Origin of the sequence: Streptomyces roseifaciens (genome assembly GCF_001445655.1) — a bacterium.
Lineage (GTDB): Bacteria > Actinomycetota > Actinomycetes > Streptomycetales > Streptomycetaceae > Streptomyces > Streptomyces aureoversilis.
On record NZ_LNBE01000003.1, the window covers coordinates 1 to 115343 of the forward strand.

The following is a 115343-nucleotide window of genomic DNA, read 5'->3' on the forward strand; positions in this document are numbered from 1 at the left end:
AACCCGTCAGCTAACCCGGTAGGCGAGAGGGAAGGAAAGGACCAGCCTCACCAATGGCGTTCACTCGTGCCACCGGGAAGCACCGCAAGCCGAGCCGCGCCGTTCGCGTCAGCGCGAACGCGGCGGGCATAGCCACCCTCGCCGCCACCGGTGTCGTCGCGGGCCTCGCCGCCCCGGCGATGGCCGCCTCTCCCGACGAGCCCCACCGCCCCACCGAGGACACCGGCCTGACCCAGGCCGTCGTCATCGGCGAGGACACCGCCGGCCGCATCGGCGAGCAGGCCCAGGTCCAGACCAGCGCCGCGGCCGAGAACACCGCCGTCCACGAGGCCGAGACCGCCGCCAAGCAGCAGGCGGCCGACGTCAAGAAGGCCGCGGACGAGGCCAAGCGCAAGGCCGAGGCCGAGCGCAAGGAGCAGGAGCGCGTCGCCCGCGAGCAGGAGCGCAAGCGCCTCAACACCTTCGTCTCGCCGATCGCCGGCTCGTACGTCTCCACGTCCTACAAGGCCTCCAGCGGTCTGTGGTCCTCCGGCAGCCACACCGGCATCGACATGCACGCCGCGACCGGCACCTCGATCCAGGCCGTGGGCGCGGGCACCATCGTCGAGGCCGGCTGGGGCGGCGCCTACGGCAACAACGTCGTCATCAAGCACAACGACGGCACCTACACGCAGTACGGCCACCTGTCGTCCATCGACGTCAGCGTCGGCCAGTCGGTCACCGCCGGCCAGCAGATCGGCCTCTCCGGCGCCACGGGCAACGTCACCGGCCCGCACCTGCACTTCGAGGCCCGCACCGGCGCCACGTACGGCACCGACATGGACCCGGTCGCCTACCTCAGCGAGCACGGCGTCAACCTCTGACGCACCCGCCCGCGCCCCTGCGCGGCACATTCGCCTGACGAAGGCCCCGGCCCACCGGCCGGGGCCTTCGTCGTATCCTCGTGTTGGCCAAAACATATCGATGACTTCACGTGCGCCGTCGGAAATCGCGGACGGCTGCAATAGAGTCGCTGAACAGGCGTCAATCGGCCGCGTTTCGCGGGGGTTATGCGGAGGTTCACCCATGCGGGGCCGTACGTGAACGGTGATGGCACAGCGAATCAGAGCGGCCGTCGCATTTCCGCGCACGCCGTGTGCACGGCGATCCGTGACGACATTGTTTCCGGCACGTTTCCGCCCGGCAGCAGGCTCACCGAAGAAGTCCTCGCGCGCCGCTACGGCGTTTCGCGCGTGCCCGTGCGCGAGGCGCTGCGCACCCTCGCCTCGGAGGGTTTCGTGACCACCCGGCGGCACGCGGGCGCCTGCGTCGCGGAGCCGACCGAGCAGGAGGCCGCCGATCTGCTGGAGGTCCGCGCCCTGCTGGAGCCGCTGGGCGCCGCGCGCGCCGCACAGCGCCGTTCGGAGGCGCATCTGAAGGTGCTGCGCGGTCTGGTCCGGCTCGGCCAGGAGCGCGCCCGTGGCGGGCGTACGGGCGAGCTGGGGCCGCTCGGGGACTGGTTCGACGAGACCCTCGCGCAGGCGTCCGGCAGCCCGAGCCTCGCGGGCCTGCTCACCCAGCTCCGGCTCAAGATCGCGTGGGTGTACGCGGCGGAGCCGCCCGCGCGGCCCGTCGACACCTGGGAGGTGCTCGGCGCCCTCGTGGACGCGGTCGCCCGCGGGGACGCGGAGCGGGCCCGGGCCATCGCCGCGGCCCGTGCGGACCGGTCGCCGGGGGAATTCCGGCTGCGCCGCACCGTGCCGGCGGCCCGCGTGCGGAATGCGGGTCCGGCCGTGCGAACGGTGATCTCCGGCTCTTGACCCGTTCCCGGGAGATCGGGCCTATTTACGTCCCGTGTTACCGCAGGAACCATCTCCGGCCGAACTTCCGCCAAAGGAATGCCCGGCTGTTACCGCTGGAATGCCATGGATTTCACGCGGGCGCACGCGGGGTGTGAATGGGGTGCGCGGGGTGCGGCCGGGAAAACGACAACGGGGCCACGGCGGCCCTCAATCGGCCGCCGCGGCCCCGCCGCGCGCGATTTCCGTCGAATCAGACGGTCTCCGGGAGCTCCTCGAGACCCTCGGCGACCAGCTTCGCCAGGCGGTCCAGGGCGGCCTCGGCGCCCTCGGCGTCGCTGGACAGGACGATCTCCTCGCCACCTTGGGCGCCCAGACCCAGCACGGCCAGCATGGAGCCGGCGTTGACCGGGTTGCCGTCGGCCTTGGCGATCGTCACGGGGACGCCGGCGGCGGTCGCCGCACGGACGAAGATCGACGCGGGACGGGCGTGCAGGCCCTCGGTCCAGCCGACGTTGACGCGGCGCTCAGCCATGGTGTTGCCCTTCAAGTCGTAGGAGTTGTCTAGACCAGTGTCTCACGGTGCCCGGAGTGCTCCGGCGCAGCGCTCCCGATGTCCGTGCCCGGCCTTACGCTGGCCCCATGCAGACGACGCCGGCGCAGTCCGGGCCCGAGTACGCGTACCCCACCCACTGGGAAGCCGACGTCGTGCTGCGCGACGGCGGCACCGCACACCTGCGTCCCATCACCCCCGACGACGCCCAGCGCCTGGTGAGCTTCTACGAGCAGGTCTCGGACGAGTCGAAGTACTACCGCTTCTTCGCCCCCTACCCCCGCCTCTCCGACCGGGACGTGCACCGCTTCACCCATCACGACTACGTCGACCGGGTCGGCCTCGCCGCCACCGTCGGCGGCGAGTTCATCGCCACCGTCCGCTACGACCGCATCGACGGCCGCGGCATGCCGGCCTCCGAGCCCGCCGACGAGGCCGAGGTCGCCTTCCTCGTGCAGGACGCCCACCAGGGCCGCGGCGTCGCCTCCGCCCTCCTGGAGCACATCGCCGCCGTGGCCCGCGAGCGCGCGATCCGGCGCTTCAGCGCCGAGGTGCTGCCCGCCAACAGCAAGATGATCAAGGTGTTCACGGACGCGGGCTACACGCAGAAGCGCAGCTTCGAGGACGGCGTCGTCCGCCTCGAACTGGACCTGGAGCCCACCGACCGCTCCCTCGCCGTCCAGCGGGCCCGCGAGCAGCGCGCCGAGGCCCGCTCGGTCCAGCGGCTGCTCGCCCCCGGCTCCGTGGCCGTCATCGGCACCGGCCGCACGCCGGGCGGCATGGGGCGGGCCGTGCTGAGCAACCTGCTGGCGGGCGGCTTCACGGGGCAGGTCCACGCCGTCAACCACGCCTTCCCCGAGGGCACCACGCGGCTCGACCCCGAGGGCGTGCCGGCCCACCGCTCCGTCCTCGGCATCGACGGGCCCGTCGACCTCGCCGTCGTGGCCGTGCCCGCCGATCAGGTGCCCTCCGTCGTCGCCGAATGCGGCGAGCACGGCGTCCAGGGCCTCGTCGTCCTCTCCGCCGGGTACGGCGAGAGCGGCGCCGACGGGCGCGAGCGCCAGCGCGAGCTCGTGCGCCAGGCCCGCTCCTATGGGATGCGCATCATCGGGCCCAACGCCTTCGGCCTCATCAACACCGCGGGCGGCGTCCGCCTCAACGCCTCCCTGTCGCCCGAGCTGCCCGCCGCCGGCCGCATAGGCCTCTTCAGCCAGTCCGGGGCCATCGGCATCGCCCTGCTTTCCGGGCTCCACCGGCGCGCCGCCGGGCTCGTCGGCATCTCCACCTTCGTCTCCGCCGGCAACCGCGCGGACGTCTCCGGCAACGACTTCCTGCAGTACTGGCACGACGACCCGGACACCGACCTCGTGCTCATGTACCTGGAGTCCATCGGCAACCCCCGCAAGTTCACCCGCCTCGCGCGGCGCACCGCCGCCCGCAAGCCGGTCGTCGTCGTCAAGGGCGCCCGCCACGGCGGGGCCGCGCCCACCGGGCACGCCGTGCCCACCACCCGGATCCCCGACGCCACCGTCTCCGACCTGCTGCGGCAGGCCGGCGTCATCCGCGTCGACACGGTCACCGAGCTCGCCGACACCGGGCTGCTCCTCGCCTCCCAGCCGCTGCCCGCCGGGCCGCGCGTCGCCATCCTCGGCAACTCCGAGTCCCTCGCCCTGCTCACCTACGACGCCTGCCTCACGGACGGCCTGCGCCCCCAGCCCCCGTACGACCTCACCACCGCCGCCCAGCCCGCCGACTTCCGCAGGGCGCTGGCCGGCGTCCTGGCCGACGAGGAGTGCGACGCCGTCGTCGTCACCGCCATCCCCTGGGTGGGGGACGCCTCCGCGGCGGACCTCGCCCGGGCGCTGCGCGAGGCGGTCGCGGCCTCGCCGGCCGCCAAGCCGGTGACCGTGGTGCACCTGGAGATCCCGGGGCTCGCCGAGGCGCTCGCGGAGCCGGCGGGCGAGGGCGCCGGGGGAGCGGAGGGCTCCGCACCGGCCGTGCGGATACCCGCCTACCCCGCCGCCGAGCGGGCCGTCCGGGCGCTCGCCGAGGCCGCGCGGTACGCACGCTGGCGGCGGCACGCGGCCGAGCCGGGCCGCGTGCCCGAGTACGACGACATCGACGAGGCCGGGGCCGCCGCCGACATCGGCGTGCTGCTGGAGGCCCACGGGGCCGGCCTGGCGCCGCCGCCCGAGGGCCCGCGGGCGGTCACCCTCTCCGCCCCCGACACCCAGCGGCTCCTCGCCCGGTACGGGATCGCCGTGCTGCCCGCGCTGCCGGCGCCCGACCCCGACGGCGCGGTGCGCGCCGCGCAGCGGCTCGGCTTCCCCGTCGCCCTCAAGCCCACCGCCCCGCACCTGCGCCACCGCGCCGACCTCGGCGGCGTCCGGCTCGACCTGGGCGGCGAAACGGAACTGCGCCGCGCGTACGCCGAGTTGACCGAGCTCCTCGGCAAGCCCGAGGAGACCCGGCTCGTCGTCCAGTCCATGGCGCCGCGCGGGGTCGACACCGTCGTACGGGCGGCGATCGACCCGGCGGCCGGCGCGGTCCTGTCCTTCGGGCTGGCCGGGGCGCCCTCCCTGCTCCTCGGCGACACGGCCCACCGGCTCGTCCCTGTCACCGACCGCGATGCCGCCGAGCAGATCCGCTCCATCCGCACCGCCCCGCTGCTCTTCGGCTGGCGCGGCACGACGCCCGTCGACACCAGGGCCCTGGAGGAGCTGCTGCTGCGCGTCTCCCGGCTGGTCGACGACCACCCCGAGGTCGTCGGCGCCGACCTGGAGCCGGTGATCGTCGCTCCCCGGGGGGTGCACGTCCTGGGTGCCACCATCCGCCTGGCCCCGGCCCCGGCCCGCACGGACCTGGGCCCGCGCAGCCTGCCGGTGGTCTGACCGGGACGGACCACCGGCCCGCACCCGGCCGGGCCCGGCGTGTGACGCCCGTCCCATCCCGGCGGCCCCGGCCGGGGCCGGCGTGGGCGCATCGGGCGGCTGGGGCCCGTGGGCCCCTTAGGATGGGCTTATGGCGAAGACCGGTACGACGACCCAAGGGCTGCGCGCGGCGATCGAGCGCAGTGGCTACTACCCGGCCCTCGTGGCCGAGGCGGTGGAGGCCGCAGTGGGCGGGGAGCCGGTCGCGTCGTACCTGGTGCACCAGGAGACGACGTTCGACTCCAACGAGGTGCGCCGCCACGTCACCGTCCTCGTCCTCACCGGCACCCGGTTCATCGTCAGCCACACCGACGAGCAGGCCGCCGACGGCACCTCGCCGTCCCCGTACGCCACCACCTCCACGGAATCCGTGAAGCTGGAGCGGATCTCCTCGGTCGTGCTGAGCCGCGTCGTCGCCAACCCGGAGTCGTACACCCCCGGCACCCTGCCCCGCGAGGTCGTGCTGAACATCGGCTGGGGCGCGGTGTCCCGGATCGACCTGGAGCCCGCCGCCTGCGGCGACCCCAACTGCGACGCGGACCACGGCTACACCGGCTCCTCCACGGCCGACGACCTGAGCCTGCGCGTCAGCGAGGCCGGAGACGGCCCGGACACCGTCCGCCAGGCGCTGGCGTTCGCCCAGGCCCTCTCCGAGGCCACCGCAGCCCCTACGGCCGGCGCGGCGACCGCCCGCTGATGTCCTCTTCCATGACGGCGGGCTCCGCCTGGCACGAGCCCGTCCCGCTCGACCCCCGCACGGCCCCGCTGCCCCGCTACGGCACGGGCTCGCTGGCCGACCTGCTGCCCGCGGTCGCCGCCGGCATGGAGGTCCCCGGATTCTCCACGGGCCTGGAGCTCGCCCCCGCCGACCGCGTGTGCGTCTTCCTGATCGACGGCCTCGGCTGGGAGCTGCTGCGCGCCCACCCCGCCGAGGCGCCGTTCCTGCACTCGCTGATGGCCGGCTCGAACAACGGCACCGGCTCTCCCCTGACGGCCGGCTTCCCGTCCACCACGGCGACCTCCCTCGCCTCGGTGGGCACCGGTCTGCCGCCGGGCGCCCACGGCCTGCCCGGCTACACCGTCGCCGACCCGGCCACGGGGCAGCTGATGAACCAGCTGCGCTGGCGGCCCTGGACCGACCCGCACGTCTGGCAGCCGTACCCGACCGTCTTCCAGCTCGCGGACGCGGCCGGGGTGCACACCTGCCAGGTCTCCGCCCCGGACTTCCAGCACACCCCGCTGACGAAGATCGCGCTGAGCGGCGGCACCTTCCACGGCCGGCTCTCCGGCGAGGACCGGATGGACCTCGCCGCCGACCGCCTCGGTGCCGCGGACCGCTCGCTCGTCTACACGTACTACAGCGACGTCGACGGCAAGGGGCACCGCTTCGGCGTCGACTCCGACGAGTGGCGCGGCCAGTTGATGTACGTCGACCGCCTCGCCCAGCGCCTCGCGGAGCAGCTGCCGCCCCGCTCGGCGCTGTACGTCACCGCCGACCACGGCATGATCGACATCCCCTTCGACCCCGAGTCGCGCATCGACTTCGACGAGGACTGGGAGCTGCGCGCGGGCGTCGCCCTGCTCGGCGGCGAGGCCCGCGCCCGCCACGTCTACGCCGTGCCCGGCGCCGCCGCCGACGTCCTCGCGGTGTGGCGGGAGGTGCTCGGCGAGCAGATGTGGATCGCGAGCCGCGACGAGGCGATCGAGTCGGGCTGGTTCGGCCGCCCCGGCGACGGCGTGGACGGCCGCGTCCACGGCCGGATCGGCGACGTGGTCGCGGCCGCCCGCGACGACATCGCGATCGTCGCCACCGAGACCGAGCCGAACGAATCCGCGATGGTGGGGCTGCACGGCTCCATGACGCCCGTGGAGCAGCTGGTGCCGCTCCTCGAAGTGCGTGCCTGAACCCGTAGGCCCGCAGCCCCCGTACGACCGCGCGCCCCCCCTCGACGCCCCGACCTATGAAAGGCATTGGCTTCCCCATGCCCGAGCTGGTGTTCTTCTCCGGAACCATGGACTGTGGAAAGAGCACCCTCGCTCTGCAGATCGAGCACAACCGCTCGACCCGCGGCCTGCAAGGGATGATCTACACCCGGAACGACCGCGCCGGCGAGGGCAAGCTCTCCTCCCGGCTCGGCCTGGTCACCGACTCCGTCGAGGCGGGCGAGGGGTTCGACTTCTACGCGCACATCGTCGCCCACCTCTCCGCCGGGGGCCGCGCCGACTACGTCATCGCCGACGAGGCGCAGTTCCTCGAGCCGGATCAGATCGACCAGCTCGCCCGGATCGTGGACGACCTCGAACTCGACGTCTTCGCCTTCGGCATCACCACCGACTTCCGCACCAAGCTCTTCCCCGGCTCCCAGCGCCTGGTCGAACTCGCCGACCGCATAGAGGTGCTGCAGGTCGAGGCGCTGTGCTGGTGCGGTGCGCGGGCCACGCACAACGCCCGTACGGTGGGCGGGCAGATGGTCGTCGAGGGTGCCCAGGTGGTCGTCGGCGACGTCAACCAGCCCGAGACCGTGGTGGGTTACGAGGTGCTGTGCCGGCGCCACCACCGCCGCCGGCTGACGGCCGCCGCGGCGCGCGCCGCCGCGCTCTCTCCCGACGTGCTGCCCGTCGACCCGGCCCCCGTCAACGGGACGTCCGCAGAAGGGTGAAGACCGCCCCCTCCGGGTCGGTGACCGTGGCCACCCGGCCGGCCGGCGCCTCGTGCGGCGGCCGCAGCACCTGCCCGCCCAGCTCCACCACCCGCAGGGCGGCGGCATCGGTGTCCGCGACCTCGAAGTACGTCATCCAGTGCGGGCCCTGCTCGCGCGGCAGCGCCGCGCCGACGCCCCGGATCGCGGCGACCGGACGGCCGTCGAGCTGCAGCGTGAGGTAGTCCGCGGGGTCGGGGTCCGCCGGGAGATCCGCGGGGGAGTGGGCCGAGCGCGCGGCGTCGGCCGGCTTGACGTCGTAGCCGAACAGGGCCCGGTAGAAGCCGGCGACCGCCGACGCCCGTCGTGTCACCAGCTCGTGCCAGGCGGGCGTGCCGGGCACGCCCGTCAGCTGGGCACCGGTCAGCTTCTGGCCCTGCCACACGCCGAAGGGCGCCCCGGCCGGGTCGCAGGCGAGCACCAGCCGCCCCGCGTCCTCCGCGGACAGCGGGCCCACCCCCACCGTGCCGCCGGAGCAGCGGATCCACTCCGCGGCCTCGTCGGCGTCGTCGCTGGCGAGGTAGGTGGTCCAGGCGGTCGGCAGCCGGCGGCCGGGCGCGAGCTCCCCGAGGCCGGCCACGTCGCGGCCGTCGACCGTGGCGCGCACGTAGGGGCCCAGCTGGCGCGGCCCGGGGCTGTAGAAGGCCCAGCCGAACAGACCGCCGTAGAAGTCCTGGATCGCCTCCAGGTCGTGCGCCAGGAGACTCGTCCAGCACGGGCTGCCCGGCGTCTGCCGGGCCTCCCCCGCTCCTGGCCGTGGGGAGCCCCAAACCTCGGTCATGTCACTCTCTCCTCGGACCATCGTTGTGGCCGCGCGACCCGCGCCGGGCCGCGGCGCGCGGGGGTGGTACGGGACGGGGCACGACCAGATGGTTGCACCACCTGCCGTCACGCGCCCCCCGGCCGCGCCGGGATTCCCGGGTTCCCGCAGGAGAATGCCCGGAATCGCGGGGCAGTACCGTTCCGGCGCCCGAGCGCGCTCCGGCGGACGGCGGCGCCCAGTATCGATCAGTTGTGCGCCACCTCGCCAGAGGCCCGTTCAACGCACGCCGGACTACGTCAGGATGGGGGCCATGAATGCCATCATCTCCGCAGTCGAACTCATGGACGCGTCGGCCGGCGGGCAGCCGCCCGTCCTGCTGGACGTCCGCTATCAGCTCGGCGGCCCGCCCGGCCGGCCGGAGTACGAGGCGGGGCACATCCCCGGCGCGGTCTACGTGGACCTCGAGAGCGAGCTCGCCGGGCCCGCGGGGAAGCAGGGCAGGCATCCGCTGCCCGGGCCCGACGAGTTCGGCGCGGCGATGCGCAGGGCGGGCGTCGGCTCCGGCGGGGACGTCGTCGTCTACGACGGGGGCCAGGGCTGGGCGGCCGCGCGGGCCTGGTGGATGCTGCGGTGGGCCGGGCATCCCTCCGTGCGGGTCCTGGACGGGGGTCTGGCGGCCTGGCGGGCGCAGGGCGGGGAGGTCACGGCCGGGCGGACGCCCGCGCGCGAGGGCGACTTCGTGCCGGCGCCGGGGGCGCTGCCGCTGCTCGACGCGGACGGTGCGGCGGCGCTGGCCCGCCGCGGGCTCCTGCTGGACGCCCGGACGGGGGAGCGCTACCGGGGCGAGACCGAGCCGATCGACGCGGTGGCCGGGCACATCCCGGGCGCGGTCTCGGCGCCGACGACGGAGAACGTGGCTGCGGACGGGCGGCTGCGGCCCGCGGCCGAACTGGCCGCCCGCTTCGGCGCCCTGGGCGCGGTGGACGGCACCGAGGTCGGCGTCTACTGCGGCTCCGGCGTCTCCGCCGCGCACCAGCTCCTCGCGATGGCCGTGGCGGGCATCCCGGCGGCCCTGTACGTGGGTTCGTGGAGCGAGTGGTCCTCGGACCCCTCGCGCCCCGTGGCCACGGGGCCGCAGCCGGGCTGAGATCGCAGACCGGTCTGCGGGGCGGCCCTGCGGGCGGCTCACCGGCCGGCCGGTGGAGCGGGCCGCGGACCGGCCTGCCGGGCGGGTCGCCCCCTGGGGCAGGCAGGCCCGATGGTCTGCAGTCCCGCCCGTCGAGCGGTTCGCTTCCCGCCGCAACGGCGGGAAGCCCTCACGGTGCGGTCCGGTGGTGCCGGGCCGGCCGCATACGGGGCGGAGGGACCGTGCCCGGGGTGGGACGGCACGGCCGTAGAGCACCGTCGTGGACGAGCGCCACGGCGGCGGGCGCAGATGACCGCGTGCTCCCATCGGGCCCGCCCTCCACGGGCAGCCCGGTGGATCGTCCGCCGCCCGGTCGCCGGACCGGGGGCGGCCCGGTGCGCGCTGCCGTCGCCGCCCCCGGCCGGAGCCGGGGGACTGACGGGTGGTCACTGGCGTAGCGGTTACTCCTGTTTCTTGCGGCGGGTGCCGAAGACGATCTCGTCCCAGCTGGGGACCGCCGCCCGGCGGCCGGGCCGGACCCCGTCGGCCTCGGCCTGACGGTCCGTCGTGCCGACCAGCCGGTCGCGGTGGCCGGCCACGGACCGCGGCATGAGGACGTCCGCATACGCGGCGCCCGCGCTCGCGGCCGGCGCCGGGGGCTCGACCGCCTCCGGCTCGTCGGACGGATCGTCACTTGCCGGTGCGGCCGAGGGCGTTTCCGGGACGACCATGTCGCCGCGGAAGCTGGGGACGGCTTCGAGCAGGCTCGTCAGCGAATCCCGCTCCTTGGCGGGCGGTTCCTCGGGCGGCTCGGCGCCCGCCTCGGGCGAGGACGGCGGGCCGGAGGACGCGGCCTGCTGCCGGTCCAGCGACCGGTCGAGGGGCCTGTCCCGCGGCAGACGGGCGATGCGGGGCACGAAGGGGAAGCTCGGCTCGGGCGTGTCGTCGGTCTCGCCGATGAGTGCGCGGGCCTCGTCGTCCATCGCTTGAACGATCCGCCTCGGCGGGTCGTACGACCAGCTCGCCGCGCGGGGCTCACCTGCCGCCCGGTAGACGAGCAGGACCTCCCACGTGCCGTCGTCCCGGCGCCAGGAGTCCCACTGCGCGGTGTCCTTCTCGGCCCCGCGCAGCATGAGCCGCTCGGCCACGGTCTCGCCGAGGAGCGGGCCGGTGTTCTCGCCGGGGCGGCGCACCGCCGTCTTGCGGGCGCGCTCGGCCATGAACGCGCGCTCGGCCAGGACCGGACCCTCGAACCGGCGCACCCGCTCCACGGGGATGCCCGCGAGCTGTGCCACCTCCTCCGCGGAGGCTCCCGCACGTATGCGCGCCTGGATGTCGCGGGGGCGGAGATGGCTCTCCACCTCGATCTCGATCTGCCCCAGACGAGCACGGTCGTTGCGCACGGCGGCGCGCAGCCGTTCGTCGATGGGAAGGGTGTACTCCGTGCTGTCCGCAGCCTTGAGCACCAGCCGTGTGCCGTCGTTGGAGACGGCCACGACACGCAGTTCGGGCATGGGGACCTCCCGGGTGGTGCCTGCCGACGTCACGTGCGTCGCTGCTTCCGCTAGTCGAGTGTGGCCTGCCCGGGTGCAGCCTGCCACAACATTGCCGAGTTGACGGGGGTGAGAGCCGCTGGGGCCCCGCCCGTTGGGTCCAGGCAGCCGGACGGGACACCGGGGCCAGGGCTCGTCACAGTACTCCATTCGGGCCACTGGGGGTGGAATGGCGCGCCATCGAAGTTCACGCGGGAGAAGGGAGTTGATCGTACCTATCGCGCGCGAAGGCGGTTGCGCGGGTGTCGAGGTTCACAGAATCGCCGGAATCGGAACTGTTCGTTACGCTCGAATGTCTCTTCTACCTGCAAGACGGACCCAAGGCTACACAGAGGCAGGAGATGGACGACAAAGGCGAAAGTGAGGCAAAACAGAAGAGCAAGCGTCTGGAGCTGAGCCTCGCGCAGGTCGCCGGCAGCGCCCTCGCGGCGGTCATCGCCGCACTGCTCGCGGGCAAGCTCGGGGTGTACGGCACGGTCATCGGCGCCGGCGTCGTCAGCGTCGTGGCCACGTCGGGCGGCACGATCTTCCAGCACTTGTTCAAGCGGACCGGCGAACAGCTCCGCGAGGCGACCACGCAGGCGGCGAGGCCGCAACTGCGCCAGGTTCCCGTGCAGGACGCGGGCCGGGCCGTCGGCCGCGCCGCGGCCGCGGCACAGGACCCCGCGCGGCGCGCCGCGCAGGACGACGCGACCCGGATGCTGCCGCAGGCCGACGCCACGCAGATGCTCCCGGCGGCCGACGACGAGGCGACGCGGCTGTTGCGCACGACGTCACGGTCGCCGGAGCCCGGAGGCGCATACGCGGGCGCGCATCCTGGTGCGCGCGCCGATGAACACTCCTTTGCGTACACCGACACGTACACCCCGGCCACGACGCACGGCACCCGGACGCGCGGCTGGAAGCGCCCGCTCATCGCCGCCGGCGCGGTCTTCGTCCTCGCGATGGGCACCGTCACCGCGGTCGAGCTGGTGAAGGGGTCGAGTGCGGACGGTGGTAAGGGGACCACGGTCAGCCAGATCTTCGACGGCACGAAGTCGCAGAAGAAGCAGGACCCGGCGCCCGAGCGGTCCCCGGACCAGGAGCGCTCGCACGACGGCGGCGAGGAGCGCGGCACCGGGGGCGACTCCGGCCCCTCGCCCGACCCGGACGCCTCCCGCCAGGGCGGCGACACGGGCAAGCAGTCGCCGGACCCGTCGACGTCGCCGTCCTCCGGGGGCTCGACGCCCAGCACCAAGCCGGACCCCACGCCCAACCCCTCGACCTCCCCGGGCGGCGGCACGGGCGGGGACGACAAGGGCGGCAGCAGCACGAGCGGGCAGGGCGCCTCGGGGGGCGGGACGTCCCCCAAGCCGCCGGCGCAGGGGCAGAACGCGGCGGCCGGGGCGGGTGCGGCGACGCCGGGCGCCGTTTCGTAGACACGCGCCCTGTCCGGCCGGGCCCGGCGCTCCGCCGGGATGTTGTCGGTCGGCTGCGGGCCGTGCGTGGGCGGTCGCGCAGTTCCCCGCGCCCCTTACGGGGCGCGGGTGTGACGACGGGGCGCCGGGCCGCCGGCCTACGCGCCCAGCACGCGCCGCAGGTAGTCGTTGCCGAACACGCGCTGCGGGTCCAGCCGGTCCCGCAGCGCGGTGAAGCCGGCGAACCGCGGATAGACGGCCGCGAGGTGCCCGGCGTCGCGGCTGTGGAGCTTTCCCCAGTGGGGCCGTCCGCCGTGCGCCGTCATGATCTGTTCGGCGGCCCGGAAGTAGGCGCGGTAGGGGGCGCCCCGGTACATGTGCACGGCGAGGTAGGCGGTGTCCCGGGCGTGGGCCGTGGACAGCGGTATGTCGTCGGCCGGAGCCGTGCGGACCTCGACGGGGAAGGCCACGCGCAGCCGCGAGCGCTCGATCGCGGCCCGCAGCTCGCGCAGCGCCGGTATCGCGGCCTCCCGCGGCAGCGCGTACTCCATCTCCAGGAAGCGGACCCGGCGGGGGCTGGTGAAGACGCGGTACGGCACGTCCGTGTAGGTGCGGGCCGAGAGCGCGCGGCCGGCGAGCTGCGCCATGCCGGGGACGGCGGCGGGCACGGCGCGGCCCACGGCGCACAGGGCGCCGAAGAGGCCGTTCGACAGCAGCTCGTCCTCGACCCAGGCGGCGACCCGGCCGGGCGGGTCCGCGGGACCCGCGCTGCGGTTGTTGCGCTTGGTGACGCAGTTGTCGGTGTGCGGGAACCAGTAGAACTCGAAGTGTTCGTTCTCGGCGACCAGCTGCTCGAACTCGCCCGTGACCCGGTCGAGGGGCATCGGCTCCTCGCGCGCCCGGAGCAGGAACTCCGGCTCCACCGCGAAGGTGACCGCGGTGATCACGCCCAGCGCGCCCAGCCCCAGCCGGGCGCCGGCGAAGACCTCCGGGTTCTCGTCCGCGGAGCAGGTCAGCACCGAGCCGTCCGCGGTGACCAGCTCCAGGGCGCGGACCTGGGCCGAGAGCGAGGCCGAGTCGCGGCCCGTGCCGTGGGTGCCGGTGCTGACCGCGCCCGAGACGGTCTGCTCCATGATGTCGCCCATGTTGGCCAGCGACAGGCCGTGCGCGGACAGCGTCGCGTTCAGGTGCCGGAGCGTGGTGCCGGCCCCCACCGTCACCGTGCCCGCCGTGCGGTCGATCGCGCGCAGGCCCCCGAGCCGCTCCGGGCGTATGAGCAGGCCGTCGGTGGCGGCAGCGGCGGTGAAGGAGTGGCCGGTGCCGGCCGCCTTCACCCGCAGGCCGTCCGCCGCGGCCCGTACGACCTCCTCCGCGACCTCGTCCGCGGAGGCGGGGGCCACCGTCCGCACGGGGTGCGCGGTGACGTTGCCCGCCCAGTTGCGCCAGCGGGACGGCCCGGCCGCCCTAGGCGACGATGCCCTTGCTGAGGTCGTCGTTCCGGTCGTCTCCGTCATGTGCGTCAGACCCTCCCCTTGCCTGCGGCACAGGTCCCCCCGGCCGCTGCGGCGCCGGCGTGCGGAGCCGGCGGTACCCCAGGAACGCGACCGCCGCCGCGAGCACCCCCGCCACCCCGGACACCGCGTACCCCGCGGCGGCGCCGTGGACGTCCACCACCCAGCCGGCGGCCGACGACCCCAGTGCCACGCCGACCGCGAGTCCCGTGCTCGTCCAGGTCATGCCCTCGGTCAGCTGCGCGCGCGGTACGTGCTGTTCGACGAGGGCCATCGTCGTCACCATGGTCGGCGCGATCGAGAGCCCCGAGACGAAGAGCGCCACGGCCAGGAACGGCAGGCTCCCGACCAGTTGGAGGGGGATCATACTCACGGCCATCGCGCACACGCCCACGAGCCAGCGGCGGGCCATGTCCCCGCTCAGCCGCAGGAGTCCGAAAACGATCCCCGCGATGCAGGAACCCAGCGCGTACGCCGCGAGCACCACGCTCGCCATGCTCTTGTGGCCCTCGGCCTCGGCGAAGGCGATGGTCACCACGTCGCACGTACCGAAGATCATGCCCGTGGCGACGAAGGTCGCCACCAGCACCTGCAGGCCGGGGGAGCGCAGCGCGTGGCCGCCCCCGCCCTGCCCGCGCGGGTGCGGCTCCGGCTCGGTGGCGCGCTGGGCGGTCAGCCACAGGACGCCGATCGCGAGGAAGCCGGCGGCCAGCAGCGGGCCCGCCGCGGGGAACCAGCTGGTGGACAGCCCGATCGACAGGATCGGGCCGACGATGAAGCACACCTCGTCCAGGACGGACTCGAAGGCGTAGGCCGTGTGCAGCTGCCCGCTGCCCCGGTAGATCGCAGCCCAGCGGGCCCGCACCATCGATCCCACGCTCGGCACGCAGCCGCCGAACGCCGCGAAGACGAACAGCGTCCAGTCCGGCCAGCGCTGCTGCGCGCTCAGCAGCAGCCCCGCGACGGCGGCCAGGGCCACCAGCGTCGCCGGGCGCAGCACCCGCCTCTGCCCGTACTGGTCGACCAGCCGGGATATCTGCGGGCCGAGGACGGCGGCGGAGACGGCCCCGGCCGCGGAGACGGCGCCCGCGAGCCCGTAGCGGCCGGTGATCTGGGAGATCATCGTGACGATGCCGATGCTCAGCATCGACAGCGGCATCCGGCCGAGGAGACCGGCCGCCGAGAAGCCCTTGGTGCCGGGAGCGGCGAAGATCTCGCGGTAGGGACTGGGCAAGACGGCTCCCGAGGGGGTCGTTACGGGGACGGTACGAGGGTGCCGTAAGGGATGTAGCTGGCCGATACAGCTTACGGGTACGTTTGTTCGGCGCACCGTCATTTCCCGGCAGTCCGTGCAGAGTGGCAGGATCGGACGCATGTCGGATCAGCCAGCGCACGCCCCCTACGACGCCCTGCTGTTGCTCTCCTTCGGCGGCCCCGAGGGCCCGGACGACGTCGTTCCCTTCCTGGAGAACGTCACGCGCGGGCGCGGCATCCCCCGCGAGCGCCTCAAGGAGGTCGGGCAGCACTACTTCCTCTTCGGCGGAGTCAGCCCGATCAATGACCAGAATCGTGCGCTGCTCGGCGCCCTGCGCAAGGAGTTCGCCGAGCACGGCCCCGACCTGCCGGTCTACTGGGGCAACCGCAACTGGGCGCCGTACCTGACCGACACCCTGCGCGAGATCGCGGCCGACGGCCGGCGCCGCGTGCTCACCCTCGCCACCAGCGCCTACGCCTCGTACTCCGGCTGCCGGCAGTACCGCGAGAACCTCGCCGACGCGCTCGCGGCCCTGGAGGCCGAGGGCGTCACGCCGCCCCGCGTCGACAAGCTGCGGCACTACTTCAACCACCCCGGCTTCGTCCGCCCCATGGCCGACGCCGTCCTCGCGGCCCTCGCCGAGCTGCCCGAGGACGTCCGCGAGGGCGCGCACCTGGCCTTCACCACCCACTCCATCCCCACCGCCGCCGCGGACGCCTCCGGTCCCGCGGACGGCCACGGCGACGGCGGCGCCTACGTCGCCCAGCACCTCGACGTCGCCCGCACCATCGCGGAGGCGGTGCGCGAGGAGACCGGCACCGAGCACCCCTGGCGGCTCGTCTACCAGTCGCGCAGCGGCGCCCCGCACATCCCCTGGCTCGAGCCCGACATCTGCGACCACCTGGAGGCCGCGCACGGCGACGGCGTGCCCGCCGTCGTCATGGTCCCCATCGGCTTCGTCTCGGACCACATGGAGGTCAAGTACGACCTCGACACCGAGGCCGCCGCCAAGGCCGCAGAGCTCGGCCTGCCGGTCGCCCGCGCCGCGACCGTCGGCGCCGACCCCCGCTTCGCCGCGGCCGTCCGCGAGCTCGTCCTGGAGCGGGCCGCGAGCGAGCGCGGCGAGCGCCCCGAGCGGTGCGCCCTGGGCGCCCTCGGCCCCTCGCACGACCTCTGTCCCGTCGGCTGCTGCCCGGCCCGGGCCCCGCGCCCGGCCGCCGCCGGAGCCGACAGCCCGTACGCGTAAGGAGCACCAGCACCGTGAGCGACACCCTGAAGGCAGAACTCCTGGCCGTGGCCCTCGAGGCCGCCGACCGCGCCGGGGCCCTGCTCCGCGACGGGCGCCCGGCGGACCTCGGCGTCGCCGCGACCAAGACCAGCTCGATCGACGTCGTCACCGAGATGGACATCGCCGCCGAGAAGCTGATCACCGGCTTCCTCGCCGAGCGCCGCCCCGAGGACGGCCTCCTGGGCGAGGAGGGCGCCAGCAGCGAGGGCACCAGCGGCGTGCGGTGGGTCATCGACCCGATCGACGGCACCGTGAACTACCTCTACGGCCTCCCGTCCTGGGCCGTGTCCATAGCGGCCGAGCTCGACGGCGAGGCGGTCGTCGGCGTCGTGGCCGCGCCCATGCGCGGCGAGACCTACCGGGCCGTGCTCGGCGAGGGCGCGTACGAAGGCGAGCGGCGGCTGGCCGTGCGGCCCGCGCCCGGCCTCGACCAGGCCCTGATCGGCACCGGCTTCGGCTACCTCACCACGCGCCGCGCCGCCCAGGCGGAGGTGCTGCGCTCCCTGCTGCCGCAGGTGCGCGACATCCGGCGCGGCGGGTCCGCGGCGATCGACCTGTGCGACGTGGCCTGCGGCCGGCTGGACGGCTACTACGAGCGCGGGCTCAACCCCTGGGACTATGCGGCGGGCGCGCTGATCGCCCGCGAGGCCGGGGCCCTGACCGGCGGACGCCCGGGCGAGCCCGTCTCCCCGGAGCTGACCGTGGCGGCCCCGCCGGTGCTCTTCGAGACGCTGCAGGGGCGTCTGGAGGAGCTGGGGGCCTGGCAGGGCTGAGCCCCGCCGCCCGCCCCCTCCCGGACACGACAGTGCCCCGGCGCCGAGAGGCACCGGGGCACTGCCGTCGGATCCTGCTCAGGCCGAGACCTCGACGCCGTGTTCGGCGGCGAGACGGTGGAGGTCGTCCAAGGCGGACTGCTCCACCTCGGCCGTGTACTCGTCGCCCAGCCTGCGGGCCTGGTCCCGTTCGCTGCGGGTGCTCTCTATGCGCTGCAGAATGCCAGCGGTGAACGCGTCCATGGTGCTGCGCCCCCTCGTCGTGGGTCGATGGCACGGGGGTGTGCCGACGGCGAATCGATCGCGCCCCTGCCCCGGCGCGGGCGGACGGGCCGTGGTGGCGTGCCGCCACTGGGCGTGATCGCGGGTGTGCAGACGTCTTCCCCAACGCCGTCCGCGGGGAAACCTCCCGACCGGAACCAATCCCCCCGCCCGACCGGAAACCGCTCCGGGCCCCGCTCCGGCCGCGATCCGGAACGGCCTGCCGGCAGGTCGGCCCGGGCACCCCTTACAGCCGGTTTACCGACGTTCGAGGCAGGATGGAGACACCCACAGGGGTATCTCCAGCCTGCCCGCCCGGGCCCAAAGGGAAGGATCAACGCCGTGCGCGTACTCGTCGTCGAGGACGAGCAGCTGCTCGCCGATGCCGTCGCCACCGGACTGCGCCGGGAGGCCATGGCGGTCGACGTCGTGTACGACGGTGCCGCCGCCCTGGAGCGCATCGCCGTCAACGACTACGACGTGATCGTCCTCGACCGCGACCTGCCGCTCGTCCACGGCGACGACGTCTGCCGCAAGGTCGTCGAGCTCGGCATCCCCACCCGCGTCCTGATGCTCACCGCCTCCGGCGACGTCAGCGACCGCGTGGAGGGCCTGGAGATCGGCGCCGACGACTACCTCCCCAAGCCCTTCGCCTTCAGCGAGCTCACCGCCCGCGTGCGGGCCCTCGGCCGCCGCACGACCGTGGCCCTGCCGCCCGTCCTGGAGCGCGCCGGCATCAAGCTCGACCCCAACCGCCGCGAGGTCTTCCGCGACGGCCGGGAGGTGCAGCTGGCGCCCAAGGAGTTCGCCGTCCTGGAGGTCCTCATGCGCAGCGAGGGCGCGGTCGTCTCGGCCGAGCAGCTGCTGGAGAAGGCCTGGGACGAGAACACCGACCCCTTCACCAACGTCGTCCGGGTCACCGTCATGACCCTGCGCCGCAAGCTCGGCGAGCCCCCGGTGATCGTCACCGTGCCCGGCTCCGGATACCGGATCTGATCCCCCGATGACCTCCGCCCCCACCCCCACGCCCCCCGCGACCCCTCCCAAGCCCACCTGGGACCCGCGGCAGCCCGTAGTGAGCCCGTTCCCCTGGCTGCGCCCGACGATCCGGATACGGCTGACCCTGCTGTACGGCGGGATGTTCCTGATGGCCGGCGTGCTGCTGCTGACGATCATCTACCTGCTGGCGGCCGACGCCCTCACCCAGGGCAACCAGCTGCCGTTCCGGATCCTCAACGCCAACGTCGAGACCAGCGCCAGCTGCCGGAGCCTGCCCCAGGGCTCCGCGACCAACAGCGACACCTTCATGAACGGCCTGCGGCTGTGCATGGAGCACCAGCGCGCCATGGCCCTCGACGGCCTCCTCAAGCGCTCCCTGCTGGCCCTCCTGGGCCTGGCCGTGATCGCCTTCGCCTTCGGCTACGCCATGGCGGGCCGGGTCCTCTCGCCGCTGGGCAGGATGACGCGTACCGCCCGCCGGGTGGCCGCCACCGACCTCTCCCGCCGGATCGAACTGGACGGGCCGGAGGACGAGTTGAAGGAGCTCTCGGACACCTTCGACGAGATGCTCGACCGGCTGGAGCGGGCCTTCACCGCGCAGCAGCGGTTCGTGGCCAACGCGTCGCACGAGCTGCGCACGCCGCTGGCGATCAACCGCACGCTGCTGGAGGTCACCCTCTCCGACCCCGGTGCGCCCCCGGAGCTCCAGCAGCTCGGCAAGACGCTGCTGGCCACGAACGAGCGCAGCGAGCAGCTGGTGGAGGGCCTGCTGCTGCTCGCGCGCAGCGACAACGAGATCGTCGACCGCAAGCCCGTGGACCTCGCCGAGGTGGCCTCCCGGGCGCTGGACCAGACGCGCTCGGAGGCCCAGGGCAAGGGCGTGGAGCTGCGCGGCACGCGGCAGCCCGCGGTCGTCCAGGGCAACGGCGTGCTGCTGGAGCGGATCGCGCTGAACCTGGTGCAGAACGCCGTGCGGTACAACACCCCGGACGGCTGGGTCGAGGTCACCACCGAGGCGCAGCCGGGCCAGGCGGTGCTGGTGGTGGAGAACACCGGGCCCGTGGTCCCGGCCTACGAGCTGGACAACATCTTCGAGCCGTTCCGCCGGCTCCGCACGGAGCGCACGGGCAGCGACAAGGGCGTCGGCCTGGGGCTGTCGATCGTGCGCTCGGTGGCCCGCGCCCACGGCGGGCGGATCACCGCGGAGCCGCGCGAGGGAGGCGGGTTGATCATGAGAGTGGTCCTGCCCACCTGAAAATTTCTGCGAGAATAGGGCGGCCGTAGGTTCGCTTTGGGCGGAATTTTCACGTTCCGACCCTTGCTGTGAGTGTGTGTAATCGCTCACACAGGCAAACTTCCGGCCATCCACTCTCCGTGATCAGCGGGCGCGCCGGAACGCCGGAAAAATGGGGGTTTCCGCTGGTCCTGATCACGGGAAGTACACGTGATGGCGCATCCGCATGCGGCATTCGGACCGTGTACGGTCCGGTTCGCCATCCAACCCCATCACCTCTTCAGGTGTGCGGTTGGGTGTCGATTGAGTAACAGACCTTGATGTGAGGCAAAATCTCCGCCTCGGGTCGGGCACAAGTCCGGCCTCTCACGCGTTACGTGCGCTGGAGACACCGCAGACACCCAGAGGGGGAGAGCGACATGGCAACGGACTACGACACCCCACGCAAGACCGACGACGACGTCGACTCGGACAGCCTTGAAGAGCTCAAGGCACGCCGGAACGACAAGTCGGCGTCGACCGTCGACGTGGACGACTTCGAGGCCGCGGAGGGCATGGAGCTGCCCGGCGCGGACCTCTCCAACGAGGAGCTGGCCGTCCGGGTCCTGCCCAAGCAGGCCGACGAGTTCACCTGCATGAGCTGCTTCCTCGTGCACCACCGCAGCCAGCTGGCGCGCGAGAAGAACGGCCAGCCGATCTGCCGCGACTGCGACTGAGGAACGGGTCTGCGATGGCAGGCTCGACCCCGTTCCGGAAGCGGCGCTCCCGGCAGCCCGAGCTGACCACCGGGCCGGACCAGGAGGCCGCACGGCAGGGCGACGGCGTCCCTGCCCCTGGCGACACGGTCGGCACCCACGTCGAGCGAGGCCGCACGGCCTCGCTCGCCGCTGCTGTCGGCCGTGGCGCCACCAAGGGCGGCCGGGGAGCGCGGGCGGGCCTCTCCGCCCTCGTCGACCGGCTCATCGCGAACGCCCCGCGCATCCCGGTGCGCGACCTCGCGACGCTGCGGGCCCAGTTCCCGGGCCTCGGCCCGGAGGAGCTCGCCGACAAGCTGGTGACGGGCGCGGTCAACGCCACGTCCACCGTGGGCGCCGGGGTCGGGGCCGCGGCGATGCTGCCGGTGCCGCCCGCGATGCCCGCCGAACTGGCCGCCGAGATCGCCGGCGTGGCCGCGGTGGAGCTCAAGCTGATCGCCGAGCTCCACGAGGTGTACGGCCTGCGGGCCCCCGGCACGCTGCGTCAGCGCTCCCTGGCCTATCTGGCCGCCTGGGCCGACGAGCGCGGGATCGACGTCACGTCCCCCACCACCGTCAACGCGGCCCTGGGGGGTCAGCTCCGGCGCGAGCTGCGCCAGCAGATCCTCAAGCGCACGTTCCGCAATCTGCCCAACATCGCCCCGTTCATGATCGGTGCGACCGTGGGCGCGGTGATGAACCGCCGCGACACCAGAAGGCTCGCGGCCAAGGTCCGCATCGACCTGCGCGCCCGGCAGGTGCCGTGGGACGCGCTCCCGGAGGCCCCTGAAGGCCCCCCGCGGCTGCCCTGAGCCCCGTCGGCCCGCCCGGGCCCCGAGAGGGCCCGTCAGGGCGTCAGTACCGCCCGCCGGGGCGTCCGCGGCGTCAGGACGCCCGTACGGCCGCGAGCGCTTCGGCCAGCCGCTCGGGAGAGCGCGTGGAGAGATAGACGTACGGAGTGGGGTCGGCCGGGTCCGTGATCTCGATCCGGACCGCGGTCGGCACGTAGCCGCGCAGCAGCATGAAGGCGCGGGTGTCCGCCTTGTGCGTGCGCCAGGCGCGGGCCTCCTCGGCGTCCAGCACCTGCGGCGTCCCCAGCGCCTCGACGGGGATGCGGGCGTCGCCCGCCACCAGCGCGCCGCTCACCACGCGGATGCGCACGGACCCGTAGGAGCTGACGGCGACCGCCGCGAGGGCCCCGCCGCCCACCAGCCCGCCGAGCATGGGAACCGTCCCCAGGGGCAGCAGGATCAGCGCCATCGCGACCCCGGCCAGAACCGCGATGAACCACCAGGAACGGGGCGCGGTGAGACGTTCTTCGTAAGCCTGCATGGGCCCAAGCTTGACACGAGCAGGACCGGGCCCGGCCGTCGCGGGTAAGGTCAGCCCCTGTGAGTGGACGAACGACAGCGCTGACGCCGCCGCAGGGGGCCGTGCCCCCGGTGCGGCACCCCGACGCGCCCGCGCCCGGAGAGACCATCGGGTCGCACTACGAGTACTGCTTCGGCTGCGGCCCCGGCGTCCCGCACGGGCTGCACGTCGAGGTGCGGGCCGGCGAGGGCGTGGGCGTCTCCGCGGAGTTCCGGGTCAAGGAGGCGCACCAGGGCGCCCCGGGCCTCGCCCACGGCGGGGTGCTGGCGACGGCGCTGGACGAGACGCTGGGCTCGCTGGGCTGGATGCTGCGGGTGATCGCGGTGACCGGCCGGCTGGAGACCGACTTCCTGCTGCCCGTGCCCGTGGACACCGTGCTCCACCTGCGGGCCGAGGTGAAGGCCGTGCACGGCCGTAAGATCTACGCCGCGGCCACCGGCCGGATCGGCGGGCCCGAGGGCCCGCTCGCACTCCGCGCCGAGGCGGTGTTCGTCGAGGTCAAGGTCGACCACTTCATCGAGAACGGCCGTCCCGCAGAGATCCAGGCCACGCTGGCCAACCCCGACCAGGTGAAGGTCGCGCGAGCTTTCGAGGTGAACCCGTGACGCGTCAACCCTTGGACGTCCTCATCCGCCGTGTGGACCCCGAGGTGCCCCTCCCCTCCTACGGCCACCCCGGCGACGCCGGGTGCGACCTCGTGACCACCGAGGCCGCCGAGCTGGCCCCCGGGGAGCGCATGGTGCTGCCGACGGGAGTGTCCATCGCGCTGCCGGACGGTTACGCCGCCTTCGTGCACCCGCGTTCGGGCCTCGCTGCCCGGTGCGGAGTCTCCATGGTGAATGCCCCGGGGACCATCGATGCCGGGTACCGTGGAGAGATCAAGGTGATTGTGGTCAATCTGGACCCGCGGGAGACCGTTCGGTTCGAGAGGTTCGACCGCATCGCCCAGTTGGTCGTCCAGCAGGTAGAGAAGGTCCGCTTCCACGAGGTGGCGGAGCTTCCGGGCTCGGCACGGGCCGAAGGGGGCTTCGGGTCCACCGGTGGCCACGCTGCCGTGGGGTATGGATTCGCTTCGGTCGCCAGCGACCGGGAAGGACAGTGACGTGTTCGGTCGTCGCCGCAAGCGCAGTGAGGGCGTAGTCGAGGACGAGGGTCATCTCGACGACGTGACCTCCGAGGAGTTGGCTGAGGACTCAGCGTCGGACGCGCAGGACTCCGCGGCCGAGAGCCGCGTCCGGCTGGAGCCGGAGCCCCGCCCCGACGGGCCGTGGGACCTCTCCGAGGTCCGTGACGCCACCGAGGGCCGGGTCGACCTGGGCGGTCTGTTCGTGCCCGGCGTCGAGGGCATGGAGCTGCGCGTGGAGGTCGCGGGTGACGCGATCGTCGCCGCCACCGTGGTGCTGCGCGACAGCGCCGTGCAGCTGCAGGCCTTCGCCGCCCCCAAGCGCGAGGGCATCTGGGTCGAGGTCCGCGAGGAGATCGCCTCCGGCATCACCCAGCAGGGCGGCGTCGTGGACGAGGTCGAGGGACCGCTCGGCTGGGAGCTGCGGGCCCAGGTGCCGGTGGCGCTGCCGGACGGCACGCAGGGCGTGCAGATGGTCCGCTTCATCGGGTGCGACGGGCCGCGCTGGTTCCTGCGCGGTGTGATCTCGGGCCAGGGCGCGGTGCAGCCGCAGACCGCCGGCCTGCTGGAGCAGATCTTCCGGGACACCGTCGTCGTCCGCGGCGAGTCCCCGATGGCCCCGCGCGACCCGATCGTGCTGAAGCTGCCGGAGGACGCCCAGATGGTCGCCGAGGGCCTGCAGCAGCAGGACGACGACCGCTCGCGCTTCGCGGGCGGCGTGGACCGCCTGGAGCGCGGTCCGGAGATCACCGAAGTGCGCTGACGGCAGCCTGCCGAAGACCGGTCCGCCGTCGTCCGACGGCGGCTGGATTACTGCGTTCCGCTGGGCCGCAACCCCGATCGGGGGTTGCGGCCCAGCGGCGTTTTTGCAGGTCAAAAAGGTGCCCGTATGGATTGCGTCAAGGGGGCGCTAATGGCCGTATAGAGCGCGTCAACGGAGCGTGCGAGGGCTCCCGGGGGCGGTTTCCTGTGATGGTCCGTTCATATCCGAACCCTCTCTAGGAGCACACGATGGCCGACGTGGCCTTCGTCGTCACCACGATCGCGGTCTTCGCGCTGGTGGCTCTCGTCGCCAAGGGGGTGACGAAGCTGTGACCGCCGAGAACATCGTCGGCCTGGTCGTGGCCGTCGCCCTGCTGGGCTACCTGATCCTCGCCCTCGTCTTCCCGGAGAGGTTCTGAGTACAGATATGAGCCCCGTTCTCTCCGGAGTCCTCCAGCTCACCGCGCTCATCGCGGCGCTGGCGCTGGTCCACCGCCCGCTCGGTGACTACATGGCCCGCGTCTACAGCTCCGAGAAGCACCTGCGCGTGGAGAAGCTGCTCTACCGCACCATCGGCGCCGACCCGGACGCCCAGATGCGCTGGCCCGCGTACCTGCGCGGCGTGCTGGCCTTCTCGGTCGCCGGCGTCCTCTTCCTGTACCTGCTGCAGCGGATCCAGGGCATACTTCCCGACTCCCTGTCGCTGGGCTTCACCGCGATCAGCCCGGACCAGGCGTTCAACACCGCCGCCTCGTTCGTCGCCAACACCAACTGGCAGTCGTACTCGGGCGAGCAGGCCATGGGCCACGCCGTCCAGACGCTCGGCCTCGCCGTGCAGAACTTCGTCTCCGCGGCCGTCGGCATCGCCGTGGCCGTCGCGCTCGTCCGCGGTTTCGCGCGGTCGCGCACCGGCGAGCTCGGCAACTTCTGGGCCGACCTGGTGCGCGGCACCGTGCGCATCCTGCTCCCGATCTCCGTCGTCGGCGCGCTCGTCCTGGTCGCCTGCGGCGCCATCCAGAACTTCGCCGGCATCCACGAGATCGGGCAGCTCACGGGCGGCACCCAGCAGGTCAACGGCGGCGCCGTGGCCTCGCAGGAGGTCATCAAGGAGCTCGGCACCAACGGCGGCGGCTACTTCAACGCCAACTCCGCCCACCCGTTCGAGAACCCCGACGCCTTCTCCAACCTCTTCGAGATCTTCCTGATCCTGCTCATCCCGTTCTCGCTGACCCGCACCTTCGGCAAGCTCGTCGGCAACGTCAAGCAGGGCTACGCGATCCTCGCGGCCATGGGCGTGATCTGGCTCGGCTTCACCGCGCTGATGATGTGGACCGAGTACGCGGGCCACGGCACCGCGCTGCAGGCCGCGGGCGGGGCGATGGAGGGCAAGGAGCAGCGCTTCGGCGTCGGCGCCTCCGCGATCTTCGCGACCACGACGACGCTCACCTCCACCGGTGCGGTGGACTCCTTCCACTCCTCCTTCACGGGCCTGGGCGGCGGCATCACGCTGCTGAGCATGATGCTCGGCGAGATCGCGCCGGGCGGCGTCGGCTCCGGCCTGTACGGCATGCTCGTCATGGCGATCATCGCGGTCTTCATCGCGGGCCTGATGGTCGGCCGCACGCCCGAGTACCTCGGGAAGAAGATCGGCACCCGCGAGATCAAGCTCGCCGCGTGCTACATCCTCATCACCCCGACCCTGGTGCTCGGCTTCACCGCCCTGTCCATGGCGCTGTCCTCGCCGCCCGAGTCGATCCTGAACGTCAAGGGCAACTCGGTGGACGGCAGCGGTGCGCACGGCTTCTCCGAGGTCCTCTACGCGTTCACGTCGGGTGCCAACAACAACGGTTCGGCCTTCGCGGGCCTGAACGCCAACACGCCCTGGTACAACACCACGATCGGCCTCGCCATGCTGCTCGGCCGCTTCCTGCCGATGATCTTCGTGCTGGCGCTGGCCGGCTCGCTCGCCGAGCAGACGCCCGTCCCCGAGACCGCCGGCACCCTGCGCACCGAGAAGCCGCTCTTCGCGGGCCTGCTCGTCGGCGCGATCCTGATCATCACCGGCTTGACCTACTTCCCGGCCCTGGCCCTTGGCCCGATGGCGGAGGGACTTTCATGAGCACGACCACCCCTGTCCGGCCCACGTCCGAGGAACCCCAGGACACCCCGTCCCACGGCTCCCAGGGGCCCGGCCGCGTCTCCGGCGGCCTCTTCGACCCCGCGCAGCTGATGAAGTCGCTGCCGGACGCGTTCCGCAAGCTCGACCCCCGGGTGATGGTCAAGTCCCCGGTGATGTTCGTGGTCCTGATCGGCTCGGTGGTCACCACCGGGCTGGCGGTCAAGGACCCGGGCGACTGGTTCGGCTGGGCGATCACCGTCTGGCTGTGGCTGACGGTCCTGTTCGCCAACCTGGCGGAGGCCGTGGCCGAAGGCCGGGGCAAGGCCCAGGCCGACACCCTGCGCAAGGCCAAGACCGACACGGTGGCCCGGCGGCTGAACGGCGGCACCGAGGAGTCGGTGCCCGGCACCGAGCTGCGCGTGGGCGACCTGGTCGTCTGCGAGGCCGGCGACGTCATCCCGGGCGACGGCGACGTCGTCGAGGGCGTCGCGTCCGTCGACGAGTCGGCCATCACCGGCGAGTCGGCCCCGGTCATCCGCGAGTCCGGCGGCGACCGCTCGGCGGTCACCGGCGGCACCAAGGTCCTCTCCGACCGCATCGTCATCAAGATCACGACGAAGCCCGGCGAGACCTTCATCGACCGGATGATCAATCTGGTCGAGGGCGCGGCCCGGCAGAAGACGCCGAACGAGATCGCGCTGAACATCCTGCTCGCCTCGCTGACGATCGTCTTCCTGCTGGCCGTCATCACGCTCCAGCCGTTCGCGATCTACGCGGGCGCCGAGCAGTCCATGATCATTCTGGCGGCCCTGCTGGTCTGCCTCATCCCGACGACCATCGGCGCGCTGCTGTCCGCAATCGGCATCGCGGGCATGGACCGGCTGGTGCAGCGCAACGTCCTGGCGATGTCCGGGCGCGCGGTGGAGGCCGCGGGCGACGTCTCGACGCTGCTGCTCGACAAGACCGGCACCATCACCTACGGCAACCGCCGGGCGGCCGAGTTCGTGCCCGTCAAGGGCACCACGGCCGCCGAGGTCGCCGACGCCGCCCAGCTCTCCTCGCTCGCCGACGAGACGCCCGAGGGCCGCTCGATCGTCGTCCTCGCCAAGGAGAAGTACGGCCTGCGCGAGCGCCACGAGGGCGAGCTCACCGGCGCCGAGTGGGTGCCCTTCACGGCGCAGACCCGTATGTCGGGCGTCGACGTGGACGGCCGCAAGGTCCGCAAGGGCGCGACCGGTTCGGTCATCGCCTGGGTCGAGGAGCGCGGCGGCCGCGTCGCCGAGGACGCCCGCGAGCTCACCGACCGGATCTCCCAGGCGGGCGGCACGCCGCTGCTGGTGGCCCTCGAAGACGAGAAGGGCGCGCGCGTCCTGGGCGTCATCCACCTCAAGGACGTCGTCAAGGAGGGCATGCGGGAGCGGTTCGAGGAGCTGCGCCGCATGGGCATCAAGACCGTCATGATCACGGGTGACAACCCGCTGACGGCCAAGGCCATCGCGGAGGAGGCCGGCGTCGACGACTTCCTCGCCGAGGCCACGCCCGAGGACAAGATGGCGCTCATCAAGCGCGAGCAGGCCGGCGGCAAGCTCGTGGCGATGACGGGCGACGGCACCAACGACGCCCCCGCGCTCGCGCAGGCGGACGTGGGCGTGGCCATGAACACCGGCACCTCGGCCGCCAAGGAGGCCGGGAACATGGTGGACCTGGACTCCGACCCCACCAAGCTCATCGAGATCGTGGAGATCGGCAAGCAGCTGCTCATCACGCGCGGCGCCCTGACGACCTTCTCGATCGCCAACGACGTCGCCAAGTACTTCGCCATCATCCCGGCGATGTTCGCGGTGGCCTACCCCGGCCTGGACAAGCTCAACATCATGAGCCTGACCTCCCCGGAGTCGGCCATCCTCTCCGCCGTCGTCTTCAACGCGCTGATCATCGTCGCGCTGGTGCCGCTGGCCCTCAAGGGCGTGCGCTACCGGCCGATGAGCGCCGACAGCATGCTGCGGCGCAACCTCGGAATCTACGGACTGGGCGGCCTGGTCGCCCCGTTCATCGGCATCAAGATCATCGACATGCTCATCTCCCTCATCCCTGGCATCGGGTGACGTCACCATGAACACTTCCGTACACAGCACGGCCCGCCTGCTGGGCGCGGGACTCCGGGCCCTGCTCGTCCTCACGGTGGTCTGCGGGGTGATCTACCCGCTGGTCGTCACCGGCATCGCCCAGGCGGCCTTCCACGACAAGGCCAACGGCTCCGAGGTGAAGGCGGGCGGCAGGTCCGTCGGCTCCGAGCAGCTCGGCCAGCGCTACGACCTCGACAAGAAGGACAAGGACGGCAACCCGCTGCCGGACCCGAAGTTCTTCCAGCCGCGCCCGTCGGCGGCCGGCCCGAACGCCGAGAACACGCAGTACAAGCTGATCGTCTCCGGCGCCTCGAACCTCGCCGCCGACAGCAGGATCCTGCTGGACGCCGTCGAGCAGCGCCGCACGGACGTCGCCGCGTTCAACCGCGTCTCCCCGTCGGCGGTGCCGGTGGACGCCCTGACGGCCTCCGCCTCGGGCCTCGACCCGGACATCTCCCCGGCGTACGCGCGGCTGCAGGCCAAGCGGGTCGCCGAGGCCAACGGCCTGCCGGCGGGCAAGGTCGAGAAACTGGTCGAGGACCACGTGGACGGCCGGATCCTCGGCTTCATGGGCGAGGAGCGCGTCAACGTCCTGAAGCTCAACATCGCGCTGCAGGAGCTCGCGAAGAAGTAGGAACGGCAGGAAGGGCTCCAGCGCGGCCCGTCTCCCGGTAGCCCGCCTGGACTTGTGCACCTCACGTGAGCCGTCGGACCCCCACCGGTCCGGCGGCTCACCCGTTCCCCACCACGGCACCGGCCCTTCTCCGGCGCGCGGCGCGCACCACCCGCAGCTGCTCGACCACGGGGCGGCGGGCCGCGACGAGTGGCCGCGCGAGGGGATCGCGCGGTCGGAAGCCGGGGCGTGGGTGGCTCCCGGGTGGCGGGAGCGGTGCGGGGGCGCTCGCTCAATCGTGTGGGCATGGCGCTTCCCGGATCGGCTGACGAGATGGCTGGGCAATCCTGTGGTGCGTGGTCCCTGGTGCAGGGGCCTGTGCCGGAGAAGAACTCCCCTCCGTCGATCCGCCGGGGCCGCCGGCGTTGTCGTGGTGACAGCGGCCGGGCACGCCGTCCGGCCGATACGTGCCAGTGCTACGTGCCTCGCAGGGGGTTCGAGAAGCGTGAGGAAACACCATGAACTCCACCTTCCGCGCCCGCCTTTCCGCCGTCGTGGGTGCCGCGGCGCTGATCGCGGGCGGCGCGCTCATCGCCGCACCCGCCGCCCAGGCCGACGGCCCCTCCTGCGCGGCGTACCTGGCTGCCAGCCCCACCCCCAACCGCGCCAATGACCTCAACAGCCTCGGCTGCCTGGCGGGCGCCTCGGGTGTGCCGCTGGCGGAGCAGCTGTGCAACCTCGTGCAGAACGATGTCGCTCAGGTCCGGGCGGACCGCGCCGCCAACGCCTGCAAGCTCGCCTAGGCATCCGCCCGCAGCCGGCGTGGGTTCCGCGCCCCCCACGCGGGGGCGCGGGCGCTGTCGTGCACGAATGCGCACGGACGGGGCCGGCCCCGTCCGTCTTTCGTGTACGACCCCCCACATCCGTGGGAAATCCGGTGAATGTTCGACCGGTGCAGGGCACTCTGTTGAACGTGGTCACACTGAACCCGCAGCCCCATGTCGCCCCGGCCGCACCGCACATGGTGGTGTGCGGGGACGACGGGCTCGTGCACCGGCTCGCCGCCGAGCTCTCCGGCGTCTACGGCGAGCGCGTCACCGTCGTCCTGCCGCCGGCGCGCGAGGCCCGGCAGCGCCCCGCGCCCGCGCTCGGCCGTGCCGCGGCGCTCTTCGGGCGCGTCACCGGAGTCGTCGGGCGCGCGGGCGCGCCCGACCGGAACGGCACCGCGGCGGGCGGCGGCCTCGTCCGGGTGCTGGAGGCGGCGGAGCCCGGCGAGGAGGCGTTCGCCGAGGCGGGGGTGGCCCACGCCACCGCTCTCGCCCTCGTCTACGACGACGACGAGACCAACGTCCAGGCGGCCCTCCTCGCCCGCCGCCTCAACCCGCGCGTCCGGCTCGTCATCCGCCTCTACAACCGCAGGCTCGGCGAGCACCTGGCGAAGCTCCTCGACCAGGCCGCCCAGGTGGCCGCGGCCGTGGACGGCGCGCTCGTCGCCGACACGGAAGCCGCCACCACCACCGTCCTGTCGGACGCCGACACCGCCGCCCCCGTCCTCGTCACCGCCGCCGTCTCCGGGCACAACAAGGTCATCGAGGCGGGCGGTCTGATGCTGCGGGCCGCCGAGCGGTCCCATGCGGTCGCCGGGCGCGGGCGGGGGCGGGAGCTGTGCACGCTCGCCCTGCTCTCGGCGGCGCCGCCCGGGAGCGCGGAAGTCCTCGACGGCGACGGCCCGTTGCTGCTGCCGGACGACCTGCGGCCGCCGGGCGCCGAGGGGCGCGCCGAGGTCGTCCTGGAGGCGGTGCCCTTCGCCCTGCAGCCCACGCCGGTCCGCCCGACCGTCCGCGGCCTGCCCCTCGGCTCCTTCTTCTCCCGGCGCCTGCGCTGGGCCCTCGGCCTGCTGACCGCCGCCGTCTGCGCGCTGGCCGTGGCGTCCTGGAGCGTCACCAGCGACGACCCGACGCACGCGGTCTACCTCTCGCTGCTCGACCTCTTCGCCATCAACGACCCGGCGATCAGCGAGGGCCACGGCCGGAAGGTCCTCCAGCTGCTCTCCGGCCTCACGGGCCTGTTGCTCCTGCCGCTGCTGGTGGCCGCCGCCCTCGAAGGGCTCGGGACCTTCCGCTCCGCCTCGGCGCTGCGCCGCCCGCGGCGCGGCCTGTCGGGCCACGTGGTGCTGCTGGGCCTCGGCAAGATCGGCACCCGTGTGCTGGCCCGGCTGCGCGAGCTCGGCATCCCCGTCGTGTGCGTGGAGCGCGACCCGCAGGCCCGCGGCGTCGCGCTCGCCCGCTCGCTGCGCGTGCCCACGATCATCGGCGACGTCACCGAGGAGGGCGTGCTGGACGCCGCCAAGGTCGGCCAGAGCGGCACGCTCCTGGCGCTGACCAGCAGCGACATCACCAACCTGGAGGCCGTGCTGTACGCGCGTGCGGTCAACCCCGAGGTGCGGGTGGTCATGCGGCTGTACGACGACCGCTTCGCCAAGGCCGTCTACCGCACCCTGCGCGCCTCCCACCCCCGGGCGTGGACGCGCAGCCGCAGCGTCTCCTTCCTCGTCGCCCCGGCCTTCGCGGGCGCGATGATAGGGCGTCAGATCCTGGGGGCGGTCCCCGTCGAGCGGCAGGTCGTCCTCATCGCGGCGCTGGAGGTCGAGGGCCGCCCCGAGCTGAACGGCCAGCCCGCCGGCGAGGCGTTCGTGCCCGGCGCGTGGCGGGCGCTCGCGGTGACCACCCGGCGCCTGGAGGCCTCCGGCCGGGAGGAGACCCGCCTGATGGAGGACCTCCCCGCCCGTTACGTCCTGGGCGGCCAGGACCGCGTCATCGTCGCGGCCACCCGGCAGGGGCTCGCCGACCTCCTGGGCCGCAGCCCCGTGCCCCGTCCGCGCTGACGCGCGGGGGAGGGGCCGAGGTTCACCCGGGCCGCCGGGCTCCCGGCCTTGCCCGCCGGGCTCCCGGCCCTGCCCACCGGGCCTCCGGCTTTCACCGCCGGAGGCGGCCGCCCGTCACCAGACGTCGCCCGGCCGCCAGTCGCACGCCAGCTCTCCGTCCAGGTCCAGCTTCGCCGTCAGCGGCATGACGTAGATGCAGCCGTCCTCCTCCTCGGTGCGCTGCACGCCCGCCGGGGAGAGCACTGCCGAGGGGCCGCGCCACTGCTGCCAGCCGCGGCCCGCGTAGAGCGGCACGGCCTCGTCCGCCGCGCCCAGCGCTCCCAGCTCGTAGCCGCCGCGGCGCAGCACCTCCTCCAGCGCGTCCATCACGGCCGAGGCCACGCCCTGCCGGCGCCGGTCCCCGCGGACGGCCACGGCCTCCACGTATCCGGCGCGCAGGGCCTGCCCGCGGTGCAGCATGCGGCGCTGCACGAGCGAGCCGTGGCCGATCAGCTCGCCGCCCTCCCACACGAGGGCGTGCATGCCGCCGACCGTGTGGTCCCAGTCCTCGTCGGAGAAGTCCCCCTCGAACGCGTCGTCCACGAGGGCGCGGACCGCGGCGAGTTCCGCGTCGGTCAGCCCGGACGTGTGCGCCGTGCGTACGTCAGTCATGCCGCCATGCTGTCAGCCCGGCTCCCGGCCGGGACCGGGCGGGTCGCGCAAAAGTCACGGGGCAAGGCGTCAGAGCTGCATCAATACCGCGCCCGGTACCCCCGGGTGCCCCATATGTCCAGAACTTTGGCCGTAAGGTCGACCGTACGCGGCAGTGCGAGCACATCAGCACATCCGGCCGGCGCGGACCGCCCGGACACCGCCGCGTGACCTGAAAGACAATGGGGCCATGGGACGCGGCAAGCTTCGGATCTACCTCGGCGCGGCACCGGGCGTCGGCAAGACGTACGCGATGCTCTCGGAGGCCCACCGCCGCGTGGAGCGCGGCACGGACGCCGTGGTCGGCTTCGTCGAGCACCACAACCGGCCGCGCACCGAGGTCATGCTCCACGGGCTGGAGGAGGTGCCCCGCCGGGAGATCACCTACCGCGGGGCCGTCTTCACCGAGATGGACCTCGACGCCGTCCTCGCCCGCCGCCCCGCCGTCGTCCTCGTCGACGAGCTCGCCCACACCAACGTGCCCGGCTCGCGCAACACCAAGCGCTGGCAGGACGTCGAGGAGCTGCTCCAGGCGGGTGTCGACGTCGTCTCCACGGTCAACATCCAGCACCTGGAGTCGCTCGGCGACGTCGTCGAGTCGATCACCGGCGTCCGGCAGCAGGAGACCGTGCCCGACGAGGTCGTGCGCCGCGCCGACCAGATCGAGCTGGTCGACATGTCGCCCCAGGCGCTGCGCCGCCGCATGGCCCACGGGAACATATACAAGCCCGACAAGGTCGACGCGGCCCTCTCCAACTACTTCCGGCCCGGCAACCTGACCGCGCTGCGCGAGCTCGCCCTGCTGTGGACCGCCGACCGCGTCGACGAGTACCTGCGGCAGTACCGCACGGAGCACAGCGTCTCCACCATCTGGCAGGCCCGCGAGCGCATCGTCGTCGGCCTCACCGGCGGCCCCGAGGGCCGCACCCTGATCCGCCGCGCGGCGCGCATGGCCGCCAAGGGCTCCGGCAGCGAGATCCTCGCCGTCTACATCGCCCGCAGCGACGGGCTCACCTCGGCCTCGCCCAAGGAGCTCGCCGTCCAGCGCACCCTGGTCGAGGACCTCGGCGGCACCTTCCACCACGTGATCGGGGACGACGTGCCCGCTTCGCTGCTGGAGTTCGCCCGCGGGGTCAACGCCACCCAGATCGTGCTCGGCTCCAGCCGGCGCAAGAACTGGCAGTACATCTTCGGCCCCGGCGTGGGCCAGACCGTGGCCCGCGACTCGGGGCCCGACCTGGACGTCCACATCGTCACCCACGAGGAGGTCGCCAAGGGCCGCGGCCTGCCCGTGGCGCGCGGCGCCCGCCTCGGCAGGGGCCGCATCGTGGCCGGCTGGCTCGTCGGCCTGGGCGGCCCGGCCCTGCTCAGCCTGCTGCTGACCAACATCGGGCCGCACCTCGGCCTCGCCAACGACATGCTGCTGTTCCTGTGCATGACGGTGGCGGCGGCCCTGCTGGGCGGTCTGCTGCCGTCCCTCGCCTCCGCGGCCTTCGGTTCGCTGCTGCTGAACTACTTCTTCGTCGAGCCCGTCCACCAGTGGACGATCACCGACCCCAAGAACATCGTCGCCATCGCGACCTTCGTCTTCGTCGCGGTCTCCGTGGCGTCCGTGGTGGACGTGGCCGCGCGCCGCACCCACCAGGCGGCCCGGCTGCGCGCCGAGTCCGAGATCCTCTCCTTCCTCGCCGGCAGCGTGCTGCGCGGCGACAACAGCCTGGAGGCCCTGCTGGAGCGGGTCCGGGAGACCTTCGCCATGGAGTCCGTGGCGCTGCTGGAGCGCACCAGCGACGTCGACCCGTGGACCTGCGCGGCCGCCGTCGTGACCAACTCGGGCAAGCCCCTGCTGCGGCCCGAGGACGCCGACGTCGACATGCCCGTGGGCGACAACATGGCGCTGGCCCTCTCCGGGCGGGTCCTGCCCGCCGAGGACCGCCGCGTGCTCGCCGCCTTCGCCGCGCAGGCCGCGGTCGTCCTGGACCGGCAGCGGCTGGTCGGCGAGGCCGAGCGGGCCCGCCGCCTCGACGAGGGCAACCGCATACGCGTCGCGCTGCTCGCCGCCGTCAGCCACGACCTGCGCACCCCGCTCGCCGCGATCAAGGCCGCGGTGACCTCCCTGCGCTCGGACGACGTCGCCTGGTCCGAGGAGGACGAGGCCGAGCTGCTGGCCGGCATCGAGCACGGCGCCGACCGCCTCGACCACCTCGTCGGCAACCTCCTCGACATGTCGCGGCTGCAGACCGGCACCGTCACCCCGCTGATCCGCGAGATCGACCTGGACGAGGTGGTGCCGATGGCCCTGGGCGGCGTCCCCGAGGGCAGCGTCACCCTCGACATCCCCGAGACGCTGCCGATGGTCGCCGTCGACCCCGGCCTGCTGGAGCGCAGCGTCGCCAACGTCGTCGAGAACGCCGTCAAGCACAGCCCCGACGGGACGCCCGTCCTGGTGGCCGCCAGCGCCCTGGGCGACCGCGTGGAGGTGCGGGTGGCCGACCGCGGCCCCGGCGTCCCCGACAGCGCCAAGGACCGCATCTTCGAGCCCTTCCAGCGCTACGGGGACGCGCCGCGCGGCGCCGGCGTGGGCCTCGGCCTGGCCGTCGCCCGGGGCTTCGCCGAGGCCATGGGCGGCACCCTCGCCGCCGAGGACACCCCCGGCGGGGGCATGACCATGGTGCTCACCCTGCGGGCCGCCGACGGCGTCGCCCCCGTCCGCCCGGACCTCCCGGCGCAGGCCACCTCGTGAGCCGTCCCCCGCGCACCGACAGTCCAGCAGTCCCCGATCCCGGGCCCCGCCGGCGGGCCCGCACGAACAGCAGAGGTGGTTACCGATGAACCGGGTGCTCGTGGTGGATGACGAGCCGCAGATCGTCCGCGCTCTCGTGATCAACCTCAAGGCGCGGAAGTACGAGGTCGACGCCGCGCCCGACGGCGCGACGGCCCTCCAGCTCGCCGCCGCCCGCCACCCCGACGTGGTCATCCTCGACCTCGGCCTGCCCGACATGGACGGCGTCGAGGTGATCAAGGGGCTGCGGGGCTGGACCCGGGTGCCGATCCTGGTCCTCTCCGCCCGCCAGACCTCCGACGAGAAGGTCGAGGCCCTGGACGCCGGCGCGGACGACTACGTCACCAAGCCGTTCGGCATGGACGAGCTGCTGGCGCGGCTGCGGGCCGCCGTGCGGCGCGCCGAGCCGACGGGGGCGGCGGCCGCGGGGGACGACGCGATCGTCGAGACCGAGGTCTTCACCGTCGACCTCGCGGCGAAGAAGGTCAACCGCGAGGGCCGCGACGTGCGGCTGACGCCGACCGAGTGGCACCTGCTGGAGGTGCTCGTCCGCAATACGGGCCGTCTCGTCAGCCAGAAGCAGCTGCTCCAGGAGGTCTGGGGCCCGTCCTACGGCACGGAGACGAACTACCTGCGGGTGTACATGGCCCAGCTGCGGCGCAAGCTGGAACGTGACCCTTCGCATCCGAAGCACTTCATCACGGAGCCGGGGATGGGGTACCGCTTCGAGCTGTGACGGCGGTGTCGGCTTGTCGGCCGGGGGTCCGGGGGTTGCCCCCGGGAGATGCAGCATCACGGAGCCGGGGATGGGGTACCGCTTCGAGCTGTGACGGGGGGCTCAAGAAATCTTCTGAGCCCGTCCGGCGATCGAGGACGAAACGGCAGCCCGCTCGCGGGGCAGGAACCCGCCCGGAGGGCTCCCGGTACGCTGGGTTCATGAGTGCCGTACCCCGTTCCGAGAAGCCGACCGGCCGTTTCCGCCGGATGCTCGACCGGCTGTCCACCTCGCAGGAGGAGCTGCACCACGCAGAACTGCAGCAGGACGCGGAGGCCACGGGCTGCACGCGAATATGCGACTGCGACGACCGGCAGATAGTCAAGGTCACCGGCACACTGCGGACGGTAACGCTCCGCCCCCGTGCCGGGGTGCCCGCGCTGGAGGCCGAGCTGTTCGACGGCTCGGCCGCGCTCGACGTCGTGTGGCTCGGCCGCCGTTCCATCGTCGGCATAGAGCCCGGCCGTAAGCTGATCGCCTCCGGCCGGATCTCGATGAGTCGTGGCCGCCGGGTGCTGTTCAATCCCAAGTACGAACTCCGACCGCTCGGACAGGAGTAGCGGGTGACGTCTCTCGACAAGCCGATGACGGACCAGCAGGAGACGGGCGGTGACGGCGCCGACGCATCGGCGGCGACCAAGGCCGCCCTCTTCGAGGCCTTCGGCGGGGTGCGGGGCATGGTCGAGACGACCGTGCCCGGCCTGGTCTTCGTCGCGATCTTCACGGTCAAGCGGGACATCCACACGGCGGCCATCGCCGCGCTGGGTCTGTCCCTGCTGATGGGCATCGCCCGGCTGCTGCGCAAGGACACCGTCAAGCACGCCTTCAGCGGCGTCTTCGGGGTCGCCATCGGCGCGGTCTTCGCGATGATGACCGGCGACGCTAAGAACTTCCACCTGCCCGGCATGCTCTACACCCTGGGCCTGGCCGTGGCGTACATCGTCACGTCCCTGGTGGGCTATCCGCTGCTCGGCCTGATCCTCGGCCCGGTGTTCAAGGAGAACCTCTCCTGGCGCACCCGCAACCCCGGCCGCAAGATCGCCTACACCAAGGCGAGCTGGGCCTGGGGCCTGATCCTGCTGACCAAGTCGGCGATCCTCTTCCCGCTGTACTGGTGGGGCGACGCCACCCAGCTCGGCTGGGTGAAGGTGGCCCTCGGCATCCCGCCGATGCTGCTCTCGGTCTACCTGACCTGGATCTTCCTGGCCAAGGCCCCGCCGCCGATCGACGTGATCGCGGAGATGGAGGCGGCCGAACGCGCCGAAGGCGCGGAGAAGGCGGAGAGCAGCAAAGCCCTGAGCTGATCTCCCCCTCGTACACCTCGTGCACCTCGTACACGAAACGAACGCCGGGCGGGCTCGATTCTCGAGCCCGCCCGGCGTTCGTGTGCGCGTGCGTCAGTCGGTGTCCCGCGTCGCCGACAGCAGGTCCTCGAGCTGCTCCTCGCGCGCCGGGGCCGCGACGAACAGCAGCTCGTCACCGGCCTCCAGGGAGTCCTCCCGGCTGGGGGTGAGCACCCGGTTGCCGCGGATGATCGTGACGAGCGAGGTGTCGTCCGGCCAGGCGACGTCCCCGACGCGGGTGCCGGCCAGCGCCGACTCCGGCGGCAGCGTGAGCTCCACGAGGTTGGCGTCGCCCTGGCTGAACCGCATCAGGCGCACCAGGTCGCCGACGCTCACGGCCTCCTCGACGAGCGCCGACATCAGGCGCGGCGTGGACACGGCCACGTCGACGCCCCAGGACTCGTTGAACAGCCACTCGTTCTTGGGGTTGTTCACCCGGGCCACGACCCGGGGGACCCCGTACTCGGTCTTGGCCAGCAGGGAGACGACCAGGTTGACCTTGTCGTCACCCGTGGCCGCGATGACCACGTTGCAGCGCTGCAGCGCGGCCTCGTCGAGCGAGGTGATCTCGCACGCGTCGGCCAGCAGCCACTCCGCGAGAGGCACCCGCTCGACCGAGATGGCGGTCGGGGCCTTGTCGATGAGCAGGACTTCGTGGCCGTTCTCCAGCAGCTCGCCCGCGATGGAGCGGCCGACGGCACCGGCACCGGCGATGGCGACCCTCATGAGTGCGCCTCCTCGGGGCCGTGCGCGAACGCCGCTTCGACCTGCTCGATCTCGTCGGTGCGCATCATCACATGCACCAGATCGCCTTCCTGCAACACCGTCGAGGACGTCGGCAGCATCGCCTCGCCCAGCCGGGTGAGGAACGCCACCCGCACGCCGGTCTCCTCCTGGAGCTTGCTGATCTTGTGGCCCACCCAGGCCTCCGAGGCGGGCACCTCGGCCAGCTGGACGCCGCCGCTCGGGTCGCGCCACAGCGGCTCCGCGCCGGACGGCAGCAGCCGCCGCAGCATCTGGTCGGCCGTCCACCGCACGGTGGCCACGGTCGGGATGCCGAGCCGCTGGTAGACCTCGGCGCGCCGGGGGTCGTAGATCCGCGCGGCCACGTTCTCGACGCCGAACATCTCGCGGGCCACGCGGGCCGCGATGATGTTGGAGTTGTCACCGCTGCTGACGGCCGCGAACGCGCCCGCCTCCTCGATGCCCGCCTCGCGCAGGGTGTCCTGGTCGAAGCCGACGCCGGTCACGCGGCGGCCGCCGAACCCGGAGCCCAGGCGGCGGAAGGCCGTCGGGTCCTGGTCGATCACGGCCACCGTGTGACCCTGCTGCTCAAGGGTCTGGGCGAGGGCCGAGCCGACCCGCCCGCAGCCCATGATCACAATGTGCACGACGCTTACCCCACGCTCCGGACTACCGCGCTGACCTGCACCAACAACCTGCTCACGTGTTCCTTCCCGGTTTGCTGCCCGCGTGGCCGAATGCTGCCCGCGGTATCGGCGCGGACATCCCCGAGGGGCCGTCCGCGCCGGTGCATGGGACCACCGTATCCGCAACGCCCCGCGCGGCTTCGACCCCGTCCGCCGACTGGCCCCCCGACCCGCCGCCGGGGTGGTGGTCCGGGCACACCTCCCGGGCCCTCCGGGCCTCCCACAGAGCCCCTGGAGAGCCCCGGGTGGTGGTGGGACCACCAAACGAGGGCCCACGGGGGTGCCCTTGACACCTGGGCGCCGGGGGGTGCGCACGCGCACCGTTGACAGTGCCACCAGCAGCCGAGATGGGGGATTCCGATGAGTGGTGTTGCTCTCTATCCGCGGACCGCCCGGCACGAGGCGCCCGCCCCCGCCTGCCCCGGGACCCGGGACGCGGTCCTGGCCGAGCTGTGCTCCGCGCTCTTCGCCTCGCTGCCGCGCAGCGACCAGCGCCGGCGCGGCGAGGCCTACGTGCGCGGCCTGCTCGGGACCCAGGGGCGCAAGTCCATCCGCAACATCGCGGCGCTCATCGGCGGCCAGGCCGCCGAGCAGAGCCTGCACCACTTCATCTCCAGCTCCACCTGGGACTGGGCCCCGGTGCGCCGCGCCCTCGCCCACTACCTGACCCGGGTCGCGCCGCCGCACGCGTGGGTCGTCCGGCCGATGGTCATCCCCAAGGCCGGGGACAACTCCGTGGGCGTCGACCGGCGCTTCTGCCCGGCCGTCGGCCAGGTGCTCAACGCGCAGCAGGCCGTGGGCGTCTGGGCCGCCTCCGCCGAGCACAGCACCCCCGTCAACTGGCGGCTGCACCTCTCCGACGCCTGGCTGCAGGACGGGCTGCGCCGCAGCCAGGCCTGCATCCCCGACTCCGTCCGCCCCGAGACCCTGGGGGAGTGCACGGTGGAGGCGTACGCCGGGATGATGCGCGACTGGGGGCTGCCGCTGCGCCCGCTCGTGCTGGACGCCCGCGACATGGACGCCCCCGCGGCCCTGCTGCGGCTGCGCGCCTCCGGGGTGCCGGCCCTGGTGCGCATCAGCAACTCGCTGCGGCTGACCGTGGCGGACCCGGCCGTGCCCGGCCGCGGTTCCGAGGCGCTGCCGGCCCACCAGATCCTCGGCGCGGCCCGCGACATGCGCCGCCCGGTGATGTGGCGCGACCACGGTCCCTCGCGGGTCGTGCGGACCTCGCTGACCGCGGCCGTCCGCGTGGGCCTGCCCGCGCTGCGCACGGCGGCCGCGCCCGGGCCGGTGCGGCGCAGGGAGTTACTCCTGCTGGGGGTGGGCGAGAACGGCCACCGCTGGCCGGCCGAGCTGTGGCTGACGGACCTCGTCAACGTCCCGCCCGCCGCTCTCGTACGGCTGGGCAAGCTCCTGGACCGGGTCGACCGGGACTTCCGGGAGATCGCCGACGAGGTCGGCGTCCGGGACTTCGCGGGCCGCTCGTTCAGCGGCTGGCACCGGCACGTGACGCTGGCCTCCGCGGCCCACGCCGTCGCCGCGCTCACCGGCGGGCCGGAGGAGCGCCTCCCGCTCGGCTACGTCTCCTGAGCCCCGGGGGTGTCCCCGCCCGGCCCGGGCCCGGCCCGGTCCCGCATCCGCAGGCTGTGCCGCACCCGGAAGACCCGCAGGGCCAGCTGCACCTCCAGGGCGCGCTCGGGCTGCTGCCACTGCGGCCCCAGCAGCTCGCTGATCCGCTCCAGGCGACGGGCCACGGTATTGGGGTGCACATGAAGCTTCTTGGCCGCGTTCGTCGGGCTGCCGCCCGCCTCGAAGTACGTCTCCAGCGTGCGCGTCAGGTCGGTGAACCGTTGCTGGTCGTAGTCGATCACCGGCCCGATGGCCGAGTCGACGAAGCCCTCCACGTCGTGGTTGTCGGAGAGCAGCACCCCGAGGAAGCCCAGCTCGCGCACCGACGCCGAACGGCCGATGACCCCCAGCGAGGTCATCGCGTCCAGGCAGCGCAGCGCCTCCTGGAAGCCGTGGTGGACGGAGGCCGGGCCCGCGACCGGGCCCGCCGAGCTCACCGTCACCGGGTGGCCGAGGAGCGGCGACAGCTCCGCGGAGACGGCGCGGCCCGCGCCGCCCGGGTCCGTGCCAGGCAGCAGCAGCACCGCGCAGCCGTTGTGCATGCTCTTCAGCCCGCTGAGCCGGTGCGCGTAGGAGGACGCCCAGATGGCCATCTTGCCGCGGGCGTCGCCCTCGGGGCGCGCCACGACGACGACGTGCGGCTTGCTCAGGTTGATGCCGAGCCGCCGCGCGTGCTGTTCGAGCTGGTGCGGCGGCCGCTGCGGGCTCGCCAGCAGGTCGGCGAGGAAGTCGTCGCGCACCTGCCCCTCGGCGATCGCCGTCCGGCTGCTCTCCACCAGCAGCTGCACGGCCATGACCTGGGCCACCAGCCGCAGCAGCCGCTCGTCCTGCACCGCGTCGGGGCGGTCGGGGCGCAGCAGCAGGGTGCCGAGGTTGCTTCCGGTGCCCGCGGAGATGGGCACGGCCCACAGGCCGTCGGCGAGGGCCACGGGCTCGCGGGCGGCGTGGGCGTCCATGGCGGCGGGCACCAGCAGCGTCTCGACCGGGGCCGCCTCCCCGTCGTCGTCCGCACCCTCGGCGCCCTCGGCGTCCCCGGCGTCCCCTTCGTCCTTCGCGGCCTCCCGGACCAGCCCCGCCGAGGTGAGGACGGTGCCGTTGGCGGCGCACACCTGGACCGCGGCGCCCAGCTCCGTGGCGGAGGCGCGGGCGAGGGCGTCCAGGTTGCAGTCGCCGAGCACCAGCTGGATCAGCCGGTGCTGGGCGTCGCTCAGCTCCTGGGCGCTGCGCAGCCCGGCCTCGACGCGGGTCGAGTGCTGCTCCAGCTCGGCCACCAGGGCGGTGGTCCGGTCCAGCAGCTCGGCCTTCTCGATGGCCACGCCGGCCAGGTCGCTGAGGGAGCTGAGGAGGGCGATTTCGTCGGTGGTGAAGTGCCGGACCTTGCGCTCGGCCACGTAGAGGGTGCCGAAGGGGCGCGCGCCGCGGCTCAGCGGGACGGCGAGGACGGCCTGCAGCCCCTCGGCCTTGACGACGTAGTCGATCTCGCCGCTGTGCTGGATGCGCTCGTCGGCGAGGTAGTCCGGGGTCCAGAACGGCGAGGGGTTGTCCATGACCGCGGAGCCCAGCCCGCTGCCGCCGGGCAGCCGGAGGCCCACGTTGAGCGCGGTGGTGTGGCCGTCGGCGGCCCGTATGCTCACGTACCGCTCGCCCTCGGCGTACATCCCGATGTACGACATGTCGACGGCGAGGAGCCGCCGGGCCCGCCGGAGGATGACCTTCAGGAGGGTGTCGAGGTCGTGCGGGGTGGCGAGGTCGCGCGCGGTGTCGATGAGCGCGGACATGCCCGCCTCGCGCTGCTGCTGACGCTCCGTCCACGTTCTTATGGACAGGCCGAGTTGGACGGCGTCGCCGAGCCGGTCGAGGAGTCGCGGCTGTGCGCCGGCGCGGCGGATCCGTTCGACGAGGGCTTCGTATTCCTGGGCCGGTGCCCCGGCGGCCAATAGCTCCAGCACGGCGAATATGCCGTCCTCGGACATGCCTTGCGACACGATGCCCCCCGGGTCCGGTGCGCTCTGCCGCACGGATAGAGCCGCGGCACGGTATGCGGGGAAGCTATGCACACGGGCAGTGGTGCGTCAACCACAGCCGATCAAGACGGCGGTGGCGGCCGTCGCAGGCGCGGCGGGGTGCGTCCGGTGGTGTCCGGACCACCGCCGAATCCCGACGGTGTGTTACTGGATCACCTTCCTGTTAAGTGCCCTTATAGGTGAAGGTTGATGAACACCCGGCACGCCGCCGGGAGTTGTCGCCGAATCAGGGGGCTCGGTATGACGGGGGTACGCGACTACAGACTCTCTCTCGAACGCAGCCGTCAAGCGCGTGTGCGGGAGGACCGGCCGGCTGCTTTCACGATGTGCGGCCGCGAGTGGGATCTCTTACCGGAAGTATTTGCTCCGATTTACTCGCCGGCGACGGGAATCGCACTCGACCTGCTCGGCCTCGCCGGGACGTCCGCGGAGAAGGACTCCCCGCGGTTCTCCGGGGCACCGGGTGCCCTGCGCGGATCGCTGCTGGAGATCGGCAGCGGCACCGGCGTCGTCGCCGTCGCCGCCGCCCTGGCGGGCTGCACCCGCGTGGTCGCCGCCGACATCAATCCCGCGGCCGTACTGAACACCTCGATGAACGCGGCCCGGCACGGAGTGTCCGGCAGGGTCCGCGTCCTCCGCAGCGACCTCTTCGACCGGCTGGATCCGGGAGAAAGGTTCGACACGGTCTTCTGGTCCTCCAATTACGTGCTCGCGCCGGCGGAGTACCAGCCCCGGACCATGCACGAGCGGGCCTACGTCGACCCCGGCTATGCGGCGCACGGCCGCTTCCTGGAAGAGGCGCCCGGCCTGCTGGCCCCGGGCGGCACGGTCCTGCTGCACTTCAGCAGCCGGGGGGACGTGCCCGCCCTGCGCCGCATCGCGGACCGGTGCGGCCGCCGGCTGGACGTGGTGCGCCGCACCGTCGTACGGGAAGGCGAACACGAAGTCGAGCACATGCTGCTGGAGGTGACCCCGGCGGCGGATTCCGCCCGCCGCCCGGAAGTCGTCCGATAACGCCGAAACGGGGGATACGTGCGTACGTTATTAGTCGACAACTACGACTCCTTCACCTACAACCTGTTCCACTATCTGGCCGAAGTCAACGGCCGGGAACCCGAAGTCGTCACCAACGACGACCCGTTCTGGAAAACCGGTCGGCTCGCCGAATTCGACAATGTCGTCCTCTCGCCCGGACCCGGCACCCCGGAACGCGAGGCCGACTTCGGAATCTGCGCCGATATCCTGCGCCACGGCACGCTGCCCACACTCGGCGTCTGCCTCGGCCACCAGGGCATCGCCCTGGTGTACGGAGGCGAAGTCGGCCGGGCGCCCGAGCCCCGCCACGGCCGGGTCTCGCCCGTCCACCACGACGGCACCGGCCTCTTCGAGGGACTGCCGTCCCCTTTCGCGGCCGCGCGCTACCACTCGCTGGCCGTCGGCAGGCCGCCCGCGTCCCTGGAGGTGACGGCGCGCACCGCCGACGGCACGGTCATGGGGCTGCGCCACCGTGAGCTCCCGCTGTGGGGGGTGCAGTTCCACCCCGAGTCGATCGGCAGCGCGTACGGGCACCGCATTCTGGACAACTTTCGCCGCATGACGGAGCGCCACCACGGGGTGCGGCGGAGCACAGGGCCCCGCCCCGCGGCCCTCCGCACACCGGAGAAGCCGCCGCCCGGGCGCCGCCTGCGGGTCCTCACCGCGGCCCTGCCGACCCGCTGGGAGGACGAGGTCGTCTTCGACCGCCTCTTCCGCCGGGGCCCGCACGCCTACTGGCTCGACAGCAGCAGGCGCGACGGCCCCACCGGACGCTTCTCCGTCATGGGGGACGCCTCCGGGCCGCTCGCCCGGATCGCCTCCGCGGACGTCCACAGCAGCACGGTCACCGTCCGCGGCCGGCACGGCACCGAGGTGGTGACAGGAGGCTTCCTGGACTGGCTGGCCCGGGACCTGGAAGCGACCCGCACCGCAGAGACCCCCGCCCTGCCCTGCGACTTCGCACTCGGCTGGGTGGGCTACCTCGGCTACGGCCTGAAGGCGGAGTGCGGCGGCGAACCGGGCCACCGGCCCGACGAGCCGGACGCCACCATGGTCTTCACGGACAGGGCCCTCGTCCTGGACCACACGACCGCCACCACCCACCTCCTCGCACTCGCCGAGGACGGCGACGAGACCGCGGCCCGCTCGTGGCTCGACGCCACCGCCCGCAAACTCACGGCCCTCGCCGGACTGCGGCCCTTTCCCGCCGGCCGCCCCGGCGCGCTCGGCGAACTCCGGCTGCGCCACGGCCGCGACGCCTACCTGCAGCTGATCGACGAGTGCCAGGAGCAGATCGCGGCCGGGGAGACCTACGAGGTCTGCCTGACCAACATGGCCGAGGCCACCGGCACCCTGGACCCCTGGGAGGGCTACCGCTTCCTGCGCCGCACCAGCCCCGCCCCGTTCGGCGCGCTCCTGTCCTTCGGCGGCCTCTCGGTCCTCAGCACCTCGCCCGAGCGGTTCCTGCGCATCGACCGGGACGGCCGGGCCGAGTCCAGCCCCATCAAGGGCACCCGCCCGCGGGGCGCGACCCCGCAGGAGGACGCCCTGCTCGCCGCGGACCTGGCGGCCAGCGAGAAGGACCGGGCCGAGAACCTGATGATCGTGGACCTGGTCCGCAACGACCTCGGCCGCTGCGCCGAAGTCGGCTCCGTCGAGGCGAAGGACGTCTTCCGCGTCGAGAGCTACGCCAAGGCCCACCAGCTCGTGAGCACGGTACGGGCCACGCTGCGCCCGGACCGCTCGCCCGTGGACTGCGTCCGGGCGGCCTTCCCGCCGGGTTCGATGACGGGCGCGCCCAAGGTCCGCACCATGCAGATCATCGAACGCCTGGAACAGGGACCGCGCGGCGTGTACGCGGGCGCGATCGGCTACTTCTCGCTCAGCGGCGCGGTCGACCTGAGCGTCGTGATCCGCACGGCCGTGGTCACGGCGGACCGGGTCCGGTACGGGGTGGGCGGCGCGATCATCGCCCTGTCCGACCCGGAGGAGGAGTACGAGGAGACGGCCGTGAAGGCGGCCCCGCTCACCGCAATTACGGGCACGGACTTCCCGGACCGGCACGGGACGAGGGACAGGGTGACGATCTGACGGGACGAAGCGGGCGGGGCGGGCCCACTCACGTGACCACCGGCCAGGGGAAAGCAGCGGAGCCCACCCACCGGCGGCAGGGGACGGGAAGGGTAGGCGTCCGCCCGCCCACTCACGTGACCACCCGCCGGGGGAAGGCAGCGGAGCCCACCCACAGGCGGCAAGGGACAGGAAAGGCCGGCGCCCGCCCACCCACCACCCACCGGGGGACCGGGTGCAGGAGACGGGAGGGGGCGGGGCCGCAGGGGCAGGGGTCCGGGACGCTGACGTGTATTTGCGGGTCCGGCGGGGCAGGGGGCGCCAGGGCGGCGCCGGGCGCGGGCCCGAAAATATACGGTCCCGGACCCCTGCCCCGGAGGCCCCGGCCCCGCACCACCCGCTCACCCGCCCGACCCCCCGCGCAACCGATCCGCCACGGCCCCGCGCAACGCCCCCCACGCACCTCTCACCCGTACCGCACTCTCCGCCTCCAGCGCCCCCGCCACCTCGTCGAACGACACCCCGCCCGCCTCGAACCGCACCACAGCGGCCCGCGCCGCCCCCTCCTGCCCCGTCAGCGTGTCCCCGCGCAGGCGCCCGCGCCGCCCCGCCGCGGCCAGCGTCGTCTCCGGCATCGCGCTGACGGTGCCCCAGGCCACGAGCGACTCCACGTACGGCACGCCGCGCGGCTCCGTCTCCACGGGGGAGCCGACGGACCACATCACCCGCTGCGGGCGGGCCCCCGCCGCGGCCAGGACCCGCCAGCGCGCGCTGCCCAGCCCTTCCTCGTAGCGCCGGTACACGAGCCGGGCGATGGCCAGGGCGGCGGTGCCCCGCGTCCCCTGGACCGCCGCACCGCCCGCACCGCCCGCACCGCCCGCACCGCCCGCACGACCCGCCCGCAGCCGCGCGTCGACCTCGGCGTCGATCCGGGCCACGGGCAGCGAGGCGAGCGAGGGGATCGCGGACAGGTCCAGGCCGGCGGCCCGGGCCCGCTCCAGGCCGGCGAACCACACGTCCACGACCTGCTCGTAGCGGCGCACGGAGAAGATGCCGGTGACGTGCACGCCGATGCCGCGGGCCAGGCACGCTCCGATGGCGGCGAGCCCCTCGTCCGTGGCGGGGATCTTCACCAGTGCATTGGGCCGGCAGGCGGCCCGGTGCAGGGCGGCCGCGGCGTCGGCGAAGGCGCCGGCCGTGACGCGGGTGCCGGCCGCCAGCCATGGGTCCAGGCCCATCGACACGTGCCCGTCGAGCCCCTGCGTGGCGGCGAAAACCGGCCGCAGCTCGTCGCACGCGGCGCGCAGGTCGTAGGCGCACAGCGCCTGCACCGCGGTCGCGGGCGGGACGGACCGGCAGGCCAGATGGGCCAGTTGCTGTCCGTAGGCGGTGCCGTCGGCGACCTCGGCGGCGAGCGCCCCGGGGTCGGACGTGGCCCCCCGCACCTCGCCATCGGCGACGAGCCGGGCCAGGGTGCCGGAGGCGAGGAGCGAGCGGCGCAGGCCGTCGAGCCAGGGGGAGACGCCTTCCGCGAGGAGCTCCCGCAGGACCTCACCACCAGACGTCACCGTGCGCTCTCCCATGGCAGGGTCGCCCCCTCTCCGGATCGGCCGCGGAAACACGTAGGGCAGAGAGCACGACAGTAAGTCCGCTCCGGGGCGCCGCGGGAACAGCTTGTCGGTACTCCGTCAACTTGGCGCGAACGGAGCCTTGACAGCCATCTGATGGATTCGGACCCCATCTGACGGAGTGAACGGGGCGGCATTGGCGGAACAGGGGCCTTCTCGGACGATCGAGAACCGACCGCGTCCGCGGCCGGACGAAGCCCGCACGCCACCGACACCACCGACACCACCGACACCACCCCTGCCACTCGCCCCGGCACCCCAGGGAGCCGCCGCTGACGAACCCGGGCACGCCCCTTGCTTTGCCTTGCATGCTTGCTTGTTCTCAAGAGCAGTCACTTAAGCGTTTTTTGGAGAATCCCATGACCGACGCTCTGCTCGACGTCCAGGACAAACCCGCTCTCCAGCAGCCCGATTGGGGCGACGCCCCCCAGGTGCGCCGGGTCCGCGAGGAGCTGGCGCGCCGCCCGTCCCTCGTCCGCGCCGACGACGTGGGGACCCTGCGCCACCACCTCGCCGAGGTCGCCCGCGGCGCCGCCCAGGTGATCCAGGCGGGCGACTGCGCGGAGGACCCCGCGGAGTGCACCTCGGGCTACGTCGCCCGCAAGGCCGGCCTCCTGGACGTCCTGGCCGGGGTCCTGAAGATGGTCGCCCACAAGCCGGTGGTCCGCGCGGGCCGCATGGCCGGGCAGTTCGCCAAGCCCCGCTCCAGCGCCACCGAGCGCGTCGCGGGGACGGAACTGCCCGTCTACCGGGGCCACATGGTCAACAACCCGGAGCCCCACCCGGAGCGCCGCCGCCCGGACCCGCAGCGCCTGCTCTCCGGCTACCTGGCGGCCGGCGAGGCCATGACGCACCTCGGCTGGCTGGACCCGTCCCGCCGCTCGGGCGTCTGCCCGCCGGTGTGGACGAGCCACGAGGCGCTCCTGCTCGACTACGAGCTGCCCATGGTCCGCGCGGGCGAGGACGGCCGCCCCCTGCTCACCTCCACGCACTGGCCATGGATCGGCGAGCGCACCCGCCGCACGGACGGCGCGCACGTCGCCCTGCTGGCAGCCGTCGCCAACCCCGTGGCCTGCAAGGTCGGGCCCACGACGACCACGGACGAGATCCTGGCCCTGTGCGAGCTCCTCGACCCGGGGCGGCAGCCCGGGCGGCTCACCCTCATCGCCCGTATGGGCGCCGACAAGGTCGGCGAGAAGCTGCCCCCGCTCGTGACGGCCGTCCGCGACGCCGGGCACCCCGTCATCTGGCTCACCGACCCGATGCACGGCAACACCCTCACCGCGCCCGACGGCCTCAAGACGCGCCTGCTGGACACGGTGATCCGCGAGGTCCGCAACTTCCAGTGCGCGGTGCGGACCTCCGGGGGGACCGCGGGCGGCCTGCACCTGGAGACCACGCCCGAGCACGTCACCGAGTGCGTCCGCAACGAGTCCGAGCTCGACCACGTGGGCGACAAGTACACGAGCTTCTGCGACCCCCGGCTCAATCCGCAGCAGGCCATCTCCGTCGTCTCGGCCTGGGAGGGCTGATCCACCATGGCAGGCATTCCCCCCATCGAGCCCTACCCGATGCCCACCCCGGGCGACCTGCCCGGGAACACCGCCGACTGGGGCGCCGACCCGGCCCGCGCCGTCCTGCTGATCCACGACATGCAGCGCTACTTCGTCGGACACCTGCCGGAGCACCCGCGCGAGGAACTGGTCGCCAACGCGGCCCTGCTGCGCGGGACCGCGGCCGCGCTCGGCATCCCCGTCGCGTACACGGCGCAGCCCGGCGGCATGAACGACGAACAGCGCGGCCTGCTCAAGGACTTCTGGGGCCCGGGGATGCGCGTCGACCCCGCCGACCGGCGCGTCGTCGAGCCGCTCGCCCCGGCCCCCGGGGACTGGGTCTTCACCAAGTGGCGCTACAGCGCCTTCTTCCGCTCCGACCTGCTCGGGCGGATGCGCGCCAACGGCCGCGACCAGCTGATCGTCTGCGGGGTGTACGCCCACGTCGGCGTTCTGATGAGCGCCGTCGACGCGTTCACCAACGACATCCGCCCGTTCCTGGTCGCGGACGCCGTGGCCGACTTCTCCGCCGCGTACCACCGCCTCGCCCTGGAGTACGCGGCGGCGCGCTGCGCCGTGGTCACCACCACCGAGGACATGCTGGGCCGGCTGCAGGGCGCGGGGGGTCCTGCGGACACGCTCGCGGTACGGGGAGCGGCGGTATGAGCGCCGACCGTACGAGCGCTGCGCGCAAGAGCGCTGTCCGTACGAGCCCTGTCCGTACGAGCCCTGCGCGTACGGGGACAAGGGCGTACGAGGGCAGGGCGGCCCGTACCGGCCCCGCCCGTACCGGCCCCGCCCGTACCGGCGCCGACCGGAAAGGATCGGACCCGACCGTGAACACGACCGTGAACACGACCGAGGACATGACCGAGGACAAGACCGAGGACACGACCGAGGACATGACCGAGGACATGACCGCGAGCGCCGCCGGCGACCTGCTCGCCCGGGTGCTGGGCCCCCGGCCGCCCGCCTTCGCCCTCCTCCACCGCCCCGAGTCCACCGGACCGGGCGCCGTCGAACTCCTCCTGGGCGAGATCTCCCGGCCGGAGACCCTGGCGTCCATCCCCCTGGAGGACGCGCCCACCGGGGCGGCACCCCGCGGCGCCTCGCACGACGTCCTGGCGATCGTCCCGTACCGCCAGATCGCCGAACGGGGCTTCCGCGGCGCGGACGACGGCGCGCCGCTGCTCGCCATGACCGTCACCCAGCAGGCCGTCCTGCCCCTCGCCGAGGTCCTCGCCCGGATCCCCGAGACGCCGATCACCCTGTCCGGCGGGCACTTCGACATGGACGACGAGACGTACGCGGACACCGTCCGCCGGGTCGTCGCCGACGAGATCGGCGAGGGCGAGGGCGCGAACTTCGTCATCAAGCGCTCCTTCCTCGCCGGCATCGACGGCTACACCCCCGCCCACGCCCTGACGTTCTTCCGCCGCCTCCTGGAGCGCGAGTCCGGTGCCTACTGGACCTTCGTCGTGCACACGGGCGAGCGGACGTTCGTGGGAGCCACGCCCGAGCGGCACATCAGCGTCCGCGGCGGCACCGCCGTGATGAACCCCATCAGCGGCACCTACCGCTATCCCGCCGCCGGGCCCAGCCTGCCCGAGGTCATGGACTTCCTCGCCGACCGCAAGGAGGCCGACGAGCTGTACATGGTCGTCGACGAGGAACTGAAGATGATGGCCCGCATCTGCGCGGGCGGCGGCCGCGTCGTGGGCCCCTACCTCAAGGAGATGGCGCGCCTCGCCCACACCGAGTACTTCATCGAGGGCACCACCGACCGCGACCCGCGCGAGATCCTGCGCGAGACGATGTTCGCGCCCACCGTCACCGGCAGCCCGCTGGAGAGCGCCTGCCGGGTCATCGACCGCTACGAGCCGCAGGGCCGCGGCTACTACAGCGGCATCCTCGCCCTCGTCGGGCGCGACGCGGACGGCGAGCGCACCCTGGACTCGTCGATCCTCATTCGCACCGCGGACATCGACCGCACCGGGAGCGTGCGGATCGGGGTGGGCGCGACCCTCGTGCGCCACTCCGACCCCGTCTCCGAGGTCGCCGAGACCCGCGCCAAGGCCGCCGGGCTGATCTCCGCCCTGGAGTCCGGCGGCGCCGCCCGGTTCGGCGGTCACCCGAGCGTCCGCGCCGCCCTGGAACAGCGCAACGACAGCATCGCCGGCTTCTGGCTCGCCCAGGAGGCCGACCGGGCGCTCACCGCACCCGGCCTGGCCGGGCGGCGCGTCCTGGTCGTCGACGCGGAGGACACCTTCACCTCCATGATCGGCCATCAGCTGCGCGCCATGGGGCTGACGGTGACGGTCAGGCGCTTCGACGAGCCGTACGTCTTCGGCGGGCACGACCTCGTCGTGATGGGGCCCGGCCCCGGCGACCCGCGCGACGGCCGCCACCCCAAGATCGCCCACCTGCGGGGCGCCGTCCGCGCTCTCCTGGACGAGCGGCGACCCTTCCTCGCCGTCTGCCTCAGCCACCAGGTGCTCTCCCTCGCCCTCGGCTTCGAACTCGTCCGCCGGGACGTCCCCAACCAGGGCGTCCAGCGCGAGATCGACCTCTTCGGCAGCCGCGAGCGCGTCGGCTTCTACAACACCTTCGCCGCCCGCAGCGACCGCGACAGCGTGGACGTGGAGGGCATCGGCACGATCGGCGTCAGCCGCGATCCGCTCACCGGCGAGGTGCACGCGCTGCGCGGGCCCCACTTCGCCTCCATGCAGTTCCACGCGGAATCGGTCCTCACTCAAGGAGGACCCCGCATCGTGGGCGGCCTGCTCGCCGCTCTCGCTCCGGAGGTGCCCGTCGCATGAACCCCGCCCAGATCACCGAAATCCCCGTCGCCGCCGGTGACGGTGCCGACCGCGGCGGCTACGTCCTCGCCGAGGCCCACGACGCCGACCGGGCCGCCGCGGCCCCCGACGTCGTCCTCGTCGCCGCGGGCGGCGAGGTGCCGACCGCCCTGGACGCCCGCCGCATCCTGCAGCGCGAGGGCATCGCCACGCGCGTGGTGTCGATGCCCTGCGCCGCGTGGTTCCACCGGCAGAGCAGCGCCTACCGCGACGCCGTCCTGCCGCCCGGCGCGCCCGCCACCGTCTCGGTGGGGGCGGCCGCGGAAGTGGGCCGGTACCAGCTCCTCGGCGGAACCGGCGAGCACGTGTGCCTGGACCACTTCGACACCGGCACGCCCGGCCGGGGCCCGTACGGCCAAGGTCTGTACGGCCAGGTTCTGTACGGCCACCACGGCCTCACCCCGGAACGGGTGGCGGCCGCGGCCCGGGCGGCCCTGTCCCGCACCACGGGAAGGGGCAGGCGGTGACGCCCGCCGACGGCCGCGGGCGCGGCCACGAGGGGGTGGGGGCGGCCCCGGCGAGCCCGGCCGGCGGGCCGGGGCCTGCCGGGGGCCCCGTGGTCGGCCCGGGCCCGGCCGGGGCCGACAGGGGTCCGAACGCGCGGGGCCCGGCCCGGCCTTCGAACGGAACCGACGACGCAGTCGCCGCGGGCCCGGACAGGTCCCGCGGCGCCGACGGCGCCCGGGGAGGCCCCGACCGGTCTTCGGAGGGAGCGGACGGTGGCAGGGTTGCGCACGGGTGGTGCCCGACCGCGGCCCCGGGCAGGCCGGGCGCAGCCGACGGCGGTCCCGGCGGCGGTTCCGGTGGCGGCGGCTATGGCGTTTCCGGTGGGACGGCACGTCCTTCGGGTGGGTCCTGTGGTGGCGGTGGTGTTTCGGGCAGGCCTTGCGTGGCCGGTGGTGTTTGGGGTGGGTCCGGCGCTGCCGGTGCGGCCTCGGGTGAGCGCTGTGCTGGCGGCGGTGCTTCGGGCGGGTCTCGGGCGGCCGGTGGCGTTTCGGGTGGGTCCCGTGCTGCCGTTGCCGCCTCGGGCGAGCCCCGCGCTGGCGGCTCCGCGTTCGGCGGGCCCGGGGCTACCGGGGTTTCCGTGTGGCTCGACGGGCTCGCCCGGCAGCGGCTCGCGAGCGGCCGGCTGGCCGCACTGGCCCGGCAGGGGCGCATCGCCGGTGTCGTCTCCGACCCGGCCTTCCTCGCCCGGTCCCTGACCCGCGGCCCGTACTACACGGGCCAGCTCGGCGACCTCGCCGAGCGCGGCATCCCCGCCGAGCGGGCCCTGAAGGCCCTGGCCGTCCACGACATCCGGTGGGCCTGCGACATCCTGCGGCCCGTCCACGAGGCGACCGCGGGCGTCGACGGGCTCGTCTCCGTGAGCCTCGACCCCCGCCTCGCCCACGACAGCGAGGCCACCCTCGCCGAGGCCCGCGCACTGTGGCGGGCCGTCGACCGCCGCAACGCCATGCTCGGCATCCCCGCCACCCCCGCCGGCCTCACGGCTCTCAGCGCCTGTCTCGCCGAGGGCATCAACGTCAACGCGACCCTCGTCCTGTCCGTCGCGCGCCACGGGCAGGTCGGCGAGGCCTACCTGGAGGGGCTGGAACGGGCGCGCGCCGCAGGGCGTCATCTCCCCGCGCTCGCGTCGGTCGCCTCCTTCCCCGTCAGCCGCGTCGACGCCGCCGTCGACGCCCTGCTCGACCGCGAAGGCACCCTGGAGGCCAGGGCCATGCGCGGCGCCACCGCCGTCGCGGCCGCCCGGCAGCTCCACGAACAGTACGAGCGCCTGTTGGACGAGCCCCGGTGGCACGCCCTGGCCGCGCACGGGGCCCGCCCCCAGCGGCTGCTGTGGACCGCGACGGCCGCCTCCGGCCCCGGGCTCCTGCCCACGCACTACGCCGCCCCGCTGCTGACGCGCGGCACGGTGACGGCCGTCCCGGAGGAGCTGCTGGAGGAACCGGACGTGGTGGGCGCCGTACCGGCCGGCACCGCGCCCGATGCCGCTGCGTACGCCGCCGCCGGGCGGCTGCTCGGACACCTGGAGTGGTTCGGCATCGACCAGGGCGAACTGGCCCTGCGCCTGGAGACCGAGGCGCTCAAGGAGCTCAACGACGCCTGGCATCAGCTCCTGGACGAGGTCACGCTGGCCCTCGACGGAGCGTCTGCGCGCCGCTGAGGCGCCGGCGGCGCGGCCCCGTGCGCAGCCCGCACGGGGCCGCGGGGCTCCCGCACGGGCATGGCCTCGTCCCGTACGGGCCCGCCCTCTACGTGTACGGGCCCGCCCTCTTCGTGTACGGGCCCGCCCCCTGCGTGTCCGGGGCCGCTCTCGTCGCGTACGCGCGCGTGCAGCTCCCGCACCGACCTGCGCTGCTCCTCCATGATGGCCACCGCCTCGAACGTGGCGTCGACCAGCTCGCGCAGCGCCCGTACCGCTTCCCCGTCGGTCATCTCGCCCGCGGCGTCGAGCCGCTGGTGCGCCCGGCGGATGGCCACGGGCGGGTGCTCGACCGTGATCGCCTCGCAGCTGTCCAGCAGGTCGAACAGCGCCGGCTGGGCGTCGATGCCTCCCCGTCCGCCTGGCGAGGCGCTCAGGACGGCGACCACCCTTCCGGTGAGCGGGCTCGCACCGTCCGGGCGGGAGAGCCAGTCGAGGGCGTTCTTCAGCACGCCGGGCACCGCGCCGTTGTAGCAGGGCGTGCTGATCATCAGGGCGTCGGCGCCGGCGACCAGCGCGCGGGCGGCGGCCACGGCCGGGGTCGTCCCGGTGCCCTCCATGTCCCCGTTGTAGAACGGCAGTCGGCCGATCGGCAGGGAAACCACCGAGGCGGCCGGACGGGTCCGTCCGATGATGCGGCGCACGGCCCTGAGCGCCGCCGAGTTCACCGACGCGGCGCGCAGACTGCCCGAGATCAGTACCACCTTGGTCATGTCGGTCCCCGCTTCTCCGTCGGAGGCCCCGGCGCGGCGCCGGCGCGGGCCGCGGCGAACGGCGGCCCTCCGGCCCTGCCGGACGGTCCTGAGGGTAGATCGGCTCGGGGCGGCGCGCCCCCGCCCCGGGGCCCGTCTGTCAGGTCACCCGGCCCCGTACGGGCCCGACTTGACGCACTGGCGGGCGGGCTGACGCACTCCGCCGCCGCGCGTTGGCACGGCCGCGCGGACGGCCCAGGATGGCAGGCACCCGGGCCGTGGGGAGACCCCCGGAACGGCCCCACGGCCCGAGGGTCAACGGTTCGAGTGCCAATGGTCCGCGTGCCAATAGGCCCCTGGGGCAAGGGCCCCTTGGGTCACGGGCCCTTGGGCCACGGGCCACGGGCCACGGGCCCCGGGCCACGGGCCCCGGGCCAACGCTCGCCGGGCCAACGCTCGCCGGGGCACCGTCCGCAGGACGACGGCTCGCGGTCCAAGGGCTCGCGGTCCAAGGGGCGCCGGGACAACGGCCCCCGGGGCAACGTCCGCAGGAAGACTGCCCATGGATCAGCGGCTCGCGGGCCAACGGCCCACGGGCAACGTCCGCAGAACGACAGCCCGCGGATCAACCGTCCGCGGTCCAACGGCTCGCGGATCAACGCCCGCGGTCCAACGGGCGCCGGGGCAATGGCCCCCGGGGCAACGTCCGCAGAACGACAGCCCGCAGATCAACCGTCCGCGGACCAACGGCTCACGGGTCAACAGCCCGAGGGCCAGCGGTCCGACGGTCAGCAGTCGGCGGGCCGGCGGGCCGGCGGGCCGGTAGGTCGGCGGGCTGGCGGAACCAGCGGACCTGAGGACCGGCGGACCTGAGGACCGGTGGGCCTGGGGCCTGCAGGTCCGCGGGCCAGCGAACCTGCAGGTCAGCGGTCCGCGGGGGCAGTGGCCCCCGGTACACCCGCCGGAACCGCACTGCACTGCACCGCACCGCACCACATCCCCCCCGCACGGGAGTAAGGAGCACGCGGCCCATGCCGAACACCGCCGTCATCCAGGGCCCCGCGGGGCCGGCCGGCCCCTCCGGCCGGTCGGGCCCCGAGGGCCCACCCGTCGGGCCACCCGTCTGCCCACCCCTCGGGCCACCCGCCGCAGCCGCGGCCGCATGGGACACCGCCGCCCTCGACCTGGACGCCTACCTCGCCAGGACCGGCCTGGCCGGGTCGACCAACCTGACCGGCCTCGCCGGGCCCGCCCGCCCCACCGGGCCTACCCGCCCCACCCCCGTCCACCCCCTCCCGCCGACCGCCGCGACGCTTCGCGCCCTCCAGCGCGCCCACACCGCCGCCGTCAGCTTCGAGAACGTCGACGTCCTCCTCGGCCGGGACATGCCGCTCGACACCGACGCGCTCCAGCGCAAGCTGGTCCGCGCGGGGCGCGGCGGCTACTGCTTCGAGCAGAACCTCCTCTTCGCCGCCGTCCTCGAACGCCTCGGGTTCCCCGTCGTCCGTCACCTGGCCCGCGTCCGCCGCGGCAGCACCCGCGTGCGCCGCCGCTCCCACGCGACCCTCGTCGTCGAGGCGGACGGCCGCCCCTGGCTCTGCGACGTCGGCTTCGGCGACGAAGGCCCCCTCGAACCCGTACCCCTCGCCCCCGGCGCCACGGTCACCACCGGCGACTGGACCTGGCGCCTGGACCTCGAACCGGCGGCGGAGGGCCGCGGCGCGGCCGCCGTCCCGGAGCAGTGGGTCCTGCGCTCCCTGCACCCCGACGGCTGGTTCGACGTCTACTCCCTGCGCCTGGAGCACCACGTCCCCGACGACTTCGAGGCCGCCCACTACTGGACGTCCCACCACCCCCGCTCGCCCTTCACCGGCCGCCTCGTCGCCCAGCGCGGCGACGACCACGTCCGCCACACGCTCACCGACCGCACCCTCGCCGCCCGCTACGCCGACGGCCGTCTCCTGCGCACCGAACTCGCCCCCGACGAGGTCGGCCCCGTCCTGCGCGGCACCTTCGGCATCGCCCTCACCGCCGAGGAGTCCGTCCTGCTGCAGCGGCACGCCGCATCGTGGACGGCCTCATGAAGGGCCTCCGCCTCGGGCTGATCCCGGAACGGGCGGCCGCCGCGCACGGCCCCGTGCCGGTCACGCTCGACCACGACCTGGACACGCTGCCCGGCACGGGCCGCCAACTCACCTACACCGGCCTCGCCGGGCACGTGGACGACCTGGCGGCCCGGCTGTGGGCGGCAGGCGTGCGCCCCACGGAGCACGTCGCCGTCCACAAGGCCGCGAACTTCGACATCTACCTGCTGGCCTGCGCCGCCGCCCGCATCGGAGCCGTCCCCGTCCTGCTCTCCCCGGAGCTCGACGGTGCCACGGCCGGGGCCTTGCTGCGCCGGTTGCGCCGCCCGTACCGCTCGCACCGCCCGCAGCGCCCGCACCTGATCACCGACGACGACAAGCTGCGCACCTGCCTGGCGCCGCTCGACCTCGCCGACGTCGCCGCCACGGTCCTCACCACCGGCCCCGCCCGCCCCGGCTGCACCGCCCTCGCGGCCCTGGCCGGTGCGCCGCGCCGCGCTCCCGTGCTCCTGCCCGCGGACCGCCCGGCACTGATGACCCACACCTCCGGCACCACCGGCCTGCCCAAGCTGGTGGTGCACACGGCGGCCAGTCTCCACGGCCGGTACGCACCGCAGCGCGGGCTCGCCGCCCTGATCCGTACGCCCGAGACCTACGCGGCGCACCTCAGCCCCGTCCACTCGCGGATGTACCTGGCGCTCGCCGTCGCCCTGCCCAAGGGCATGCCGCTCGTCATCGTGGGCGACTCCGGCCCGGCGCACGTCGCGGACCTCTTCGCCCGCACCCGCCCCGGCTTCGTCGAGACCCACCCCAACTCCTTCATGGCCTGGGAGGAACTGGCGGACGACCCGCGCGAACCCCTCGCCACGGTCCGGTACTTCAGCTCCACCTTCGACGCCCTCCACCCGCCCACCATGCGCAGGCTGCTGCTCGCCTCGCGCCGCGCCTCCCCGCGGTTCTTCCAGTTCTACGGGCAGAGCGAGTGCGGCCCGCTCTCCGGCCGCTGGTACACCCCGCGCACCGTCCACCGGGCCGACGGCCGCTGCCTGGGCCTGCCCCTGCCCGGCGTCCGCGTGCGTCTCGCCGCCCCCGGCGGGCACCGCCCCACGCGCGAACGCCCCGGCGCCATCGAGGTACGCGCCCCGGGCCGGGCCACCGGCTACTTCGCCGAACCCGAGCGCTTCGCACGTCAGCTGCGCGACGGTTGGTGGCGGACCGGCGATGTCGGCTACCGCACCCGGTTCGGCTGCCTGCACCTGCTCGACCGCGAGGTCGACGTCCTCCCCGCCGTCGGCTCCACCCTGGAGGTCGAGGACCGGCTGATGGACCGGCTGCCCGAACTCGCCGAGGTCGTCCTCGTGCCCGGGCCCCGCAAGGAGCCCGTCCCCGTGGTCTGCACCCGCGGCGACGCACCCCTCGACCCCGGCCGCTGGGCCTCCGCCGCCGCCGAGTGGCCGCAGCTCGCCGGGCCCGTACAGATGCCCCTGTCCGCGCTGCCCCGCACCGCCACCATGAAGGTGCGCCGCCTGGAACTCGCCCGCAGGCTGGATGGGAGCGCGGGCGGAAGCGAGGGCGAGGGCGCGGGCGAGGGCACGGCCGTGGGCGGGAGTGCGGGGCAGACGCCGTGACCCGTTCGGCACCCGGATCCGGGTCGGGGTCCGGGTCCGGATCTGGGTGGGGGTCCGGATCCGGGTCCGGCGCCGCCGTGCTCGTCACCGGCGCCGGCCCCACCGGGCTCCTCGCCGCCTGCGAACTCCTGCGCCGCGGCGTGCCCGTGCGCCTCGTCGACCGCGCGCCGCACCCCGCGCACACCCCCAGGGCGCTGTCCCTGTGGCCCCGCGCGCTCGGCATCCTCGACGACCTCGGCATCGGCGACGACGTGCGCACCGCGTCCGTACGCATCGACGCCTACCGCTACTTCACCGGCGGCCGCCCCCTCGCCGCCTTCGCCTTCCCCGCCGGCTGCGCGGCCCGCAACCTTCCGCAGTACGAGACGGAACGGCTGCTCACCCGGCGGCTGCACGAGCTCGGCGGCACCGTCGAACGGGGCGTGCGGCTGGCGGACTTCTCCCAGGACGACGACACGCTGCGGGTGCTCCTGCGCCACCCCGACGGGCGCGGCGAAACGTGGCGCACGCCGTACCTCCTGGGCGCCGACGGCGCGAGCAGCACCGTCCGCGGGCGGCTCGGGACGCCCTTCGAAGGCACCACCTACCCGATGACCTTCGCCCTCCTCGACACCCGCGTCGAAGGACACCTCCCGCCCGGCGAGATCCACTACTACCAGGCGCCGTCCGGGACCCTCGTGGTAGTGCCCCTGCCCGGCGGCGTCTTCCGCATCCTGACCGCCCTGCCCGCCGGAGCGCCCGCCCCCGGCGTCCCCGCCGTCCAAGCCCTGCTCGACGCGCGCGGGCCGGGCGGCGTACGCATCACCGAGCCCGTCCATCAGGCCGTCTTCCACGTCCACGCCCGCCGGGCCCGCAGCCTGCGGCACGGCCGCGTCCACCTCCTCGGCGACGCCGCGCACGTCCACAGCCCCGCGGGCGGCCAGGGCATGAACAACGGCCTCCAGGACGCGCACAACCTCGCCTGGAAACTGGCTGCCGTCCTCCACGGCGACTCCCCGGCCTCCCTCCTCGCCGACTACGGCCCCGAGCGCGCCGAAGCGACCCGGCGCATCTTGCGCGACACGGACCTGCAGACGCGGGCGTGGATGGCGGGCGGCCGGGTGCGCATCGCGGCCCGCGACGCCGCGTTCCGGCTCCTGGAGCGGACGGGGGCGGTCACGCGCTTCTACGCGCCGGTCATGGCGGGGCACCGCCTCGCGTACCGGCCGCGGCGCGCCACGCAGGAGCCTGCCCGCCCGGCGGCGTGCCGCCTGACGGGCGGCGTACGGGCGGGAGCCCTGTTCCCCCGCGGGCTCGCCCTCGCTTACGGCATCAGCGGCCCGGAAGCGGACCCGTCGGAGTGGGCCCTGGCCCTGGTCCTCCGCCCGGGAACGCCCCCGGCGTGGTCGGTGAAGGCCGCCCAACTGGCTGCCACCCACCGCTGCATACGCCCGTACCGCCTCCCCCTGAACACCACAGCCCCCACAACCCACTGCCACCGCCCCGGCTACTACCTGATCCGCCCGGACGGCCACATAGCAGCCCACGGCCACGCCCAAGACACCCCCCACCTACAGACGGAACTGACCCACGCCACGAGGCCCTTCTCCTGATGAGGAGTGTGCGGGCCCCTTGGCGGTCTGCCGGTGGCCCGGCTGAAAGGTGCTGTTCGCGCCCTTCTTTCCGCCGCGGCGGTGATTGGCTGCGATGGTGGTGTTCGGCGGTGCCGAGCTCACCTGTGCGGGCTTGTTCGGCACCGCCGTTCCGCGCCGTGGTGGTTGATCGCCGCGGCGGCGATTTCAGAGGTGCGGCCCCCTTGGCGGTCCGCCAATGGCCCGGGTGAAGGGTGCTGTTCGCGCCCTTCTTTCCGCCGCGGCGGTGATTGGCTGCGATGGTGGTGTTCGGCGGTGCCGAGCTCACCCGTGACCCTGTTCGGCACCGCCGACCCGCACCGGGCGGCTGATCGGCGCCGCGGCGGTCAAGGGTGGACGGGCTCACCCGAGCCCGTCCGGTACCGCCGGGACGCCGGTACCGTCTCGCGGCGGGCGTACACCGTCCACGTGACCGCCGCGCACAGTGCGTAGAGGCCGAGGAGGCCCCAGAGGGCGGGGGCCGGGGAGCCGGTGTCGTAGGCGGCGCCCAGGGACAGGCCGATCGCGGCGGCCCCGAGCGCACCGGCCGGGCCGGTGAGGGCGGCGGCGCCGGTGGTGCGCCGGCGGGCGGCTGCGAAGGCGGTCCTCGCGTCCTGGCCGGAGAGGATGGCCTCTCCGGCCCGCGCGGCGAACACCGCGGGGGCGACCGTCACGACGGCACCGGCACCCACGCCCCCGAGAACGACGAGCACCGTGAACGCCGCGCCGAACACCCCCACGGAGCCCCGCGACGACGCCGCGGCGAGCACGGCCGTACCCACCGCCATCCCCGACAGGCTCCCCAGCGTGACCCGTGCCCCTCCCCACCGCCCGGCCAGCCACGCGCCGCAGGGCCGGGCGGCCGCCCCGAGCAGCGTGGCCGGCAGCGCGCAGACGAGGGCCACGAGGGCGGAGGCGCCGAACTCGTGCCGTAGCACCAGCCCGAAGGCGAGCCCGTAGCCGGTGAACGAGCCGGCGGTGGCGAGGGACAGCAGCGACAGCCACACCAGGTGCGGATCCGCGCCCGCCCCGCGCCGCACACCCGCCCCGCGCCGCACACCCGCCCCGGCGGCCGTATCCGCGTCGCCGACCGGCCCCGGCAGGTTGTCCATCCGCAGCGCGGCCACCAGCGCCGCCAGCACGGTCAGCGGTATGTGGACGGCGGCGATCCGCGCGGGGGAGGAGCCGCCCGCGGTCACGGCGGCGAGTACCCCGGCGAGTTGGGCGGAGGCGAGCCCGAGGTCGCCCCCGGCGGTCGCGAGGGCGAGGGCCCGCACCCGGGCGCGCCGCGGGTAGGACGCGGCGGCGCCGACCGGGGAGGCCGCGGCGGCGTCACCGGCGCCGGCGGTCGCGGCGGCGGCCAGGAGGAGCCACAGCGGTGCGCCGGGCCGCTGCAGGACGTACACGGCGGCGAGCCCGGGCAGGGCCAGGGCGGCCGTGGTGACGGCGGTGCGGTCCCGGCCGCCCAGCCGGGCGAGGGCGCGCCCGGCGGCCGGGCGCAGCGCCGCCCCGGCGACCACGGGCGTGACGAGCAGCAAGAACTTCTCACCGGGCCCGGGCCCGGGCGCCGCCCCGCCGCCCGCCGGCAGGAACAGCACGATCACCGGCCACATGCCGCGGACGGACAGCCCCAGGTGCCCGCAGACCGCCGCCAGCAGCAGGTTGCGCCGGGCCACGTGCCGCCCGCCCCGGGCCCAGAATCCCGGGTCGTCGGCGTCCCACGGTTCGGCCCAAGGGCGGGACGGCGCCGCTCGGTTCGACATCTCTCCTCATCCCTCATCCATCGGCCCTCATCCTTCGGCCCTCATCCTTCGGCCCTCGCGGGACGGGCCTTTCCGCCGACCTGTCAGACGGCCCGTTCGACGATGTCCTTGATGCGGGTCAGCGACGCGGCCACGTCGTCGGCGAGCTTGCGGTTCCACTCGGCGGTGAACCGCCGCTGCCCGTCCGGGCCCAGCTGCCGGAAGATCTTCGCGAGCCCTTCGGTGGGCCGGCCGAGCCGGTAGTGGTGGACGAGCAGGCAGCCGTCCCCGGCGGCCTCGAACTCGTACGTCCAGGTGCTGTCCTGGCGGCGCCCGGCGCTGTCGCGGACGACCCACTGGAACAGGCGCCCGGGCTCGGCGGCCACGACTTCGGATTCGGTGGTCCAGGGGCCGCGGACGATCGGCGCCCAGGGCACGACGTCCGCTCCGCGGTGGTTCTCGCCGCGGAAGACGGCGCCGACCGTGCGCGGCGTCCCGGACACCCAGCGGCCGCCGGTGCACTCGCGGCTCCACTCGCCGCTGCGGGCGAGTTCGCTGACCGTGTCGTAGACGGCGTCCGGCGCGGCAGCGACGAGGATGCGGGCCTGCACCCGGAGGATCGCGGCGGCGTCAGCGGCGTGGACGGCGTCAGCGACGTGGGCGGCATCGGCGACGTGGGCGGCGTCGGTGGCGTCGGTGGCTCGGGGAGTCATAGCTTCCAGGGTGCGCGGGCCTGCGGGCCCCGGGCAATGGCGGCCCGACGGATGAGTCAGGTCCCGGACGCCTCCGTACGGTCTTCGTGGCGGGCCGGCTCTCAGATCGTCAAGAGCAGCCGCCGACCACGGAGTTCGCCGTTCTCCATGCGGCGGTGCGCCTCGGCGGCGGCCGCGAGTGGCAGCCGTTCGACGGCTCGTGCCCGGAGCCGTCCCGTGGCGGCCAGCCGCCCCACGACTCCCGCCGCCTCGGCGAGTTCGGCGGTGGACGCGTGGGAGATCGCGAACCCCACCACTGCCCCGCCCTTCTGGTACAGCGGCCCCACGGGCAGGACGGGCCGGGCGGCGACGCCTGCCAGCAGCACGATCCGGCCGCGCGGCGCGAGCAGCGGTACGGCGGCGTCCAGGTCGTGCCCGCCGTGGGTGGCGACGTGCACGTCGACGCCGCGGGGCGCGGCCGCCGCGAGACGCCCGGCGAGCCTGCGGTCGGCGTAGTCGAGGACCTCGTCGGCGCCGAGCGAGCGCACGTACTCCGCGTCCTGCGCCGCGGCCGTGGCCACGACCCGGGCGCCCGCCCACGCGGCCAGTGCCACCAGCGCGCCGCCCACGTTCCCGGCGGCCCCGCCGACGAACACGGTCCCGCCGGCCCGCAGCCCGCCGTGGGTGAACAGCGCGAGGTGGGCCGTGACGGCGGGGTGGGCGACCGCGACGACGTCCTCGGGCCGCGCCCCGGCCGGCAGCGGGTAGAGCCGGTCGGCGGGGACGACGGCCTGCTCGGCTGCGGCCCCCTGCCGGCCGCAGTGCCCCAGGCTGTTGCACCACACCGGGTCGCCGGGCGCGAACCCGGGCGCGCCCGGTCCGGCCTCGGCGACCGTCCCCACCAGGTCCCGGCCGATCACGAAGGGGAAGGGCAGCGCCGTCCGGAAGCGCCCCGAGCGGACGAGGGTGTCGACGGGGTTGACGGTCGTGGCGGCGACGTCGACCAGGACGTCGGTGGGGCCCGGCCCGGGCCGCGGGGCGGGGAGCTCGCCGACCACGATCTCCTCCGGCGGGCCGAACCGATCGATGTAGGCGGCGCGCATGCCGTCCACTGTCGCACGGGGTGGCATGCGGGAGAGGGGGCCGGAGGAGGGCCGCTGACGGTATGTCATCTCACGTCGCCCCGGCGGCGGGGACCTGACGGACCCCGTGCCCGCACGTTGACCCCCGTCGTCCGCCGACGGCCAGATGAGACCAGAGGAAAACCGTGCGGAATCCGCCGCACCGCAACCGTTCGTACGGCAACCGCTCGTACGGCAACCGTTCGCGCACCGCCGCACCGCCGCACCGCCGCACCGCCGTGCATCCCCGCCCCGGGAGTCCCCTCAGAACGGAGGAGCATACGCATGAGCAGCAGCAGTCGTATCGAGGTCGGCATCGTCGGTGCCGGCCCACGGGGGCTGTCCGTGCTGGAGCGGCTGTGCGCCAACGAGCGCGCCGCGCCCTCGCATTCCGCGGTGACCGTGCACGTCGTCGACCCCTCCGCGCCCGGCGCGGGCACCGTGTGGCGCACCGACCAGTCCCCCCACCTGCTGATGAACACCGTGGCCTCGCAGATCACCGTGTACACGGACGACAGCGCCCGGATCGAGGGCCCGGTCGAGCCGGGACCCAGCCTGTACGAGTGGGCGCGCGACATCGCCGACGGCGGGGCCAACGGGGTAGGCAGGGCCGACGGGGACAGCGAGAACAGCGAGAACAGCGGCCTGTACGACGCCGCCACCCTTGCCGAGGCCCGCGCCCTGGGGCCGGACGCCTACCCCACCCGCGCCTTCTACGGCCGATACCTCCACGACAGCTTCCGCCGGATCGCCGCCCGCGCCCCCGCGCACGTGACCGTCGAGGTCCACCGCTCGCGCGCGGTCGCCATGGCCGACGTCGAAGGCATCACCGGCGGGCCCCAGGGCATCCGCCTGGAGGACGGGACCCGCCTGAACCGGCTCGACGCGGTCGTCATGGCGCTCGGCCACGTGCCCGCCCAGCTGTCCGCCCGGGAGGCCCGTACGGCGTCGCTGGCCCGTATCCACCACCTCGACTACGTCACGCCCGTCAACCCCGCCGACCTCGACCTCGGGCACATCGCGCCCGGACAGCCCGTCCTGCTGCGCGGCCTGGGCCTGAACTTCTTCGACTACATGGCCCTGTTCACCGCCGGGCGCGGCGGCACGTTCGTCCGCGAGGGCGGCCGGGTCGTCTACCGCCCGTCCGGCGCGGAGCCGCGGCTGTACGCGTTCTCCCGGCGCGGCGTCCCGTACCACGCGCGCGGCGAGAACGAGAAGGGCGCCCACGGCCGCCACCGGCCCCGGCTGCTCACCGCCGGCTACATCGCCGGCCTGCGCGAGCGCGCCGGGCGCGGGGGCCCCGTGCGCTTCGGCACCGACCTGTGGCCGCTGATCGCGGGCGAGGTGGAGAGCGTCTACTACGGCACGCTGCTGGAGCGGCTCGGCCGGGCGGGCGAGCGGGAGGAGTTCACGGAGCGCTACCTGGCGCTGGAGAAGGACGACGAGCGCGCCGAGCTCCTCGACGCCTTCCGCATCGCCCCCGCCGACCGCTGGGACTGGCAGCGCCTCGCCAGACCGTACGGCGACCGCGCGTTCACCGGCCGCGCCGACTTCCACGCCTGGCTCCTGGACTACCTGCGCGCGGACGTGCGGGCCGCCCGCGAGGGCAACGTCAGCGGGCCTCTGAAGGCGGCGCTGGACGTCCTGCGCGACCTGCGCAACGAGATCCGGCTCGCCGTCGACCACGGCGGCCTCGAGGGCGACTCCCACCGGGACGACCTCGAAGGCTGGTACACCCCCCTCAACGCCTTCCTCTCCATCGGCCCGCCCGCCTCCCGCATCGAGGAGATGGGCGCCCTCATCGAGGCCGGCGTCCTGGTCGTCACGGGCCCGGGCACCGTCGTCCGCCTGGAGGTCGCCGGCCCCGAGGGCCCTTCCTTCGCCGCCGACTGCCCGGCCGTGCCCGGCCCGCCCGTCCGCTCCCGCGTGCTCATCGAGGCCCGGCTGCCCGAACCGGACCTGCGCCGCACCGCCGACCCCCTCCTGCGCCACCTCCTGAACACCGATCAGGTCACCACCTACCGCATCCCCACGGCCACCGGCGCGGGCTACGAGACCGGCGGACTGGCCGTCACCGAGCGCCCGTACCACGTCCTCGACGGCCGCGGCCGGCCCCACCCGCGCCGCTTCGCCTACGGGGTGCCCACGGAGTCCGTGCACTGGGTGACGGCGGCGGGCATCCGGCCCGGCGTCGACTCGGTGACACTGGGCGACGCGGACGCCATAGCCCGCGCGGCCCTGTCCCTCCCCCCAGTGGCCCACGTCCCCCCGTCCCTCCGCCCCCCGACCCCGGACACGACCCCGGAAGGGGTGATCGTATGACCGCGAATCCCGACGACGCCGGACCGTCCACCCCCACGAACCCGCCACCACGGCCCGCCGAGCCCAGCGGTGCCGCACCCACCCGGTCCCGTTCGGTACCGCCCGAGCCCGTGGTCGTGGACGCCGGCCTCCTCTCGCCCGTCCGGGTCGGTACCCCCGCCGAGGAGGCCACCGCCGATACCGCCTGGCTGCAGGCCATGCTCGATGCCGAGGCCGCTCTCGCGCGGGCGCAGGCCCGGCTCGGGGCCGTGCCCGTCCCGGCCGCGGAGGCCGTCACCCGGTGCGCGCGGGCCGGGCGGCTCGACGTGCGGGCCCTGGCGCTGGCGGCCCGTGAGACGGCCAACCCCGTCGTCGGCCTCGTCCAGGCGCTCACTCGTCTCGTCGCCGAGGACACCCCCGAGGCCGCGGCCTACGTGCACCGCGGTTCCACCAGCCAGGACATTCTGGACACCGGCGCCATGCTGGTCGCGGACCGCACCCTGCGCACCGTCCGCGCCGACCTGACCCGTACCGCCGAGGCGCTGGCCGTCCTCGCGGCCCGGCACCGGGACACCGTCATGGCGGGCCGCACGCTCACCCTGCACGCCGTGCCCACCACCTTCGGGCTGAAGGCGGCCGGCTGGCGGCAGCTCGTCCTCGACGCGGAGGCACGGCTCGGCCGCGTGCACGAGAGCCTGCCGGTCTCGCTGGGCGGCGCGGCGGGCACGCTCGCCGGCTACCTGGAGCACGCCCGGCTCGACGGAGCCGCGGGCACCGGCGACGGCACCTACGCCGAGCGGCTCGTGGACGCGTTCGCCGCCGAGACGGGCCTGGCCCGCCCCGCCCTGCCGTGGCACGCGCTGCGCACCCCGGTCGCCGACCTGGCCGGGGCCCTCGCCTTCACCGCGGGCGCCCTCGGCAAGATCGCGGCCGATGTCCAGTCACTGGCGCGCACGGAGGTCGGCGAGGTCGCCGAGCCGGGCGGCGGCCCGGCGGGGCGCGGCGGTTCCTCGGCCATGCCGCACAAGCGCAACCCCGTGCTCGCCACCCTGATCCGCAGCGCGGCGCTGCAGGTCCCCGCGCTGGCCGGCGCCCTGACGCAGTGCCTGGCGGCCGAGGACGAGCGGTCGGCCGGCGCCTGGCACGCGGAGTGGCAGCTGCTGCGCGAGTGCCTCCGCCTCACCGGCGGAGCCGCCCGTACCGCCGCCGAGCTGGCCGGCGGCCTGGACGTGCGGGCGGAACGCATGCGAGCCAACCTCGGTCTGACGGGCGCACAGATCGTCTCGGAGCGGCTCGCGGCCGTCCTCGCGCCGCGCATCGGCAGGGCCGAGGCCAGGCGGCTGCTGACGGAGGCGTCGGCCGAAGCGGCGGCCGGTGGCCGGGAACTGCAGGCGGTTCTCGCCGAGAAGCCGTTACTGGACGGTCACTTCACCGCGGCCGAACTGGCGGCCCTGTGCGACCCCGCCGACTACACCGGCGCCGCAGGCCTGCTGGTGGACCGGGCATTGTGGCCCTGACAACACCTCACGCGAATCACCTGCGTTTTTCCTCCGCCTTCCGTACCCTCACCCGAGGCCCGCGGAAGGCGGATGCGTGTTCGGTCATTCACGGGCGAAGATCGGCCAAGCGGGCAACGCCGTGGTTAGGATGATCGGCGTATTCCGCTTCTGGACGGGACGTCAGGGACAACGGCCCCGTCCAGCCGTCCGCATGCCCCCTGCGTCCACGAGGAATTGATGTCACATCACATACCGGACGTAGTGACCTGGTGCCTGGCCGCCGCACTGATCGCCGTCGCGGTCCTGCTGGTGCGCCAGCGGGGGATCGCCGCGGCCCTGCGGCTGCGCGCCGCCACGCTGGAGGAGGGGCAGCGGGCGCGCGACAGCGAACTCGGGCACCTCGTCAACGTCCGGCTCCCCGCCGTCACGGCCTCCATGCAGCAGCCCGTGCCGCTGCCCGGCCTGCTCGACGAACAGCTCACGGGCACCGTCTTCGCGCACGGCCTGCAGTCGGTGATGGACACCTTCACCCAGGCCGTCGACAAGGCGCAGGCCCGCGCCGACCAGTCCGCGAAGGCCGCCCTCAAGGCCTCCATGCGCGCCCTCCAGGGCCTCGCCCACGAGCAGCAGCTGGCCATCTCCGACATGCAGGACCGGCACGACAACCCCGACGTGCTGCGCGACCTGCTGCAGATCGACCACGCCAACTCCCAGTTCGGCCGCCGCGCCCAGGCCATCGCCGTCCTGTGCGGCTCCTGGCCGGGCCGGCAGCGCGCCGCCTCCCCGCTCACCGACGTCGTCCGCGGCGCCACGTCCCGCATCCGCGACTACCGGCGCGTCCAGGTCCACAGCCAGGCCGACCTCGCCGTCGTCAGCCGCGCCGTGGAGCCCGTCGTCCTCGCCGTCGCCGAGCTCCTCGACAACGCCGCCCGCCACTCCCAGCCCAACACCACCGTCGAGGTCGGCCTGCAGCCCGTGCACAACGGCGCCTGCGTCGTCATCGACGACGCCGGTGTCGGCATGGACGGCCAGGAGACCCAGCGGGCCGGCGCCCTGCTGTCCGGCCGCGCCGCCGTCGACGTCTCCCGCCTCGGCGACCCGCCGCAGTTCGGCTTCCCCGTCATCGGCGTGCTCGCCGCGCGCTACGGGTTCAGCGTCTCCGTCGACACCCGCTCGCCCTACGGCGGCGTCCGGGCCGTGCTGTTCCTCCCCAGCACCCTGCTCACCCAGCTCGACATCGACGGGCCCGGCACGACGCCGCTGCGTCCCCCGGGCGCGGGCGCTGGCGCTGGCGTGGGCGCGGGCTCGCACGTGGCGGACCGCACCGCCGCGACCCGGGCCCCGGGCCGGACGCCCGTCCCGGACTTCCCCGACTTCCCGGAGGCCTCGGCCGCCGCATTCCCGGAGAGCTCCGCCCGTGGGCCCGAGGGGCCGGGTGGCTTCCCGGAGGCCTCCGGCCGCGGGTCCGAGAGGCTGGGCGGCTTCCCGGAGACCTCCGCCCGCGGGCCCGAGGCCCCCGGCGGCTTCCCGGAGACCTCCGCTCGTAACCGCGAGGCACGGGCTGGTTTCCCGGAAGCTACTGCTCGCCACCGCGAGGCATCGGCCGGCTTCCCGGAGGCTTCCACCCGTAACCGCGAGGCACAGGCCGGTTTCCCGGAGAGCTCCACCCGTAGCCCCGAGGCGCCGACCGGTTTCCCGGAGACCTCCGTCCGTAGCCCCGAGGCGCAGGCCGGCTTCCCCGGCATGCCCGGCGGCAGCCGCGGCGTGCCCGACGGCCCCCTCGGCGGTGGCCCCATCTCCGACGGCGGTCCCGTGGCCGGTGCCCGCCCGGGCGCCGACGGCGGCCCGGTCTCCGGAGGCGGCGGCTTCCTCCCCGGCGGCGGCTCCGCCTCCGATGGTGGCTCCCTCCCCGGAGAGGCTCCCGTACACGGCACCTTCGGTTCCACCGCCGGAGGCCTCCCCAAGCGCCGCCGGCGGCAGCCGTCCCCCGACGCCCGCCGGGGCCGCCCCGCGCCCCTGTCCGCCGAGTCGCCCGCACCGGGCGCCCCCGGCAGCGGGCCCGCCGCCCCCGAGCGCACCGCCGAGGAGACCGCCCGCCGCATGGGTGCCTTCGCGCGCGGCACCCGCGCGGGCCGCACCCCCGCCGCAGGCACCCCCGTAGGCCCGCTGCACGGGACCCCGGAACCGGACGCCGCCCACCCCTTTGCCCAGGCCCCCGCCCCCGTAGACGACGAAGGGAACCCCCACGCGTGAACGACCACCTCAACAACGAGCTCGGCTGGATGCTGGACGAGGTCGTCAAGATGCCCGAAGCCCGGCACGCCATCCTCCTGTCCTCGGACGGCATGCTGCGCGCCCGCTCCCAGGGCATCGAGCGCGACGAGGCCGAGCGCCAGGCCGCGGCCCTCTCGGGCCTGCAGTCGATCAGCCGCTCGACCTCCGAGTTCTGCGCCCACCAGGCGCAGCAGGACAACCCGTGGCGGCAGACGCTCGTCGAGTTCGCCCACGGCTACGTCTTCCTCATCGCCGCGGGGCCCGGCGCCTACCTCGCCGTCTCCGCCACCGAGCACGTCGACATGGAAGCGGTCACGTACCGCATGCAGAAGCTCGTCGACCGGCTCGGCAAGGAGCTGACCAGCCCGCCCCGCGCGGGCAACGCGGGCAACCCGGGCATCGGGGGCAACTGGCAGGGCTCGGGCGCCCCGGCATGACCCCGCCCACGCCGAGGCACGAGCGAGGGTTAGTGCGCCCGTACGTCGTCACCGACGGCCGCGCCCACCCGACCCGCAACACCTTCGACCTGGTCACCCTGGTCCTGGCCCAGTACGACCGGCCGCTCACCGGGCTCAGCCCCGAAAAGCGCCGGCTCATGGAACTCTGCCTCGGCGGCCCCCTGTCGGTCGCCGAGATCGCCGGGCACCTCATGCTGCCCGTCAGCGTCACCAAGGTGCTGCTCGGCGACCTCGTCGACAGCGGCCACCTCATCACCCGGGCCCCCATCCCCTCGGCACAACTTCCCGAGGCCCAGATCCTGCAGGAGGTGCTGGATGGACTCCGCGCTCGCCTCTGAGCCAGCTCCCGACGGAGACCTCTATCTGCGCCGCACCGTGAGCACCGCCGCGAAACTCCTCGTCGTCGGCCACTTCGCGGTCGGCAAGACCACTTTCGTCGGCTCGCTGTCGGAGATCCGGCCGCTGCGCACCGAAGAGACCATGACCCAGGCCGGTGCGAGCGTCGACGACCTCGCCGGCATCGAGGGCAAGACCACCACCACGGTCGCCATGGACTTCGGCCGCCTCACCCTCAGCGACAGCCTCGTGCTCTACCTCTTCGGCGCGCCCGGCCAGCAGCGCTTCACGCGCCTGTGGCAGGACATGACCCACGGCGCGCTCGGCGCGCTCGTCCTCGCGGACACGCGCCGCCTGGAGCAGTCCTTCGACGTCATGGGCCTCCTGGAGGAGCTCGGCCTGCCCTACGCGGTGGCCGTCAACCACTTCGACGGCGCGCCGGTGTACCCGGAGGAGGAGATCCGCGAGGCGCTCGACCTGCTGCCCGAGACGCCGCTGGTCACGTGCGACGCCCGCGACCGGGTCTCCTCCACCCGCGCACTCATCTCCCTCGTCGAGTACCTGCAGCGGCGCACCGCAGTACGGGAGCACGCGTGAACCACCGTCCCGACGCCTGGGGGACGGCAGGGGAGCCCACCCCCGCCCCGATCCCCCCACCGGGCTGCCCCGCCCATCAGGGCCCTGCGCATCCGGGCCCCATGCCGCATGGCGCCGGGCACCAGGGGGCCGTGCAGCGGGACCCTGCGCACCAGGGCTTCATGCCGCAGGGCCCCGCGCACCATGCTCCTGAGCACTCGGCTCCCGCGTACCCGGGCACCGCACACCAGGGCAACCTGCAGCCGAACCCTGCCCACCAGGCCCCCCCGCCCGCGTTCTGGCCCCCCGAGGGGCCCGCAAGCCAGGCACACCCCGCCGGCCCCGGCACCTCCGGAGGGCCCGCGGGCCCCGCCGGCCCCGTAAGCCAGACACGCCCTGCCAGCCCCGCAAGCCCCACACCCCCCACATGCCCCATAGGCACCCCCGCGCCCACCCCCATGTACGGCCCCGACTTCGCCGCCGACCCGCACGCCGTCTACGCGCGCCTGCGTACCCAGGGCCCGGCCGCCCCCGTGGAGCTGGCGCCCGGCGCGCACGCGACCCTCGTCACCGACTACCGGGCCGCCCTCGAAGTGCTCCGCACCCCCGAGATCTTCGGCAAGGACGCCCGCCGCTGGCGCGCCCTCGCCGACGGCCGGGTCGCGCCGGACAACCCGGTCGTGCCGATGATGGCCTACCGGCCGAACTGCCTGTTCTCCGACGGCGAAGCCCACACGCGGCTGCGCCAGGCCGTCACCGACTCCCTGGCGCGCATCGACCCGAACGCCCTGCGCGGCTACGTCGAGCGCAGCGCCGACACGCTCATCGACCGCTTCGCCGGCCTGGGCGAGGCCGACCTCCTCGGCGCCTACGCCAAGGTGCTGCCGCTGCTGGTCTTCCAGCAGCTCTTCGGCTGCCCGCCCGAGCTCGGCGACCGCCTCGTCGAGGGCTTCTCGGGCATCTTCGACGGCGTCGACGCCGAGCGCGCCGACGCCCTCATCACCAGCAGCCTCGTCGAGCTCATCGCCCTCAAGCACGAGCAGCCGGGCGCGGACATGACGTCCTGGCTGATGGCGCACCACGCCCGCCTGAGCGACGAGGAGCTGATCCACCAGCACGTCGTCCTCATCGGCGCCGGCACCGAGCCCCAGCAGAACCTCATCGCCAACGCCCTGCGGCTGCTGCTCTCCGACGACCGCTTCGCCGGCGACCTCGCCGGCGGCAGCATGCCCGTCGAGGACGCCCTGGACGAGGTGCTGTGGCTCGACCCGCCCATGGCCAACTACGGCGTCCACTACCCCGTCCAGGACGTCGACTTCGGCGGCGTGCCGCTGGCCGCCGGCGAGCCCGTGGTCGTCAGCTTCGCCGCGGCCAACACCGACCCGGCGCTGCTCTCCGGCCGGCGCACCGGCAACCGCGCCCACCTCGCCTGGAGCGCGGGCCCCCACCACTGCCCGGCCAAGGACGCGGCCCGCCTGATCGCCGCCGTCGCCGTCGAGAAGCTCCTCGACCGCCTGCCCGACCTGGAGCTCGCGATCCCCGCCGACCGCCTCGTCTGGCGCCCGGGCCCCTTCCACCGCGCGCTGACGGCCCTGCCCGTGCGCTTCCCCCCGGCGCCGCCGTCCGGCTCGCGGCCGGCGCCCGTCCACGACCTCTCGGCGTCCGCCGTACGCGGCCCCGTGCCCGGAGCCACGCACGTCCCCGGCTCCGGCCCCGGCACCGGGGCCAATCCGGGCCCCGGCCCCGGTCCCGGTCCCGTGCCGCCGTACGAGCACCCCCGCTCCGATCAGTCCGCTCATTCCCCGCAGCAGGCCGACCTCCCTGGAGACAGCCGATGGAACCCAAGCCCAGTACCGTCCCGGTTCAGTCCGCCCCCTTCCGGATCGACGCCACCGGCAGCGACATCCACGGCGAGGCCGCCCGCATCCGCGCCCGCGGCGCCGCGACGCCCGTGGAGCTTCCTGGGGGAGTGGTGGCGTGGGCAGTGACCACCCAGCCGCTGCTGAAGGAGCTCCTGACGGACCCGCGCGTCTCGAAGGACCCGCATCAGCACTGGCCGGCCTGGATCAACGGTGACATCTCCCCCGAGTGGCCCCTGTTCACGTGGGTCGCCGTGCGGAACATGTTCACCGCCTACGGCACGGACCACAAGCGGCTGCGCACCCTCGTCGCCAAGGCCTTCACCGCCCGCCGCACCGCCGCCCTGCGCCCCCGCATCGAGGCGATGACGGCGGACCTCCTCGACGCCCTGGCCGCCAAGGCTCCGGGCGAGCCCGTCGACCTGCGCGAGACGTACGCCTACCCGATCCCCATCCAGGTCATCTGCGAGCTCTTCGGCGTCACCGACCCGGACCTCCGCGACGGCCTGCGGGACTGCGTCGACAGCATCTTCCACACCTCCGCCGACCCGGACGAGGTCACGGCCACGTACGCGCGGACGTACGAGCTCCTCGGCGCCCTCGTCGCCGCCAAGCGGGCCGCCCCCGGCGACGACATGACGAGCGTGCTGATCTCCGCCCGCGAGGAGGACGGCTCGCGCCTCAGCGAGCAGGAGCTCCTCGACACGCTGCTGCTGGTGATCAGCGCCGGCCACGAGACGACCGTCAACCTCCTCGACAACGCCATCCACGCGCTGCTCACCCACCCCGACCAGCTGGCCCTCGTCCGCGCGGGCACGGCCGGCTGGGACGACGTGATCGAGGAGACCCTGCGCAACCGGGCCCCCGTGGCGAGCCTCCCGCTGCGCTACGCCACCGAGGACATCGCGCTGCCCGACGGCACGGTGCTGAAGCAGGGCGACGCGATCCTCGCCGCCTACGCCGCGGCCGGCCGCGACCCGGAGCTGCACGGCGCGGAACCGGACCGCTTCGACGTCACCCGCACCGTCAAGGACCACCTCGCCTTCGGCCACGGCGTGCACTTCTGCCTCGGCGCCCCCCTCGCGCGCCTGGAGGCCGCGATCGCCCTGCCCGCGCTCTTCGACCGCTTCCCGCGGATGCGGCTGGCCGTCGAGCCGGGCGACCTGCGGCCCGTGGAGTCCTTCATCTCCAACGGCCACCGGGCGCTGCCGGCCCTGCTGCACGGCTGATCCGCCCGCCCGCCCCCCGGCACGGCCGGCCCCGCCGTGCCGCACGACGACTGAGCGTGCGGCACGGCGACTCAGCGTTCAGCACGACAACTCAGCGTCTTCGCCGCACCACGGAACGGGTGGTGCGGCGTGCGCCACATTTCCGTTCCGGCGGGTGGCGGGTGGGCGGCCGTCCGGGGGAGCGCTTACGATCCTCTGTTGTGTCCAAACTGACCGACCTGCCGAAACGGATCCTCATCGGCCGGGCGCTGCACAGCAGCAAGCTGGGAGAAACTCTTCTCCCGAAGCGCATCGCCCTGCCCGTCTTCGCCTCCGACCCGCTCTCCTCCGTGGCGTACGCGCCGGGCGAAGTGCTCCTCGTGCTCTCCGCGGCAGGCGTGTCGGCCTACCACTTCAGCCCATGGATCGCTCTCGCCGTGGTCGTGCTGATGTTCACGGTGGTCGCCTCGTACCGCCAGAACGTCCACGCCTACCCCAGCGGCGGCGGCGACTACGAGGTCGCCAACGTCAACCTCGGCCCCAAGGCCGGCCTGACCGTCGCGAGCGCCCTGCTCGTCGACTACGTCCTGACCGTCGCGGTCTCCATCTCCTCGGGCATCGAGAACCTCGGCTCCGCCGTCCCGTTCGTCATCGAGCACAAGACGGCCTGCGCCGTCGGCGTGATCGTGCTGCTCACCCTGATGAACCTGCGCGGCGTCAAGGAGTCGGGCAAGCTCTTCGCGATCCCCACGTACGTCTTCGTGGGCGGCGTGTTCATCATGATCGTCTGGGGTGCGGCCCGCGGCCTCTTCATGGACGAGACCATGAAGGCCCCCACCGCCGACTTCACCATCCACGCCGAGCACCAGGGCCTCGCGGGCATCGCCCTCGTCTTCCTGCTGCTGCGCGCCTTCTCCTCGGGCTGTGCGGCCCTGACCGGCGTCGAGGCCATCAGCAACGGCGTCCCCGCCTTCCGCAAGCCGAAGTCGAAGAACGCCGCCACGACGCTCGCCCTGATGGGCGCCCTGGCCGTCACCATGTTCTGCGGCATCATCGGCCTGGCCATGGCGACGAACGTCCGCATGGCCGAGAACCCGGCCACCGACCTGCTCGAGAACGGCACGCCGGTCGGCGAGGACTACACCCAGAACCCGGTGATCTCGCAGGTCGCCGAGGCCGTCTTCGGAAGCGGATCGTTCCTCTTCATCATCCTCGCGGCGTCCACGGCGCTCGTGCTGTTCCTCGCGGCCAACACCGCGTACAACGGCTTCCCGCTGCTCGGCTCGATCCTCGCCCAGGACCGCTACCTGCCGCGCCAGCTGCACACGCGCGGCGACCGCCTGGCGTTCTCGAACGGCATCGTGCTCCTGGCGGGCGCCGCGGCCGTCCTGGTGTACATCTACGGCGCGGACTCGACCAAGCTGATCCAGCTCTACATCGTCGGCGTCTTCGTCTCCTTCACCCTGAGCCAGACCGGCATGGTCCGGCACTGGAACCGCCACCTGCGCACGGAGACCGACCCGGCCAAGCGCCGCCGCATGATCCGCTCCCGCGCGATCAACATGTTCGGCGCCTTCCTCACCGGCCTGGTCCTCGTCGTCGTCCTGCTGACGAAGTTCACCCACGGCGCGTGGGTCGCCCTGCTCGGCATGGTGATCTTCTACGCCACGATGACGGCGATCCGGAAGCACTACGACCGGGTGTCCGAGGAGATCGCGGCCGACGAGGGTCCGGGCGACGACACCGTGCGCCCCTCGCGCGTCCACTCGATCGTTCTGGTCTCCAAGATCCACAAGCCGACGCTGCGGGCCCTGGCCTACGCCAAGCTCATGCGCTCCGACACCCTCGAAGCGCTCAGCATCAGCGTCGACCCGGCCGAGACCAAGGCGCTGCGCGAGGAGTGGCAGCGCCGCAGCATCGACGTCCCGCTGAAGATCCTCGACTCGCCCTACCGCGAGATCACGCGCCCCGTCATCGACTACGTCAAGAGCCTCCGCAAGGAGAGCCCGCGCGACGTCGTCAGCGTCTACATCCCGGAGTACGTGGTCGGCCACTGGTACGAGCACCTGCTGCACAACCAGAGCGCCCTGCGCCTGAAGGGCCGCCTGCTCTTCACGCCGGGCGTGATGGTCACCTCGGTGCCCTGGCAGCTCGACTCCTCCGAGGCGGCCAAGCTGCGGGCCCGCAAGCGCGCCGAGTGGAACGCGCCGGGTTCGGTGCGGAGAGGCCCGGTGGGGGAGCAGAAGAAGGAAAAGGCGTCGACGAAGAAGTAGCGAAGAAGTAGCACCGTCGACCCGGTGAATTCGCAGGTGGGGTGGGACGGCCCGTAGACTGGACGGCTGTCCCGCCCCACCTTTCTCTTTACGTCTCTGGAGCCGACCACCATGCAGAACGCACCGCAGGAAACGCTGGTCGGCGAGGAGTACGAGGTCGAGGTCGGCCCGGTGGCCCACGGCGGCCACTGCGTAGCCCGTACGGAGTCGGGCCGCGTCCTCTTCGTCCGCCACACGCTCCCCGGCGAGCGCGTGATCGCAAAGGTGACGGAGGGCGAGGAAACCTCCCGCTTCCTCCGCGCAGACGCGGTGCAGGTCCTGGAACCGTCGAAGGACCGCGTTCCGGCCCCCTGCCCCTTCTCCGGCCCCGGCAAGTGCGGCGGCTGCGACTGGCAGCACGCCAAGCCCGGCGCCCAGCGCCGCTTCAAGGGCGAGGTCATCGCCGAGCAGCTCAAGCGCCTCGCGGGCCTCACCCCCGAGGACGCCGGCTGGGACGGCACCGTGATGCCGGCCGAGGGCGACAAGCTCCCCGCGGGCGAGGTCCCCGCCTGGCGCACCCGCGTCCAGTACGCGATCGACGCCGAGGGCCACGCGGGCCTGCGCAAGCACCGCTCGCACGACGTCCAGGTCATCGACCACTGCATGATCGCCGCGCCGGGCGTGAGCGAGCTGGGCATCGAGAAGCGCGAGTGGCCGCAGATGGCAACGGTCGAGGCCATTGCAGCGTCGGGCTCCGCGGACCGCCAGGTGATCCTCACCCCGAAGCCGGGAGGCCGCCTCCCGATCGTGGAGCTGGACAAGCCGGTCTCGGTTCTCCGCATCGGCGAGAAGGACAAGCAGGTCCACCGCGTCCACGGCCGCCCCTTCGTCCGCGAACGCGCCGACGAGCGCACGTACCGCGTGGGCGAGGGCGGCTTCTGGCAGGTCCACCCGCAGGCGGCCGACATGCTGGTGAAGGCCGTCATGCAGGGCCTCATGCCCCGCAAGGGCGACATGGCCCTCGACCTCTACTGCGGCGTGGGCCTCTTCGCCGGCGCCCTCGGCGAGCGCATCGGCGAGAAGGGCGCCGTCCTCGGCATCGAATCCGGCAAGCGCGCCGTCGAGGACGCCCGCCACAACCTCCAGGACCTCGACCGCGTCCGCATCGAACAGGGCAAGGTCGAGCAGGTCCTCCCGCGCACGGGCATCAAGGAGGCCGACATCATCGTCCTCGACCCGCCCCGCGCCGGCGCCGGCAAGCAGACGGTCCAGCACCTGGCCTCCCTCGGCGCCCGCCGCATCGCCTACGTAGCCTGCGACCCGGCCGCCCTGGCCCGCGACCTCGCCTACTTCGCGGAGGCGGGCTACAAGCCGGTGAAGCTGCGCGCCTTCGACTTCTTCCCGATGACGCACCACGTTGAGTGCGTCGCGATCCTTAAGCCTGCCGCAAAGGGTCTCTGACCTGCGGTTTTACCTGGTGTGCATTATGTGCGCTATGGGCGTTAGGGGCGAATTTTTGACGCTGAAATGACGCTCGTGACGCTCTCCTGACGCTCGTTGGGAGGGTGGCCAGAGGGCGCAAAATCGCCCGTCGACTGGGTGGTCGACGGGCGATGCGTTGGGTAGGACGAGGGGCCTGCGCAGGCTGCACGACGACGCGGTTCCGAAGTACTTTGACGTGCGCTCACACCTCCGGAAACAATCCTGTCCTCGCGGATCGTTGTGATCCGCGAGGACAGGGGGGACGGGTGTCGAGTCTGAGGTTGTTCAACGTCGCGGGTGGTGGCGCGGCAGAGGTGGTATCGGCCACGGCGGTGCGTGAGCGGCATCTGCAGGAGCTGGTCGAGAGGAACATGGAGGCGCTGCTGGGCGTCCGCTTCCTCGCGAGCGAGTACAGCACCGGACCGCTGCACGGCGGCCGGATCGACTCGCTGGGCCTGGACGAGAACGGCGCGCCCGTGATCGTGGAATACAAGCGTGGCCAGAGCTCGGGTGTAATCCCCCAGGGCCTTTTCTACCTTTCCTGGCTGACCGACCACCGGGCCGAGTTCCAGCTCCTGGTCCGCGAACGCCTCGGGGCAGCGGCGGCGGCTCAGGTGCTGTGGAGCGCGCCCAGGCTGATCTGCGTCGCGGAGAGCTTCACCCGATACGACGTCCACGCCGTACGCGAGATCCAGCGCAACATCGACCTCGTCCGATACCGCTACTTCGGCCACGAGCTGCTCGCCTTGGAGACGGTGGTCTCCGTAACGTCGTCGGCCAAGGAGCGGCGTGCCGTGCGCAAGCGAGATCGTGCCGACACGACGATCGTGCAGCCCTGTGGCGCCGGCGGACCGCTGGACGAGCTGCGATCGGCCCTGGACGACGTCTTGGTGTCGCTCGGCGATGACGTGACGCAGGTGGAGCGCAAGCAGTACCTCGCTTACAGACGGCTGAAGAACTTCGCCTGCGTCGGCCGCACGCAGCAGCGCGAGGTCGTCGTCTACCTCAAGGCAGACCCGGACACGGTCGACCTCGTCCCCGGCTTCACGCGGGACGTAAGGGAGATCGGCCACCACGGCACGGGGGCGCTCGAGGTGCGCCTGCGGTCTGAGGCGGACTTGGAGCGCGCTGGAGACCTGTTCCGGCTGAGCTACGAGGCCGCGTAGGGCCAAGCTCACCGGCAACATGAGGTCCGTCGCAGCGGGGAGAAGAGAGCTGCCCGCGGAGAATCGGGTATCTGAAGTTGAGGGAGCGACGTGACATGTCCTTTCAGTCAGAGGGGCAGGGCTGGCGGTGGATACCCCCATGATCCAGCTGGGAGCCGGTTTGGTGAACCGGGAAATCAACGCTATACGCGGAGGCGCCTCTGCTGCGCTGTGTGGCCTGGTTGTGCAACGCGAGATTTTGGCAGAGAGGTACCTTCCAGGCTCTCCTGGCAGCGCCCTTGACCGTGCTGGTGCTCGTGGTGTCAGTCCTGATGATCCGCTGGAACGCCCGAGTACGCAGGACTGCTGTCCCCGTTGGTGATTGCGAACGAGCGACTGAGAACACGCCCTCGCACGAACCCGGCTGAGCCGCTGCTACTCGGACGTCGAGGACTCAGTGGCCTCTGCCATCGCTGAGGGCACGGTGTCCAACGGAGGTATCTTCGACCGAACTTGCTCTCGGAACCAGGACGCGGTTTGCCGGAACTCTTCGCGAGTGGCTTCGTCCAGCAGTCTCTCCAGCGGGAAGCTCGGGCGGCGGCCTGTGACCAAAGGAATTCCTGCCACTGAACTCATGCGAGCCAACAGCTCGTCACGCAGGGCTTCGTCGCGGAAGAGCTTCTCTTGCGCGGGAGTAGAAAAATCGAACACGACCTTGGTTCGGATCCGATGGTTCGGATAGACGGCGATCCATGCCAGCCAGACGTAGCTGTTGCCATCGGCGTAGGGTGCGCGGAGGGTGTATGTGGCGGAGCCGTTCTCGGTGGTGGTGTACCAGGGGGCACCACCTTGGCTTTCCCAGGTGCTGGTGAGGTCTCGTACGACCTGAAGCTGCTCGGGGCCGCCGTGTTGTTCCAGCGCGCTCCAGAAGATGTCCGGCTCTTTGCCGCGCCTGAATGCGGGACGGCGAACAACGGTGTCCGATACGGCTCCATAAGCGTGCGGGGAGAGCATCGTGAGACTGTCCGGACTGCGGAACCGGGGCAGGGCGATGGCTGCGACGCTGGTGGTTTTCAATGCGCCGCTCAGAAATTCAACGATGGCGCGCAGTTCATCCGGAATGTGGTCCGCGACGAACAGCAGGCGCATGTTCCCTCTCTGGAGGTTCTGGCGTACTTCTCGCCAAAAGATATCCGGGTCGCGCCCGGGCAGGAGATCCTCATAAGCTTGCTCTGATTCGAGTCCGCGGGATCGCCAAGTTTGCTCGAAGTTGTCGCGGAGTGTTTTTTCGGTCCAGTATCGAGCTCCGTTGGCGGCATAGTCGAGCATTTGCCCTACGACTTCGCGACGTATGCGGGTGTCGTTGGCACGCTTGACCTCGACGAGGGTAGGCAGTGCGTCCACGTCGACGAAGAGGTGGTCAAGGCTCAAGCCTCTGGAACTTTCGTCGTTGAGGGGTGTGGGCATCTCCTTCCGTACAAGGATCAGGTTGGGGGAGTCTACGAGGGGGCCACAGGCCAGAACCTGAGGATGGTCGGCTATCAGATCCTGGAGCTCTGCCTCGCTTTCATAGGGTGTGTGCTCCATGCGTGAGATGCCTCCGTTGAGCAGGTAAACAGGGTCGGCGGTCACAATTCCCCCTCGGGATGTCAGACGTGTAGCCCCGGCCAGGGCAACGCATGCCATGCAACTCCGATGATCGTGCCACGAGGCTCTGACATCGCTGCTTCGGCAGCCGTACCGGAGGGCCCGACACCTGGCCGTGACGAATCAAACCCAACCGGCGGTGTGCTGTTACAAGGAGGAACTGAACGTCTCAAGTGAGCCGCTCAGACGGGGAAGCGGTCTGCGGGCCCGGTCGCCATGGCGAGTGGGGCGTGGGCCGGCGGGTGCCTTGACTGCCTGTAGACGGGGAGGAAGCCCTGTTGTCACAGGGGTCTTGCGCTGTTGGTGGTGTCGGCTCCCGGCGCTCCGTCAGTCGCCGTGTTCGGGGTGGAGTTGCGGTGTCTCTGCAGGGCCCTGAGCCCGGGGAACGCGAGGACAGGTACCAGAATGGCCGAGATGGGTTCGGGGAAGTCCACCCAGTTGACCAGGAGAGCGATAGCCGTCAGATATGCGGTGAACAGCGCATAGGAGACCACGGTCCTCACCGCAAAGGCAGGCCGTGGAATGGGGCCGTTCCAGCCGGGATTTGCAGAGATCAGGGCCTCATCTGCAACTCGCATGTCAGGCGGAGATGAGGGAGCCTTCACCGCATGGGTGATCACGGACATCAGGATACGGGAGAGCTCATCGAGCGCGGTTGCGTCGTTGCGCAAAAACCGGATCTTCGCTGCCTGGACGTTCTTGATGACCAGTTCCGCATCCGCGCGTGCTTGATTGCGTAGTTCGGGGTCGCTCGTCTTGGGCACGTACTCGGCCTGGCGAGCAAGCGCGGCGCAGAACGCTTCAATTGCCGGAGCGATCACGTCGGGGTCCTGACCGCCGGCAAAATCGGGAGCGGGACCGTGGCAGGCATCCAGTGCGTAAAGAGCGAGGTGCACGGTGTGCTGGGTGGGCTCGGATTCCTCGTAGCGGCGCCAGTCGTAGGTACCGAAGCCGATGGCGGCCGCGGTCACGAGCCAAATACCGACGCTGGTGGTCCACTGTGCCCCTGGAGGGTCGCCGATGAGCAGGGTGAACCAGGCCCCGAGGGCCAGGAGCCCAGGCGGCATCCAGGACATGACGACGCATGTCGTTGCGAACTCGCGTGTTCGTACCAACGTTTCGAGACGACCCCAGCTCGCTTCCAGGTCTCCAGAAGGCGTATTGCCGGGCCTGGTCAGGAGGACCCGTGCTCGCGCAATGCGGGCGGGGGCTGGTGACTCTGCCCAGCGGCGTAGGAGGGGCAGCCTGAGCAGAGTCCCTTGGGGTTGGCGGTTCCGGGCATACCACTGCGGGCCGATGAAGGGCATGCGCAGCCCGATATATATCGCCCCGGCCAAGACACAGCCGCTGATGATCGCGTTCCTCATGATTGCCCATCATGGGTGACACCACTGACATCCCGTTCCTGCACGCAGAAACGGGATGCTCGGCCTGCCAGCAGGGTCGGCCCATCTGGCCATGGCTGACTCTGCCCGTTGGTCCGCAGTACTGGCAGGGCCGTGTCTCTGGTTGCTCAGGCGCTCCATTCCACCCGCACGGGCTCGCGGGCCACAGCGAGGGCGCCGTCGAGGTCGGCGAGGCGTTCGGCGAGGGTGGTGGTGGCGATGCGGGGAGGGAGGGCCACCGAGAACTTCAGGCCGCGGACGGCGCGCGGGTCGACGGTGGGGAGGGTGAGGGAGTCGGGGAGTTCGGCTCGGGCCGTCTTCCAGTCGGCGGGGGAGAGGTCCTGGCGGAGCCGGATATGGGTGTCAGTGGGGCGCTGCACGGGGTCGGCCAGGTTGCCAAGGGAGGCGGCGAGGGTGGCGTTGGCGCGATACCCGGCCCAGGTCCACCAGCGGGTGGCGTCGGCGTCGTGGACCAGCAGGGTGCCTGCTGGGTGTACTTCGTGGGGTGCGTGGTCCATGCGGAGTTCGGCGAGGGTCGCGATGGCGCGGCGGGTGAGGCGGACGTCGGGGTCGGTGCCGAGGAGGACGTCGCGCATGGCGCGGGTGAGGGCGTACGACAGGCCGCGGACTTCGCTGCCCTGCCATTTGGCGATGCCGCCGTCCTCAACGGGTTCCACGAAGGTACGGCGTCGGGCCCAGTCGATGAAGGTGACCTGCCAGCTGCGGCCGGCCAGGAGCAGGCGGCGCGGGCCCTGGCGTTCCTCCGTGAGGACGGTGGGATCGGCGGTGCCGATCTCGGTGCGTCCGGCGAGCACAGTGAATTCGGGGGGTGCGGTGAAGGAGGCGGTCAGCTCCATGAAGTGCCGGCGGCCGAAGTGCTTCTCGGCTTCGGGGCCGATGAACAGCATGCCGCCGTCGCTGTCGAGGAAGCCGCCTGCGACCAGGTGGGACACGATGGGCGCGGCGGACCGGTCGAATGGTGTGAGGCCGTTCCACTGCTCGGGCCACAGACGGTCTCCGATGCGGTGTTCCTGCAGGGTGACGGCGAAGAGTTGCTGTGCGACAAGATGGCGGGGTGAGGGCGGCGGGGTGACGGGTTCCACCCAGCCGCGGGACCACAGGGTGAGCAGGCCGGCGGCTTGGAGCAGGGTGTCGGGCCGGGTGGCGAGGAACAGGCAATTGCGGGAGGTCCCGGTGCGGCGTCCGGTGCGGCCGATGCGCTGCAGGAAGGAGGCCACGGTGCTGGGTGAGTCGATCTGAATGACGCGGTCGAGGTCACCGACGTCGATGCCGAGTTCGAGGGTGGAGGTGGAGACGATGACGCAGTCGCGGGCTTCGGCGAATGCCTGCTCGGAGCGTGCGCGCTCGTCGGTGGAGAGGGAGGCGTGGGAGAGGAACACGGTGACGTCACGGGCGCGCAGTGCCGCACCGAGCTCTTCCACCTGCTTGCGGGAGTCGCAGAAGACGAGCCGTTTCTCACCCCGGTGCAGGGCGGAGATCACCTTGGCGGCGTTGGTGAGCGATCCGACGTAGTCAAGCTCCACCTCTCCAACAGGACGCAGGAGTTCGGTGCTGCTGGTGGTGCTGTTAGTGGCGGGCAGCGTGACGCCGGGGGCGACGACCCGGCCGAGGCGGTCGGCGGGGCTCGCGCCTTGGAGCCAGGTGAGCAGGGCGTCGGGGTTGCCGACCGTGGCGGACAGGCCGATGCGCTGGATGCGATGGCCGGCCAATCGCTCAAGGCGTTCGAGTACGGCGAGCAGGTGCCAACCGCGGTCGTCCCCGGCGAAGGCATGCACCTCATCGACGACAACGGCACGCACCCGGCCCAGCATGTGCGCATGGTCGGTCTTGACGCTGATGAGCATCGCTTCGAGGGACTCGGGCGTGGTGAGCAGGAAGTCGGGGGAATCGATGCGGATGCGACGGCGTACGGACTCGGGGGTGTCGCCGTGCCAGAGGGCGGCTCGGCGCCCCAGCCACTGGGCGTAGCTGTCGACCCGGTGCACCAGGTTGTTCAGGAGCGCCTTGAGCGGCGCCAGGTAGAGGACGGAGGTGCCGGTCCAGCGCTTCTCTCGCATGGCGGACAACAGCGGGAAGGTGGCGGCCTCCGTTTTCCCGCCCGCCGTCGGCGCGAGAAGGACCGCGTCCTCGCCGTCCATCAGCGGATGCACGGCGGCCTTCTGCAGGGGGCGTAGATCGGGCCACCCGAGCGTGTTGACGATGTGATGCAGGACTACCGGGTCGAGGCGTTCCACCGGGTCGGTGCCGCGCCGTTGCTCCTGCACGTCTGTGACTCCTGCGCTGGTCGTCAGAGTTCGGGACTTCGGAAAATGGCCCTTCAGAGTTCGAGTTCGAGGTCGTCCGCCGAGGCGGCTGGCGCGGGTGCGGCGAAGTTCCGTTCGGTGGCGGTGAGGTCACCGCTGCCCACGGTCAGCTTGTAGTGAGTGCGCGGGTCGAAGTCGGGGAACTGGTCGATCCGGTCGAGCACGTCTCCGACCAGCTTCTTCAGGTACAGCCGCGGTGCTACTCCGACCTTTCCGCCGAGGGCCCCGCCCACGGCCCGTGCCAGGTCCGTGAGGTACGCGTCGTCGGCGAGCTGCTTGATCCGGTCGGGGGACCGGGAGCCTTCGGCGTACAGGTCACGGATGGTGGCGCCCAGGCCGGTCAGTGACTCCTCGGTGAATCCAGGCAGCCGGATCTGGACGGCCCGGGGGTTGTCGAAGCGGGGATCGGTGGTGAAGTCGGTGGCGAGACGCTGGGCGAGCGGCGCGAGTCGCTGCACGCCCTGCTGTCCGTCGTAGAAGGCGGGCGTGCCGGTGATGACGAGGTACAGGCCCGGGAAGCGACCGGAGTGGACCTCGTCGATGAGCTGCCGCAGCGCGTTGAGCGCCTTGTCACGGGCGTCGGAGCGGACCCGCTGCAGGGTCTCCACCTCGTCCAGGACGAGGACAAGTCCGGCGTGCCCGGCGTCCCGGAGCACGGTGAGCAGGCCCTGCAAGAATCCGAAAGCGCCGAAGTGATCGAGGTCGCCTCGGACGCCGGCGCTGCGCCGGGCGGCTGCGGCGACGTGCGGCTGGCCGCCGAGCCAGGACATCACCGCAGCGGCGGTAGCCTCATCGCCGGCGTCCAGAGACTGCTTGTATCCGCGCAAGGCGGTGGCGAACGCGGGGGCCTGCCGGGACACTTCGGCCAGGCGGGCGGTGAGCAGCCGGTCCACGGCCTCCGGCAGCTCGCTCTCGCCCGCGCCGTCGGCGAGTGCGTCCTCCTCCAGCGCGTAGAACCAGGCGTCAGCGACCGGGCGCAGGGCGCTGGGCGGGAAGCTAGCGGTGGTCAGGCGTTCGGTGAGTCGCCGGTAGACAGTCTCCAGCTTGTGCAGAGGAGTCTCGGTCTCCGACACCTGCACCTCGGCCACGGCGAAGGTGCGCCGTTTGGCGCGCTCGCCGAGCCAGCGGGTGAAGAAGGTCTTGCCGGAGCCGTACTCGCCGCGCACGGCCTTGAACACCGAGCCGCCGGCGGCGACGGTGTCCAGTTCCTCGTCGACTGCCTGCTCGAAGCGGCCCAGTCCGGTGGCGAGCAGGTCGAGGCCGCTCTCGGGGACAGCGCCGCGCCGCAGCGCGTCCACCACGGCCCGCCGTCGCACGGCGCCGACCGGGACGGCGGCCCCGGACGCTGAAGATCCAAACGCGTTCACCCGAACAGTCTCCCATCCGGCCGGCCGCCGCATACGAATCGCAGTGTGAGGACGAACGGGACTGGCTTCGGCACGCGAGCCACGGCGGCGAGCCCGGTCGAGTACGGCTCCGGCCAGGTTGAGCCTGACGTGGCATCACCTAGGCTTTACCTCGGCGTGAAACATCCGAGGGGGGACCTTGAGTATCGATTCGAGCACGGCGCGGCCGACCACTCGGCGACCGGCGTCACCGGGGCCGGAGTTCGGGCAGGCCCTGCTGCCCGGCACAGAGACAGGTACCGAGGGCATGCGTCAGCGGCTGATGATTCTGCGAGGCAGGCTGGAACGTTGCGCCACGGTGTTGCGGGCTCACAAGGAGATCGCCACCCGCGCTCCCCGGACCGACGCCCTTGCTCTCGACCTAGTTCGGGATGATCAACGTCTCCTGCGCGACGTGCAGCAGTGTGACGACGAAGCTGGCGAAATCGATGACGTGCTCATCGAATTCTTCGAGGAGCTCATGGCGGGCGACCTGAAGTCGGTCCGACGCAGGCAGGAAGCCGAGCGTCTTTCCGGCCAGATCGGGGTCTCACCCCTGTACTCGCCCGGTTGGAACTCGGTGGATGAGATATCGGAGACCTTCGCTCACGCCTCGTCGCCGCTGCTGAGTGTGGAGGGTGGGAGCCTCTTTGAGCCGACCGCCTTGTTCGTCAAGCGCTACGCCGAGCATGCGACGTTTACCCGCACCATGCGTAAGGACGTCATCTTGTGGTTGGCGGCGCTCTGGGAGGTGGTCATAGAGGCCCTCAACGGTCCCCTTCTCCAGGAGCCCACGTTGATGGACTTGGAGGGGATCGATGAGCTGCACCACAGCCAGTTCGAGCAGCTGATCGCCGACCTCCTCGACCGCGATGGATACCGGATCATCCGCTCGGGTGGGGGTGCTGGCGACATGGGCGCCGATGTCCTCGCGGCCGACCCCCTCGGGCGGTTCGTAATGGTGCAGGCGAAGCACTTCACCGGTGGTGGTGGTTCGGTGGGTCAGCCCGTCGTGCAGCACCTGTACGGCGGGGCCATGGCCACGCACCCCTCGACATTGCCCGTCGTCGTGACGAATGGAAGGCTCACTGGCGGGGCGAAGGGGTGGGCGGCGGAAGACTTCCGGGCGCGGCTGATCGGCCGCGAGGAGTTGCGGCGGTGGGCGGAGAACGGGGAAAGCCTGGAGTCGGTCCTTAAGGGCACCGGGCCCGCATAGAGATTGCACCCGTCTCAACATGCGGGTGCCCCGCCCCCGATGGTCTCCTGTGTCAAGAAAGCAACGCTCCGATGAGGAGGCCGGCACCGGTGGTGACGGCCGATGCGACGCCCAGGGCCAGCCAGACACCCATGTGGAGACCGGGCGGCCGGTGCGCGGACCGGGCGGGGTGGCGAACCGCCCCGCCCATCGCAGCCGCAGAACTCCGGTTCACAGCCCGAACTGCTCGACCAGCTGGGCCCGGTGTAGACGCAGGGTGCGGTTGTCGGGGAGGATCTCCAGGATCTGGGCGCCGTCGTAGTTGAGTAGCTGGGCCAGGGTAGCGGCGAAGCCAGGGGCGCGGGTGGCTGGTTGGCCGGCACGCTCGGCGAGGGCGGTCATCGGCAGGGTGCCCGCTTCGATGAGCGCGGCCAGAGCCTTCGGGAGGACCGCCTTGTCGCGTGGCTTACGTGCGAGCAGGTCCAACTGTGCCTGGTACAGCTCGGTGGCCATGAGGCGTTCCACCAGAGCGGCGGCCGCGTCCTCTGCTGCGGCGGACGCCGATACGGTCACAGGCTCCACCGCAGGGGAGGCAGGCTCCTGTGCTGCCGGGAGCGCAACCTCGTCCTCGCCGAAGAGACTGATGGCTCCCTCGGTTACGGGCGCGGCGGCCTTCGTGCTTTGCTTCCGACGCGAGCGCGCTGTGGAGGTGTCGGGCATGGCACCGGCGTCGGCTCCGATGCGCCCGGTCTCCGCTTCGGCACCGTCTTCGGCGTCCTCAACCCACCACGAGGGCGTCGGGTCGCCCAACTCCCGCCACCCCGTGGGCGGCTCGGCGCCGAACGGCAGCAGGGCGAGCAGCGGGATGGTGAACTCGGAGAGGGTCGCCCCGCCGTGGTAGCCGGCCTTCAGTGCGGTGTACCGGGTGTCATGGTCCCGCAGCGCGACGATCTTTGATCCGGGCTCTGGCCAGACCACCCGCAGCCCGGCCAGCTCGATCTCGGCCGGTGTGATGGGACCGCCGGGGTGGCGGTGACGGGCCGAGCCGATGGTGGCACCGGTCACATCGAGTTTGCTGCTGCGTCGCTCGATCACGTGGCCGTGGTCGGAGGTGAGGAGCACGGTCATGTCGTTGGCGCGGGCGGCCCGCAGCAGCGGCTCCAGGCCGCCGATCTCCTTCGCCTCCCAGGCGCCGTCGCCGAGTTTCTGCTCCTTGGCGAGCCGGTCGTCCACGGTGTTGAGGACGACCGCGACATGGGTGTGCCCGTCGGCGAGCGCCTCGGTGAGAGCGGTGGAGAAGGGCGAACCGGTGTCGGGGCTGCGCAGGTCGTCCTTGTGAAAGACGGCTGCCGGGGCCCCGTTCCAGCAGGGGTGCTGGGGGAAGAGCCGCTTCTCGTCGTTCTGGTCGCCCTTCATGAGGGTGCCTGCGAACAGCGAGGTGCGGGAGACGGCGGTCAGGGTGGGCAGCGCTGCGGCCACGGCACGCCGGGCCGGTGCTCCGGCCGCGTCCTGCAGCGGATCGAACTCGGACCAGTGTCCGTGCAGTTCCTCACCCAGTTCGGCTGCGATCGCCGCGCTCATCCCGTCGACGAGGAGGAGCAGGACGCGTCGGCCGGGGCAGGCCACGACGGGCGCGACGACTCGGTCCAGGAAGCTTTCCACAGTGAGCATGGCGCCGGGGGTGGTGCCGTCCGCGGTCCACACTGCGAGCCGTTCGGAGAATGCGCGGTCCAGCTCGCGGCGCTTAGCTCGCACCTGCGCGCCGATCTGGCTGTAGGCGTCGGCGAGTGCGTTGTCCGCGTCGCCACCCGCGTCCAGGTGTTCCAATGCTCTGTCTACCCAGCCGAGTTCGCGGATCTGGCGGGCGGTACCGTCGGCCACCGAGGCAATGTCGGAGTCAGGCTGGGACGCGAGCCACCGCCGCAGCCGCGCCGCCATCCGTACCCGTTCGATACGGGCGCGGGTGGCGCCGTCGGAGGCCAGCGCGTGCTCGGCCAGCGCGGTAACGGTGGCCGTGACCGTCTCGGTACCGCCGTCGGCGAGGGCGCGTCCCGCGGCGGTGAAGCGGGCGTCGAGTCCGGCCGCGAGCAGCGGGCTGGCAGCGGCGGCGGTCTGCGCCCCGAACTGGGCGACGAGCTGTGCGGCCCGGCTCAGGACCGGGTCGGCGAGCCGATGCTCGCCCCGGTCGACGAGGCCGCGTACGTACGCCTCGCCGTTGTGCCCGAAGGACGTCAGGAGTCTGTCGAGTGCGTCGCCTTGGGCGGGCGGCTGGTCGCCGAGCCACCGCTCGGCGCGACCGCGTGCCCGGTACAAGTCGTGGTCGGCCGCTGCGTGCCCCCACAGGGCCGCGCAGACGACCGCGTATGCGGCCGCGTCCGCACCGTGCTCGGCGTCCACCAGGGCAGTGACAATCCTGCCGGTGGAGCCTCCGTGCTCGGGTTCGGCGAGGAAGCGGGCCAGGCCGGCCCGTTCCGGTCCGCGCAGGTCACGCAGGAGGTCGGGGCCGCCGGGGGTGAGGGTCCACCGGAACAGTGCGACGGGGTCGATGCGGTCTCCGTCGTCGTGTGCGGCCGGCCCGCCCAACGCGTCCGTGTGGTGGCGGTCGAGCCTCAGCCGTCGTCTGGCCAGCCGCGTGAGGGCCTCGTCGCGGGAGAGCAGTCCCTTGCCGAGCGAGGGCCAGCCGCGGGTTGCCGCTGCGTCGAGGAGCGCTTCGGCCGCCCAGGTCTCGCTGCGCAGCCGCCCGTCGAGACCGCGCGCGTCGAACGCCTCCTGTACGACCTCCCAGTTGTCGACGGACCGTATCCTTCCGCCGTAGACGCGGGCGAGCAGCCCCGGGTCGAGGTCGGTGTCCTCGCGGTCGGTGAGGACGACCAGGACCTTGGGGTCGGGAGGAGCAGCCGCATCGAGATGGCCCAGGATCTGCTCGTGCACGGCCAGCACCGACGGCGCGACGGCCACCCGCGCCTGCAGCCCGCCCGCTGTCCGCTGCACGGCGGGCCCGTCCCAGAGGGGAGCGGCCCGCAGCAGCAGTACGCGGACCGCGCCGTCGCCGAGCCGGCTGCGGGCGGCGAGGTACTGGCGGACGGTTCCCGCGGACAGCCGGGCGGGGCCGGCGGTCGCGGAAGCTGTGGTGACGGTGTCGGACATCATTCGATGACCTTCCAGATGACCTCGACGGTGGCGTTCGGGTGCTCGGCCGCCAGCGCTGCGATCTCTGCCTGCAGTTCGGCGGCGGCCCGTGCGGCGGTGGTCCGCCCGCCGCCGGAGCGGGCCGCGGTCCGCGACGATGTGCGCGGGCCCTGCCGCTGCGTCGACTCCGGCAGCACCAGCGGGTGGGCGGAACCGCCGTTCAAGTCCACGCTGTCGGAGCTCGGCGGCGGAGTGGGCGACGGCTGGGGGCGCTCGCCCGTGGTCTGGCGAGACCTCAGCAAAGACAGCACCTCCCGGCCGCTGGCGTTCAATACGCCCGGCAGGTCGGGGTAGTCACCCGGGTCGCCGGCGGCGGCATCCCGCACCCGCTCCAGGACGGCCGCGCCGTCCACGCCGAGGGTGTCGGCCAGGCCCAGCTGGTCCCAGCTGGTGCTCTGCAGCGCGTCGGCGACCTTCCCGGCGCTCTTCAACGACATGCCGCACCGGTGGGCGGTGAAATCGCCGAGGTCGAAGCGGGCGAGCCGCTCCACGACGGTCTTCGCCTCGATGCCCGCTTCCGTCACCTCCTTGACCAGCTCCTGCGCCCGCCGAGCGAGGACGAGCCGGGGTGAACCGTCATTCAGCTGGAGGAAGTCGCGATGCTTCTCCAGCTCCCCGACGAGCCGTCCGGCGTCCTGGGCGAGCGCGGCGGCGGCCCGCTTGATCTGCCCGGCGAACTGGTTGACGATCCGCCCGCGCCGCAGCTGTGGCGCCCGGTCGCCGAGCACGGTCTCGAAGCGCTTGCGCGCCTCCGTCCAGTCGCTCTCGTCGGGCAGTTGCTGCTCGCGCAGGGCGTAGTCCGGCTTCAGCTCGTGCGGTGCCGGCGCGGGTTCGACGGGCACACCGCCGCGCACCCACACCCGGTCGGTCATCTCCGCGTACGCAGCGGCGAGCAGCCGGCGCAGGGGCTCAGGCAGTCCGCGCGGATCGGGAAGGTCGCTCCAGTCGGAGAGCTTGACCAGGGTCGGCTCGGCGGTGCTGTTCCGGCGTGCCTGGGCGTTGAAGTGGTCGGGCCAGGCCGTGGACTGCCGGTAGTACGCCTCCCGCATGGCGCCGAGCCCGAGGCCGCCCGCGATCCGCGCCATGGTCTTGCGGTCCTTGGAGTCGACCTCGACCTGTCCGTCGCGGTCCTCGGCGGCCTTGCGCACGTACTCGAAGACGGGTTTGATCTCGGCAGGCTTCACAGGTTTGCCCGTGCCGTCGGGGTCCAGGTCGGGGTGGGCGGGGTACTGATGGGCGAGGAGTTTGCCGGCCAGGTCACGCGCGGCGGCATCCAGGGATGCGCCGAGCGGAAGCCGCAGCTCGGGGACATCCTGCTGGGCGACCAGATGGGTGTCGAAGCTGAGGTCGACGACCCCTTCCTGCTTCTGCGCGAGCCCGTACGCCTGCCGCAGTGCCTGGGTGACGCGCTCGGTAAGGATGGCCAGCTGCGACTGAAGCATGCCCTTGGCGCGTGCCTTGTCGTCGGCGTTGAGGCTGCGCGCGAAGTCGGAGTCGAAGCGGACCTCATCGGCGAGGGCCTTGTCTATAACGACGAGGCGCTCGAAGTCGCCCCGGGAAGCATCGGTCAGGTGGGTGGGCAGCCAGGCCAGGGTGCGCGAGTCGCCGCCCGGCTTCTCCCGCAGGGCACGCAGCCGCTGCAGGTCGTCCATCGGCCCGAACTCGCCCTCGTCGTACGGGAAGTCGACAACGAGCCGCCAAGCGTCGTCCTGGCTGGGCCGCAGGGTCGCCTCGGGCAGAGAGTCGACCTCGGCGACGTTACCGAAGACCACCTCAACCTGCCGTTCGGTTCCCCTCCACACCAGGTTGAGCACGTCGTACGCGTCGAAGCCGCCGGGCCCGTCGCTGACGTCGAGCGCCTCCTTGAGCAGACTGCGCATCTTGGCACGCCGATTGCCCTGGTTGTTGTGGACCTGGGCGTTCGCGAGGACGGCATCCAGGTCGACGCCGGTGAGCTCCAGACGTACCACCGCACCCGGCCCGGTGCCGGTCACCTTCACTTCAGGGAAGGTCGCCGCCCACTCCTTCGCCTTCTGCTCGAGCCGGCCGACCTCGGTGCCTGCGATGCGGGTGGTGATGGAGCCGTGGTTGAGGGCGTGTAGCCGCGCAAGGGTGAGATCGGCGAGCGCCGGGACGCTGGGCGCGAGTGCGGAGAGCAGTAGGGTCTGCAGCAGCCGGCTGTCGCCGGTGAAATCGCGGCAGCGAGCCGCAAGCTGCGGGTCGCCGAGCGTTTCGGGACGGCGCCGGTACGCCTCGACCTGGTCCTCGGTGATCTGGTTGGTCTTCAGCAGGTACGGGCGAAGCTTGTCCCGGTACAGCTTGTCGGCGGCTTCGAAGTGAACACTGGTCTCGCCGCTGAACGCCTTGTCGCCGCCACCTGCGATCGCCGGGTACAGATCGCCCAGCGGTACGAGCTGCCCGAGCCGCCAGTCGTCGCGGTGGTCGACGAGCAGCTGGCTCATCAGCTTCAGGCCGGTGCGGGAGCGCTGCAGAGCGGCGGAGATGTGCACCAGGGTGTCCATGAACGCCGGCGGGAACGGGTACGTCCGCCGGAAGGCGTCCTCGTCCGCGCCGGTGGTGGACTTGTCGTGGCCGAGCAGGGTGTCCCACACGTCCGGACCGAGCCTCTTGGCCTCGGCGAACGCAGCCTCCACCTTCGCCTCGGCCTCCGGGCTGGTGGGCTTGAGCAGGCGGGCCTGCGCGATCTGCGGGAGGTTGCGGTCCTCCAGAACGATCTTGTCAAAGCGCCCGCCGCTGAGCTTCAGACTGTCCTGGACGGCGGCCTCGGCCGCCCCCGACATCTCCTCACCGACCAGCTCGCGCAAGTCGCGCTGGCGGGCGATGAACGACACCACCGGGATGGCGCGCCGCTCGTCGCCGCCCTCCACGAAGTTCGTGATCTTGTCAGCTTCGCGTGAGACGAACCTCTGATCGTGGATGCGGGAGGCCAGCCACAAGATCAGCTCGTCCATGAAGAGGACAAGACCGTCGTAGCCCAGGGACTTGGCGTGCGCGGATATGATGCCGAGCCCCTTGTCCAGGGAGACGAACCCGTCAGCATCCTCCACGGCGTTACGCGAGAACGACGGGAACAGGGTCTGGGTGAGGTCCTGCACGAGACGCGCCCGCAGTTCCCGCGGCGTGGAGGGGTTCTCCAGGTCGAGGTCCTTGGTGTTCTCGTGCTCCTCCGGCGCGTTCACTGCTTGGTCGAGCAGCTCGGTGGTCCAGGCGAAGGAGTCACCCCACTCGTCTTCCTGGCCGTCGCCGGCGTCGGCGAGCTGCTCGATCACCCGGTCGTCGCCGTGGCGGCGGCGCTGCTCGGCGAAGTCCTCGAAGAGTCCGTCAGTCCGGTAGACCTGCGGCAGCGGGCATCCGGGGTGCAATTTGCGTACGTGCTCCACGTACTTGCCGAGCACGCGCTGCTCCAGGGACTTGGAGCCCAGCATGTGGTACGGCACCAGCAGGAACTTGCGGTCGTCCGTATCCAGCCAGGCGTGCCGGGCCCGCACCGGGTCGAGGTCGCCGCGCGCCCGGGCGGCCTGGTTCCGCGACAGCAGCGCGTACAGCACCGCCATGAAGTGCGACTTACCGGAACCGAACGAGCCGTGCAGGTAGGCAGCCTTCGACGAGCGGCTGTCCAGCGCCGACTTGATCAAGTCGAGTGCCTCGTCGAAGTTGCCGAGCAGCCGGTCGGTGACGACGTAGTCCTTCAGCGCCGCCTCGGCCCCCTCAGGGGTGACCGCCTCGTTCAGCTTCAACACGAAGTCGGAGGTGGACACCGACTCCGGGATGTCGATCAACTCCCGCAGCAGCGGGCGGTCCTCGGGGCGAGGGTTGTTCCTGCTCATGAACGCCATGGTGTCTTAACTCCTCGCCTGTTCAGGCGGACTCTGTGCCGCTGACGGCATCGGTGACGGTATTCGTGTCGGCGTCGGTGAAGGACGTCTGGACGGCGGCCTTCGTGCTCGTGCGCTGCTTCGGCACAGCGGCCTTCTTCGCGCCGCGTCCGCGCGTGGCCGCGGACGGACGCCAGGCCCGCAGCGCATCGTCGGTCAACCCGAGCTCACCCTGCTTCTGCTGCCGGAACGCCAGGATCTCGGCGGCCGGCGACGCCCCGAACTCCGGGTCGTACTCGCCGTACCACTGCTCCAGCCACGGCTGCAGCTCAAGCAACCCGGCCAGATACGCCACGAGGTCGTCGTCACTGAGACCGGCCTGCTGAATGTACGAGGCGAGCGCGAGGGCCTGCTCCAGGTGATCCCAGCCGGCCCACCCGTACAGCTCCGGCGACTGCACGTTGACCGTGCCATATGAAATGAACCGTTCCTTGGGCACGTCGAGCTTGCCGCGCGCACGCCAGTAGCTCGGCTTCAAGAAGTCCGCCGAGGTGTACTTCGGCGGCACGGGCGTCCGCTCACGGACCTTCCGCTTGGCGGGCTCGTCGGCCGCAGCGTCCTCCTCCCGCTGCAACTCCCACACCTGCTTCCAGTCGGCGTGCTTCTTTAACCCGGCCGGCTTGTACCGCAGTGCGGACACGAACGGCACGTGCTCCTCGGACAGCAGCTCCCGCACGGTCTTCACGAGATCCTGCCGGGGTGCGTACAGCTCGGCGACGGACACGAAGTCCGAGTCGACGGACAGGTTTTCGGCGAGGCGGGCGAGCGTGGTGATGGTGGGATTGCCGCTGGTGTCGAACCAGTGTGCGCGGTCCTCGACCCGGTCGAGCAGCCAGGACTTCAGCGCCTTCTGTCGCATCGCATCCCAGCCCTCGGTGGCCCAGCGCCGCTTGTATTCGGGGCGTTCCACCATGCCGATGGCACGGTTCGACTCGATGGCCTCGATCCGCCTCTGCACGAGCGCCTGGTAGTCGGCGGGCCAGTGCGCGGGGATTTCCGTGATCGGCTCGGACCCGTGCCGCTTAAACCACTCGCCACTGGCTTCACCGGCCGCGACCCGACGCGCCAGCACGATCTCGAAGGCCCGCTCGCCGAGCGCGAGTTCGGGCACGTCGGCAATGTTAGGCAGGCGCAGGTCCTCGGAGTGCAGGTTGTAGAGGGTGTACACCTGCCAGTCCAGCTCCTCTTGGAGCGCGATCATGCGGGCGCGGAGGGAGGTGTAGCGGACCTGGGCCGGGCGGAGAGCGGAAGCGGTGGGGACTGCCTCGGCGGCGAGGGCGGCGGGGGTCGTGGCGGAGAGCTGCTGGGCAAGCGTGTCGAGCTCGGTTGCGACGGCGGTGGGGTATTCGGAGGGAAGCGGGAATTCCTGGAGCTTGGTTCCGGTGAACTCATAGAAGCGCTCCCACGCCTGCGACTTGTAGCCCTCATTCACACCTTGGCTACCCTTGTCGTGGCTCACCATCTTCAGCCAGAACCCGGCCGTGGAGCTATTGAGCAGCCCCAGCAGCCGCACGTACTCCTCTTCCGTCGCGCCCTCTCGCAGCATGATTACTGGGGCGGTGCGGATAAAACCATCTTGATCACGTCGCAGGGTGAAACTGCCGTGTGTCGCAACAAATGGGAATGCGATCAGGAACTTTGACCAGTAGCGCTTAGGGTTGAAGCTGGAATATTCGAACCATTCGAGACCCTGCTCCTCCTGCGTACCTGATAGGGCACGGCGATGCCGCAAGGGGGTGCGGCTGGGCCATAGGAGGCGCTCGACGGTTTCCGGGATTCCGGCTTTGCGGCTCTCCTCCAGGTACGGGAAGACTGTGCCGACCCCTTCGGTCTTTTGCCAGTCGCGGATCGAGCCGCCACCGTGAAAGATTCGAATATGCGTGCCGGGTACCCGAAGCCTGCATGACGCTTCCGTGCCCAGCATGTAGGCGTCGTCTTCGCGTGTTACGCAGTTGAATCCAATGCTCTGACAGACTTGCGACAGAGTTGCTGTGCCAGCCTGGCTGATGGCCTCGTTCATTTCGAGGCCGCCGTCTGTAAGAATCCATGGCTGCTGATTGAAGTATCGGTCGCGTGCCAGGTCGCCTGCCGACACCCACTGACTTGTGGTACCGGGGTGGTCGATCTGCTCGACAATTGCCGTCCAGACCAACCCCTCCTCGGCCTTCTCCGGTGCGGAGGGTTCCCCTTGCACACTTCGCACTGTCCGAATCGTCGCTTGGCGCTTCGATCCGTCCCTTGGCCGTCCCACGAGGATCACCGTCGGCGTCCCGTGTCCCGGAATGTACGCCCCCGACGTGTCGATGACTTCGGTGAGTTCGACCTTGTGTGCGAAGTACTCCTCGATGAGTTTCGTGCCGAACTCTCGCTTCATGAAGGAGTTCGCCGTGATTTGGCCGACCATGCCATAGCCGTTCCCATCGGTCCTGCCCCGCTTGGCAAGTTCGAAGAACTTCTGGGCGAAGGGGACGGACAGTGCGTACGTCCCCGCGCATGCGTCGTAGAGCCCCCGGTACAGCTGGTTCAGCTGCTTGTCCTTGACCGTGATGTACGGCGGGTTACCCACCACCACGTGGTACCGCCCCTGCTCCAGAATCCCGGGATACTCGTGCACGTCCTCCGTCGCGTAGGAAAACTCGGCCAGCGGGTCACCAGCCGGGCCGCCGCCATCCCCATCAAGCGCGAACCCCAGTTGCAGCTCCAACTGCCGGTCCTTGATGAGCGAGTCGCCCACCGCGAGCTGGATGGGCCACTCGTACCGCCGGGCTTCCTCGAACGTTCGCATGCCGCTCGCGGCCATCGCCGCGACCAGCAGCCGGAAGCGGGCCACTGCGACCGCGAACGGGTTGAGGTCCACCCCGTGCACCGAGTTCAGGGCCGCTCGCACCCGCTCGTACGCGCCTACCTCGGGCCGCTGCTCGGCCCACATTCGCACCAGGCGCCGGAACGCGCCGAGCACGAAGTGGCCGGACCCGCAGGTCGGGTCGATCATCTTCAGCTCTTCGAAGCCGAACTCCCGCACCGCCGGGGTCATCGTCCGGTCGAGGATGAACTCCTCCACGAACTCCGGCGTCTGCAGCAGCGCGTACGTCTTACGAGCCGCCTCGCTCAGGTCCTGGTACAGGTCGCCCAGGAACCGGGTGTCCCAGCCCTTGGTGCCGTCCTCGCTTAGCGAGTCGCGGAAGTCGTGCACGAGGACCGTACCGCCTTCACCTTCGTCCCCGCTGCCCTCGCCGGCGCGCTGCTCGCGCCAGAACGCGAGCAGCGCGCCCGCTCCGTCGTGCGAGAGCGGGATCTGGTAGAGCGGGTTGTGGTCGCGGTCGAAGAGCAGTCGCCCGGCCTGCCCGGCACCGAGTTCAGCAAAGGCCGTCTCCAGCCAGCCTCGGTACGTCGGGTCGGCGTCCTTCTCCAGGTACTCCTCGTACCGAGCCTGCGCGGTCTCCCGCCCCGCCACGTCGGGAGAGGTGATGTACGGCTCGGCGATCAGCCGGTTGTCCTCGCTGAACCGTACGAAGACCGTGCCGAGTACCCAGGCCACCGCGACCTGGGTGATCCGCTCGTCGAGCCAGGCGTTCCATGTCGCCGCCGTACGGCCCAGCTTCCGGGCCTGCTCATACTCGCCGCGCAGCCGCGTCCCGACCTCGGGGACGGCTTTGACCTGCTGCTCAAGGTCGGTCTCTGCCGCCTTGACCTGCTTCTGCAGGTCGGCGAGGAGGTTCTGACGGTCGATCACGAACGGCTCCAGTCGGGAATGGGAGAGGACGGAGAAGATCAGCAGAAGGGGGGGAGGCGGGTTAGGCGTTCGGCTCGAGGTGTTTGCGTGCAACCCAGGCGTCGGGCACGACGATCCACTCGTCGAACCCTGCCTGGTACGGAACGCTCTGTCCGGCCAGCCGCGGCGCCCGCGCTGGATCGGACTGGGCGACGAGCAGCCACAGTGGGCTGCCGCCCTGTCGCGCTTCCTCCGCGAGCCGCCCGAGCAGGTCGAGCGCGTCGTACCGGGCCAGGACTGCGGTGTCGGTGAGCAGCAGCGGGCCATGCCCCTCCGCCAGCCGCTCCCGCAATCGCGGCTCGATCCGCCCCCACGCCTTGTCGGTGCGGATCCGCAGTTGCTGGTGGGCCCGGCTGCCTGGTTCGGCGGCGTCCGCCTTGAGGACGGTCTCCCAGGTCGGGCGGGCCGCCTCGCTGACTACGCCGCGCAGTTCGTCCACGAACAGTCCGGTCAGCGACACCGGTCGAGCCCCGTACGGCTCGTCGGCCAGCCGCTGCACCGCTTCCTCGGCGCGCCGCTGGGGCACGGTTAGGACCCGGAAGCCGTCCCGCCGTGCCGAGTGCGCGAGCCGCTGCTCAGCTTTGACGGCGGCGGCGACGGCCGCGTCTGCGTCGTACTGGGTAGGAGCAGAGCGGCGCGCTGCCGAGGCGCCCCAGCTCGCCGAGGTGAGCCCGGCGGTGGTGTCTCCGTACGGGCGGTCCGGGACGAGCCGGAGCACCTTGTCGTAGCGGGTCGCCAGCTTCAGCTCGAAGCCGGCCTGCTTCAGGTCGCGGACCAGGGCGCTGCCCGTGGGCAGCTCGCGTGGAGCCAGTGGATCGGTGCCCAGGTCGGGGAAGCGGGTGGCGACCCGCTTGTGCAGGGCGTCCACCGTCAGGCCCGGCTGCCGCTCCTCCTCAACGCCCGGCTGCACGGCGATCACGCCGGCCTGGGTGATCCGCAGCGCACGCACCAGGTCCAGGTCACGCGGGTAGATCTCCAGGCGCGGGGTGAGCGCGGCCCGGGTGGACGCGGCGACCGCGATCTCGGCCGTGCGCCGCTCGTCCCAGCCCAGGCTGCCCGGCGGCCGTCGCACCGCGTCCAGGTCGGTGAGGACCGTGCTCGCCGTCGGCAGGGACTCGAGCGCCGCGAGCCGGTCGGCCCGCACGCCCAGGTTCAGCGCGTATTCCTGCAGGGCCGGCAGCGCCGGGGTGTCCGGGCCGTCCACGTCCTCCCGGACATCCAGGGCGAGCAGGCCAAGTACCGGATCGGCGCCCTTGGGTATCCGGGCGTGGAAGTAACGGAAGAGGGGCGGGGACTCATTGTCGTAACTCTCACGCTCCACCACCGCACGCAGCAGCGACAAGGCGAGCGCGCGCCGGTCGCGTCGCTCCACGTGCTGGGTGCCGCGCCGGGCGATGAGCGCGTCGGCGAGCTCGATCACCGGGGCTACCCGGCCGCGCTCGGCGAGGAGCTCCACCACCTGCTCACGCAGCAGCGCGAGGGCGGGGTCGTTGTACCAGCGCTCGCGCGCCTTCTTCACGATCTGCGGGATTCGGCCCGTAGTGAGCCCCACCGCATCGGCGACGTCCCGCTGCCGGACCCATGCCAGACCCCCGGGCAGCGTGCCCGCCTCGTCGGGCAGCCGCAGCAGCAGCCGGACCGCCTCGCGCTCCTTGGCATTGGAGCGGGCGCTGCCGCTGGACGGCTTCGGCACCAGGCGGGCGGCGAGCGCGTCCAGGCTCAGGCCGCACAGCACTTGCGGGTCGGTGATGTCTCCGTCGGCTGCGGCGATCGACTCCGCGACCGCCCGCTCCAGGTCGGAGAGCTCCTGGCCCGCCGCCTTGCGGGCCTCCGCGCTGAGCGGCGTGGGAGCCGCCTTGCCCAGGCGTGCGTTCCACTCCTTCTGTCGGCGCTGGATCTCCTCCCGGGTACGCGAGCCCATGCCCGGCGCAGTGAGGAACTTCTTCGCCGAGTACTCCAGGACGTCCCCGACGGTGTTCAGCCCCATCGCGAACAGCTGCGACTGCGCCGCGACCGTCAGACCGGCCACCGATAGCGGCGTCTTGCGGTCGGCGCGCTCGGCCTGCTGGTCGCGGACCTGCTCAGCGGAGACGTCGTCGTCCTCCCGCCCGATCCGCGGCTCCGCCGCTGACCCGGCAACCACGTCCGTGCCGCTCTTCGCTCCACGCGCCGACTTTTCACCATGACCAGTGCTCGGCGCCGTCGTCTGCTGTGCGTCCAGGAATATCTTCTGCCAGGCACGCTCCATCGGCTTCAGATCCGGGAAGCGGTCCTTCACGTCCCGGGCCAGGGCCTTACGGAAGAACGCCACGAGGCCGTCCCGGACAGCCGGCTCGAAGGCGTCGGCCACAAGCTGCGGGTACGGCCACTCCTTCGCATCCGTCTGCCGGGCCGTGACCGAGCCATCACCCCAGCGGGGCAGCTCGTTCGACGCCATCTCGTGCAATGTCACGGCCAGCGCATACCGTTCGGCGTGTCCGTCGTACGAGCCGCGCGTGATGATCCCTACGAAGGGGTCGAGATAGCCCTCAGTGCCTGCCTCGATCTCCTTCGCCGGATATCCGGCGAGCGAGAAGTCGATCAGCACCAGCTGCCGGGTGCCATTGGGGCGGATCCGGATCGCGATGTTGTCCGGCTTCAGGTCCCGGTGCCAGATCCCCTCCGCCTCCAGGTGCTCCACCGCGCCGAACAGGTACTTCCCGTACGCCTCCAACTGGTCCATGCCCAGGCGGCCGTTGTCCCGCAGCTGACGGGCGACGGTGTCCTCACGGCGGCGCGGCCCCTTGACCGTACCGCCGTCCTGGTCCCTCAGCTCCCGACTGTCGCCCACGTACTCCAGGACCAGGACCCGGCGCCCGGCCAGCGTGAGCGGCTCGGGCTCGTACAGCGAGATGATGCTGGAATCCCGGTGGATACGACCCAGGACCTCCGCCTCCCGATCCAGGACTGCGTGCTTGGCCTCGCTCAGCGCAACCTTCAGCACCGCCACCGGCAGGGCGCCGCTACGCCGCGGCTCGCCCTCCAGGTCCCGCACCAGGAATGCCCGCGCGGTCGAGCCCGTACCGAGCCGGCGCACGACCTCCCAGCGCCCGGCCAGCACATCCCCGGCCACCGCCTCCAGCGGATCTTTCTCTGGCTCGGACCGCTCCTCGCCCCCGGCTGTGGCCGAACCATCGTCCCCGCCTGCACCTGCAGCCGTATCCCTGCCTCCCGGGACTTCCTCGACGAACGCCTGCTCGACGTACTCCAGCATTTCCAGGAAATCGTCGACCGTGGACAGACGGCGACCGGGTTCGTACGCAGTGGATGCTTCCACCAGATCGTCGACGTCCGGATGGAGACCGTCGACCAGCGCGCTCGGACGCAGGCTCTCGCCGGCCTCCAGGCGTGCCATGACCTCGCTCTGGCTCGCGCCCGGCGCCTGCCCGGTGACCAACAGGTACGTGAGAACGCCGAGCCCGTAAACATCGAGGCGCACCGGATCGGCCTTCGGGATCTTCAGCTCCGGAGCCAGATACGGATCGGCCTGCTCCGCGATATGGAACCCCGACACCTTGGTCGGAGCCAAAGTCAGCGGCCGACCGCGGCTGGCGCTTTCCCCGGTGGCGATCTGCCAGTCCGCGATCTGCGGCCATGGGCGCAGCCAGCGCTGCTCTTCGCTGAGCTCACGCCCGCGAGGGCCGCGGTCGCGCGGAATCACATGCACCGCGTGCGCCGAGAGCGTGCGGTGGTGGACCCGCCGGGAGTGTGCGGAGCGCACCGTCTCGGCAAGCTGCCGCACCAGAGCAAGGCGAGCCTTCAGATCCAGACCGTCCCCGTGCTGGACCAGGTAGTCGTCCAGGCGCAGCGTCTCCGGGTGGTAGTCGAAGAGGATCGCGGGGCCGGCGGGGTGCCCAGACGGCAGGTAATTCTTCAGCTGCACCGCGCCCGGATGACGAAACCGGCTGAGCACCGCTGCCTCGCGGGCGGCGGCTCGCTCCACCGAGCGCCGCTCGTCGTCGGAGGCGCCACGTTCGCTGAGGAAGACCCGCACCCGTGCCAGATCGTGCAGCTGGGAATGGCGGCCCAGATAGTCGGCCCAGGTGGGTCCGGAGTCGAACGCCTTCGCCTCCAGGAGGTAGGAGCCCACCTCGTACTGGCGGCGGATCGGTGCGATACGGAGCTTCTTCAGGGCCGTATCGACAAGGCGGGACGTCGCGGCTGTGGTCTGGTACCGGGCGTCTCCCGGCGGTACGGCCAGCATCTCCACGAGCTGTTTGACCGTGAACACGCCGTTCATATCGGCGGCTGGAAGGTTCACCCGAAGCTTGTCGTCGGTGAAGCAGACCGCTTCACCCACCCAGATTTTCGTTCGGTCCGCAGGCCGACCGGAGACACCGTTGACCAGACCCGACAGCTCCTTGGCCTTCCGGTTCGACAGGTGCAGCGGGTTGCCGTGCCTACGACTGGTCCCACCCGGCGTGGTCTGCACCCAGTCGTTGCCGCCGCCGTGGACCGAGCCGTGCCAATCCTTGAGCTCGACCAGGAACACTCCGGCCGGCGCTACGACCAGAAGATCGACCTCACGGACGTGCCCGCTGTTCGCGGTGAACTGGAAGTTCGCCCAGGCGCGCCACGGCTCCTCGTCCGGCAGGCGCCTGCGGATCGCCTCAAGACCGCGGCGTTCGTGCTCGTACTCGGACTCGGTGACCGTCGTCCACCGGCCTTCCAGCATGCGGCCCCCCGCCTGTGTCTGCTTGTGCGCATGTGTGCCTGCCGCATTCCTGTCAGCGTGTCAGGAAACCCGGCTCAACCCTCGGATGAATCTTAAAGGGTGATACTGACGCCAAGGGCAGTCTGAGCTTGCTACGCCAGAGGACCTGCAGCCCAGACCTGGCGGCGATGGACCGGGGCGGAGCGCACGGCGAAAGGATTCGGCCAGGCGGACCAGAGTGATTCAGCCGTAGTGGCGCCCAGTCGATGCGTGTACGGATGAAGCGGTGGGTTGCGGGTCGGCGATCGTATCGCCGTAAACGGTGACGTTATGCCTTTGTGCCGCAGCGATGGCTGACGCGGCGATGTCAGAGCGGCGCCCATGCGCCACCGGCTGCTGGGGGAACGGCAGGAAGCAACGGGCCGTCACGGTGACGCCCTCCGCGTAGGATTCATTGGTTGTGTGAAGATCGGCCTTGGGCGCGGGAGGGGCCGGCTGGCCGGAGGGGAACGCCATGAGTGATACAGGGACGCAGCTTTCCGGATATATCTGGTCGCTCACGGATCTTCTTCGCGGAGACTTCAAGGCGTCCGAGTACGGCAGCGTCGTCTTGCCGTTCACCGTGCTGCGGCGTCTCGATTGCCTGCTCGCGCCCACACGCCAGGAGGTGCTAGACGCCTCGGCGAAATTGGCGGATAAAGGTATATGTCCGGACTCATTCCGGGATATTGCTCTTCGTCGCGCCTCCGGCCACCCCTTCTTTCATACCGGTCACTATGCACTGGACGCCGTCGTCGCCGATCCGAGCAACTCGGAGGTGTTGTTGCGCGGGTATGTGCGCGACTACTCCCAGAACGTCAGGGAAGTGTTCCGACGTTTCGAGTTCGACCGAACCATCGAACGACTGCACCACACCGGGTTGTTGTACCAGGTCGTCGGCCGGTTCCTTTCACTGGATCTGGGGGTCACCCTCTCTGCTTACGACATGGGGTTCGTGTTCGAGGACCTCGTACGGCGCTCTGCCGAACAGAAAGGAGGCGCTGGCGCCGACGAGCGCGTCACCCCCCGTGACGTCGGACGGCTGATGTCCGCACTTCTGGTGCGGCCCGACCAGCATGAGCTCGCGCTGCCTGGAGTGCTACGCACGGTCCACGACCCGGCTTGCGGAACCGGCGGACTGCTCGATGAGGTGGCCGAGCGCATCGAGGTCACCAACGCCGAGGCGCACGTGTCCCTGCACGGCCAGGAGGTCAACGCCGAGACCTGGGCTGTCGCCGGCTCCAACATGCTGATGAGCGGACGCGACCCGGCCCAGATCCGGTTCGGGAACGTCCTGCGGGAGGACCTCTTCGGCGACGAGCGCTTCGACTACCTGTTGGCGCACCCCCCGTTCGGCCTCAGCTGGAAGAACGCCGAGCGTCAGGTCCGTGCCGAGCATGAGCTGGGCGATGAGGGACGTTTCGGCGCGGGGCTGCCGCGTGTCAGCGACGGATCGCTGCTCTTCCTCCAGCACATGCTGGCGAAGATGAAACCGGTGGATGCTTCCGGTGGGGGAAGCCGTGTTGTGGTCCTCTTCAGTGGCTCCCCCATGCAGGGCGGAGCCACCGGCTTGGGTGAGAGCGACATCCGGCGATGGATCGTCGAGAATGACTGGCTCGAGGGCATCGTCGCCCTGCCTGACCAACTCTTCTACAGCACCGGCATCAGCACGTACCTCTGGGTCCTGAGTAATCGCAAGAAGCCGGCGCACCAGGGCAGGGTGGCCCTGGTCAAGGCGCAGGACCACTGGCAGAGAACGCGGCAGTCATCGGGCAGCAAGCGGAAGTACCTCGGCCCCGATCAACTCGACAAGATCGTCCGGCTCTACGAAGAGGCATTGTCGGCTCCCGTGGGCGGATCTCCCCGTGACCAGGTGAGCGTCGTGCGGAACGAGGAACTGCTGTATCGGAAGATTGTCATCGAACGCCCGTTGCGGCTGCGTTTCGAACTCACCACCGACGGCTTGCACCAGCTTTCCTCCCTGCGGCCGATCCAACGAGGGGAACATCCCGAAAAACTGATTGGCGCACTGCGCGAGCTCGTTGGAACGACTTGGGCTACCAGCTCCGGCGCCTTCTCGGCACTGCGGCGTGCGGTCGCGGCCGTCGGTCTGACCTGGCCGCGAGGCGCCGCCTTCGAAAGGAGCGTCCGAAACGCGATCGGGGTGCGTGATGACCAAGGAGAAGTGCAGCAGAACCGAGGCGTGACGGAACCTGATCCGGAGTTGTGTGATCTGGTCGTCGTGCCGTTGCGGGACGACCCTGAAGAGTACTTCCGCACAGAGGTGCTGCCACACACCCCGGACGCCTGGCTCGACCACGCGAAGACCCGTCTTGGGTGTGCCATCCGCCCCTCGCTCTTCTACGTCGCGGAGCTTGACGGGGCGTTCGCACCGTTGCGGGCCTTCGCGCAGCTGGAGACGGAGCGTGTCAAGATGCGCCGTCCTCAACGAGGGGAGGCGGAGCCTCTCCCACCCAAACACCTCACGGCGTCCTATCTGCACGCTGTCGACTCGTCCTTGGAACTGCCGGATGCGGAACTGGATGACTCCGAACTGACACCATGCACGGGCGGCGACTTGGTGGGGCGTGCGGGTAACTGGCGCCTTCTACCGACAGGGTTCGGTGACGCAGTCACTCGGCTGTTTGTACTGCACCCCGCCCAGGGAAGCGGTCGTGGGCTATGCGAATGGCTCAACTCCGGTAAGAGCAGTGCTGCTTATCCACAGGTCCGGGACCTGCTCGACACGCCCGTACCGGTGGAGCTGGTCACTGCCCCAGAGACCGAGGATCTGCTGGCAGAGGTGCAGGAGGGGCGCCACGCACTACGGATGGCGACCGAGGGCATCCTGCCGAACGTCTTCGCAGGGCCTGAGACACGCGTTGCAGAGATCCGCCAGTCCATCCGGTTTGCCGCCCGCGAGGCGCGCCTCGCGGGACAATTGGCGCGCCCTTTCGACGACCCTGTGTGGCGGGCGGAGGCGAGCTATCCATTTCACGTAGCCGCTCTCGCGCGGCGCTACCGCGTGAGCACCCACCCAGCCGAGCGGAAGGACGGACTGCTCAAGCTCGGCGAAGGAACGGCACGCACCCTGGGTATCCTCGCCCTGCGTGAACTCATTGCGCACCACGGGAGCTTCACCAGATCTCTACGCAAATCGTTCAGTCAAGGGGCGACCTTTGGTACCTGGACCACGCTCATTCAAAGATTCCTGGATGAGGTCCCCGCTCCGCAGCTGCCGGAACTCGTCGCACTCCACGAACACAACGTCACGCAATCACTTCTGAAGGAAATCAAGGGCCTTCGTAACGGTTTCCACCACGCTCACGGGGTACGTAGGGACCACGAAGTCGACGAGGACGTCGAAATACTCGAACCGCCTGTGGTCTCAGCTCTCAGCTCGGTTAACTGGCTGTCGAGCACCGACTGGTTTTGGGTCGAGCGCTGCGAATACCTCGACGAGTCGTCCTTCCAGGCTGTGGGCCTGAGGCTGCGAGGGAGTCACCCGAGTTGGGAGCCGTTGAGCCGGCCGATCAACCACCCTCTGCGGCCGGACAGGGTCTATGTCGACGGCACTCCGCCAGGCGAACCGATTGATCTATGGCCATTGGCGATGGTCAGTTTGTGTCCGGACTGCCGGACGCGGGAACTGTTCTTGCTCAACCACATAGCAAATGGCACAGCTGTTCTGCGCAGCCTGGAGGAGCACGAGTTGACAATCCCATACCCCGGCGATCCTCAGAACTGAGCTTGTGAAAGCGTCCAGATCGGACTGCACTGTCTAGTGTCAGTGGTTTGGTAGAGGGCGGGTGTCAATTCGCAAGGCTGGCGCGGCGCAGGAGTAGCTCGATGAGATGATCACGGACTGATTCCCCCGTTTACTCGGCAGACTGACTGGAGGAGGGCAACATGGCCACGCGTGCCACGTTGAGGGGTTATCTATTGGAAGAGTCGCTGGCGTGGTTGCTTCGGCACAGCGGCTACCGGCTGTTGGTCGACGCCAAACAGGACCCGGTAGAGCTCGTTTCAGAAGGGAACACGCTCCGGGTCCGTGGGCGCGGTGCCCTGCATCAGGTAGATGTACTGGGAGAGTTCGCCTTCACGCCGGCCTTTTCGCTGCCGGTCCGACTGTTCCTGGAGGCCAAGTTCTACCGCACGCCGTGTCGGCTGGAGGTCGTGCGCAATGCCCACGGAGTGCTTCACGACGTCAACGAGAACTTCATGACCCTGCCGAGTACCCGTCCTCGCCAGCGCTACCAATATTCGTACGCCCTGTTCTCAGCCAACGGCTTCACCACCGACGCCCAGAAGTATGCCCTGGCTCATCAGATATCGCTCGTAGACCTGTCGGGTGAGTCCTTCGACTGGCTCCGCAACGCGCTCTACGCAACGGCGCGTGCGCTGTTCGACGCCCAGAATACGTACCATCTGAGGTCTTTCCCCGTGTCCTGGATGCGGAACGAGATGAGAAAAGCTCTGGGTATGGGCCCCGCCGGCCTTTTGCCTGAAGTGGGTACCAGCGCGACGCAGTTCGAGGGCGTGGCCAGCCAGCTCCTCGCGGACTTCGTTACTGTGCTCGAGGAGCACAGCGAGGCCGAGCTGCTGTTGGGATTCCCCGCTGCTCCGTTCATCCTGCCACTGGCCGCCGATGACAAACAGCAGTTCTTGAAGTACGCCGATGCCAGTCCAGACCACTCGGTTCGGCTCCGGCGGACTGGGCATGGTGAGGCTGCTGAGTGGACTCTGTCTCCATGGGGCGCTGATGAGGATGCCTACCGGCTTACCTTTAAGTTGCCGGAGCACATCGAGCAATGGATCAGCGGAGTCGAGGAAAAAGAGCGGCAGCGCACCTCAGAGATCAAGTCACAGTTCCTGAGCGCGATCACCATCTACCGCATGAACGGAGCTGGGGTTCGTTCCTACCAGTTGCGATATGAGCCGAGCGCGCTGTGGAATCCGTGTTAGCCAAGGGTGGCACGACGGGCATGGGCAAAGCCAGCCACGGATCCATCCGCAGGAGAGCCTGAAACTCGACTCGCCGGACGGGCGCCGCTGGTGCGCGGGTGTGTGCCGTGCCCGCCGTTCCCCGCTTCTTTGGGCTGGACGGAGGGGTTGATTAACGCCTTCTCGGCGAGCGGGCGATCGGGGTGGATGGGGAGGTTGACGCGGGTTGGCGTGGTGACGGGGCCCGCGAAGACATCTGTGACGGTGCTGACACGGATGGAGCGGTAGACAAGTCGAGACGCAGATTGGCTTTCGATGGGGGGCTTGGGCATGCGGGTGTCTGCACTGATGGCGTCGAGGTCGTGTGACTGCTTGCGACTGGCGGGGGTCTGCGTCGCGATTCCGTCGACTGTCGGGGCACAACCTCGCCTCGGGCGCGGAGCGTTCGAAGCCGGACGGCGGTGAGGTCGGCGAGAGCGCGGCGGGACGTGGTGATCAGCTGATGGGGTGTGAGCGTGGTGTCAGCGGCGAGCCGCCCAATATGGCCGGCAGTGTCGGTGGCAGCGGATAGTAGCGCGTGGCGTATGACGCGGGTTGCCCAGTAGGCGGGGTCCGCGCCGGACCGCTCACAGATAGCGAGGACGTCGTCGGGTGTGGCCGTAGTGCGGACGAAGACACCACGCTGCTGGGCCTCCCAGACGACGGTGACCGGGTCGATTGGGTCGCCGCGGTGGTCCAGGGCGGCCAGCGCCCGGAAGAGCTGCTGGTGGACCGGGTCAGCGAAGTCCTCCGCCGTGAGATAGGCGCGCACCTCTGTTAGGACGGCAGGCCGGTTCGTGGCAGCCGAGAGGAAGACCCGCTCGGCCAGTATTCGGTCTTTGATGTCTTCGCTCTGCGTGGACGAGGCGCTCGTTTCGGTGCGGGGGAGAGAGCCGGGGTAGGGTCGCCACCGACGTGTGAGCTGTTCGAGGACGTCGGCCAGCTCGTCGGCCCGTGCACAGAGCAGATCCATGCCTGTGTCGGATTCTCGGGATTCCCGTACGGCCTGTCCGAGGCGGGCGGCGTGCTCGGCGACGGCCCGGCGGGCGTGGCCGGCTAGGACCATCTGCCCGTATGTGGTCGCGTGCTTGGGCTGCGGGCAGGCATTGATCAGGGCATGAGCGTAGGAGGGGGTGAGCGCGGACGCTGCTTCGGCGCCGCGCGCGGTGGCTTGCTGCACCCACTCCAGTCCCTGCTCGGGCGTCGGCTGCGCCTCGGCGGAAGCGGGGTGACCGGTCTTGGCGAGGTGGCACATCGCGGAGTACAGAGCGGTGTGGTGCGGGAGGTAGAAGTGTTCCGGCTCCAGCCATCCTGAGACCGCGGTGAGAGCGCGGGGCTGGAAGAGGAGGGCGCCGAGGAGTGCCTGCTCGGCCAGGACGATGACGTCCCGGCCGGGCAGGTCCTGGAGTTGGGTGCTCATGCGGCCAGTCCGAAGTCACTCTGGCGTACGCGGGTGCCCAGGTGAGGGGCGAGGAGTTGCGCGGCCAGCAGTGGGGGTACTGCGTTGCCGATCTGCTCGAATTGCCGCGACTTCGTGCCTTGCCACGGGTAGGTGGCGGGAAAGGACTGGAGGATCCCTGCCTCCGTTGCCGTGATCCGGATCGCGGCCGGATTCCGCTCGCCACCCGGGTCCGGGGCGGGCGGCGTGGTGGGGTTGGGTACCCAGACGCATTCGTTCACGCGGTGGCCGAAGAAGAGGGTGCCTGCTGGTTCGTCCGCCCGTCGCACGGTGGCGTTGGCCTGGCTGTTACTCCGTAGCATCCAGGACGAACGCCCATGGCGCACCTGGGCAGTTGAGTCGGTGTGGCGGGCCTGCCAGGTTCCGCGGTCACGGGAGGTGGTCAGCGCTTTGCGTGACCCGCTGGGGAAGGGCTCGGGCCCGCCGCCGTTCCCACCGCCTGCACAGACGGTGGGAACGGGCCGGTCGGTCGCGCCCCAGCCGAGCGCTTCGGCCATGGAGACCCAGAGGGCCCGGCCCGGCCCGAAGAACGTGTCTTGCGTGGCTACTTGGGCGTGTGTCGGTTCAGGCGGGGCGGCGTCGCGGGTGCGGGAGGCGAGGAGGATAGCCCGTCGGCGGGTCTGCGGCACCCCGTAGTCCGCCGCGTTCACGATGCCGGTCCATACGGAGAAGCCCCAGGTGCGCAGGATCTGGGCGTACTGGCGCCAGAGCGGAAGGACGTCCGGTACTTCTTCCATGGCGACCCATTCGGGCTGACCGGCGACGTGGAGGGCGTGGAGGTAGCGCATCGGCTCGGCGGCCAGCAGCGACCGTTCGTCCCGGCATGCGGCCAGGAGCTTGCCGCGGGTGTCGAGACCGTTGGCGAGGTCGGCGACGGCCTGGTGGACCAAGGGCTGGTCGATCAGCCCCAGCCGTTTGCCGGCCATCGACCACGCCTGGCACGGCGGGCTCGCGATCAACCCTGTGGTCTTCCCGGCGAACGGCCACGTCGGATACTGCGCCACATCGGTCCGGATGGTGGTGTGCCCGGCGGCTGCCCGGGTCTTGCACGCCCACTCATCCCGTTCCAGACCGATGTCCCGTGCGCCGAGGACGGCCAGGGCATGTGACCAGCCACCGGGGCCGGCGAACAGGTCCAGGATCATGCGGCCTGCCCGAAGTTGTCCTGCTTCGGCGCGGCCTTGGCGACGGCACGGGCGGTAATGGTCTGCGAGGCGCACTGGGAAGCGGCGGAGAGTGCGGCGGCGCCGGGTTCCTTGTACCAGGGGCGCAGGGTGAGCATCGCGGCGCGCATGCCGGTGGCCAGGCAGATGGCGGTTCCCTTGGCGAGGGCGCGGATGGCGTCGGCGGGCAGGATCCGCTCTTGGCGCATCGAGACGGACTTCGAGGTGCCGGAGTCGGAGGTGGAGGTGGAGACGGTTTCGACGTCGTGGTCGCCGATCATCCGGGAGAGCTTGTCGGCGAAGTCCGGATCGTCGATACCGGAGCCGATGACCTTGATGGTGGCCGCGCTCCACATGGCGTCCATGCCCGAGTCGCCCCAGACCTTCTGGCCCTGGCGGTAGGACTGCAGGATGGTGATGGGGATGATCCCGCGGGATCCGAGGTGCGAGTACAGGTCCGGCAGGTCGCTGATCTTGCATACGTTGGCTGCCTCGTCGAGGACCGCGAGCATGGGCGGGTCGAGGCGGCCTCCGGAACGTTCGGCGTGTGCGGTCGCCGTGCGCATCACCGAGTCCGCGCACGCGGCGATCAGCGCGCTCGCTCCGCCACCGCCGTCCTTCGACAGCAGGTACAACGTGTCGCGGCCCTGGACGAACTCGGCGGGCCGGAACTCCGCGACGTCGCCCTGCGGGGTGATCCAGGCGGCGATGTCAGCCGAGAGCAAGCAGGCGGCGTACTGGCGGGCGGTCTCGTAGATGCCGTCGCGGGTCTCGGGCGGGCCCTCGACGGTGCCCTTGAGCTGGGCGGCGACGGCGTCGAAGCCGTGGTCACGCAGCAGGTCCAGCGGGGTACGGTCGGCCGGGAAGGCCAGCCACTGCATCACGTCGGTGATCGGGCGCCGGTCCAGGGCGGCGGCGAGGAAGAGCTGGGCGAGGATGTTCTGCGCGGCTTTGGACCAGAAGTCGCCGGCGTTGCTGCTGTCGACGGAGGCGGCGACGAAGTGGCCGGCCAGGCGGCCGGCGCCTTCAAGACTGGTGGCATCCGCGAGGGGGTTCCACCACATCTCCCGCGGGGCGTGCGCGATCTGCTGAGGATCCATCGACCATGTCCGCCCCACCTTCCCCCGGGCCTCCAGCGTGGCCGTATAGGCGTCGCCCGCGGCCTTGTTGGACGTCAGCAGGACGGCGCCGGGGGCGCCGAGAATCGCGGGAATGGCCAGGCAGGTCGTCTTGCCGGAGCGGGGGGCCATGATGGCCACGGCCACGTCCTCGTAGCCCATGCGGACCTCGTGCCGGGTGCCGGCGAGATCTCCGAGCAGGACTCCGGTCTCCTGTGGATCGATCTTCTTCGTCTCGCTCTTGGCCAGGCTCGGGCGAAGCTCCTTGGCCTTGGCGGTGATCTGCCGGGCGAGCAGAGGCTCGACGTCCCGCCGGGTGGCCATCCCCTTGACGGCCTTGCGCCCCTTGGTGCCGTTCTTATGGCGCATGTAGAGCCGCGCGGCGATGGCGGCGATGGCCACGAGGAGGACGCAGGGGAAGACGAGGGTGCCGATGGTCAGGGCGGTGTCGCCGGTCTCGGGCCAGAGGTCGTGAGGGTGGAGGAGCGCGTCGGCGGGGCGGAAGGGGGCACGGGAGTCGGCGTCGGTGGTGAGGAAGGCGACGACGTTGCCGCCGATCCAGGAGGCGGTGGCGAAGGGGATGAAGACGGCGATGGCGCCGATCAGGATGCGGAAGAGGAGGTCCGTGGCCGGGGAGGAGGGCGCGGACGGGGATGTGCGAGGAGGCAAAGCGGATGGTCCTGTGGTGGTGCGGGAGAGATGGGGGGGGAGCGCGAGAGGCACGGGGGACGCGCTGGGTTCAGCGGCCACGGCGGCTGGGGCGCGGGAGATGCGACGGGCAGGGGCTCGCGGCTGACGGCGGGTAGACGGCCCGACTGGGCAGCGGCGTCCATGAGGTCGCTGACGTCGTCGGTGATGTCCTCGGCGGCCTGAGTGATGATGGCGTGCCACAGGTCGTAGGCGGGTGAGCCCAGTTCCTGTGGGTCGACGCGGTCGCAGTCGAATCAGCCAGCGGTGGACGGCCAGTCGGATAGCCGCTCCAGCACGCCGGTTCTGGGATGGAGGATGGCCTTCATCGGGTGGGCGGGCAGCCCGAGGGTCGGTCGTGGTGTGCAGCGTTGGTCGAGCAGGTGGATCAGATCGGCGGCGATCCGATCCGCCTCCTCGGTCGTCACCGGAACGGGACCGTCAACGTCGGCCGCTCACTTCCCGGTTCGGGTGCCAGTGGGAGTACCTTGCCGGACGTTCGAGCGGGTCTCGCCGAGCGTTCCGAAGGGGCCGGTGGCCAGCGAGGTGCCTGTATGCCGGGGGTGCGCCGTGCGAGCGGAGGCATCGCGGCTGATGCAGCGGTGGAGCAGTCGGCGCAGGCGGTAGAAGAGGTGGCGCGTCAGCCGGGCCGCAGGATCGGCGGTCGTGGTGAAGCTGGGGAACATGTGAGGCGAGGGCGGAATCTGTCCGGCAGGAACGAGCGGGTGGGGTGTCGGGCTCCGCGGTCTGCAGACGTCCTGCACGACGGTGTCGGCATCGTCTTCGCGGCTCCGGAGGGCGATCACGCCGCTAGGCCGTAGTCATCGCGGTGCACGAGCTGGTCGAGTGCGGTGAACTGGTACCAGTCCCCTTCCGTGCACCCGCGCTTGGGTAGTTGTGGCAGCAGCTCGGCGGCCAGGGCGCGGAAGAATGCGACGCAGTCGGGGCAGTGCTGCTCGACGTGGATGAGGTAGCGCGGGTGCGCGGTGGTGAAGGTGTGGGTGCCGCCGTTCGGGTTGCGGGTGCGCCAGCCGTCCTGGCCGGTGGGTGTGTGCCAGGACGGTGCGACGACGGTCAGGTCGTCGCCGTGGAGGTCGCCATCCAGGCTGCCCCGGATGACCACGACGCGGTCGCCGGGGGCGAAGTGGTCGTGCCGGACCTGCCGGTTGGGAGTGACGGTGTCGGTGGCGTGGACGGAGAGGGGAGCGGAGTCGGGCATCGGTGGTCCTCAGCGGGTGGAACGGTGAGAAGGGGTGCGACAGTCGAGGGCCGTGCGGCGAAGCCGTTTCTTGAACCGGCTATAAGGGGTTATAGCTGCTGCTACACGTAGGGGTTTTCGGTCGGGCGGTCGGCGTCGGTCGCCGCCTCGAGCAGCTCCGGCAGATCGGCGCCGTCGGCATCGCGTTGGTCGATCCACCACCCGGCTCGTGTGACCGTACGGACCTTCTCCTCGATCTCCGACCAGTCCGCGTCGTCGAGATCACCTTCGACGGCCAGGGCGGTGTATGCGGCGGTCACCAGCTGGTGTCGGCACCGCACGGCCCACTCCACCGCCTTTTCCGGTCCCTCCAGCGGCGGCATTTCGTAGCGCTGCTCCCACCCGGTGGCCGCTTCCTGCTCTTCGGCGCGCCGGGCGGCGAGCCACTGCTCCTTGTCCGCAGGACTGCTCTCGCGGGCGGCCTTCCAGCAGTCGGAGCAGTCGCGGGCCTCAAGCCAGCGGGCGAAGCCGGCGCGTCGGTCGGCAGCGCGATCGGACAGGTCGTGCTCGGCCTGGTGGCCGCACGTGTGGTCGATGGTCCAGTGAGTACGGACAGCCATGAAGTTCTCCAATTCGTCCGGGGTTTGAAGGGAATGCGGAGGGTCAGCGGCGGGGCCGGTGACCGGGCGGCGTGGCAGCGCGCGGTGGCAGGTCCGGGCTGGGCGGACTGAAGGGGTGCACGGTGTACGGCCGAGGCCCCGTCCCGCGGGGTGTGGGCGCGGGGGATCGGGTGAGATCTTCGGTGAGCCGGACGACGTCGTCCCCGAACGCATCCAGCGCGGCAGCGGCGCCGTGGAGCCGCCGGGAGGCATCGCCGGGGCTGGGGCCAGGGTGCTCGTCGAACCAGATGCTGGCCCTCTCCAACAGGTCATAGAGATCCGACAGATGACCGCACGGATCTTCGATCGCTTCCTGGAGTACGCGTGCCGCCTCTGCTGTGGAGCGTGCGCCGACGATACGGTCGGCTGGTGTCAGATCCATGGGACCTCAACGTCGTATCTGGCTGCGGGGAGCCCACAGCGGAGGGTTCTTCGGCTTGGGCGGAATGGGCTGGAGATCGGTACGGCTCTGCCAGGCAGCGGACTTCACGACCGCCGCCTGAGCAGTCGGCGTCGTCCGCTGCGCCCTGCCCTGCGTCGTGGTCTGCTGGTGCTCGTTGGTGAGGCGCTGGGTGGCGGCCTGCTGAGATGGTGCGGGGTCGAGGCTGATGTCGGCGGCGACCTGGTAGCGGGCGGCGCGCAGGGAGGCGATGGCCTGCCGGGTGCGGCGTTCGCCGTCGTGCTCGGGGTTGGCCAGGGCGTAGAGGTTGCTGTCGGGGACGGGCTGGAAGCCCAGGAGCTTGAGCACATGGTCGGCGACGAACAAGTCCTGGGTGTTCAGGGCGACGTAGCCGAATTCGGGGTGGCGGCCGACGACGACATGAGGGTCTGGGTTATCCACAGGGCTGTGCTCCGTGCTGGGGAAAAAGTGTGAAGGGCTCACCGGTGGCGGCAACGAAGGCACGGCGGTGACCGGCGGCACGTGGCTACGCTCAGCGCCCGCGCGGGACACCGATGGTGGCGGTGGTCCTGGCTGGCGTCGGGGATGCGGCTGTCGCAGTGGGGGTGGCGCGTGTGGTGTGGCGCTGGTCGAGGAGATCGGACCAGATGTGCTCGCCGTGGGCGTGGGTGAGAGCAGCGATCTCTCCCACGCCGAGCCGAAGTTCGGCGAGATCGCGATGGAGCTGCTGGATGCGTGCGGCGATGGCGCCGAAGGTGGCGGTGAACTCACTGCGCAGCGGGGCCGGTCCGGTCTCGGCGGCGCGTGCGGCGCTGTGACGGACCACTGCTTCCAGACTGGGAAGCGGGCCGGTCCTCGGGTCGAGTGCTTCGTCGAGGATTGCGGCTACCTCGTGCAGGTCCTCGGCGGAGGCGACACGGTGGACCAGCTCCGTCAGGACCGTTGGGGCCGGGGCCGGCGGTGCTGGTGCGGGGGCGTTGCGGATGGAGACGTGGGCTCCGAGAGTTCCGAGTTCCAGGGCGACGGTGCGCAGCCTCTGGTCCCGTTCGGCTGTGCTGAGTGCGACGGGGAGGGCGAAGGTATCGCTGGAGCGGGGGTCGGGGTGGAATCCGGCGCGGTGCAGGTGATCGATGGCCCCTGGGTGGTCGGTGGTGGCGGTCAGGGAGCCGTCTGCCTGCCAGGCGAAATCCACCCGGGCCGTGCGCTTCACCGAGGGGGCATGCTCCACGGCGGTCCTGCGGTGTACTTCGGCGAGTGCCTTGTCGTAGCGGGGCAGCAGGCGCCGGGCGACGGTGGCCGCGGCCCGGGCGGGGTCGGTGC

At 72.0% G+C, this 115343-nt stretch carries 84 protein-coding genes (1 of these 84 running past the window's edge); 52 read left to right on the top strand and 32 right to left on the bottom strand.

Going from position 1 to position 115343, the window contains the following annotated elements; translation table 11 throughout:
• Positions 1-53: 53 nt before the first annotated feature.
• Complete coding sequence (locus AS857_RS06115) at positions 54-863, top strand: M23 family metallopeptidase (protein WP_058042132.1); 810 nt, start codon at positions 54-56, stop codon at positions 861-863.
• Positions 864-1133: 270 nt separating this feature from the next.
• Complete coding sequence (locus AS857_RS06120) at positions 1134-1799, top strand: GntR family transcriptional regulator (protein WP_245699627.1); 666 nt, start codon at positions 1134-1136, stop codon at positions 1797-1799.
• Positions 1800-2031: 232 nt separating this feature from the next.
• On the opposite strand, the gene AS857_RS06125 is transcribed toward AS857_RS06120, so the two are convergent.
• Entirely contained in the window at positions 2032-2313 is a 282-nt protein-coding gene (locus AS857_RS06125; RefSeq protein WP_058042134.1) for an HPr family phosphocarrier protein, read from the bottom strand.
• Positions 2314-2420: 107 nt separating this feature from the next.
• On the opposite strand from AS857_RS06125, the gene AS857_RS06130 reads away from it, so the two are divergent.
• The 4 genes from AS857_RS06130 to AS857_RS06145 all read left to right on the top strand — a co-directional run bounded on the left by AS857_RS06130 (position 2421) and on the right by AS857_RS06145 (position 7921).
• On the top strand, positions 2421-5222 hold the full coding sequence (locus AS857_RS06130) for a bifunctional acetate--CoA ligase family protein/GNAT family N-acetyltransferase (RefSeq protein WP_058042135.1): 2802 nt from the start codon (positions 2421-2423) through the stop codon (positions 5220-5222).
• A 130-nt stretch (positions 5223-5352) separates the two neighbouring features.
• A complete protein-coding gene (locus AS857_RS06135; RefSeq protein ID WP_058042136.1) occupies positions 5353-5958 on the top strand; it encodes a DUF5998 family protein in 606 nt (201 codons plus the stop codon).
• Positions 5958-7166 carry an alkaline phosphatase family protein gene (locus AS857_RS06140; RefSeq protein WP_079110127.1) on the top strand — a complete coding sequence of 403 codons (1209 nt, stop codon included), beginning with the start codon at positions 5958-5960 and terminating at the stop codon, positions 7164-7166. The genes AS857_RS06135 and AS857_RS06140 overlap by 1 nt, the downstream gene beginning before the upstream one ends.
• 77 nt (positions 7167-7243) lie before the next feature.
• Positions 7244-7921, top strand: a complete 678-nt coding sequence (locus AS857_RS06145) for a thymidine kinase (protein WP_058042138.1) — start codon at positions 7244-7246, stop codon at positions 7919-7921.
• On the opposite strand, the gene AS857_RS06150 is transcribed toward AS857_RS06145, so the two are convergent.
• Positions 7896-8741, bottom strand: a complete 846-nt coding sequence (locus tag AS857_RS06150; protein ID WP_058042139.1) for a VOC family protein — start codon at positions 8739-8741, stop codon at positions 7896-7898. The two genes, AS857_RS06145 and AS857_RS06150, sit on opposite strands and share 26 nt — an antisense overlap.
• A gap of 292 nt (positions 8742-9033) precedes the next feature.
• On the opposite strand from AS857_RS06150, the gene AS857_RS06155 reads away from it, so the two are divergent.
• Complete coding sequence (locus AS857_RS06155; protein ID WP_058042140.1) at positions 9034-9870, top strand: sulfurtransferase; 837 nt, start codon at positions 9034-9036, stop codon at positions 9868-9870.
• A 440-nt stretch (positions 9871-10310) separates the two neighbouring features.
• Here the strand turns inward: AS857_RS06155 and sepH are convergent, their stop codons facing one another.
• Positions 10311-11396 carry a septation protein SepH gene (gene sepH, locus AS857_RS06160; protein ID WP_058042141.1) on the bottom strand — a complete coding sequence of 362 codons (1086 nt, stop codon included), beginning with the start codon at positions 11394-11396 and terminating at the stop codon, positions 10311-10313.
• Positions 11397-11743: 347 nt separating this feature from the next.
• Between sepH and AS857_RS06165 the strand changes: the two genes are divergently transcribed.
• The gene (locus AS857_RS06165; RefSeq protein WP_058042142.1) at positions 11744-12820 is read left to right on the top strand and encodes a hypothetical protein; all 1077 of its coding nucleotides are present in this window, start codon (positions 11744-11746) and stop codon (positions 12818-12820) included.
• A gap of 137 nt (positions 12821-12957) precedes the next feature.
• Here AS857_RS06165 and AS857_RS06170 read toward each other — a convergent pair whose 3' ends face one another.
• Both AS857_RS06170 and AS857_RS06175 read right to left on the bottom strand, forming a co-directional pair.
• A complete protein-coding gene (locus AS857_RS06170) occupies positions 12958-14313 on the bottom strand; it encodes a D-arabinono-1,4-lactone oxidase (protein ID WP_058042143.1) in 1356 nt (451 codons plus the stop codon).
• Positions 14264-15544 carry an MFS transporter gene (locus AS857_RS06175; RefSeq protein ID WP_058042144.1) on the bottom strand — a complete coding sequence of 427 codons (1281 nt, stop codon included), beginning with the start codon at positions 15542-15544 and terminating at the stop codon, positions 14264-14266. The genes AS857_RS06170 and AS857_RS06175 overlap by 50 nt, the downstream gene beginning before the upstream one ends.
• A gap of 139 nt (positions 15545-15683) precedes the next feature.
• On the opposite strand from AS857_RS06175, the gene AS857_RS06180 reads away from it, so the two are divergent.
• The gene (locus tag AS857_RS06180; protein WP_058042145.1) at positions 15684-16811 is read left to right on the top strand and encodes a ferrochelatase; all 1128 of its coding nucleotides are present in this window, start codon (positions 15684-15686) and stop codon (positions 16809-16811) included.
• A 14-nt stretch (positions 16812-16825) separates the two neighbouring features.
• Positions 16826-17626: an inositol monophosphatase family protein gene (locus tag AS857_RS06185; protein ID WP_058042146.1), complete on the top strand. Its 801-nt coding sequence runs from the start codon at positions 16826-16828 to the stop codon at positions 17624-17626.
• Positions 17627-17704: 78 nt separating this feature from the next.
• On the opposite strand, the gene AS857_RS40305 is transcribed toward AS857_RS06185, so the two are convergent.
• Positions 17705-17869, bottom strand: coding sequence for a hypothetical protein (locus AS857_RS40305; protein ID WP_168091529.1), 165 nt, complete (start codon positions 17867-17869; stop codon positions 17705-17707).
• 360 nt (positions 17870-18229) lie between these two features.
• Between AS857_RS40305 and AS857_RS06190 the strand changes: the two genes are divergently transcribed.
• The 4 genes from AS857_RS06190 to AS857_RS06205 all read left to right on the top strand — a co-directional run bounded on the left by AS857_RS06190 (position 18230) and on the right by AS857_RS06205 (position 21666).
• Entirely contained in the window at positions 18230-18883 is a 654-nt protein-coding gene (locus AS857_RS06190) for a response regulator transcription factor (protein WP_030368611.1), read from the top strand.
• Positions 18884-18890: 7 nt separating this feature from the next.
• Positions 18891-20141, top strand: coding sequence for a sensor histidine kinase (locus AS857_RS06195; RefSeq protein ID WP_058042147.1), 1251 nt, complete (start codon positions 18891-18893; stop codon positions 20139-20141).
• 398 nt (positions 20142-20539) lie between these two features.
• On the top strand, positions 20540-20836 hold the full coding sequence (locus AS857_RS06200; protein WP_030366107.1) for a DUF4193 domain-containing protein: 297 nt from the start codon (positions 20540-20542) through the stop codon (positions 20834-20836).
• 14 nt (positions 20837-20850) lie between these two features.
• Complete coding sequence (locus AS857_RS06205; protein WP_058042148.1) at positions 20851-21666, top strand: hypothetical protein; 816 nt, start codon at positions 20851-20853, stop codon at positions 21664-21666.
• A 73-nt stretch (positions 21667-21739) separates the two neighbouring features.
• Here AS857_RS06205 and AS857_RS06210 read toward each other — a convergent pair whose 3' ends face one another.
• Positions 21740-22186: a DUF3093 domain-containing protein gene (locus AS857_RS06210; protein WP_058042149.1), complete on the bottom strand. Its 447-nt coding sequence runs from the start codon at positions 22184-22186 to the stop codon at positions 21740-21742.
• 59 nt (positions 22187-22245) lie between these two features.
• On the opposite strand from AS857_RS06210, the gene AS857_RS06215 reads away from it, so the two are divergent.
• The 9 genes from AS857_RS06215 (at position 22246) to AS857_RS06255 (ending at position 31852) form a co-directional block, all read left to right on the top strand.
• Positions 22246-22830 (top strand): PaaI family thioesterase, encoded by a 585-nt coding sequence (locus tag AS857_RS06215; RefSeq protein WP_058042150.1) that lies wholly within the window; start codon positions 22246-22248, stop codon positions 22828-22830.
• The gene (gene dut / locus AS857_RS06220) at positions 22827-23327 is read left to right on the top strand and encodes a dUTP diphosphatase (protein WP_058042151.1); all 501 of its coding nucleotides are present in this window, start codon (positions 22827-22829) and stop codon (positions 23325-23327) included. The genes AS857_RS06215 and dut overlap by 4 nt, the downstream gene beginning before the upstream one ends.
• A gap of 1 nt (position 23328) precedes the next feature.
• Positions 23329-24111: a DUF3710 domain-containing protein gene (locus tag AS857_RS06225; protein ID WP_058042152.1), complete on the top strand. Its 783-nt coding sequence runs from the start codon at positions 23329-23331 to the stop codon at positions 24109-24111.
• A gap of 328 nt (positions 24112-24439) precedes the next feature.
• Positions 24440-24529, top strand: a complete 90-nt coding sequence (gene kdpF, locus AS857_RS06230) for a K(+)-transporting ATPase subunit F (protein WP_043188605.1) — start codon at positions 24440-24442, stop codon at positions 24527-24529.
• 8 nt (positions 24530-24537) lie between these two features.
• Positions 24538-26229: a potassium-transporting ATPase subunit KdpA gene (kdpA, locus tag AS857_RS06235; RefSeq protein ID WP_058042153.1), complete on the top strand. Its 1692-nt coding sequence runs from the start codon at positions 24538-24540 to the stop codon at positions 26227-26229.
• Positions 26226-28334 carry a potassium-transporting ATPase subunit KdpB gene (gene kdpB / locus AS857_RS06240; RefSeq protein WP_058042154.1) on the top strand — a complete coding sequence of 703 codons (2109 nt, stop codon included), beginning with the start codon at positions 26226-26228 and terminating at the stop codon, positions 28332-28334. The genes kdpA and kdpB overlap by 4 nt, the downstream gene beginning before the upstream one ends.
• A gap of 7 nt (positions 28335-28341) precedes the next feature.
• The gene (kdpC, locus tag AS857_RS06245) at positions 28342-28989 is read left to right on the top strand and encodes a potassium-transporting ATPase subunit KdpC (protein WP_058042155.1); all 648 of its coding nucleotides are present in this window, start codon (positions 28342-28344) and stop codon (positions 28987-28989) included.
• 497 nt (positions 28990-29486) lie between these two features.
• Complete coding sequence (locus tag AS857_RS06250; protein WP_058042156.1) at positions 29487-29771, top strand: hypothetical protein; 285 nt, start codon at positions 29487-29489, stop codon at positions 29769-29771.
• A 170-nt stretch (positions 29772-29941) separates the two neighbouring features.
• Positions 29942-31852, top strand: a complete 1911-nt coding sequence (locus tag AS857_RS06255) for an NAD-binding protein (protein ID WP_058043942.1) — start codon at positions 29942-29944, stop codon at positions 31850-31852.
• A gap of 114 nt (positions 31853-31966) precedes the next feature.
• Here AS857_RS06255 and AS857_RS06260 read toward each other — a convergent pair whose 3' ends face one another.
• Positions 31967-32503 (bottom strand): GNAT family N-acetyltransferase, encoded by a 537-nt coding sequence (locus tag AS857_RS06260; RefSeq protein WP_058042157.1) that lies wholly within the window; start codon positions 32501-32503, stop codon positions 31967-31969.
• Positions 32504-32732: 229 nt separating this feature from the next.
• On the opposite strand from AS857_RS06260, the gene AS857_RS06265 reads away from it, so the two are divergent.
• From AS857_RS06265 to AS857_RS06280, 4 genes are all read left to right on the top strand, one after another.
• On the top strand, positions 32733-35285 hold the full coding sequence (locus AS857_RS06265; RefSeq protein WP_058042158.1) for a sensor histidine kinase: 2553 nt from the start codon (positions 32733-32735) through the stop codon (positions 35283-35285).
• Between the two features lie 85 nt (positions 35286-35370).
• Positions 35371-36060, top strand: a complete 690-nt coding sequence (locus AS857_RS06270) for a response regulator (protein ID WP_058042159.1) — start codon at positions 35371-35373, stop codon at positions 36058-36060.
• 200 nt (positions 36061-36260) lie between these two features.
• Positions 36261-36659 carry an OB-fold nucleic acid binding domain-containing protein gene (locus AS857_RS06275; protein ID WP_079110128.1) on the top strand — a complete coding sequence of 133 codons (399 nt, stop codon included), beginning with the start codon at positions 36261-36263 and terminating at the stop codon, positions 36657-36659.
• A 3-nt stretch (positions 36660-36662) separates the two neighbouring features.
• Positions 36663-37403 carry a DUF3159 domain-containing protein gene (locus tag AS857_RS06280; protein ID WP_058042160.1) on the top strand — a complete coding sequence of 247 codons (741 nt, stop codon included), beginning with the start codon at positions 36663-36665 and terminating at the stop codon, positions 37401-37403.
• 93 nt (positions 37404-37496) lie between these two features.
• Here the strand turns inward: AS857_RS06280 and AS857_RS06285 are convergent, their stop codons facing one another.
• A complete protein-coding gene (locus tag AS857_RS06285) occupies positions 37497-38168 on the bottom strand; it encodes a potassium channel family protein (protein ID WP_058042161.1) in 672 nt (223 codons plus the stop codon).
• Complete coding sequence (locus AS857_RS06290) at positions 38165-38833, bottom strand: potassium channel family protein (protein ID WP_058042162.1); 669 nt, start codon at positions 38831-38833, stop codon at positions 38165-38167. The genes AS857_RS06285 and AS857_RS06290 overlap by 4 nt, the downstream gene beginning before the upstream one ends.
• Positions 38834-39232: 399 nt before the next feature.
• Between AS857_RS06290 and AS857_RS06295 the strand changes: the two genes are divergently transcribed.
• A complete protein-coding gene (locus tag AS857_RS06295; RefSeq protein ID WP_245699628.1) occupies positions 39233-40462 on the top strand; it encodes an IS701 family transposase in 1230 nt (409 codons plus the stop codon).
• Here AS857_RS06295 and AS857_RS06300 read toward each other — a convergent pair.
• Positions 40450-42474 carry a helix-turn-helix domain-containing protein gene (locus AS857_RS06300; RefSeq protein WP_058042163.1) on the bottom strand — a complete coding sequence of 675 codons (2025 nt, stop codon included), beginning with the start codon at positions 42472-42474 and terminating at the stop codon, positions 40450-40452. The two genes, AS857_RS06295 and AS857_RS06300, sit on opposite strands and share 13 nt — an antisense overlap.
• 375 nt (positions 42475-42849) lie before the next feature.
• Between AS857_RS06300 and AS857_RS06305 the strand changes: the two genes are divergently transcribed.
• Both AS857_RS06305 and pabB read left to right on the top strand, forming a co-directional pair.
• Positions 42850-43539 (top strand): 50S ribosomal protein L11 methyltransferase, encoded by a 690-nt coding sequence (locus AS857_RS06305; RefSeq protein WP_245699629.1) that lies wholly within the window; start codon positions 42850-42852, stop codon positions 43537-43539.
• Between the two features lie 18 nt (positions 43540-43557).
• Complete coding sequence (pabB, locus tag AS857_RS06310; protein WP_058042165.1) at positions 43558-45651, top strand: aminodeoxychorismate synthase component I; 2094 nt, start codon at positions 43558-43560, stop codon at positions 45649-45651.
• Between the two features lie 380 nt (positions 45652-46031).
• On the opposite strand, the gene AS857_RS06315 is transcribed toward pabB, so the two are convergent.
• The gene (locus AS857_RS06315) at positions 46032-47213 is read right to left on the bottom strand and encodes a transaldolase family protein (RefSeq protein WP_058042166.1); all 1182 of its coding nucleotides are present in this window, start codon (positions 47211-47213) and stop codon (positions 46032-46034) included.
• A gap of 404 nt (positions 47214-47617) precedes the next feature.
• Between AS857_RS06315 and AS857_RS06320 the strand changes: the two genes are divergently transcribed.
• The 5 genes from AS857_RS06320 (at position 47618) to tal (ending at position 53833) form a co-directional block, all read left to right on the top strand.
• Positions 47618-48790: a 3-deoxy-7-phosphoheptulonate synthase gene (locus AS857_RS06320; protein WP_058042167.1), complete on the top strand. Its 1173-nt coding sequence runs from the start codon at positions 47618-47620 to the stop codon at positions 48788-48790.
• Between the two features lie 6 nt (positions 48791-48796).
• Positions 48797-49477: an isochorismatase family protein gene (locus AS857_RS06325; protein ID WP_058042168.1), complete on the top strand. Its 681-nt coding sequence runs from the start codon at positions 48797-48799 to the stop codon at positions 49475-49477.
• Between the two features lie 236 nt (positions 49478-49713).
• Positions 49714-51630 carry an anthranilate synthase family protein gene (locus AS857_RS06330; RefSeq protein WP_058043945.1) on the top strand — a complete coding sequence of 639 codons (1917 nt, stop codon included), beginning with the start codon at positions 49714-49716 and terminating at the stop codon, positions 51628-51630.
• Positions 51627-52136, top strand: a complete 510-nt coding sequence (locus tag AS857_RS06335) for a transketolase-like TK C-terminal-containing protein (protein ID WP_058042169.1) — start codon at positions 51627-51629, stop codon at positions 52134-52136. The genes AS857_RS06330 and AS857_RS06335 overlap by 4 nt, the downstream gene beginning before the upstream one ends.
• Before the next feature lie 617 nt (positions 52137-52753).
• On the top strand, positions 52754-53833 hold the full coding sequence (gene tal / locus AS857_RS37300) for a transaldolase (protein ID WP_058042170.1): 1080 nt from the start codon (positions 52754-52756) through the stop codon (positions 53831-53833).
• Here the strand turns inward: tal and AS857_RS06345 are convergent.
• Positions 53779-54585 carry an NADPH-dependent FMN reductase gene (locus AS857_RS06345; RefSeq protein WP_058042171.1) on the bottom strand — a complete coding sequence of 269 codons (807 nt, stop codon included), beginning with the start codon at positions 54583-54585 and terminating at the stop codon, positions 53779-53781. The two genes, tal and AS857_RS06345, sit on opposite strands and share 55 nt — an antisense overlap.
• 1010 nt (positions 54586-55595) lie before the next feature.
• On the opposite strand from AS857_RS06345, the gene AS857_RS06350 reads away from it, so the two are divergent.
• The 3 genes from AS857_RS06350 (at position 55596) to AS857_RS06360 (ending at position 59868) form a co-directional block, all read left to right on the top strand.
• Complete coding sequence (locus tag AS857_RS06350; RefSeq protein WP_058042172.1) at positions 55596-56648, top strand: arylamine N-acetyltransferase family protein; 1053 nt, start codon at positions 55596-55598, stop codon at positions 56646-56648.
• A complete protein-coding gene (locus tag AS857_RS06355) occupies positions 56645-58276 on the top strand; it encodes a class I adenylate-forming enzyme family protein (protein ID WP_079110399.1) in 1632 nt (543 codons plus the stop codon). The genes AS857_RS06350 and AS857_RS06355 overlap by 4 nt, the downstream gene beginning before the upstream one ends.
• Positions 58277-58353: 77 nt before the next feature.
• Positions 58354-59868, top strand: coding sequence for an FAD-dependent monooxygenase (locus tag AS857_RS06360; RefSeq protein ID WP_058042173.1), 1515 nt, complete (start codon positions 58354-58356; stop codon positions 59866-59868).
• Positions 59869-60233: 365 nt separating this feature from the next.
• Here AS857_RS06360 and AS857_RS06365 read toward each other — a convergent pair whose 3' ends face one another.
• The 3 genes from AS857_RS06365 to AS857_RS06375 all read right to left on the bottom strand — a co-directional run bounded on the left by AS857_RS06365 (position 60234) and on the right by AS857_RS06375 (position 63423).
• Positions 60234-61649: an MFS transporter gene (locus AS857_RS06365; protein ID WP_058042174.1), complete on the bottom strand. Its 1416-nt coding sequence runs from the start codon at positions 61647-61649 to the stop codon at positions 60234-60236.
• Between the two features lie 83 nt (positions 61650-61732).
• Positions 61733-62341: an SRPBCC family protein gene (locus AS857_RS06370; RefSeq protein WP_079110131.1), complete on the bottom strand. Its 609-nt coding sequence runs from the start codon at positions 62339-62341 to the stop codon at positions 61733-61735.
• A gap of 101 nt (positions 62342-62442) precedes the next feature.
• Positions 62443-63423: an NADPH:quinone reductase gene (locus AS857_RS06375; protein ID WP_058042175.1), complete on the bottom strand. Its 981-nt coding sequence runs from the start codon at positions 63421-63423 to the stop codon at positions 62443-62445.
• Between the two features lie 303 nt (positions 63424-63726).
• On the opposite strand from AS857_RS06375, the gene AS857_RS06380 reads away from it, so the two are divergent.
• The 11 genes from AS857_RS06380 (at position 63727) to AS857_RS06430 (ending at position 78852) form a co-directional block, all read left to right on the top strand.
• A complete protein-coding gene (locus AS857_RS06380; RefSeq protein ID WP_058042176.1) occupies positions 63727-65763 on the top strand; it encodes an FAD/NAD(P)-binding protein in 2037 nt (678 codons plus the stop codon).
• Positions 65760-67259, top strand: coding sequence for a nitrosuccinate lyase (locus tag AS857_RS06385; protein WP_058042177.1), 1500 nt, complete (start codon positions 65760-65762; stop codon positions 67257-67259). Before AS857_RS06380 ends, AS857_RS06385 begins: the two co-directional genes overlap by 4 nt.
• 219 nt (positions 67260-67478) lie before the next feature.
• Positions 67479-69494, top strand: a complete 2016-nt coding sequence (locus AS857_RS42305) for an ATP-binding protein (RefSeq protein WP_420823917.1) — start codon at positions 67479-67481, stop codon at positions 69492-69494.
• Between the two features lie 29 nt (positions 69495-69523).
• Complete coding sequence (locus tag AS857_RS06395; RefSeq protein ID WP_420823940.1) at positions 69524-69952, top strand: roadblock/LC7 domain-containing protein; 429 nt, start codon at positions 69524-69526, stop codon at positions 69950-69952.
• Positions 69949-70311 carry a DUF742 domain-containing protein gene (locus AS857_RS06400; RefSeq protein ID WP_058042179.1) on the top strand — a complete coding sequence of 121 codons (363 nt, stop codon included), beginning with the start codon at positions 69949-69951 and terminating at the stop codon, positions 70309-70311. Before AS857_RS06395 ends, AS857_RS06400 begins: the two co-directional genes overlap by 4 nt.
• On the top strand, positions 70289-70906 hold the full coding sequence (locus AS857_RS06405; RefSeq protein ID WP_058042180.1) for a GTP-binding protein: 618 nt from the start codon (positions 70289-70291) through the stop codon (positions 70904-70906). Before AS857_RS06400 ends, AS857_RS06405 begins: the two co-directional genes overlap by 23 nt.
• Positions 70907-71343: 437 nt before the next feature.
• On the top strand, positions 71344-72873 hold the full coding sequence (locus AS857_RS06410) for a cytochrome P450 (protein WP_245699630.1): 1530 nt from the start codon (positions 71344-71346) through the stop codon (positions 72871-72873).
• A complete protein-coding gene (locus tag AS857_RS06415; RefSeq protein ID WP_245699631.1) occupies positions 72870-73973 on the top strand; it encodes a cytochrome P450 family protein in 1104 nt (367 codons plus the stop codon). The genes AS857_RS06410 and AS857_RS06415 overlap by 4 nt, the downstream gene beginning before the upstream one ends.
• A 200-nt stretch (positions 73974-74173) precedes the next feature.
• Positions 74174-76225 carry an APC family permease gene (locus tag AS857_RS06420; RefSeq protein WP_058042182.1) on the top strand — a complete coding sequence of 684 codons (2052 nt, stop codon included), beginning with the start codon at positions 74174-74176 and terminating at the stop codon, positions 76223-76225.
• A 111-nt stretch (positions 76226-76336) separates the two neighbouring features.
• Positions 76337-77665 (top strand): class I SAM-dependent RNA methyltransferase, encoded by a 1329-nt coding sequence (locus tag AS857_RS06425; protein ID WP_058042183.1) that lies wholly within the window; start codon positions 76337-76339, stop codon positions 77663-77665.
• 287 nt (positions 77666-77952) lie between these two features.
• On the top strand, positions 77953-78852 hold the full coding sequence (locus AS857_RS06430; protein WP_058042184.1) for a DUF5655 domain-containing protein: 900 nt from the start codon (positions 77953-77955) through the stop codon (positions 78850-78852).
• Between the two features lie 414 nt (positions 78853-79266).
• Here AS857_RS06430 and AS857_RS39470 read toward each other — a convergent pair whose 3' ends face one another.
• The 4 genes from AS857_RS39470 to brxD form a co-directional block, all read right to left on the bottom strand.
• Positions 79267-80463, bottom strand: coding sequence for a hypothetical protein (locus AS857_RS39470; RefSeq protein WP_144440742.1), 1197 nt, complete (start codon positions 80461-80463; stop codon positions 79267-79269).
• Between the two features lie 296 nt (positions 80464-80759).
• Complete coding sequence (locus AS857_RS06445) at positions 80760-81845, bottom strand: hypothetical protein (protein ID WP_144440743.1); 1086 nt, start codon at positions 81843-81845, stop codon at positions 80760-80762.
• A gap of 146 nt (positions 81846-81991) precedes the next feature.
• Positions 81992-84148 (bottom strand): DEAD/DEAH box helicase, encoded by a 2157-nt coding sequence (locus AS857_RS06450; RefSeq protein WP_058042188.1) that lies wholly within the window; start codon positions 84146-84148, stop codon positions 81992-81994.
• Positions 84149-84201: 53 nt separating this feature from the next.
• Entirely contained in the window at positions 84202-85503 is a 1302-nt protein-coding gene (gene brxD, locus AS857_RS06455; protein ID WP_420823918.1) for a BREX system ATP-binding protein BrxD, read from the bottom strand.
• Positions 85504-85732: 229 nt separating this feature from the next.
• On the opposite strand from brxD, the gene AS857_RS06460 reads away from it, so the two are divergent.
• A complete protein-coding gene (locus AS857_RS06460) occupies positions 85733-86788 on the top strand; it encodes a restriction endonuclease (RefSeq protein WP_144440744.1) in 1056 nt (351 codons plus the stop codon).
• Positions 86789-86998: 210 nt separating this feature from the next.
• On the opposite strand, the gene pglZ is transcribed toward AS857_RS06460, so the two are convergent.
• The 4 genes from pglZ to pglW all read right to left on the bottom strand — a co-directional run bounded on the left by pglZ (position 86999) and on the right by pglW (position 102338).
• Positions 86999-89914, bottom strand: a complete 2916-nt coding sequence (pglZ, locus tag AS857_RS06465) for a BREX-2 system phosphatase PglZ (protein ID WP_058043947.1) — start codon at positions 89912-89914, stop codon at positions 86999-87001.
• Positions 89914-93813 (bottom strand): BREX-2 system ATPase PglY, encoded by a 3900-nt coding sequence (pglY, locus tag AS857_RS06470; protein ID WP_058042191.1) that lies wholly within the window; start codon positions 93811-93813, stop codon positions 89914-89916. Before pglY ends, pglZ begins: the two co-directional genes overlap by 1 nt.
• 22 nt (positions 93814-93835) lie before the next feature.
• A complete protein-coding gene (pglX, locus tag AS857_RS06475) occupies positions 93836-97585 on the bottom strand; it encodes a BREX-2 system adenine-specific DNA-methyltransferase PglX (RefSeq protein ID WP_107105525.1) in 3750 nt (1249 codons plus the stop codon).
• Positions 97586-97646: 61 nt separating this feature from the next.
• Positions 97647-102338 (bottom strand): BREX system serine/threonine kinase PglW, encoded by a 4692-nt coding sequence (gene pglW, locus AS857_RS06480; protein ID WP_058042192.1) that lies wholly within the window; start codon positions 102336-102338, stop codon positions 97647-97649.
• Positions 102339-102831: 493 nt separating this feature from the next.
• On the opposite strand from pglW, the gene AS857_RS06485 reads away from it, so the two are divergent.
• A complete protein-coding gene (locus AS857_RS06485; protein ID WP_058042193.1) occupies positions 102832-106104 on the top strand; it encodes a type I restriction-modification system subunit M in 3273 nt (1090 codons plus the stop codon).
• A 161-nt stretch (positions 106105-106265) separates the two neighbouring features.
• The gene (locus tag AS857_RS06490) at positions 106266-107321 is read left to right on the top strand and encodes a PDDEXK family nuclease (RefSeq protein ID WP_058042194.1); all 1056 of its coding nucleotides are present in this window, start codon (positions 106266-106268) and stop codon (positions 107319-107321) included.
• Positions 107322-107472: 151 nt separating this feature from the next.
• Here AS857_RS06490 and AS857_RS06495 read toward each other — a convergent pair whose 3' ends face one another.
• The 8 genes from AS857_RS06495 to AS857_RS38660 all read right to left on the bottom strand — a co-directional run.
• The gene (locus tag AS857_RS06495) at positions 107473-108759 is read right to left on the bottom strand and encodes a DnaB-like helicase N-terminal domain-containing protein (protein WP_058042195.1); all 1287 of its coding nucleotides are present in this window, start codon (positions 108757-108759) and stop codon (positions 107473-107475) included.
• A complete protein-coding gene (locus tag AS857_RS06500; RefSeq protein ID WP_058042196.1) occupies positions 108756-109943 on the bottom strand; it encodes a DNA cytosine methyltransferase in 1188 nt (395 codons plus the stop codon). Before AS857_RS06500 ends, AS857_RS06495 begins: the two co-directional genes overlap by 4 nt.
• On the bottom strand, positions 109940-111748 hold the full coding sequence (locus tag AS857_RS06505; protein ID WP_058042197.1) for a type IV secretory system conjugative DNA transfer family protein: 1809 nt from the start codon (positions 111746-111748) through the stop codon (positions 109940-109942). The genes AS857_RS06500 and AS857_RS06505 overlap by 4 nt, the downstream gene beginning before the upstream one ends.
• Positions 111749-112023: 275 nt before the next feature.
• Entirely contained in the window at positions 112024-112194 is a 171-nt protein-coding gene (locus tag AS857_RS39835) for a hypothetical protein (protein ID WP_160330193.1), read from the bottom strand.
• A 374-nt stretch (positions 112195-112568) separates the two neighbouring features.
• Complete coding sequence (locus AS857_RS06515; protein WP_058042199.1) at positions 112569-112985, bottom strand: hypothetical protein; 417 nt, start codon at positions 112983-112985, stop codon at positions 112569-112571.
• A 101-nt stretch (positions 112986-113086) separates the two neighbouring features.
• On the bottom strand, positions 113087-113584 hold the full coding sequence (locus AS857_RS06520) for a hypothetical protein (protein ID WP_058043948.1): 498 nt from the start codon (positions 113582-113584) through the stop codon (positions 113087-113089).
• Positions 113585-114011: 427 nt separating this feature from the next.
• Entirely contained in the window at positions 114012-114464 is a 453-nt protein-coding gene (locus tag AS857_RS38655) for a hypothetical protein (protein WP_144440745.1), read from the bottom strand.
• 91 nt (positions 114465-114555) lie between these two features.
• Positions 114556-115343, bottom strand: partial view of a hypothetical protein gene (locus AS857_RS38660; RefSeq protein ID WP_058042201.1) — the 3' portion only. 328 nt of this gene lie beyond the right edge of the window; the window shows 788 of its 1116 coding nt (coding positions 329-1116); the start codon falls outside the window, past its right edge; the stop codon is at positions 114556-114558.

Excerpts from the sequence above, each read along its gene's own strand:
- AS857_RS06400 (WP_058042179.1), top strand. The coding sequence starts at position 69,949 with ATGACCCCGCCCACGCCGAGGCACGAGCGAGGGTTAGTGCGCCCGTAC.
- AS857_RS06155 (WP_058042140.1), top strand. The coding sequence starts at position 9,034 with ATGAATGCCATCATCTCCGCAGTCGAACTCATGGACGCGTCGGCCGGC.
- kdpC (WP_058042155.1), top strand. The coding sequence starts at position 28,342 with ATGAACACTTCCGTACACAGCACGGCCCGCCTGCTGGGCGCGGGACTC.
- AS857_RS06205 (WP_058042148.1), top strand. The coding sequence starts at position 20,851 with ATGGCAGGCTCGACCCCGTTCCGGAAGCGGCGCTCCCGGCAGCCCGAG.
- AS857_RS06250 (WP_058042156.1), top strand. The coding sequence starts at position 29,487 with ATGAACTCCACCTTCCGCGCCCGCCTTTCCGCCGTCGTGGGTGCCGCG.
- AS857_RS06345 (WP_058042171.1), bottom strand. The coding sequence starts at position 54,585 with ATGACCAAGGTGGTACTGATCTCGGGCAGTCTGCGCGCCGCGTCGGTG.
- AS857_RS06145 (WP_058042138.1), top strand. The coding sequence starts at position 7,244 with ATGCCCGAGCTGGTGTTCTTCTCCGGAACCATGGACTGTGGAAAGAGC.
- AS857_RS06425 (WP_058042183.1), top strand. The coding sequence starts at position 76,337 with ATGCAGAACGCACCGCAGGAAACGCTGGTCGGCGAGGAGTACGAGGTC.
- pglY (WP_058042191.1), bottom strand. The coding sequence starts at position 93,813 with ATGGCGTTCATGAGCAGGAACAACCCTCGCCCCGAGGACCGCCCGCTG.
- AS857_RS06260 (WP_058042157.1), bottom strand. The coding sequence starts at position 32,503 with ATGACTGACGTACGCACGGCGCACACGTCCGGGCTGACCGACGCGGAA.
- pglW (WP_058042192.1), bottom strand. The coding sequence starts at position 102,338 with ATGCTGGAAGGCCGGTGGACGACGGTCACCGAGTCCGAGTACGAGCAC.
- AS857_RS06125 (WP_058042134.1), bottom strand. The coding sequence starts at position 2,313 with ATGGCTGAGCGCCGCGTCAACGTCGGCTGGACCGAGGGCCTGCACGCC.
- AS857_RS06375 (WP_058042175.1), bottom strand. The coding sequence starts at position 63,423 with ATGCGCGCCGCCTACATCGATCGGTTCGGCCCGCCGGAGGAGATCGTG.
- AS857_RS42305 (WP_420823917.1), top strand. The coding sequence starts at position 67,479 with ATGTCACATCACATACCGGACGTAGTGACCTGGTGCCTGGCCGCCGCA.
- AS857_RS06395 (WP_420823940.1), top strand. The coding sequence starts at position 69,524 with ATGCTGGACGAGGTCGTCAAGATGCCCGAAGCCCGGCACGCCATCCTC.
- AS857_RS06365 (WP_058042174.1), bottom strand. The coding sequence starts at position 61,649 with ATGTCGAACCGAGCGGCGCCGTCCCGCCCTTGGGCCGAACCGTGGGAC.
- kdpB (WP_058042154.1), top strand. The coding sequence starts at position 26,226 with ATGAGCACGACCACCCCTGTCCGGCCCACGTCCGAGGAACCCCAGGAC.
- AS857_RS06195 (WP_058042147.1), top strand. The coding sequence starts at position 18,891 with ATGACCTCCGCCCCCACCCCCACGCCCCCCGCGACCCCTCCCAAGCCC.
- AS857_RS06270 (WP_058042159.1), top strand. The coding sequence starts at position 35,371 with ATGAACCGGGTGCTCGTGGTGGATGACGAGCCGCAGATCGTCCGCGCT.
- AS857_RS06135 (WP_058042136.1), top strand. The coding sequence starts at position 5,353 with ATGGCGAAGACCGGTACGACGACCCAAGGGCTGCGCGCGGCGATCGAG.
- AS857_RS06320 (WP_058042167.1), top strand. The coding sequence starts at position 47,618 with ATGACCGACGCTCTGCTCGACGTCCAGGACAAACCCGCTCTCCAGCAG.
- AS857_RS06330 (WP_058043945.1), top strand. The coding sequence starts at position 49,714 with ATGACCGAGGACATGACCGCGAGCGCCGCCGGCGACCTGCTCGCCCGG.
- AS857_RS06350 (WP_058042172.1), top strand. The coding sequence starts at position 55,596 with ATGCCGAACACCGCCGTCATCCAGGGCCCCGCGGGGCCGGCCGGCCCC.
- AS857_RS06520 (WP_058043948.1), bottom strand. The coding sequence starts at position 113,584 with ATGGCTGTCCGTACTCACTGGACCATCGACCACACGTGCGGCCACCAG.
- AS857_RS06300 (WP_058042163.1), bottom strand. The coding sequence starts at position 42,474 with ATGTCCGAGGACGGCATATTCGCCGTGCTGGAGCTATTGGCCGCCGGG.
- kdpA (WP_058042153.1), top strand. The coding sequence starts at position 24,538 with ATGAGCCCCGTTCTCTCCGGAGTCCTCCAGCTCACCGCGCTCATCGCG.
- AS857_RS06275 (WP_079110128.1), top strand. The coding sequence starts at position 36,261 with ATGAGTGCCGTACCCCGTTCCGAGAAGCCGACCGGCCGTTTCCGCCGG.
- AS857_RS06115 (WP_058042132.1), top strand. The coding sequence starts at position 54 with ATGGCGTTCACTCGTGCCACCGGGAAGCACCGCAAGCCGAGCCGCGCC.
- AS857_RS06500 (WP_058042196.1), bottom strand. The coding sequence starts at position 109,943 with ATGATCCTGGACCTGTTCGCCGGCCCCGGTGGCTGGTCACATGCCCTG.
- AS857_RS06410 (WP_245699630.1), top strand. The coding sequence starts at position 71,344 with ATGTACGGCCCCGACTTCGCCGCCGACCCGCACGCCGTCTACGCGCGC.
- AS857_RS06380 (WP_058042176.1), top strand. The coding sequence starts at position 63,727 with ATGAGCAGCAGCAGTCGTATCGAGGTCGGCATCGTCGGTGCCGGCCCA.
- AS857_RS06140 (WP_079110127.1), top strand. The coding sequence starts at position 5,958 with ATGTCCTCTTCCATGACGGCGGGCTCCGCCTGGCACGAGCCCGTCCCG.
- AS857_RS06150 (WP_058042139.1), bottom strand. The coding sequence starts at position 8,741 with ATGACCGAGGTTTGGGGCTCCCCACGGCCAGGAGCGGGGGAGGCCCGG.
- AS857_RS06315 (WP_058042166.1), bottom strand. The coding sequence starts at position 47,213 with ATGGGAGAGCGCACGGTGACGTCTGGTGGTGAGGTCCTGCGGGAGCTC.
- pglZ (WP_058043947.1), bottom strand. The coding sequence starts at position 89,914 with ATGTCCGACACCGTCACCACAGCTTCCGCGACCGCCGGCCCCGCCCGG.
- AS857_RS06295 (WP_245699628.1), top strand. The coding sequence starts at position 39,233 with ATGAGTGGTGTTGCTCTCTATCCGCGGACCGCCCGGCACGAGGCGCCC.
- AS857_RS06335 (WP_058042169.1), top strand. The coding sequence starts at position 51,627 with ATGAACCCCGCCCAGATCACCGAAATCCCCGTCGCCGCCGGTGACGGT.
- AS857_RS06200 (WP_030366107.1), top strand. The coding sequence starts at position 20,540 with ATGGCAACGGACTACGACACCCCACGCAAGACCGACGACGACGTCGAC.
- AS857_RS06305 (WP_245699629.1), top strand. The coding sequence starts at position 42,850 with ATGTGCGGCCGCGAGTGGGATCTCTTACCGGAAGTATTTGCTCCGATT.
- AS857_RS06325 (WP_058042168.1), top strand. The coding sequence starts at position 48,797 with ATGGCAGGCATTCCCCCCATCGAGCCCTACCCGATGCCCACCCCGGGC.
- AS857_RS06265 (WP_058042158.1), top strand. The coding sequence starts at position 32,733 with ATGGGACGCGGCAAGCTTCGGATCTACCTCGGCGCGGCACCGGGCGTC.
- AS857_RS06515 (WP_058042199.1), bottom strand. The coding sequence starts at position 112,985 with ATGCCCGACTCCGCTCCCCTCTCCGTCCACGCCACCGACACCGTCACT.
- AS857_RS06285 (WP_058042161.1), bottom strand. The coding sequence starts at position 38,168 with ATGAGGGTCGCCATCGCCGGTGCCGGTGCCGTCGGCCGCTCCATCGCG.
- AS857_RS06485 (WP_058042193.1), top strand. The coding sequence starts at position 102,832 with ATGAGTGATACAGGGACGCAGCTTTCCGGATATATCTGGTCGCTCACG.
- AS857_RS06385 (WP_058042177.1), top strand. The coding sequence starts at position 65,760 with ATGACCGCGAATCCCGACGACGCCGGACCGTCCACCCCCACGAACCCG.
- AS857_RS06130 (WP_058042135.1), top strand. The coding sequence starts at position 2,421 with ATGCAGACGACGCCGGCGCAGTCCGGGCCCGAGTACGCGTACCCCACC.
- AS857_RS40305 (WP_168091529.1), bottom strand. The coding sequence starts at position 17,869 with ATGGACGCGTTCACCGCTGGCATTCTGCAGCGCATAGAGAGCACCCGC.
- AS857_RS06180 (WP_058042145.1), top strand. The coding sequence starts at position 15,684 with ATGTCGGATCAGCCAGCGCACGCCCCCTACGACGCCCTGCTGTTGCTC.
- AS857_RS06165 (WP_058042142.1), top strand. The coding sequence starts at position 11,744 with ATGGACGACAAAGGCGAAAGTGAGGCAAAACAGAAGAGCAAGCGTCTG.
- AS857_RS06210 (WP_058042149.1), bottom strand. The coding sequence starts at position 22,186 with ATGCAGGCTTACGAAGAACGTCTCACCGCGCCCCGTTCCTGGTGGTTC.
- AS857_RS06445 (WP_144440743.1), bottom strand. The coding sequence starts at position 81,845 with ATGAGGAACGCGATCATCAGCGGCTGTGTCTTGGCCGGGGCGATATAT.
- AS857_RS06490 (WP_058042194.1), top strand. The coding sequence starts at position 106,266 with ATGGCCACGCGTGCCACGTTGAGGGGTTATCTATTGGAAGAGTCGCTG.
- AS857_RS06170 (WP_058042143.1), bottom strand. The coding sequence starts at position 14,313 with ATGACGGAGACGACCGGAACGACGACCTCAGCAAGGGCATCGTCGCCT.
- AS857_RS06405 (WP_058042180.1), top strand. The coding sequence starts at position 70,289 with ATGGACTCCGCGCTCGCCTCTGAGCCAGCTCCCGACGGAGACCTCTAT.
- AS857_RS06355 (WP_079110399.1), top strand. The coding sequence starts at position 56,645 with ATGAAGGGCCTCCGCCTCGGGCTGATCCCGGAACGGGCGGCCGCCGCG.
- AS857_RS06370 (WP_079110131.1), bottom strand. The coding sequence starts at position 62,341 with ATGACTCCCCGAGCCACCGACGCCACCGACGCCGCCCACGTCGCCGAT.
- AS857_RS06495 (WP_058042195.1), bottom strand. The coding sequence starts at position 108,759 with ATGAGCACCCAACTCCAGGACCTGCCCGGCCGGGACGTCATCGTCCTG.